68 protein-coding genes, 1 tRNA gene and 1 rRNA gene are annotated in these 100,792 nt (G+C 73.2%); 35 read left to right on the forward strand and 35 right to left on the reverse strand.

Translation table 11 applies throughout. The features are described 5' to 3' along the window. Positions 1-14: 14 nt before the first annotated feature. Positions 15-1,013, reverse strand: a complete 999-nt coding sequence (locus tag ACIQVL_RS40370) for a serine hydrolase domain-containing protein (RefSeq protein WP_403477913.1) — start codon at positions 1,011-1,013, stop codon at positions 15-17. 254 nt (positions 1,014-1,267) lie between these two features. Here ACIQVL_RS40370 and ACIQVL_RS40375 point away from each other — a divergent pair, with 254 nt between their 5' ends. The 6 genes from ACIQVL_RS40375 (at position 1,268) to ACIQVL_RS40400 (ending at position 9,056) form a co-directional block, all read left to right on the forward strand. Beyond that, entirely contained in the window at positions 1,268-1,936 is a 669-nt protein-coding gene (locus tag ACIQVL_RS40375; protein WP_403477914.1) for a response regulator, read from the forward strand. Beyond that, a complete protein-coding gene (locus ACIQVL_RS40380; protein ID WP_403477915.1) occupies positions 1,933-3,045 on the forward strand; it encodes a sensor histidine kinase in 1,113 nt (370 codons plus the stop codon). Before ACIQVL_RS40375 ends, ACIQVL_RS40380 begins: the two co-directional genes overlap by 4 nt. 224 nt (positions 3,046-3,269) lie before the next feature. Beyond that, a complete protein-coding gene (locus tag ACIQVL_RS40385; RefSeq protein WP_403477916.1) occupies positions 3,270-4,058 on the forward strand; it encodes a histidine phosphatase family protein in 789 nt (262 codons plus the stop codon). 157 nt (positions 4,059-4,215) lie between these two features. Beyond that, the gene (locus ACIQVL_RS40390; RefSeq protein ID WP_403477917.1) at positions 4,216-5,913 is read left to right on the forward strand and encodes an ABC transporter ATP-binding protein; all 1,698 of its coding nucleotides are present in this window, start codon (positions 4,216-4,218) and stop codon (positions 5,911-5,913) included. Beyond that, on the forward strand, positions 5,910-7,886 hold the full coding sequence (locus ACIQVL_RS40395; protein WP_403477918.1) for an ABC transporter transmembrane domain-containing protein: 1,977 nt from the start codon (positions 5,910-5,912) through the stop codon (positions 7,884-7,886). Before ACIQVL_RS40390 ends, ACIQVL_RS40395 begins: the two co-directional genes overlap by 4 nt. 93 nt (positions 7,887-7,979) lie before the next feature. Continuing rightward, positions 7,980-9,056, forward strand: a complete 1,077-nt coding sequence (locus ACIQVL_RS40400) for an iron-siderophore ABC transporter substrate-binding protein (protein WP_403477919.1) — start codon at positions 7,980-7,982, stop codon at positions 9,054-9,056. Positions 9,057-9,114: 58 nt separating this feature from the next. Here ACIQVL_RS40400 and ACIQVL_RS40405 read toward each other — a convergent pair whose 3' ends face one another. Continuing rightward, on the reverse strand, positions 9,115-9,318 hold the full coding sequence (locus ACIQVL_RS40405) for an MbtH family protein (protein ID WP_403439347.1): 204 nt from the start codon (positions 9,316-9,318) through the stop codon (positions 9,115-9,117). A 75-nt stretch (positions 9,319-9,393) separates the two neighbouring features. Further along, positions 9,394-31,323 (reverse strand): non-ribosomal peptide synthase/polyketide synthase, encoded by a 21,930-nt coding sequence (locus ACIQVL_RS40410; protein ID WP_403477949.1) that lies wholly within the window; start codon positions 31,321-31,323, stop codon positions 9,394-9,396. 364 nt (positions 31,324-31,687) lie between these two features. Here ACIQVL_RS40410 and ACIQVL_RS40415 point away from each other — a divergent pair, with 364 nt between their 5' ends. From ACIQVL_RS40415 to ACIQVL_RS40425, 3 genes are read left to right on the forward strand one after another with little or no spacing between them, the layout of a single operon-like run. Then, entirely contained in the window at positions 31,688-32,683 is a 996-nt protein-coding gene (locus ACIQVL_RS40415) for a FecCD family ABC transporter permease (RefSeq protein ID WP_403439448.1), read from the forward strand. Positions 32,684-32,685: 2 nt separating this feature from the next. Continuing rightward, positions 32,686-33,768: a FecCD family ABC transporter permease gene (locus ACIQVL_RS40420; protein WP_403439350.1), complete on the forward strand. Its 1,083-nt coding sequence runs from the start codon at positions 32,686-32,688 to the stop codon at positions 33,766-33,768. A gap of 4 nt (positions 33,769-33,772) precedes the next feature. Then, positions 33,773-34,675 (forward strand): ABC transporter ATP-binding protein, encoded by a 903-nt coding sequence (locus tag ACIQVL_RS40425; protein WP_403477920.1) that lies wholly within the window; start codon positions 33,773-33,775, stop codon positions 34,673-34,675. Between the two features lie 44 nt (positions 34,676-34,719). Here ACIQVL_RS40425 and ACIQVL_RS40430 read toward each other — a convergent pair whose 3' ends face one another. Continuing rightward, positions 34,720-35,673 carry a methionyl-tRNA formyltransferase gene (locus tag ACIQVL_RS40430; RefSeq protein ID WP_403477921.1) on the reverse strand — a complete coding sequence of 318 codons (954 nt, stop codon included), beginning with the start codon at positions 35,671-35,673 and terminating at the stop codon, positions 34,720-34,722. An 84-nt stretch (positions 35,674-35,757) separates the two neighbouring features. On the opposite strand from ACIQVL_RS40430, the gene ACIQVL_RS40435 reads away from it, so the two are divergent. Next, a complete protein-coding gene (locus ACIQVL_RS40435; protein WP_403439353.1) occupies positions 35,758-37,083 on the forward strand; it encodes a lysine N(6)-hydroxylase/L-ornithine N(5)-oxygenase family protein in 1,326 nt (441 codons plus the stop codon). An 87-nt stretch (positions 37,084-37,170) separates the two neighbouring features. On the opposite strand, the gene ACIQVL_RS40440 is transcribed toward ACIQVL_RS40435, so the two are convergent. Beyond that, a complete protein-coding gene (locus ACIQVL_RS40440; RefSeq protein ID WP_403477922.1) occupies positions 37,171-38,688 on the reverse strand; it encodes an amidohydrolase in 1,518 nt (505 codons plus the stop codon). 233 nt (positions 38,689-38,921) lie between these two features. Here ACIQVL_RS40440 and ACIQVL_RS40445 point away from each other — a divergent pair, with 233 nt between their 5' ends. After that, the gene (locus ACIQVL_RS40445; protein WP_403477923.1) at positions 38,922-40,058 is read left to right on the forward strand and encodes a lactonase family protein; all 1,137 of its coding nucleotides are present in this window, start codon (positions 38,922-38,924) and stop codon (positions 40,056-40,058) included. A gap of 35 nt (positions 40,059-40,093) precedes the next feature. On the opposite strand, the gene ACIQVL_RS40450 is transcribed toward ACIQVL_RS40445, so the two are convergent. The 5 genes from ACIQVL_RS40450 to ACIQVL_RS40470 all read right to left on the reverse strand — a co-directional run bounded on the left by ACIQVL_RS40450 (position 40,094) and on the right by ACIQVL_RS40470 (position 43,817). Beyond that, the gene (locus ACIQVL_RS40450; protein ID WP_403439359.1) at positions 40,094-40,327 is read right to left on the reverse strand and encodes a hypothetical protein; all 234 of its coding nucleotides are present in this window, start codon (positions 40,325-40,327) and stop codon (positions 40,094-40,096) included. Continuing rightward, positions 40,324-41,022, reverse strand: a complete 699-nt coding sequence (locus ACIQVL_RS40455) for an RNA polymerase sigma factor (protein ID WP_403477924.1) — start codon at positions 41,020-41,022, stop codon at positions 40,324-40,326. The genes ACIQVL_RS40450 and ACIQVL_RS40455 overlap by 4 nt, the downstream gene beginning before the upstream one ends. Before the next feature lie 43 nt (positions 41,023-41,065). After that, positions 41,066-41,980, reverse strand: coding sequence for an NAD(P)-dependent oxidoreductase (locus ACIQVL_RS40460; RefSeq protein WP_403477925.1), 915 nt, complete (start codon positions 41,978-41,980; stop codon positions 41,066-41,068). Beyond that, entirely contained in the window at positions 41,980-42,954 is a 975-nt protein-coding gene (locus ACIQVL_RS40465) for an aldo/keto reductase (protein ID WP_403439365.1), read from the reverse strand. Before ACIQVL_RS40465 ends, ACIQVL_RS40460 begins: the two co-directional genes overlap by 1 nt. Positions 42,955-43,019: 65 nt before the next feature. Further along, complete coding sequence (locus ACIQVL_RS40470) at positions 43,020-43,817, reverse strand: VIT1/CCC1 transporter family protein (RefSeq protein WP_403439367.1); 798 nt, start codon at positions 43,815-43,817, stop codon at positions 43,020-43,022. A 215-nt stretch (positions 43,818-44,032) separates the two neighbouring features. On the opposite strand from ACIQVL_RS40470, the gene ACIQVL_RS40475 reads away from it, so the two are divergent. Next, complete coding sequence (locus ACIQVL_RS40475) at positions 44,033-44,932, forward strand: LysR family transcriptional regulator (RefSeq protein WP_403477926.1); 900 nt, start codon at positions 44,033-44,035, stop codon at positions 44,930-44,932. Positions 44,933-44,958: 26 nt separating this feature from the next. Here ACIQVL_RS40475 and ACIQVL_RS40480 read toward each other — a convergent pair whose 3' ends face one another. Then, a complete protein-coding gene (locus tag ACIQVL_RS40480; protein ID WP_403477927.1) occupies positions 44,959-45,711 on the reverse strand; it encodes an SDR family NAD(P)-dependent oxidoreductase in 753 nt (250 codons plus the stop codon). 296 nt (positions 45,712-46,007) lie between these two features. Here ACIQVL_RS40480 and ACIQVL_RS40485 point away from each other — a divergent pair, with 296 nt between their 5' ends. Continuing rightward, positions 46,008-47,564 (forward strand): dihydrolipoyl dehydrogenase family protein, encoded by a 1,557-nt coding sequence (locus ACIQVL_RS40485; RefSeq protein ID WP_403439373.1) that lies wholly within the window; start codon positions 46,008-46,010, stop codon positions 47,562-47,564. A gap of 209 nt (positions 47,565-47,773) precedes the next feature. Here ACIQVL_RS40485 and ACIQVL_RS40490 read toward each other — a convergent pair whose 3' ends face one another. Further along, a complete protein-coding gene (locus tag ACIQVL_RS40490) occupies positions 47,774-48,616 on the reverse strand; it encodes an isocitrate lyase/phosphoenolpyruvate mutase family protein (RefSeq protein ID WP_403477928.1) in 843 nt (280 codons plus the stop codon). 198 nt (positions 48,617-48,814) lie between these two features. After that, positions 48,815-49,672 carry an aminotransferase class IV family protein gene (locus ACIQVL_RS40495; RefSeq protein WP_403477929.1) on the reverse strand — a complete coding sequence of 286 codons (858 nt, stop codon included), beginning with the start codon at positions 49,670-49,672 and terminating at the stop codon, positions 48,815-48,817. Between the two features lie 193 nt (positions 49,673-49,865). Between ACIQVL_RS40495 and ACIQVL_RS40500 the strand changes: the two genes are divergently transcribed. The 3 genes from ACIQVL_RS40500 (at position 49,866) to ACIQVL_RS40510 (ending at position 52,533) form a co-directional block, all read left to right on the forward strand. Then, positions 49,866-50,417 (forward strand): histidine phosphatase family protein, encoded by a 552-nt coding sequence (locus tag ACIQVL_RS40500; protein ID WP_403439379.1) that lies wholly within the window; start codon positions 49,866-49,868, stop codon positions 50,415-50,417. A 66-nt stretch (positions 50,418-50,483) separates the two neighbouring features. Then, positions 50,484-50,843: a DUF6204 family protein gene (locus ACIQVL_RS40505; protein ID WP_403477930.1), complete on the forward strand. Its 360-nt coding sequence runs from the start codon at positions 50,484-50,486 to the stop codon at positions 50,841-50,843. Positions 50,844-51,090: 247 nt separating this feature from the next. Continuing rightward, positions 51,091-52,533 carry a hypothetical protein gene (locus tag ACIQVL_RS40510; RefSeq protein WP_403477950.1) on the forward strand — a complete coding sequence of 481 codons (1,443 nt, stop codon included), beginning with the start codon at positions 51,091-51,093 and terminating at the stop codon, positions 52,531-52,533. A 7-nt stretch (positions 52,534-52,540) separates the two neighbouring features. Here the strand turns inward: ACIQVL_RS40510 and ACIQVL_RS40515 are convergent, their stop codons facing one another. Continuing rightward, complete coding sequence (locus tag ACIQVL_RS40515) at positions 52,541-52,975, reverse strand: MazG nucleotide pyrophosphohydrolase domain-containing protein (RefSeq protein ID WP_403477931.1); 435 nt, start codon at positions 52,973-52,975, stop codon at positions 52,541-52,543. Between the two features lie 130 nt (positions 52,976-53,105). On the opposite strand from ACIQVL_RS40515, the gene ACIQVL_RS40520 reads away from it, so the two are divergent. Next, a complete protein-coding gene (locus tag ACIQVL_RS40520) occupies positions 53,106-54,104 on the forward strand; it encodes a TAXI family TRAP transporter solute-binding subunit (RefSeq protein WP_403439384.1) in 999 nt (332 codons plus the stop codon). A gap of 102 nt (positions 54,105-54,206) precedes the next feature. On the opposite strand, the gene ACIQVL_RS40525 is transcribed toward ACIQVL_RS40520, so the two are convergent. Then, on the reverse strand, positions 54,207-55,604 hold the full coding sequence (locus tag ACIQVL_RS40525) for an ATP-binding protein (RefSeq protein ID WP_403477932.1): 1,398 nt from the start codon (positions 55,602-55,604) through the stop codon (positions 54,207-54,209). 9 nt (positions 55,605-55,613) lie between these two features. Then, complete coding sequence (locus tag ACIQVL_RS40530) at positions 55,614-56,300, reverse strand: response regulator transcription factor (protein WP_403477933.1); 687 nt, start codon at positions 56,298-56,300, stop codon at positions 55,614-55,616. A gap of 317 nt (positions 56,301-56,617) precedes the next feature. Between ACIQVL_RS40530 and ACIQVL_RS40535 the strand changes: the two genes are divergently transcribed. From ACIQVL_RS40535 to ACIQVL_RS40570, 8 genes are all read left to right on the forward strand, one after another. Continuing rightward, positions 56,618-57,394, forward strand: coding sequence for an amino acid ABC transporter ATP-binding protein (locus tag ACIQVL_RS40535; protein ID WP_403439389.1), 777 nt, complete (start codon positions 56,618-56,620; stop codon positions 57,392-57,394). A 168-nt stretch (positions 57,395-57,562) separates the two neighbouring features. Continuing rightward, positions 57,563-58,399, forward strand: a complete 837-nt coding sequence (locus tag ACIQVL_RS40540) for a glutamate ABC transporter substrate-binding protein (protein WP_403477934.1) — start codon at positions 57,563-57,565, stop codon at positions 58,397-58,399. A 168-nt stretch (positions 58,400-58,567) separates the two neighbouring features. Then, a complete protein-coding gene (locus ACIQVL_RS40545) occupies positions 58,568-59,233 on the forward strand; it encodes an amino acid ABC transporter permease (protein ID WP_093498731.1) in 666 nt (221 codons plus the stop codon). Further along, complete coding sequence (locus ACIQVL_RS40550; protein WP_403439394.1) at positions 59,230-60,141, forward strand: amino acid ABC transporter permease; 912 nt, start codon at positions 59,230-59,232, stop codon at positions 60,139-60,141. The genes ACIQVL_RS40545 and ACIQVL_RS40550 overlap by 4 nt, the downstream gene beginning before the upstream one ends. A gap of 235 nt (positions 60,142-60,376) precedes the next feature. Continuing rightward, positions 60,377-62,026 carry an FAD-dependent monooxygenase gene (locus tag ACIQVL_RS40555; protein ID WP_403477935.1) on the forward strand — a complete coding sequence of 550 codons (1,650 nt, stop codon included), beginning with the start codon at positions 60,377-60,379 and terminating at the stop codon, positions 62,024-62,026. Positions 62,027-62,119: 93 nt separating this feature from the next. Next, on the forward strand, positions 62,120-62,191 hold the full coding sequence (locus ACIQVL_RS40560; RefSeq protein ID WP_311737274.1) for a putative leader peptide: 72 nt from the start codon (positions 62,120-62,122) through the stop codon (positions 62,189-62,191). A gap of 66 nt (positions 62,192-62,257) precedes the next feature. After that, positions 62,258-62,812: a cysteine dioxygenase gene (locus tag ACIQVL_RS40565; protein WP_403477936.1), complete on the forward strand. Its 555-nt coding sequence runs from the start codon at positions 62,258-62,260 to the stop codon at positions 62,810-62,812. Next, entirely contained in the window at positions 62,803-63,228 is a 426-nt protein-coding gene (locus ACIQVL_RS40570) for a rhodanese-like domain-containing protein (protein ID WP_403439452.1), read from the forward strand. Before ACIQVL_RS40565 ends, ACIQVL_RS40570 begins: the two co-directional genes overlap by 10 nt. A gap of 3 nt (positions 63,229-63,231) precedes the next feature. Here ACIQVL_RS40570 and ACIQVL_RS40575 read toward each other — a convergent pair whose 3' ends face one another. After that, positions 63,232-64,017 (reverse strand): TetR/AcrR family transcriptional regulator C-terminal domain-containing protein, encoded by a 786-nt coding sequence (locus tag ACIQVL_RS40575; protein WP_403439400.1) that lies wholly within the window; start codon positions 64,015-64,017, stop codon positions 63,232-63,234. A gap of 93 nt (positions 64,018-64,110) precedes the next feature. Between ACIQVL_RS40575 and ACIQVL_RS40580 the strand changes: the two genes are divergently transcribed. Beyond that, entirely contained in the window at positions 64,111-64,500 is a 390-nt protein-coding gene (locus tag ACIQVL_RS40580; RefSeq protein WP_403439402.1) for a VOC family protein, read from the forward strand. Between the two features lie 149 nt (positions 64,501-64,649). Here ACIQVL_RS40580 and recX read toward each other — a convergent pair whose 3' ends face one another. After that, positions 64,650-65,453: a recombination regulator RecX gene (recX, locus tag ACIQVL_RS40585; RefSeq protein WP_403477937.1), complete on the reverse strand. Its 804-nt coding sequence runs from the start codon at positions 65,451-65,453 to the stop codon at positions 64,650-64,652. Between the two features lie 4 nt (positions 65,454-65,457). Further along, the gene (gene recA, locus ACIQVL_RS40590) at positions 65,458-66,591 is read right to left on the reverse strand and encodes a recombinase RecA (RefSeq protein ID WP_403477938.1); all 1,134 of its coding nucleotides are present in this window, start codon (positions 66,589-66,591) and stop codon (positions 65,458-65,460) included. A 491-nt stretch (positions 66,592-67,082) separates the two neighbouring features. Here recA and ACIQVL_RS40595 point away from each other — a divergent pair, with 491 nt between their 5' ends. The 4 genes from ACIQVL_RS40595 (at position 67,083) to ACIQVL_RS40610 (ending at position 70,554) form a co-directional block, all read left to right on the forward strand. Beyond that, the gene (locus ACIQVL_RS40595) at positions 67,083-67,358 is read left to right on the forward strand and encodes a polyprenyl synthetase (RefSeq protein WP_403439408.1); all 276 of its coding nucleotides are present in this window, start codon (positions 67,083-67,085) and stop codon (positions 67,356-67,358) included. Then, positions 67,351-68,403: a polyprenyl synthetase family protein gene (locus ACIQVL_RS40600; RefSeq protein ID WP_403439409.1), complete on the forward strand. Its 1,053-nt coding sequence runs from the start codon at positions 67,351-67,353 to the stop codon at positions 68,401-68,403. The genes ACIQVL_RS40595 and ACIQVL_RS40600 overlap by 8 nt, the downstream gene beginning before the upstream one ends. 96 nt (positions 68,404-68,499) lie before the next feature. After that, positions 68,500-69,660 carry an oxygenase MpaB family protein gene (locus ACIQVL_RS40605; RefSeq protein ID WP_403439411.1) on the forward strand — a complete coding sequence of 387 codons (1,161 nt, stop codon included), beginning with the start codon at positions 68,500-68,502 and terminating at the stop codon, positions 69,658-69,660. 90 nt (positions 69,661-69,750) lie between these two features. After that, positions 69,751-70,554 (forward strand): hypothetical protein, encoded by an 804-nt coding sequence (locus ACIQVL_RS40610; protein WP_403477939.1) that lies wholly within the window; start codon positions 69,751-69,753, stop codon positions 70,552-70,554. 12 nt (positions 70,555-70,566) lie between these two features. Here ACIQVL_RS40610 and ACIQVL_RS40615 read toward each other — a convergent pair whose 3' ends face one another. Both ACIQVL_RS40615 and ACIQVL_RS40620 read right to left on the reverse strand, forming a co-directional pair. Further along, positions 70,567-71,841 carry an AI-2E family transporter gene (locus tag ACIQVL_RS40615; RefSeq protein ID WP_403477940.1) on the reverse strand — a complete coding sequence of 425 codons (1,275 nt, stop codon included), beginning with the start codon at positions 71,839-71,841 and terminating at the stop codon, positions 70,567-70,569. A 60-nt stretch (positions 71,842-71,901) separates the two neighbouring features. Beyond that, positions 71,902-72,096: a DUF3046 domain-containing protein gene (locus ACIQVL_RS40620; protein WP_293999007.1), complete on the reverse strand. Its 195-nt coding sequence runs from the start codon at positions 72,094-72,096 to the stop codon at positions 71,902-71,904. Positions 72,097-72,176: 80 nt separating this feature from the next. Between ACIQVL_RS40620 and ACIQVL_RS40625 the strand changes: the two genes are divergently transcribed. After that, positions 72,177-73,121: a hypothetical protein gene (locus ACIQVL_RS40625; RefSeq protein WP_403477941.1), complete on the forward strand. Its 945-nt coding sequence runs from the start codon at positions 72,177-72,179 to the stop codon at positions 73,119-73,121. A gap of 36 nt (positions 73,122-73,157) precedes the next feature. Here ACIQVL_RS40625 and ACIQVL_RS40630 read toward each other — a convergent pair whose 3' ends face one another. From ACIQVL_RS40630 to ACIQVL_RS40640, 3 genes are read right to left on the reverse strand one after another with little or no spacing between them, the layout of a single operon-like run. Beyond that, positions 73,158-73,466: an AzlD domain-containing protein gene (locus ACIQVL_RS40630; protein ID WP_403439419.1), complete on the reverse strand. Its 309-nt coding sequence runs from the start codon at positions 73,464-73,466 to the stop codon at positions 73,158-73,160. Beyond that, positions 73,463-74,215 carry an AzlC family ABC transporter permease gene (locus tag ACIQVL_RS40635; RefSeq protein WP_403439421.1) on the reverse strand — a complete coding sequence of 251 codons (753 nt, stop codon included), beginning with the start codon at positions 74,213-74,215 and terminating at the stop codon, positions 73,463-73,465. Before ACIQVL_RS40635 ends, ACIQVL_RS40630 begins: the two co-directional genes overlap by 4 nt. Positions 74,216-74,225: 10 nt before the next feature. After that, complete coding sequence (locus ACIQVL_RS40640; protein WP_403477942.1) at positions 74,226-75,077, reverse strand: AraC family transcriptional regulator; 852 nt, start codon at positions 75,075-75,077, stop codon at positions 74,226-74,228. A 415-nt stretch (positions 75,078-75,492) separates the two neighbouring features. On the opposite strand from ACIQVL_RS40640, the gene ACIQVL_RS40645 reads away from it, so the two are divergent. Genes ACIQVL_RS40645 through ACIQVL_RS40655 form a run of 3 tightly spaced genes read left to right on the forward strand, consistent with a single transcriptional unit; the run spans position 75,493 to position 82,169 of the window. Continuing rightward, positions 75,493-80,481, forward strand: a complete 4,989-nt coding sequence (locus ACIQVL_RS40645) for an ATP-dependent helicase (RefSeq protein ID WP_403477943.1) — start codon at positions 75,493-75,495, stop codon at positions 80,479-80,481. 48 nt (positions 80,482-80,529) lie between these two features. Beyond that, on the forward strand, positions 80,530-81,372 hold the full coding sequence (locus tag ACIQVL_RS40650; RefSeq protein ID WP_403439427.1) for an Fpg/Nei family DNA glycosylase: 843 nt from the start codon (positions 80,530-80,532) through the stop codon (positions 81,370-81,372). A gap of 32 nt (positions 81,373-81,404) precedes the next feature. Then, on the forward strand, positions 81,405-82,169 hold the full coding sequence (locus ACIQVL_RS40655) for an SDR family NAD(P)-dependent oxidoreductase (RefSeq protein ID WP_403439429.1): 765 nt from the start codon (positions 81,405-81,407) through the stop codon (positions 82,167-82,169). 621 nt (positions 82,170-82,790) lie between these two features. On the opposite strand, the gene ACIQVL_RS40660 is transcribed toward ACIQVL_RS40655, so the two are convergent. The 8 genes from ACIQVL_RS40660 to ACIQVL_RS40695 all read right to left on the reverse strand — a co-directional run bounded on the left by ACIQVL_RS40660 (position 82,791) and on the right by ACIQVL_RS40695 (position 96,560). Beyond that, on the reverse strand, positions 82,791-83,165 hold the full coding sequence (locus ACIQVL_RS40660) for a helix-turn-helix domain-containing protein (RefSeq protein WP_403439430.1): 375 nt from the start codon (positions 83,163-83,165) through the stop codon (positions 82,791-82,793). Between the two features lie 109 nt (positions 83,166-83,274). After that, on the reverse strand, positions 83,275-83,820 hold the full coding sequence (locus tag ACIQVL_RS40665; RefSeq protein ID WP_403477944.1) for a CinA family protein: 546 nt from the start codon (positions 83,818-83,820) through the stop codon (positions 83,275-83,277). Further along, positions 83,817-84,578 carry a CDP-diacylglycerol--glycerol-3-phosphate 3-phosphatidyltransferase gene (pgsA, locus tag ACIQVL_RS40670; protein ID WP_403477945.1) on the reverse strand — a complete coding sequence of 254 codons (762 nt, stop codon included), beginning with the start codon at positions 84,576-84,578 and terminating at the stop codon, positions 83,817-83,819. The genes ACIQVL_RS40665 and pgsA overlap by 4 nt, the downstream gene beginning before the upstream one ends. After that, positions 84,575-86,047, reverse strand: a complete 1,473-nt coding sequence (gene rimO / locus ACIQVL_RS40675) for a 30S ribosomal protein S12 methylthiotransferase RimO (RefSeq protein ID WP_403439436.1) — start codon at positions 86,045-86,047, stop codon at positions 84,575-84,577. Before rimO ends, pgsA begins: the two co-directional genes overlap by 4 nt. A 92-nt stretch (positions 86,048-86,139) precedes the next feature. Beyond that, positions 86,140-86,982 carry a RodZ domain-containing protein gene (locus ACIQVL_RS40680; protein WP_403439438.1) on the reverse strand — a complete coding sequence of 281 codons (843 nt, stop codon included), beginning with the start codon at positions 86,980-86,982 and terminating at the stop codon, positions 86,140-86,142. 291 nt (positions 86,983-87,273) lie between these two features. Continuing rightward, positions 87,274-90,021, reverse strand: a complete 2,748-nt coding sequence (locus tag ACIQVL_RS40685; protein ID WP_403477946.1) for a DNA translocase FtsK — start codon at positions 90,019-90,021, stop codon at positions 87,274-87,276. A gap of 124 nt (positions 90,022-90,145) precedes the next feature. After that, positions 90,146-90,829, reverse strand: coding sequence for a two-component system response regulator (locus ACIQVL_RS40690; RefSeq protein WP_403439441.1), 684 nt, complete (start codon positions 90,827-90,829; stop codon positions 90,146-90,148). Positions 90,830-91,103: 274 nt separating this feature from the next. Then, positions 91,104-96,560 carry a HAMP domain-containing protein gene (locus tag ACIQVL_RS40695; protein WP_403439443.1) on the reverse strand — a complete coding sequence of 1,819 codons (5,457 nt, stop codon included), beginning with the start codon at positions 96,558-96,560 and terminating at the stop codon, positions 91,104-91,106. Between the two features lie 398 nt (positions 96,561-96,958). Between ACIQVL_RS40695 and ACIQVL_RS40700 the strand changes: the two genes are divergently transcribed. Next, complete coding sequence (locus ACIQVL_RS40700; protein ID WP_403477947.1) at positions 96,959-99,712, forward strand: SpoIIE family protein phosphatase; 2,754 nt, start codon at positions 96,959-96,961, stop codon at positions 99,710-99,712. A 59-nt stretch (positions 99,713-99,771) separates the two neighbouring features. Here the strand turns inward: ACIQVL_RS40700 and ACIQVL_RS40705 are convergent. From ACIQVL_RS40705 to rrf, 3 genes are all read right to left on the reverse strand, one after another. After that, a tRNA-Thr gene (locus ACIQVL_RS40705) sits at positions 99,772-99,847 on the reverse strand. A gap of 76 nt (positions 99,848-99,923) precedes the next feature. Continuing rightward, positions 99,924-100,586: a DegT/DnrJ/EryC1/StrS family aminotransferase gene (locus tag ACIQVL_RS40710; protein ID WP_403439454.1), complete on the reverse strand. Its 663-nt coding sequence runs from the start codon at positions 100,584-100,586 to the stop codon at positions 99,924-99,926. Between the two features lie 113 nt (positions 100,587-100,699). Next, a 5S ribosomal RNA gene (gene rrf / locus ACIQVL_RS40715) occupies positions 100,700-100,792 on the reverse strand; the annotation flags it as partial.

Here is a 100,792-nt window from a genome sequence, read left to right on the forward strand (position 1 = left end):
CGCGGGCCGCGCCGTCAGGCGAAGGCGCGGGAGGGGAAGGCGTCGCGGATGTGGCCGAGGGGCTCGGGGTCCCCGGTGCAGTAGAGCTCGTTGGTCAGCAGGACCGCCCAGCGGCCCTGCTGCGGGGAGAGCCACGCGCCCGCTCCCAGGGAGCCGTAGGGCATCCAGATGCCGTCGGCGCCCGGGGCCGGGCGCCAGAACAGGCCGCCGGGGGGTGTGAGGTCGCCGGTCCCGATCCGCAGCGACTCCTGGACCCAGGCGGGGCCGAAGCCCGGTTGTCCGCCGCCGGGTCCCGGCTGGAGCAGGTGGCGGAGGAAGGCCGCGAGGTCGGGGAGGACGGAGAACACCCCGCCCTGTGGGTGTGCCGGTGAGCCGTGGGCGGTGCCGCGCAGCCGGGAGCCCGTGGCGTCGTCGAGTCCGGTCGGCGCGCAGCGGGCGGCCGCTTCGTCGGGCAGGGGGCCGTAGCCGGTGCGTGTCATGCCGAGGGGCTGCCACACGCGGGTGGCCGCGAGGACGCCGAGGCTCTGGCCGGAGAGTTCCTCGGCGAGGTCGCCGAGGACGAGGGCGGCGCGGTCGGTGTACTCCACGGCCTCCCCCGGCGGACGGCTCACCGCGCCGTGGAGGACGCCGTCGCGACTGTCCCGGGGGCGGTCGGTGCGGAGTGGAAGGCCGGCGGTGTGGGTGAGCAGGTGGCGGGCGGTCACCCGGCCCAGGGGGTGTCCGCGCGCCTCGGACCAGAAGTCGCCCAGTTCCTCGTCGAGCCGCAGTCTGCCGTTCGCCACGAGGGATCCGACGACCGACCACACCGCGAGGATCTCCGTGAGGGCGCCGACGTCGAAGACGGTGTCGTGCCGCATCGGTTCGTCGGGCCGGTCGGGGTCGAGGACGCCCGGGGTGCCGATGGCCATGTTCGAGCGGTCGCCGACGGCCCAGACGGCGCCGGGGTAGACCTTGTCGCGGACGCCTTCGTCGACGAGCTCGCGGATGCGGTCGATGTCTAGGTCGAGGGCCATGGTCTCCCGATCTGTCCTGGGCCGTGTGGTCTCCCCGTCGCTCAGCGTAGTGAGGCGCGTGCGCAGGTCCCGGCTGCGCCACGGGCGGGCCGGGGACACGGTGCGCCGAGGTGGCACGCTCACCGCCGTGGCCGCGGGCGCCCCGCCGACCGGCTGAGGTCGCGCGGCCAACCGGCGGGTTCTCCGCGTCGGCCGCCGGAAGGGACACGCCCACGGGGTACGCATCGACCGGGCATGCGACGAGCGGAGCGCACGTGATCCGGGTACTGGTGGTCGATGACGAAGCCCTGATCCGCACGGGTTTCACGCACATTCTCGATACGGCGGACGACATCGAGGTCGTCGCCGCGGTGGCGGGTGGCCAGGCCCTGCCCACGGTGCGGGAGCTGCGGCCCGACCTCGTGCTGCTCGACATCCGGATGCCGGACGTGGACGGGCTCACCATCCTGGCCGACCTCCGCCGCATGCCCGAGGCCCCGGTGGTCGCCATGCTCACCACGTTCGACACCGACGAATACGTGGCCACCGCGCTGCGCTCGGGCGCCGCCGGGTTCCTGCTCAAGGACACCGACCCCGAGCAGCTGCCCCATCTGGTGCGCACCCTGGCCGAGGGCGGGACCGTACTGTCGTCCAGGGTCACCCGCCTGGTGGTGGGCGGCTACCTCGACAACAGCGTTCGCGAGCCCGCCGCGGTCCGGCTCACCGCCCGGCTCACCGAGCGGGAACGCGCCGTGCTCGTCCTCATGGCCGAAGGACTCGCCAACACCGAGATCGGCGAACGGCTGCACCTGAGCACCGGCACCATCAAGGGCCATGTCACCAACGTGCTCGGCAAACTGCGGGTGGGCAGCCGCGTCCAGGCTGCCCTCATCGCCGAGCGCGCCGGCCTGCTCACCCCCTCGCCGGAGGAGGGCGCCCGGTGAGCTCGCGGCGGCCGTCGGGCGTGCTCCTCGACATCGGCTTCGCCGGGGTCGCGCTGGCGGACGCCTGGTCACACATCGGGGTCGAGGACCAGCCGGCCGCCTTCTGCGCGCTGCTCGGTGCCGTCGCCCTGATGCTGCGGCACCGGCTGCCCCTGACGACCTTCGTCCTCACCCTCCCCACCGCCCTGGTCACCGACGCGGTGGTCGCCCCGATGGCCGCGCTGTACACGCTCTCCTCCCTCAACCGCCACCGGTTCCTGCTGGGCGGCTGCGCGCTGGCGTACGCGATCATCGACTTCCTGCCCTGGCCGTGGTCGTCCCTGGACGCCACCGAGCTGTCCCAGACGAACAACCTGTTCCACCTCAGCTACACGCTGGCCACCGCCGCCGCGCCGGTCTTCCTCGGCCAGCTCGTCCAGGCCAGGCGCGAACTGTCGCTACGCCTCGCCGACATCTCCGAGGCCCGTGAGCAGGAGCGGCTGCTGACCGCCCAGAGCGTGCTGGCGAAGGAGCGCGCCCAGCTCGCCCGGGAGATGCACGACGTGGTCTCCCACCAGGTCAGTCTCATCGCCGTACAGGCCGGAGCGCTGCAGGTGAGCGGCCGGGACGCCGAGACGAGACAGGCCGCGGCCACGATCCGCCGCCTGAGCGTGCAGACCCTGGAGGAGCTGCGGCACATGGTCGGGGTGCTGCGTGCCTCCGGCAGCAGGCCGACGGAGCTCACCCCGCAGCCTTCGCTCGCCGACCTGGACCACCTGGTCGAGGCCAGCGGCATCGACGCGAAGCTGGAGACCGACCTGCCGGAGGAGCTTCCGCCCACGGTGCAGCGCGCCGTCTACCGCACCGTCCAGGAAGCGCTGACCAACGTCCGCAAGCACGCCCCCGGCGCCGCCGCGACCGTCCGCGTCAGGCACCGGGGCGGCGTCCTGTGCGCCACCGTCGCCAACACCGCCCCCACCCGGCCCGCCGTCGCCCTGCCGAGCGCCCAGAACGGCCTGGTCGGTCTGGCCCAGCGCGCGGAGCTCCTCGGCGGCACGGTCACGTCCGGCCCCACGGCCGAGGGGGGCTACGAGCTCCGCCTCGAACTGCCCGTCGAGCGGAACCGGTGACCGTGCCGGTTCGGCCGGGCCGCGGGGCGGGCCGGCCGGGTGCGGGCCGCGGGGCGAGCCGGCCGGGTGCGGGGCGGCCGGGTGGGGGCAGGCCGGCCAGTCGGCGGGGTGGTTCCGGCCACCTGGCGGATGGTCCGGCCGGGGGGCCTGCACCGACTCTGGAGGACGTGAGGCACCGCCTCACACCGTCCGAAGCCGTGTCGGGCCAAGAGGAGGCCGGTCCCATGTCGATCCACCTGACGCTTCTGTGCGCGCCCGGCGGCGACGCCACTCTGGACCCGCGCCTCGGCGACGCAGTCCTGAGCGAGCGCGACCTGCGCCTGGCAGGCACCGCGAGAGCAGTGCTCTCTCTCCGTGGGCGAGCCGTCCGGGCGCCCTCGACCCGCTGCTCGCAGACTGCCGACGCCGTCGGCCTGTCGGCGGCGCCCGAGCCCATGCTGCGCGACCTCGACGTGGGCGGCTGGCGCGGCCGCACCGTCGACGAGGTCGCCGCGGCCGACCCCGCCGGGTTCAGCGCCTGGCTCACGGATCCGGATGCCGCGCCCCACGGCGGGGAATCCGTACGCGGGCTCTGCCGCCGGTCGGCGGACTGGCTGAGCAGCGTCGCGCCCGGCACGGGCCACATGGTGGTGATCACCGAGGCGGCCGTCGTCCGAGCCGCGCTCATCCATGCCCTGGCCATGCCGGCGAGAGCTTTCTGGCATCTCTCCGTGCCACCCCTGGAGACGGTCTTCCTCACCTGGCGAGGCGGCTGGTGGGACGTCCAGTTCGGCCGCGTCTCCGCCCGGGATCCACGGCGACGGCTGCTGCCGCGGCCTCCGGCGCGCGCGGCCGTCGGCAGCGACCGGCCGGCGGTCCGCCCGGACGACGGGACGGAATGCCGTCCGTCAGGTGCGGCACCGTCGTGGCCGGTCACGCAGTTCCTCCCCCAGCCCTCGACCGGGGGTACCCCCGGCACCCTCGGGGGCGCGGACCGGGCGCTGCGTACTTCGTCGCACCCGCTCAGCGCCTGACCGGCGCATTCGGAGACGCCCGGTCCCGGCCGACTGCCCACCACACAAGGGGTGTCGGGCCGCGGCCGGGCGACTCCCGATCCCGGGACGGGGATTGACGCGACGGTATTTACTTAGAGTAGCCTTGCCTAAGTTGACCGTCTCCGGAGGGTGGCCGGTGGGATCAGGGGAACTGGCGGGGCGGGATGTCCTGGCCGGCTCGGTGGGAGGGCAGGGGCGGCGGGTCGCTCTCGGCGCGGCGCTCGGCAGCGTGCACCAACTCGGGGAAGCGCTGGTCCCGGTGCTCATCGGTGTCGTCGTCGACCAGGCCGTGGCCGGCCGGGACGCCGGGCGGCTGATGCTGTGGCTGGCGGTGCTGGCCGTCCTGTACGTGTGCCTGTCGTGGAGTTTCCGGCTGGGCGCGCGGGCCGGCGAGCGCGGGGCCGAGGAGGCCGCCCACGAGCTGCGGCTGGCCGTCGTGCGCCGGGTGCTCGACGCCCGGGGCGGGGCCGAGGCGGACCGGCTCTCCGGTGAGCTGGCCAACGTCGCCACCGAGGACGCCAAGCGCGTCGGGGCGGTCAACATGGCTCTGATGAGCGGGATTTCGGCCTTGGCCGGCATCGCGGTGAGCGCCGTGGCACTGCTGCTGACGTCCGTGCCGCTCGGTCTGATCGTGCTGCTGGGCACTCCCCTGCTGCTGTGGCTCGGGCATCTGCTGAGCAAGCCCCTGGAGCGGCGCAGCGAGGCGGAGCAGGACCGGGCCGCGGGCGCCGCGGGGGTCGCCGCCGATCTGGTGGCCGGGCTGCGGGTGTTGAAGGGGCTCGGCGCGCAGCGGGCCGCGGTCGAGCGCTACCGCAGGACCAGCCGGGTCTCCCTCGCGGCCACCCTGCGCGCGGCGCGGGCCGAGTCGTGGCAGACCGGGCTCGTGCTGGCCCTCACCGGCGGGTTCATCGCGCTGATCGCCTGGGTGGGCGGACGGCTGGCGCTCGACGGGTCGCTCACCCTGGGTCAGTTGGTGTCGGCGGTGGGGCTCGCCCTGTTCCTGCTGGGGCCGTTGGAGACGTTCGCCTGGGTCAACGCCGAACTGGCACAGGGCCGGGCTTCCGCCGCCCGGATCGCCGAGGTGCTCTCCGCCGGGCCCGGCGTCACGGGCGGGGACGAACCTGTTCCGGACGCGGTGCGCGGGGAGTTGCGGCTGCGCGGCGTACGGCTCGGCGGCCTGGACGGCGTGGACCTCGACGTGCCCGCCGGGCGGCTGACCGGGATCGCGGTGACCGATCCGGCCTGCGCCGAGGCCCTGCTGAGCTGCCTGGGCCGGGAGAGCGACCCGGAGTCGGGCTCGGTCGAGCTCGACGGGGTGCCGCTGACCCGCCTCGACCCCGTCCGGCTGCGGGCCGCGGTGCTGGTCGCCGCGCACGACGCCGCGCTGTTCGAGGGATCCCTCATCGGCAACGTGAGCTCCGCGGACGCCGCCGACGGACAACTGACGGCACGCGCCATGGCCGCCGCGGACGCCGACGAGGTGGTCCGTTCACTGCCGCACGGTGCGGCCACCGACGTGGGCGAGGGCGGGCGTTCGCTCTCCGGCGGGCAGCGGCAGCGGGTCCTGCTGGCGCGGGCCCTGCGCGCCGGACCCCCGGTCCTGGTGGTGCACGATCCGACGACCGCCGTGGACGCGGTCACCGAGGCCCGGATCGCCGAGGGGCTCCGGGAGTTCCGGCGGGGCCGTACGACGGTCGTGGTGACCAACAGCCCGGCGCTGCTCTCCGTCACCGACCGGGTGGTGCTGCTGGACGGCGGCCGGGTCGGCGCCGAGGGCACCCACGCGGAACTGGCCCGCACCCACGAGACCTACCGGACGGCGGTGCTGGCATGACGGACCCCATCCCGAAGCCGGACCACGCTTCCGGACCGGACCACGCTTCCGGACCGGACCACACCGCCGGACCGGACCACACCTCCGGACCGGACCACACCGCCGGACCGATCCACACCGCCGGACCGGACATCACCACCGGGCCCGACAGCAGCAGCGGACCGCACATCACCACCGGACCCGACACCGCCCCCCGACCCGACAGCGCCGAAAGCCGTCTGCTGCCCACCGCCACGCCCGCCCGCACTCGCGCGGTCGTCCGCGAACTCCTGCGCCCCGACCGGAAGCTGGCGGTCGCCGGCTTCGGCACGATGATGATCGCCACGGCCGTCGGGCTGCTCACCCAGCCACTGCTCGGGCACATCGTGGACGTGGTCACCGAGCACCGCTCCCCCGATGCGCTCACCTGGCCCGTCCTCGCGCTCGCCGGGGTCGCCGTGGTGCAGGGCGTCAGCACCGCGCTCGGCATGTCCCTGGTGTCCCGGCTCGGCGAGACCGCACTCGCCCGGCTGCGCGAACTCTTCGTGGAGCGCGCCCTGTCGCTGCCACTGGAGCGGCTGGAGCGGGCGGGCTCCGGCGACCTCAACTCCCGGGTCACCCGGGACGTCTCCCGGGTCGCCGACGCGGTCCGCACCGCCCTGCCCGAACTCGCCCGCTCGGGGCTCTCGATCGTGCTGACCCTGGCCGCCCTCGCCCTGCTCGACTGGCGGTTCCTGCCGGCCGCGCTGCTCGCGGTGCCCGTGCAGGCGCACACCGCCCGCTGGTACGTACGCAACGCAGTGCCCCTGTACGCGAAGGAGCGGATCGCCTCCGGCGCCCAGCAGCAGCAGTTGCTGGACACCATCGGCGGGGCGCGGACGGTACGGGCGTACCGGCTGCAGGAGGACCACACCCGCCGGGTCACCGAACGGTCGCGGGCGGCCGTGGAGCTGACGATGCGCGGGGTACGGCTGGTGCTGCGCTTCTACAGCAGGCTGCACATCGCCGAGTACGTGGGTCTCGCCGCCGTGCTGGCCACCGGGTTCCTGCTGGTGCGCGCCGGCTCCGCCACGGTCGGTACGGCGACGGCCGCCGCCCTGTACTTCCACAGCCTCTTCGGTCCGGTCAACACCGCGCTGGTGCTCCTCGACGACGCCCAGTCGGCGACGGCCGGACTGGCCCGGCTGGTCGGGGTCGTCGACGAGCCGGCGCCCGCTGCCGACGGGCCCGCGGAGGGCCGTACCGCCGCTGTCGCCAGCGGTCCTGCCGTGACGCTGACCGGGGTCTCGCACGCGTACGTGCCCGGCCGCCCGGTACTGCACGGCGTCGACCTGGAGATACGGCCCAAGGAGCGGGTCGCGCTGGTCGGCACCACGGGTGCGGGCAAGACGACCCTGGCGCGGCTGGTGGCGGGCCTGCACCGCCCGGAGGCCGGACGGGTCGACGTGGACGGCGCCGAACCGGACGGCTCCGGCCGCCTGGTGGGGCTCGTCACCCAGGAGGTGCACGTCTTCGCCGGGCCGCTCACCGACGACCTGCGGCTCGCCCGCCCGGAGGCGAGCGACGAGGAGCTGCGGGACGCGCTGGCCGCGGTGGGCGCCCTCGGCTGGGCCGAGGCCCTGCCGGAGGCGCTGGACACGGTGGTCGGCGACGGCGGGCACCGGCTCACCGCCGACCAGGCCCAGCAACTCGCCCTGGCCCGGCTGCTGCTGGCCGATCCGCCGGTCGTCGTGCTCGACGAGGCGACCGCCGAGGCGGGCAGCTCCGGCGCCCGCCTCCTCGACGAGGCCGCCGAGCAGGCGCTGCGCGGGCGTACCGCGCTGGTCGTGGCGCACCGGCTCAGCCAGGCCGCCGCGGCCGACCGGGTGGTCGTGCTGAGCGACGGCCGGGTGGTGGAGCAGGGCACCCACGAAGAACTCCTGGCCGCCCGCGGCCGGTACGCCGCCCTGTGGCAGGCCTGGTCGGACCACCGCACCCCCGCCGCTCCGCACTGACCCCCGAAAGAGCCGAGCCGCCCCCGCCGCCCGCCCCCCACTCCGAGAACAGCCAAGAACAGCCGAGACCAGCCAGAACAGAAGGATCAGCCGATGCCCCGCGTCACCAGAGTGTCCAGGCTCACCGGCCTGCTCGCCTCCGTCATCCTGCTCGCGGCGACCGCGGTCGCCTGCGGCTCCTCCGACTCCGGTTCCGACGACGGCTCCGGCTCGTCGTCGTCCGCAGCGAAGGCCTCCTCCGCCGGCGCGTTCCCCGTGTCCATCGCCCACAAGTTCGGCAGTACGACCATCAAGTCCGAACCCAAGCGCATCGTGACCGTCGGTCTCACCGACCAGGACGCCGTCCTCGCCCTCGGCAAGGTCCCGGTCGGCACGACCGAGTGGCTGGGCGGCTACAAGGGCGCGATCGGCCCCTGGGCCCAGGACAAGCTGGGCAGCTCGCCGGCGCCCACCGTGCTCAAGGACACCGGCACCGGCCCCCAGGTGGAGAAGATCGCCGCGCTGCGGCCGGACCTGATCCTCGCCGTGTACTCGGGGCTCACCAAGGCCCAGTACGAGAGCCTGTCGAAGTTCGCGCCGGTCGTGGCCCAGCCGAAGCAGTACAACGACTACGGCGTGCCGTGGCAGCAGCAGACCGAGGAGATCGGGCAGGCGCTCGGCAAGGCGGACGAGGCGAAGACGCTGGTCTCGGGCGTCGAGGCCAGGTTCGCCGCGGCGAAGAAGGCGAACCCCGAGTTCACCGGGGCCACGGCGGTCATGGCCACCCCGTACGAGGGCACGTTCGTCTACGGCAGCGAGGACCCGCGGTCCCGGCTCCTGTCCGACCTCGGTTTCTCCCTGCCGAAGGACCTCGACAAGGTGATCGGGGACCAGTTCGGCGCCAACATCAGCAAGGAGCGGTTCGACCTGCTCGACCAGGACGTGGACGTCTGGATCGTGCCGGACACCACCTCGGCGGTCACCAAGCTGCACAGCGACAAGGTCTACGCGGACCTGAACGTGGTGAAGCAGGGCCGCGAGGTCTTCGTCAAGGAGACCAGCGACTACGGCAACGCGGTGTCCCTGTCGACCGTGCTGAGCATCCCCTACGTCCTGGACCGCCTGGTGCCGCAGCTGGCGGAGGCGGTGGACGGCAAGACGTCGACGAAGGTGGCACAGCCGGCGTCGTGAGCGCATGAAAGGGGGGCGGGCCGGTCCGGAACCGGTCCGCCCCCCCTTTCGTGTGCCGTCAGGAGCCGTCGACCAGGCTCTTGGGCCGCATGTCCGTCCAGTGCGTCTCGATGTGGTCCAGGCACTCCTGCCGGGCCGCCGGGCCGTGCGCGACCGTCCAGCCGGCCGGCACGTCCACGAAGTCGGGCCAGAGGCTGTACTGGCCCTCGTCGTTGACGAGGACGGAGTAGACGCCGTCGGGGTTCTCGAACGGGTTGCTCATGTCAGCGGTTCCTTGCCTTCCGGTCTGATCGGTGCGTGTGTGCGCTCGGGTCAGTTCAGTTCAGTTCAGGTCATGTCAGGTCAGTTCGTCGGCGCGCCGCACCACCGCCTCCAGCGCCCGGAACCAGGTCTCGGCCAGCTCCCGTACCGCGTCCTCGGTGAGGAGTCCGGCGGCGTACGCCCAGTGGGCGCTGAGCTCCGGCCCCTCGGGACGGTCCTCGGTGAGGGCGTTGAGGGTGAGCGCGTGGGACATCGGCATGCCGGCGTCGGCGTCGAGGTCGGCGGCGTCCTCCTCGGCGGCGTAGGACCAGTCGGCGGCCGCGGGGCGGTCGAAGCGGCCCATGTAGTTGAACTCGATCTGCGGTTCGGCGAGTTCGGCGAGGAGCGGGCCGGTCGCGGGGTTGAGCCGGCGGAGCAGGCCGTGGCCGATGCCGGCCGCCGGGAGGGCGGTGAGGTGGTCGCGGATCCGGGCCACGGCCGCGTCGAGGGCGGGTCCGCCGCCCAGCGCGTCGGGGCCGGACGCACCCGGGTCGAGCCGTACCGGGACGACGCTGGTGAACCAGCCGACCGTGCGCGACAGGTCGGCGTCGCCCGCGAGTTCCTCCTCGCGGCCGTGGCCCTCCAGGTCGACCAGGACCGGGCCGCCGACGTGCTCGGCGCCCAGGGTCCGGGACCGCCAGTCGCCGACGGCGAGCGCGAACGCGGTGAGCAGGACGTCGTTGACGCTCGCCCCGAAGGCGGCCGGGACCCGGCTCAGCAGGGGGCCGGTGACGGCGGCCGGCAGGGAGAGGGACAGGTGGCGGGTGGTCGCGACGGTGTCCTGTGCCGGGTCGAGCGGGCGGGCCAGGGGCAGGTCCGCGCCCGCGGCGAGGGCGGAGGTCCACCAGGGCAGCTCGTCCTCGGCGGCGGGTTCGCAGGACCGGGCGGCGAGCAGGCGTGACCAGCGGGCGAACGACATGTCCACCGGGGCCGGTTCGGGGTTGCGGCCGCCGCGCACGGCCGCCCAGGCGGCCGCCAGGTCGGGCAGCAGGATGCGCCAGGAGACGCCGTCGACCACCAGGTGGTGGACGAGGAGCAGCAGCCGTCCGGGCCGGTCCGTTCCGGCGTCGAACCAGACCGCCCGCACCATCGCCCCGGCCTCGGGGTCGAGCCCCGCCAGCGCCGTCGGCGCGTGCCGGGCGACGGCGTCCCGCAGCGCGTTCTCGTCGGCGGCCGTCTCGCGTACGTCGACCCGGGTGAGCCAGGTCCGTACCTCGGTGTCGGCCGCCGCCGGGACCGCCAGCGCGGCCTCCGGGGTGCGGACCAGCCGGGCCCGGAGCATGTCGTGCCGTGCGGCGACGGCTCCGAGCACGGCGAGCAGGCCGGGTTCGGTCAGGTCGGCGGGGGTGCGCAGCAGGGCCGCCTGGTGGTAGGCGGCGACGGGGCCGCCGCGGTCGAGGAGGGCGTGCATGATCGGGGTGAGCGGGACGGCCCCGGTGCCGTCGTCGTGCGCGGCCTGCCGGTCGTCCGCGCCCAGCGGGACGGCGACGGCGGCGAGGGCGGCGACCGTCCGGTGCTGGAGGACCTGGCGGGGGGTGATCCGCAGGCCGCCCGAGCGGGCGCGGGCGACGAGTTGCATGGCGACGATGCTGTCCCCGCCGAAGGCGAAGAAGTCGTCGTCCGTGCCGATCGCCTCGGCGGGCAGGCCGAGGGCGTCCGCGAACAGGTCGCGCAGGGTGCGCTCGGTGGCGTTCTCCGGTGCCCGGCCGCCGCCCGACGCGGTGAAGTCCGGGGCGGGCAGGGCGGCCCGGTCCAGCTTGCCGTTGGAGAGCAGCGGCAGCCGCTCCAGGACGACCACGGCGGCCGGGACCATGTAGTCGGGCAGCCGCTCGGCGGCATGGGCGCGCAGTTCGGTGCCGGCCGCGCTGCCGGAGACCACGTAGGCGATCAGCTGCCGTACTCCGGGCCGGTGTTCGCGGGTCACGACGACGCTCTGCGCGACCGCCGGGTGGGAGTCCAACGCGGCCTCGATCTCGGCGAGTTCGACCCGGTAGCCGCGGATCTTCACCTGGTCGTCGGTGCGTCCGGCGAACTCCAGGAGCCCGTCCTCGGTCCAGCGGGCCAGGTCGCCGGTGCGGTACATGCGGGCCCCGGGCAGTGCGAAGGGGTCGGCGACGAAGCGTTCGGCGGTGAGGTCGGGCCGGCCGAGGTAGCCGCGGGCGAGGCCCGGTCCCGACAGGTACAGCTCGCCGGTGACGCCGGGCGGGACCGGGCGCAGGGCGGTGTCCAGGACGTAGGCCCGGGAGTGGTGGACGGGGCGGCCGACGACCGGGCGGGCGCTGTCGCGGACTCGGCCGACGAGGGCGTCGACGGTGGCCTCGGTGGGGCCGTACAGGTTGACCGCCTCGGTGTCCGGGAGCGCGGCGAGCCGCTGCCACAGCGAGTCGGGGACGGCCTCGCCGCCGAAGCCGACCGTCGCGAGCGGGCAGTCGCCGTCGGGTCCGATCAGTCCGCTGTCGGCCATCCGGGCGAGCAGGGACGGGGTGACCTCGACGAAGTCGATGCCCCGGTCGCGGATGAACTCGGCGAGGAGTTCGGGGTCGCGGCGGGTGTCGTCGTCGGCGATGTGCAGGGCGTGTCCGTCCAGGAGCCAGAGCTGCGGCTGCCAGGAGGCGTCGAAGGAGAACGACCAGGCATGCCCGATGCGCAGGTGCCGTCGTCCGGTGCGTGCCTTGGCCGGGTCGTGCAGGTCGTGGCGGTGGCTGTGGAAGAGGTTGGCCACTCCGCGCTGGGTGACGACGACGCCCTTGGGGCGGCCGGTGGAGCCGGAGGTGTAGATGACGTAGGCGGGGTGGTCGGGGCCGGGGGCGGTGGGGTCGGCCTGGGGAAGGCCGTCCGCCGGGGCGTCGAGCCGCAGGACGGGGACGTCTGTCGCGGGCAGCGCGCCGGCGGTCTCGGCGGCGGCCAGGACGAGCACCGGGCGGGCGTCGGCGAGCATGCCGGTGAGGCGGGCCGCGGGCAGGTCGGGGTCGAGGGGCAGGTAGGCGGCGCCCGCCTTCATGACGGCGAGGATCGCGGCGATGTGGTCGGCGGTGCGAGGCAGGGCGAGGGCCACGATCCGCTCGGGCCCGGCGCCGTGCCCGGCCAGGAGGCGGGCCAACTCGGTGCTGCGGGCGTCGAGTTCGGCGAAGGTCCAGGTGGTACGGCCGTCGGTGACGGCGACCGCGTCCGGGGTGGTGGCGGCCTGGGCGGCGAACAGCGCCGGTACCGTGCCGAGGCGTTCGGCGGCAGGCAGGGCGGTGTCGTTCCAGGCCTCCAGGACGGTGTACCGGTCGGCGGAGCCGAGCAGGTCGAGGCGGCCGACGGGGCGCTCGGGATCGGCGGCCATGCCGGTCAGCAGGCCGGTCAGGGCGGCCGTGAGCCGCCGTACGGTGACCGCGTCGAACAGGTCGGGGCGGAACTCGGCGGTCACCCGCAGCCGTTCGGCGGGCTCGACCGCCCAGGCCAGCGGGTAGTGGGTGGAGTCCGCGTGCTCGCGGACCGCGACCCGCGGCGCGGCACCCGCTTTTCCGCCCGTCCCCTCGTCGGGCTCCGCGACCGGGTACGACTCGAACACCACGAGCGTGTCGAAGAGTTCGCCGAGTCCCGCGGTGCGCTGGATGTCGGCGAGGCCGAGGTGCTGGTGGGCGATGAGCCGGGACTGCTCGTCCTGGAGCCGCTCCAGGAGGGCGGCCGTGCTCTCCCCGGGGCGGATCCGCACCCGGACCGGGACGGTGTTGATGAACAGGCCGATCATCGCCTCGGAGCCGGGGAGTTCGGGCGAGCGTCCCGCGACGGTGGCGCCGAACACCACGTCGTCGCGGCCGGTGAGCCGGCCGAGCAGCACGCCCCAGGCGGCCTGTACGAGGGTGTTGACGGTGACGCCCGTGCGCCGGGCGAACGCCTCCAGTTCCGCGGTGCGGCCGGCGTCCAGCTCCACGGTGTGGGTGTGCGGGACGGCGGCGGCCCGGTCGGGGTCGGCGGGCGCGAGCCGGGTGGGTTCGGCGAGGCCGGTCAGGGCCTCGGTCCAGGCGGCGGCGGAGGCGGCCGGGTCCTGGGCGGCCAGCAGCCGCAGGTGCTCCCGGTAGGGGGCGGGCGGGGCCGGGGTTCGGCCCTCGTAACGCGCCCACAGCTCGGCGGTGAGCAGCGGCAGTGACCAGCCGTCCAGGAGCAGGTGCTGGTGCGAGAGGACGAGGCGGTACCGGTCCGCGCCGGTGCGGGCCAGCAACAGGCGCAGCAGCGGCGGCCGTTCGGGGTCGAAGCGGCGCCGCTCCTGCCCGAGCAGCCGGGTCCAGACCTCCCCGTCGAGGTCGTCGCCGGGGAGGTCGAGCTGCCGCCAGGGCAGCACGGCGGTGCGCGGTAGGACGGCCACCGGGCGGCCGGAGGACAGGTACCGGAAGCCGCTGCGCAGGTTCTCGTGGGCGTCGAGCAGCTCCTGGGCGGCGGCCCGCAGCCGGTCGGCGTCGACGGGGCCTTCCAGGTCGTAGGAGATCTGGACGGTGTAGACGTCCGGTCCGTCGTCGCCGGAGTCCAGGGCCGCGTGGAAGAGCAGTCCGGCCTGGAGCGGGGAGAGGGGCAGCACGTCGGTGCCTGCGGGCAGCGCGGCGACCTCGGCGCGTTCGGCGTCGGTGAGGTCGAGGAGGACGGTCTCCGCGGCCCGGTCCCCGGGCGCGGCGGTGGTCGCCACCGCGGCCAGGCCCGCCACCGACTTGTGCCGGAAGACGTCGCGCGGGCTGAACGCCAGCCCGGCGGCGCGGGCGCGGGCGACCAGCTGCATGGCGACGATGCTGTCCCCGCCGAGGGCGAAGAAGTCGTCGTCCACACCGACCCGTTCGAGGCCGAGCACGTCGGCGACGAGGGCGCCGAGGGTCTCCTCCAGCGGGGTCCGCGGCCGGCTGTCGGTCACCTCGGCGGCGAAGTCCGGGGCGGGCAGGGCGCGGCGGTCGAGCTTGCCGTTGGGGGTGAGCGGGAGGGTGTCGAGGGTGAGGACGGCGGCCGGGACCATGTGCGCGGGCAGCGTGCGGGCGGTGTGGGCGCGCAGTGCGGCGGAGTCCGCGCCGGGCCCGGTGGGCACCACGTACGCGACGAGCCGTTCGTCCCGCATCACGACGGTGGCGTGCGCGACGGCCGGGTGGGCGGCGAGCACGGCCTCGATCTCGCCGGGTTCGATCCGGAAGCCGCGCAGCTTGACCTGGTCGTCGGTGCGGCCGAGGTATTCCAGCTCGCCGTCGGCCGTCCAGCGGGCCAGGTCGCCGGTGCGGTACATGCGGCTGCCCGCCGGGCCGTACGCGTCGGCGACGAACCGCTCGGCGGTCAGGCCGGGGCGGCCGAGGTAGCCGCGGGCCAGCTGGACGCCCGCCAGGTACAGCTCCCCGGCGACACCGGGCGGCACCGGGCGCAGACCGGCGTCGAGGACGTAGGTGCGGGTGTTCCACACCGGGCGGCCGATGGGAACGCTCGTCGCGCCGGGGACGGTCTCGGTCGCGGTGACGTCGACGGAGGCCTCTGTCGGGCCGTAGAGGTTGTGCAGCCGGGTGTCCGGCAGGAGGTCACGGAACCGGCCGGCAAGGGGCGCGGGCAGTGCCTCGCCGCTGCACATCACCTGGCGCAGGCAGGTGCGGTCGGCGGCGGTGGGCTCGTCGAGGAAGGCGCGCAGCATGGACGGCACGAAGTGGGCCGTGGTGACGCGCTCGCGCCGGATCAGGTCGGCCAGGTAGGCCGGGTCCTGATGCCCCTCGGGCCGGGCGACGACCAGCGTGGCGCCGGTGATCAGCGGCCAGAAGAACTCCCACACCGAGACGTCGAAGCCCGCCGGGGTCTTCTGCAGCACCCGGTCGGCCGCGTCGAGGCGGTAGGTGTCCTGCATCCACAGCAGGCGGTTGACGATGCCGGCGTGCGGGACGGCGACGCCCTTGGGGCGGCCGGTGGAGCCGGAGGTGTAGATGACGTAGGCGGGGTGCCGGGGGTCGTAGGAGGTGGGCAGGGGGGCGTCGGCCGGCTGCTCGGGGGTGCCGTCGGCGGTCACCGTCACGCGGGGCACGCCGGTGTCCGCGATGGCCACGTCCGCTGCGGTGACCAGGCAGGACGGGCGGGCGTCGGTGAGCGTGTACGCCAGCCGCTCGGCCGGGTAGCCGGGGTCGAGGGGCAGGTAGGCGGCGCCCGCGCGGTGCACGGCGAGCAGGGTCACCACGAGGGCGGCGGAGCGCGGCAGGGCGACGGCGACGGTCGTCTCGGCACGGGCGCCGTGCGCGGCGAGGGTGTGGGCCAGCCGTTCGACGCGCTGGTCGAGTTCGGCGTAGGTGAGCGGGGTGCCCTCGAGGACGACGGCCGTGGCGGCGGGCGTGCGGGCCGCCTGGGCGCGGAACAGCTCGGGGAGGGTGAGGTCCGGGACCGGCCGGGCGGTGTCGTTCCAGCCGGTGAGGACCAGGGCGCGTTCGTCGTCGCGCAGCACGTCGAGGGTGCCGACGCGGCGGCCGGGGTCGGCGGCGACCTGGGCGAGCAGCGACTCCAGGCGTCGGGCGAGGAGTTCGGCGGTCCGTTCGTCGAAGAGGTCGGCGCTGTACTCGATCCAGCCGTCGACACGTTCGCCCTGCTCGACGAAGTCGAAGCTGAGGTCGAACTTGGCGCTGTCCTGCCCGACGGTCTCGCGGCGGGCGGTGAGGCCGGGCAGTTCGGGTGCGCCGCCCGGTCCGGCGAGGTGGACGACCATCACCTGGAACAGCGGGTGCCGGGCCAGGGAGCGTTCGGGGTTGAGGGCCTCCACCAGCCGTTCGAAGGGCAGGTCCTGGTGTTCGTAGGCGGCCAGGTCGGTCTCCCGGACCCGGGCCAGCAGCTCGGCGAAGGTGGGGTCGCCGGACAGGTCGGTGCGCAGCACCAGGGAGTTGACGAAGAACCCGACCAGGTCTTCGAGGGCCTCGTCGGACCGCCCGGACACCGGGGCGCCGAGCGGGATGTCGTCGCCGGCGCCCAGCCGGTGCAGGAGCGCGGCCACCGCGGCCTGGGCGACCATGAACATGCTGACGCCGTGGGCGCGGGCCAGGCCGCGCAGGGCACCGGCCAGGGCGGGCGGGACGGTGAAGCCGGTGGTGCCGCCGCGCCCGGTGGGCTCGGCGGGGCGCGGCCGGTCGGTGGGCAGGTCCAGCTCGGCGGGCAGCCCGCGCAGGGCCTTCGTCCAGTGGGCGAGCAGCTCCGGTTCGGTCGCGGCCAGCAGGTCGCGCTGCCAGAGCGTGTAGTCGGCGTAACTCGCGGGCAGCGGCTGCCGGTCGGGGGTCCGGCCCGTGGTGCGGGCGGCGTAGGCGGTGGCGAGGTCGGCGAACAGGGGGCGGTCGGACCACTCGTCGGTGGCGATGTGGTGCAGCAGGAGCAGCAGGACGTGCTCGTCCGGGCCGGTCTCGAACAAGGTGGCACGGAGCGGCAGTTCGCGCTCCAGGTCGAAGACGTGCGCGGCCCGGTCGGCGAGTTCCGCGAACGGGGCGGTGTCCAGGGGGACTTGCGCATCGGCGAGGATCCGCTGGTACGGGATCCCGTCGACCGCCGGGAAGACGGTCCGCAGCGGGGTGTGCCGGGCGGCCACGTCGTCCAGGGCGGCCTGGAGGGCGTCCCGGTCCAGGGGGCCGGTCAGCCGCCAGGCCGAGGGGAGGTTGTACGCGGTGCTCGCGCCGTCCACCTGCGCGAGCAGCCAGAGCCGGCGCTGTGCGGCGGACAGCGGCAGCCGTTCGGGACGCGGGCGCGGGACGGCGAGCGCGGGACGCGACCCGGCGGCAGCGGTGTCCGTGCGGGCGGCGAGCAGGGCGACCGTGGGTGCCTCGAAGACGTCGCGGACCGTCAGTTCCGCGCCGAGCGCGGTGCGGACGCGGCCGGCCAGGCGCATGGCGAGCAGGGAGTGGCCGCCGAGCCCGAAGAAGTCGTCGTCCACGCCGACCCGTTCGTGGCCGAGGACGTCGGCGAACAGGGCGGCGAGGATCTCCTCGCGCGGGGTGCGCGGCGCGGTGCCGTCGCCGGTGCCCGCGGTGAACTCGGGGGCGGGCAGGGCCTTGCGGTCGAGCTTGCCGTTCGGGGTGAGCGGCAGCGTGTCCAGGGTGACCCAGGCGGCCGGGACCATGTGCGCGGGGAGTGCGGCGGCCGCGTGGGCGCGCAGCGCGGTCGCGTCCACCACCGGGCCGGTGGCGGGCACGACGTAGGCGACGAGCGCCTGGCCGTGCACGGTGACGGTGGCGTGCGCGACGGCCGGGTGGGCGGTGAGCACGGCCTCGATCTCGCCGGGTTCGACGCGGAAGCCGCGCAGCTTGACCTGGTCGTCGGTGCGGCCGAGGTATTCCAGCTCGCCGTCGGCCGTCCAGCGGGCCAGGTCGCCGGTGCGGTACATGCGGCTGCCCGCCGGGCCGTACGGGTCGGCGACGAACCGCTCGGCGGTCAGGCCGGGCCGGTCCAGGTAGCCCCGCGCCAGCTGGACGCCCGCCAGGTACAGCTCCCCGGCGACACCGGGCGGCACCGGGCGCAGACCGGCGTCGAGGACGTACAGGCGGGTGTTCCACACCGGGCGGCCGATGGGAACGCTCGTCTCGCCGGGGCCGATCTCGGTCGCCGTGACGTCGACGGACGCCTCGGTGGGGCCGTACAGGTTGTGCAGTTCGGCGTCGAGCACCTCGTGGAAGCGGCGGGTGAGGGCGGCCGGGAGGGCCTCGCCGCTGCACAGGACGCGGCGCAGGCCGGTGCGGTCGGCGGCCGTCGGCTCCTCCAGGAAGAGCTGGAGCATGGACGGCACGAAGTGGACGGTGGTGACGGCCTGTTCGCGGATGAGCGCGGCCAGGTAGGCGGGGTCGCGGTGGCCCTCGGGCCGGGCGACGACCAGCGTGGCGCCGGTGATCAGCGGCCAGAAGAACTCCCAGACCGACACGTCGAAACTGGACGGCGTCTTCTGCAGCACCCGGTCGTCGGCGCCGAGCCGGTAGGTGTCCTGCATCCACTGCAGCCGGTTGGCGATGCCCGCGTGCGGGACCACCACGCCCTTGGGGCGGCCGGTGGAGCCGGAGGTGTAGATGACGTAGGCCGGGTGCCGGGGGTCGTACGACGCCGGGAGCGCGGCCTCCGGGCCGGTGGGCAGGGCGTCGCGGATCACGCACACCGGGCGGGCGTCCTCGACCATGAGGGCGAGCCGGTCCGCCGGGTAGTCGGGGTCCAGGGGCAGGTAGGCGGCACCGGCGCGATGGGTGGCGAGGAGGGCCACGACGAGGTCGGCCGAGCGCGGCAGGGCGACGGCGACGGTCCGCTCCGGGCCCGCGCCGAGCCCGGCCAGGACCCGGGCGGTGTGCTCGACGCGGGCGTCCAGCTCGGCGTAGGTGAGCCGCTGCTCCTCGAAGACGAGGGCGGTGGCGTCGGGGGTGCGGGCGGCCTGGGCGCGGAACAGCTCGGGCAGGGTGAGGTCCGGGACGGGACGGGCGGTGTCGTTCCAGTCGGCGAGGACGCGGGTCCGCTCGTCCTCGTGCAGGATCTCCAGGTCCCCGAGCGGGGCGTCGGGTTCGGCGGCGGCGTGTTCGAGGAGCCGGGCCGCGCGGCCGGCCAGGGCTTCGGCCGTGCCGTGGTCGAAGAGGTCGGTGGCGTACTCCAGGAGCAGGACCACGCGGTCGGACTCGTCGACGTAGGTGAAGTGCAGGTCGAACTTGGCCATGCCGGTGTCCATGTCGGACCACTCGGTGGCCAGGCCCAGCACGTCGGGGTCGCCGTCGGGCCGGTGGTGGTAGCCGAGCATGACCTGGAAGAGCGGGTTGCGGCCGGCCGTCCGGGGCGGGTTGAGGGCCTCCACCACCCGGTCGAAGGGCAGGTCCTGGTACTCGAAGGCGGACAGCGACGACTCCCGCACCCGGCCGAGGAGTTCACGGAACGTGAGCCCGTCGCCGGACAGGTCGGCGCGCAGCACCAGGGTGTTGACGAAGAAGCCCACCAGGTCGCCGAGGGCCTCGTCGGTGCGGCCCGCGATGGGTGCGCCGAGGGGGATGTCGTCGCCCGCGCCGAGCCGGTGCAGCAGGGCGGCGGTGGCGGCCTGGAACAGCATGAACATGCTGGTGCCGGTGGCCGTCGTGAGGTCGCGCAGGGCGAGGGCGGTGGCGGCGGACAGCTCCAGGCGGACCTTGCCGCCGCGGCCGCTGGGCTCGGCGGGGCGCGGCCGGTCGGCGGGCAGGACCAGTTCGTCGGGCAGGCCGCGCAAGGCGTCCCGCCAGTAGGCGAGCTGCGTCTCACCGCTGGTCGCGAGCAGCTCCCGCTGCCACAGCGTGTAGTCGGCGTACTGCACGGGCAGCGGCGCCCACCGGGGGGCCGTACCCGCGCGGCGGGCGGCGTAGGCGGTGTCGAGGTCGGCGAGGAACGGCCGGTCGGACCACTCGTCGGTGGTGATGTGGTGCAGGACGACGGCCACCACGTGATCGTCGGCACCGAGCCTGAAGACCGTGCAGCGCAGCGGGAGTTCGGTCATGAGGTCGAAGGGGCGACGCTGCGCGGCCTCGATCAGGGCGGGCAGCGCCTCCTCGGTGGCGTCGGTGACGGTGAGGTCCGGGTGGGCGTCCTCGGTGGGGACGATCCGCTGGTACGGCTCGCCGTCGTGGGCCGGGAACACCGTGCGCAGGGCCTCGTGGCGGGCGGCCACGTCCCGCAGGGCGGCACGCAGGGCCTCGGTGTCGAGGTCGCCGCGCAGCCGGAAGACCAGCGGGAAGTTGTAGGCGACGCCGCTGCCGGTGATCTGTTCGACGAGCAGCAGCCGGCACTGCGCCGGGGACAGCGGGATGCGCTCGGGCCGGTCACCGACCCTGGTGACGGGCGGCCGGGCCGGGCTCGCGGCGCCGACGCGGGCGGCGAGCCGGGCCGGGGTGGGGGCCTCGAAGAGGTCGCGGATGGCGAGTTCGGCGCCCAGTTCGGTGCGGGCGCGGCTGACCAGCCGGGTGGCGAGCAGCGAGTGGCCGCCCAGGTCGAAGAAGTTGTCCTCGGCACCGGCCTCGGGCAGCCCGAGCACCTCCGCGAACAGGCGGCACAGCACCTCCTCCTGCGGGGTGCGGGGGCCGCGTCCGCCGCCGAGGGCGACGGCGGGCTCGGCCTCGGGCAGGGCGCGCACGTCGAGCTTGCCGTTGGCGTTCATGGGGAGGCCGTCGACGGTGACGAAGGCGGCCGGGACCATGTACTCGGGCAGTTCGCGTCCGAGGTCCTCGCGCAGCCGCCGGACCAGGGCGCCGGTCTCGCGGGCGGCGGTCGGGTCGTTGGCGTAGGGGGCGGTGCCGCCACCGGGGCGGAACAGGCCGCCGGTGACGCGGTGTCCGGCGGTCTCCTCGGTGAGGAACACGACGTCGTAGGTACCGGTCCGCTCCGACCACGTGGTCAGCACCCGGTACCCGGCGCCCGCGCCGAGCGCGTGCAGGGTCTCCGGGTCGACGCCGTCCTCGGCGGTGCGGCCGTCCGGGATGCCGGTCACGCGCAGGGCGGCGGGCCGCCCGCCGCGCGGCCGGTCGCCGACCCGGCCGGTGAACCGGCCGCTCGCGTCCAGCAGTCGGCCGACGGCCTCGGAGGTCCGGCCGCCGCGCGCCAGCTCACCCACGGTGTGGGCGGTGCTCCACTGGACCGTCGGCGCGTCGTCGAGGCGGACGTCGGGCTCACCGGCGTACAGGACGACGTCGTAGCGGTGCCGGGTCAGTTCGTTGTGGTGACGGCCGCGCTTGGTGCGCAGGTCGACGCCGTGGCCGAGGGTGGTGAAGTAGTCGGGGTCGACCAGGAGTTCCTTCTCCAGGCGCAGCCCGCGCTCCACCGCCCGTTCCAGGTCGGCCTCGGCTGTGCCGCGGGCGCGTTGGATCTCGGTGTGGAAGGTGCGGGCCAGCCGCAGGTTGCGGACGTCGCCGACGAACAGGGCGCCGCCGGGCGCGAGCAGTTCCATGGCGCCGTGGATGACGGCGGTGAGGTACTCGATGCTCGGGAAGTACTGGATGACGGAGTTGACGACGATCGTGTCGAAGTGGCCGGCGGGCAGCCCGCCGAGGTCGTCGGCGGGGCGGCAGCGCAGCTGCACCCGGGAGGCCAGCTCGGGGTCGCGGTCGCGCAGTTCCGCGCCGATCTTGCGGATCACCGGGGCGGCGAAGTCGGTCGCCCAGTACTCCTCGGCGTCCGGGGCCAGCCGGGACAGCAGCAGGCCGGAGCCGACGCCGATCTCGAGGATGCGGCGCGGGTTCAGGGCGCGGATGCGGGCGACGGTGGCCTCGCGCCACTCGTGCATCTGCTCGAAGGGGATGGGCCGGCCGTCGTAGGAGCTGTCCCAGCCGTCGTACTGCTCGGTGAAGACGGCGGTGCCGATCTCCTCGTACTCGTCGGAGTAGATCTCCTGCCACTCCCCCACCTGCGCGGCCTCGGCGGCGGTGCGGTCGGCGGGGTCGGCGCCGGAGGGCACGACGTAGCCGACGAGGCGTTCGTCGCGGACCACGACGGCGGCCTGGGAGACCAGCGGGTGGCGGCTGAGGGCGGTCTCGATCTCGCCGGGCTCGATCCGGTAGCCGCGGATCTTCACCTGGTCGTCGGTGCGGCCGAGGAAGTCGAGGTTGCCGTCGGCGTTCCGGCGCACCAGGTCGCCGGTGCGGTACATGCGCTCGCCGGGCTCCCCGAACGGGTCGGCGACGAACCGCTCGGCGGTCAGTCCGGGCCGGTCGAGGTAGCCGCGGGCGAGTCCGATCCCGGCGATGTACAGCTCGCCGGGGACGCCGTCGGGCACCGGGCGCAGCCAGGCGTCAAGCAGGTGGGCGCGGGTGCCGCGGATGGGCCTGCCGACGGTGGGGGTGGCGGAGTCGAGGGTGCCGCCGCCGAGGGTGTTGATGGTGTACTCGGTCGGCCCGTACAGGTTGTAGCCGTACGTCCCCTCGGTGTCGCGCAGCGCGGCCCAGACGGTCTCCGGGACCGCCTCGCCGCCGAGCAGCACGAGCGGCGGGACGTGGCCCTCCAGCAGGCCCTGCTCGATCAGCAGCCGCGCGTAGGTGGGCGTGACGTTGACGACGTCGATGCGGTGCCGCTCGCAGTAGGCGACCAGCGCCTCCGCGTCGCGCCGCAACTCCTCGTCGCAGACGTGTACTTCGTGGCCCTCGACCAGCCAGAGCAGCTCCTCCCACGACATGTCGAAGGCGAAGGACACGGTGTGCGCGATCCGCAGCCGACGGCCGCCCGCGGCCGCGATCGCGGGCTCGAAGATCTCCTTCTGGTGGTTGAGCTGCATGTTCGTCAGGCCCCGGTAGGGGGTGACGACGCCCTTGGGGCGGCCGGTGGAGCCGGAGGTGTAGATGACGTAGGCGGGGTGTTCGAGGCTGAAGCGGCGGCGGACGGGGGTGTCGGGCAGCCCGGCGAGTTCGTCCTGGACCGCCGGGTCGTCGAGCAGGACGCGCGGCAGGTCGTCGCCGTCGAGGGTCGCGGAGACGGCGGTGGTGGAGAGCAGGAGCAGCGGGCGGGCGTCGGCCAGCATCAGGGAGAGCCGGTCGGCCGGGTGGTCCAGCTCCAGGGGCAGGTAGGCGGCGCCGGTGCGCAGCACGGCGAAGAGCGCGACCACCATGTCCAGGGAGCGGCCGAGGCCGAGCGCGATCACCCGCTCGGGACCGGCGCCGCGCCCGACGAGCAGCCGGGCCGTCCGGTTGACGGCCGCGTCGAGTTCGGCGTATGTCAGGGCGCGCTCGCCGAGGACGAGGGCGCGGGCGTCCGGGGTGCGGGCGGCCTGGGCGGCGAGCAGGTCGGCGACGGTCTCCTCGGGGACCTCGACCCGGCCGGCCGCCCACTCCTCGCGCAGCGCCGCGTGTTCGGCGGGCAGCAGCGGGTCGAGGGAGCCCACGGGTGCCGTGAGGTCGGCGGTGAGCCGGTCGACGAGGAGGGTGAAGCGGTCGAGCAGGGCGCGGGCCCGGTCGGCCGGGACCAGGTCGGGCCGGTGGGTGAGGGTGACCGTGATCCGCCGGCCGGGGGTGACGACGAGGTTGGCCGGGTAGTGGGTGGCGTCGACGTTGGCGACGGCGGTGGCGCCGTGCCGGGTGCGCAGTTCCGCCAGCCGGTCCTCGGTGTCGTTGTTGCGCAGCACGAACAGCGTGTCGAAGAGCTTGCGGTGCCCGGTCTCGGCCTGGAGCACGCCGAGGCTGAGGTGCTCGTAGGGCATCAGGTCGAGGCGTTCGCCCTGGATGCGGCGGAGCAGGCCGAGGACCGGCTCGGCGGGGTCGAGGGCGATCCGGGTGGGGACGGTGTTGAGGAACAGGCCGATGATGTTCTCGACGTCGTGGACCTCGCTGGGCCGGCCGGCGACCGTGGTCCCGAACACGACGTCGGTGCGGCCGGTCGCGGAGGCGAGGGTGAGGCCCCAGGCCGCGTTGAGCAGGGTGTTCAGGGTGAGGCCGTGGACCCGGCCGGTCTCCCGCAGCCGGTCGCCGAGTTCGGCGGTGAGGCGGACGTCGAGCTGGTCGGGGATGACCGGTTCGAGCCCGTCGGCGGCGGCCGGGGCCAGCAGGGTGGGCTCCTCCAGGCCGGCCAGCGCGCTCCGCCAGGCGGCGGTGGCGGTCGTGTCGTCCTGCTGGTCCAGCCAGGTGAGGTAGTCCCGGTAGCTGCCGGGGGCGGGCAGCGCGGAGGCGTCGCCGCCGGTCTCGTACAGGGCGAACAGCTCGTCGAGGAAGAGCCAGGCCGACCAGCCGTCCCAGAGGATCAGGTGGCGGCCGACGACGAGCCGGTCGCCGCGCTCGGCACCGAGGCGCAGCAGGAGCAGCCGGAACAGCGGGGGTGCGGACAGGTCGAAGCGCCGGTTGCGCTCGGCCTCGGTCAACTCGCGCACCCGCTCGTCCTGTTCGGCGGCAGGCAGGTGGGAGAGGTCGACCTCGTCGAGTGGGATCTCCGGGGTCTCGACGATGAACTGCACCGGCTGGTCGAGGCCTTCGCTGGTGAAGCCCGCGCGCAGGCCGGGGTTGCGGTCCAGCAGTGTGCGGGCGGCGGCGCGCAGCCGGGCCGGGTTCAGACCGGTGGCGAAGTCGAAGGTCTCGTGGACGGTGTAGACGTCCAACGCGCCCTGGTCGTAGGCCGAGTGGAAGAACAGGCCCTCCTGGAGGGGAGCCAGCGGCCAGACCTCGCAGACGGCGGCCGGGGCGGCGAGGGCGCGGATCCGGGCGTGTTCGGCGTCGGTGAGGGTGAAGGCGGCAGCGGCGGCGGGGGCGGGGGCCGCGGCGGTACCGGCACGGGCCGCGAGGGCGGCCGGTGTGCGGTGGGTGAAGACGTCCCGCGGGCTGAGGTCCAGGCCGGCCGCGCGGGCCCGGCTGGCGACGCCGATGGAGCTGATGCTGTCGCCGCCGAGCCGGAAGAAGTCGTCGTCGGGGCCGGCGTCGGCGATGCCGAGGACGGCCGCGAAGATCCCGGTGAGCTGCCGCTCCAGGGGCCCTTCGGGCTCGCGGCGGGCGGCGCGTTCGGTCTCGGGGGCGGGCAGCGCGGCCTGGTCGAGCTTGCCGCTCGGGGTGAGCGGGAGGTCGTCGAGGACGACGTACGCCTCCGGGACCAGCGGCGCGGGCAGCGCCCCGGCGAGGGCGGCACGCAGCGCGACGGGGTCGGCGACGGCACCGGCCGCCGGGACCGCGTAGGCGACGAGCCGCCCGTCGCGGACGACCACGGCACCGCGCGCCACCGCCGGGTGCCGGGTCAACGCGGCCTCGATCTCGCCCAGTTCGATCCGGTTGCCGCGCAGCTTGACCTGCCGGTCGGTGCGGCCGAGGTAGTCCAGGGTGCCTCCCCCAGCCTCCGGCCGGGGGGACCCCCATGGGCGGCGGCGGACCAGGTCGCCCGTGCGGTACATGCGCGCGCCGGGCACGGCCGCGTACGGGTCGGCGACGAAACGGTCCGCGGTGAGCGCGGGGCGCCGGTGGTAGCCGCGGGCCAGCTGGACGCCGGTCAGGTACAGCTCGCCGGGCACCCCGTCGGGCACCGGGCGCAGGCAGCTGTCCAGCACCCGCAGGCCGGTGTTCCACACGGGCCGCCCGATGGGCACGACCGTCCCGGGCGCGCCGTCGTAGGCGTGGTACGTCACGTCGACTGCGGCCTCGGTGGGCCCGTACAGGTTGTGCAGCGGTACGCCGGTCAGGTCGTGCCAGCGCCGGGCCGCCGTACCGGAGAGGGCCTCGCCGCTGCTGAAGACGCGGCGCAGGCTGCCCGCCCACGTCGGGTCGGCGGTGACCTCCTGCGACGCGAGGAAGGCGTCCAGCATCGACGGCACGAAGTGCATCGTGGTGACGCCCTCGGTGCGGATCAGCCGGGCCAGGTAGGCGGGGTCGCGATGCCCGTCGGGCGCGGCGAGCACGACCGCGGCGCCCTCGTGCAGCGCCCAGAAGAACTCCCAGACGCTGACGTCGAAACTGGACGGCGTCTTCTGCAGCACCCGGTCGTCGGCGCCGAGTCCGTACGCGCCCTGCATCCAGGCGAGCCGGTTGCCGATGGCGCGGTGGGTGACGACGACGCCCTTGGGACGGCCGGTGGAGCCGGAGGTGTAGATGAGGTACGCGGGGTGGTCGGGGGTGAGCGGCGGGGCGGGCTCCGGTGTGTCCTGGGGCTCCTCGTCCGCGTCGGCGTACAGGATCTCCAGCCCGTCCACCGCCGGCAGGCGCACGGCGTCCCGTGCCGTGGTGACGACGGTCCGGGCGCCGGAGTCGGTGAGCATGTACGCGATGCGGTCGGCCGGGTAGTCCAGGTCGACGGGCAGGTAGGCGGCGCCCGACTTCAGCACCCCGAGGAGGGCGACCATCAGCTCGGCCGAGCGGGGCACGGCGACGGCGACGAACCGGTCGGGTCCGGCGCCGCGGGCGCGCAGCCGGCGGGCCAGCCGCTCCGCGCGGGCGTCGAGTTCAGCGTAGGTGAGGGTGGTGCCCTCGTACACGACGGCGGTGGCGTCGGGGGTCCGGGCGGTCCGGGCGGCGACGGCGGCGGGCAGGGTGGTCGGCGGTACGGGGTGGCGCTCGCCCTCCACGGCTGCGCCGGCCCGCTCGGCGTCGGTGCGCAGGTCGAGTGCGGCCACCGGGCGTGCGGTGTTCTCGGCGAGGGCGTCCAGGACGCGGGTGAGCCGGTCGGCGAGCAGCTGTACGGCCTCGCCGGGGACGCGGTTCGCGTGGTGCTTGAGGCGCAGGTCGAGCCGCCGGCCGGGCTTGACGATCAGGGCCAGCGGATAGTGCACGGCGTCGTGGAAGGCGTGCCCGGCCAGCCGGACCGTGCCGGTGGGGTCGGCGAGGCCGGGTTCGGCGGGGTAGTTCTCGAACACCACCAGGGTGTCGAAGAGTTCGCCGTCGCCCGCGTGCCCGGCGGCCCGCTGGATCTCGGCGAGGCCGAGGTGCTGGTGGTCCAGCAGGGCGCTCTGCTCCTGCTGGAGGCGTTCCAGGACGGCGCCGAGGGAGTCGGAGGGGGCCCAGGTCAGGCGGGTGGGCAGGGTGTTGATGAAGAGGCCGACCATCGACTCGATGCCGGGCACGGCGGCGTCGCGGCCGGAGACGGTGGTGCCGAAGACCACGTCCTGGCGGCCGGTCAGCCCGGCGAGGAGCAGGCCCCAGGCGGCCTGGACGACGGTGCCGAGGGTGACGCCGTGCTCGCGGGCGCGGGCGGTGAGCCGGGCGGTGGTGCGCTCGGGCAGCTCGACGCGCAGTTGCGCGGGCTCGATCGGCCCTGCGGTGGCCGGGGTCCCGACCAGGCGGGTGGGCTCGTCGATCCCGGCGAGGGCGGTGCCCCAGGCGTCCCGCGCGGCCTGCCGGTCGGCGCCCGCGATGCGGGCCAGGTAGCCGCGGAACGGGGCGGCTTCGGGCAGCGGCGCGGGCGCCTCGCCGTAGAGGGCCAGGAGTTCGCGGTGCAGGACGGGCAGGGACCAGCCATCGGCGACGATGTGATGGAAGGTCAGGACCAGGCGGCTGCGGTCGTCGGCGAGGCGGACCAGGGCGCAGCGCAGCAGCGGCGGGTGGGCGAGGTCGAAGCGGCGGGCGCGTTCGTCGGCGGCGACGGCCGCGGCGAGGCCGGTACGGACCGCGGGGTCCTGGGCGGACAGGTCGACCTCGCGCCACGGCACGTCGAGGCCGGTGGCGACGAGCTGGGCGGGGCGGCCGTCCGGGAGCTGGCGGAAGCAGGCGCGCAGCGGTGCGTGCCGGTCGAGGAGCCGCTGGGCGGCCCGGCGCAGGAGGGTGCCGTCGACGGGTCCGGCGAGTTCGAGCACCTGCTGGACGACGTAGGCGTCGTGCTCGGCGCCGTCCACGAGGGCGTGGAAGAAGAAGCCCTCCTGAAGCGGGCCGAGCGGCAGGACCTCGGCGACCGTGAGCGGGGCGTCGCCCTGGAGCGCGGCGAGTTCGTCGGCGGTCGGCGGGTCCCAGGGGGTGCCGGCGAGGTCCTCGGAGGCGTCGGCGGTCCGGGCGACACCGGCGAGCTGGGCGACCGTGCGGTGCCGGAAGACGTCGCGCGGGGTGAGCTCCAGACCGGCCCTGCGGGCCAGGACGAGCAGCTGGATGGCGACGATGCTGTCCCCGCCGAGCGCGAAGAAGTCGTCGTCGACGGTGACCGAGGGCACCCGCAGGGCGCGGGCGTACAGGTCGCACAGCAGGCGCTCGCGTTCGGTGCGCGGCGCGCGGCCCGAGCTGAGCAGGCCGTAGTCCGGGACCGGCAGGGCGGCGGAGTCGAGCTTGCCGCTGGGGGTGACCGGGAGCCGGTCCAGCGGGACGAGGGCGGCCGGGACCATGTACTCGGGCAGGAACTCGGCGGCGTGCGCGCGCAGCCCCGCCATCAGCGCGGTGACGTTGCGGAACGGCGCGGGACGGTTCGCGTGCGCATGAGGCCGACCGGGGACGTACAGCGGGCCGAGCGGGGTGTCGTCGCCGCGCGCGAACACCGCGTCGAGGCTGCCGTCCTCGGCGTCCGCGGTCCAGGTGAGGGCGGCCCGGTAACCGTGTCGGGCGGCCGACTCGTACAGGGTCTCCGGGTCGACGCCCGCGCTGCCGGTGCGGCTGCTGTCGTCGAGGGCGCCGAGCGCGGCCAGGTCGGGGGCGAGTCGGGCGTTGGGGATGCCGGTGACGCGGAGGCGGGCGGGGCCGTCCGGGGCGGCGAGCAGCTCACCGAGGGCGCCGGGGGTGCCGAGCGCGGCCCACGAAAGGCTCCGGGAGGCGACAGCCGGCGCCTCCTCGCCGGATGCCCCGAGTTCGCCGGATGCATCGAGTTCGCCGGGTACTCCGAGTTCGCCCGCTGCCCCGAGTTCGCCGGATACCCCGAGTTCGCCCGCTGCCCCCGGTTCGCCGGATCCTCCGGGCCGCAGCACGACGTCGTACCGGTAGCGGGTGAGCTCGTTGTGGTGGGTGCCCCGTTTGATCCGCACGTCGGCGGAGAAGCCGTCCAGGGTCGCGAAGTAGTCCGGGTCGAGGAGGAGTTCGCCCGCCCAGGCCACGGCCCGGTCGACGGCGGCGCGCAGGGCCTCCTTGTCCTCCAGCCGGCCGCGGCCCGACTCGATGGCCGTGGCCAGCGTCCGCAGCAGCCGCAGGTTGCGTACGTCGCCGACGAACAACGCACCTCCGGGTGCGAGGAGCTGCGCGGCCGTGCGCAGGACGCCGGTGAGGTAGTCGGCGCCCGGGAAGTACTGGACGACGGAGTTGACGACGATCGTGTCGAAGTGGCCCTCGGGAAGCCCGGTCAGCTCGTGTGCGGGCCTGGCGTGCAGGGTGACCCGGCCGGCCAGCTCCGGTACGGCCTCGACCTGGGCGCGCAGGGCGCGGACCGCTTCCTCGGCGAGGTCGGTGCCGACGTACTCGGCGCAGTCGGGGGCGATCCGGGAGAGCAGCAGGCCGCTGCCGACACCGATCTCCAGGACGCGGCGGGGGCGCAGTTCACGGATCCGGGCGACGGTCGCGTCCCGCCACTCGCGCAGGTCGGCGAGCGGGATGGGCAGGCCGTCGTACATGCTGTTCCAGCCGGCGAAGTTCTCCTCGAAGCCGTCGGACCCGGCGGCGGAGTAGAGGAGTTCGTGCAGGTCCTTCCAGTCGGACACGGCCTCGTCGGCCGCGGCGGCGGCCTCCAGGGAGGGCACGACGTAGGCGGCGAGGCGGCGGTCGCCGGGGCGGTCCTCGCGGACCACGACGGCGGCCTGGTCGACGGCCGGGTGGGCGCGCAGCACCGACTCGATCTCGCCGGGTTCGATGCGGAACCCGCGGATCTTGATCTGGCTGTCGGCGCGGCCGTGGAACTCCAGGCGCCCGTCGGACCTCCAGCGGACCAGGTCGCCGGTGCGGTAGAGGCGTTCGCCGGGCGCGCCGAACGGGTCGGCGACGAACCGTTCGGCGGTCAGCGCGGGCCTGCCGAGGTAGCCGCGGGCGAGTCCGGCGCCGCCGAGGTACAACTCCCCCACCACACCGGCCGGTACCGGCCGCAGCCGGTCGTCGAGGACGTAGGCGCGGGTGCCGGGGTCGGGGACGCCGATGGGCACGATGGTGCCGGCCGGGGTGTCCGGGTCGCAGAGACCGAGCGTGGAGTTGGTGGTGGCCTCGGTGGGCCCGTACGCGTTGAACATCATCCGGCCGCGCGCGTAGCGGCCGACCAGCTCGGGCGAGACCCGCTCGGTGCCGGCCAGCAGGGTTGCCGTGGGCGGGAGTCGCACGTCGTCCGGCATGGCGGCCAGGAGAGCGGGTGGCAGGATCATGAAGGTGATGCCGTGCTCGTCGGCGTAGTCGGCGAGGGGCGCGCCGGGCACCCGGCGGTCGGCGGGTACGACGACCAGCCGGCCGCCGGAGAGCAGGCCGAGGCACAGGTCCCAGAAGGCCACGTCGAAGCTGGGCGAGGCGAACTGCAGGACCCGGCTGTGCGGGCCGATCCCGAACCGCTCGCGCTGGGTGGCGACCAGCTTGGCGACCCCGGCGTGCGAGAGCACCACGCCCTTGGGGCGGCCGGTGGAGCCGGAGGTGTAGATGACGTACGCGGCGTGCGCGACCGTCAACGCGTCGGCGCCGGCGGGGTCGTGGGCGGGGTGCGCGGCCAGTTCGGCGACGGTCTCCGGGGCGTCCAGGACCAGTGGATCGGTGTCCGGCGGCAGGTCGGGGACGATCTCGGCGGTGGTGACGAGGCAGACCGGGCGGGCGTCGTCCAGCATGTACGCGATGCGGTCGGCCGGGTAGTCGGTGTCGACGGGGAGGTAGGCCGCACCCGTCTTCAGTACGGCGACCTCGGCGACGATCATGTCGGCGGAGCGGGGTACGGCGAGCGCCACCACCTGCTCGGGACCGGCGCCCCGGGCGGCCAGGGCGTGGGCCAGCCGGGCGGCGCGGGCGTCGAGTTCGGCGTAGGTGAGTCGGACGTCCCCGTGGACGAGGGCCACTTCGCCGGGGCGGGCGGCGACCTGGTCGGCGAACATGCGCGGCCAGGTGCGCGCGGGCACGTCGTGCGCGGTGTCGTTCCAGTCGGCCAGGATCCGCTGCCGCTCGTCGGCGCCGAGGAGTCCGAGGTCGGCGACCTGGGCGCCGGGGCGGTCCAGGGCGTCGGCGAGGAGCGTGGTGTAGTGGCCGAGGATCCGGTCGACGGTGGCGGGTTCGAAGAGGTCGGCGGCGTAGTCCGCGCGCACCTGCCCGCCGACCACGGAGAGCGCCAGGTCCAGCGGGCCGCCTTCGTCCCAGGGTGCGGGACCGAAGCCGACGGCGCACACCAGGGCCCCTCCGCGGCCGGGTTCGGGAGCGAGCAGCCGTAGCAGCTCGGCGGTGGGCAGCCGGTGGGCGGCGGCCTGCGCGCGGGCGGCGGTGACGTGGTCGCGCAACTCGGTGAACGGCATGGCGCCGTGCACCGCCGGCCGCAGGGGCAGGCCCTCGTGAGCGACCGTCAGGTCCTGGGCCGTGCCGCCGCCGTAGCGGTGGAGCAGGGCGGCGAAGGCGGCGAGCAGGGTGGGTTGGTCGGCCGTCACGCCGAGCACGGCCGTGCGGACCTGCCGCGGCCGCGGTTCCCGCGGTTGCGCCGGGTGCGGGAAGTCGAACGGCAGTGAGGTCTCCGCCGCCGGTGCGGCGAACCGTTCCCGCCAGTACTCCTCCGTGGATGCCGTCCGCGCCGTCGGAACCGAATCCGAAACCGAATCCGAAGCCGCAGAAGAAGGTGCGGAAGAACGCGTGTTGCCCGACACAGCTGCCCGTGCCTCCCCATAGGTGTGGAACGGCTCAGCGGAGCCGCGACCGCTCGCATAGTAAGGTAAGGATTGCCTAACTCAACAGGGTCAATATGACTTCAGCGGCCCAAGTCACAGCGGCTGAGGTTATGCTCACCTAACCTGCTATCAGGACTGTTCGCGGTCCCCGGGACGACGGCATGGAGACCGGCAAGTGGCTTCAGGCAGAAGGCTTCGCACCACGGTGCTGGTGACGGTGACCGTCGCCCTCCTGGTCCTCCTGTCCCTGCTCTCCGTGGCACTGGGCGCGCTGAGCGTGCCGCTCGACCAGGTGGTCCGGTCGGTCCTCGGGCATCCGCCCAGCCGCCTGGTCGACAACGTGATCTGGTCGGTGCGCATCCCCCGCACCCTGCTCGGCCTGACCACGGGCGCCGCGCTCGGCATGTCCGGCGCGCTGATGCAGGCCCTGACCCGCAATCCCCTCGCCGACCCCGGCATCCTCGGGGTGAGCGCGGGCGCGTCCTTCGCGATCGTCGTGTCGGTCGCGGTGTTCGGGGTCGGCTCGCTGTACGGCTATGTGTGGTTCGCCTTCGCCGGGGCGCTCGCCGCGAGCGTCCTGGTCTTCCTCCTGGGACGGCTCGGCCGCTCCGGGGCGACCCCGGTGAAGCTGGCCCTCGCCGGCGTGGCCGTCACCTCGCTGCTGTCGTCGCTGACCAGTGCCGTGGTGCTCACCGACCAGGACGCGCTGGACCGTTACCGCTTCTGGTCCGCGGGCACACTGGCCGACCAGGACTCCGGCGACCTGGTGCGCATCCTGCCGTTCCTGGCCGTGGGCGCCGTACTGGCGCTGTCCTGCGCGCCCGCCCTGAACAGCCTGGCCCTCGGCGACGACGTGGCCGCGTCCCTGGGACGGCGGCTGGGCCTGGTACGGCTCCAGGGGGTGACCGCGATCGTGCTGCTGACCGGCGCCTCGGTCGCCGTCATCGGCCCGGTGGTCTTCCTCGGCCTGGTCGTCCCGCACATCGCCCGGCTGCTCGCCCAGTTCGCGGGCATCGGCCCCGACCACCGCTGGCTGCTGCCGCTGTCCGCCGCGCTGGCACCGGTCCTGCTGCTGTCCGCCGACATCGTGGGCCGGCTGGTGGCCCGCCCCACCGAGATCCAGGCCGGTGTCCTGGTCGCCTTCCTCGGCGGCCCGTTCTTCATCGCCCTGGTCCGCCGCCGGAAACTCGCGGAGGTGTGAGCGTGCCCGCACAGTCGTCCCCCGTCGCTCCGGCCCGGCCCGCGCTGCGCGACCGGCCGTTCCGGCTGGCCGTGCCCCCCGTCTCGGGCATGCTGCGGCCGCGCCTGGTGCTGACCGGAGTCCTCGTCGGCGTGGGCGCGTTCGCGCTGTTCTGCTGGGGACTGGCCCTCGGCGACTACCCGGTGAGCCTGCCCGACGTCGTCAGGGCCCTGTTCGGCGTGGGCGACCCCGGCACGCTCGTCGTGGTCCGGGACCTGCGGCTGCCGCGCGCCCTCACCGGCCTCCTGGTCGGCATCGCCTTCGGGGTGTCCGGGGCGGTGTTCCAGACGATGACCCGCAACGCGCTGGCCAGCCCCGACATGATCGGGCTGACCGAGGGCGCCGGCACCGCGGTGGTCGCGGCGGTGGTGCTCGGGTGGGCCGGCGGGCTCGGGCTGTCCACGGTCGGACTGCTCGGCGCCCTGGCGACCGCGCTGCTCGTGTACGCGCTGGCCTGGAAGGGCGGGGCCACCGGCTACCGCATCATCCTCGTCGGCATCGGCGTCTCCTGGATCTGCACCAGCGCCACCGACTTCCTGGTGGCGCGCGGCAACCGGTTCCAGGCCGAGGAGGCCCTCGGCTGGCTGGTCGGCAACCTCAACGGCCGTACCTGGGGCCAGGTCGACGCACTGGCGATCGCCCTCGCCGTGCTGCTGCCCGTCACCCTGGGCCTGGGCCGCTGGATGCGCACCCTCCAGCTCGGCGACGACGTGGCCGCCGGGCTCGGCACCCCCGTCCAGCCGGTCCGGCTGGCGCTGCTGCTGACCGGGGTCGGCCTGGTCGCCTTCGGCACGGCGGCGGCCGGACCGGTGGCCTTCGTGGCCCTGGCCTGCCCGCAGATCGCCCTGCGGCTGGCCGGCACCTCGGCACCGCCCCCGCTCGTCTCCGGCCTCACCGGCGCGTTCGTCGTCCTCGGCTCCGACCTCCTCGCCCGCGAGGCGGTCCCCGGGACGGAACTGCCGGTCGGGGTCGTCACCGGCGCCCTCGGCGCGCCGGTCCTGCTGTGGCTGCTCGTCCGCGCCAACCGCGCGGGATCTGGAGGCTGATCCCATGTCGACCACCGCCCCGCGCGCCCCGGGCTCCCCCGAACAGCCCGCCGCCGGACCCGAGTTGCGGGCCCGCGGGCTCCATCTCGCCTACGACGGACGGCCGGTGGTGACCGACCTCGACCTCACCGTGCCCACCGGCCGGATCACGGCCGTCGTCGGCGCCAACGCCTGCGGCAAGTCGACGCTGCTGCGCGCCCTCGCCCGGCTGCTGGCCCCGCGCGAAGGCGTCGTCGAACTGGACGGCACCGCCCTGCGCTCCATACCGACCCGGGAACTCGCCCGCACTCTCGGCATCCTGCCGCAGACCCCGGTGGCGCCGGAGGGGCTGACCGTCGCCGACCTGGTGAACCGCGGGCGCTCCCCGCACCAGACCTGGTGGCGGCAGTGGTCGGCGGCGGACGAGGAGGCCGTACGGGACGCGCTGGCCGCGACCGGCCTGACCGAGCTCGCGGACCGGCCGGTGGACGAGCTCTCCGGCGGCCAGCGGCAGCGCGCGTGGATCGCCATGGCCGTCGCCCAGGGCACCCCGGTCCTCCTCCTGGACGAGCCGACGACCTACCTCGACCTCGCCCACCAGATCGATGTCCTGGACCTCGTCACGGACCTCAACCGGCGCGAGGGCCGCACGGTGGTGATGGTGCTGCACGACCTCAACCAGGCCTGCCGGTACGCCGATCACGTCATCGCCATGAAGGCCGGCCGCATCGTCGCCCAGGGCACCCCGGCCGAGGTGGTCACCGAGGCGACCGTCGAGGACGTCTTCGACCTGCGCTGCCGGATCACCCCCGACCCGGTCAGCGGCACCCCGATGGTGATCCCGCTCGGCCGCCACCACCACGACGGCGACACCCGCGACGGCGACACCCGCGACGCCCGGGGCGCGGTACCGGCCGCCGTCGACTGAGCCGGCGGCCGGGGCCGGGCCCGCGCCGGGCGACGGGCCCGCGCTCAGGGACGGGACGTCAGGTAACCCCCCATGGTGCGGAAGTGGTCCGCGGCCGCGTACTCCGTGCCGTCGTCCGTGCGCACCCGCCGGACCAGCAGCCCCCGGCAGCGTCCGGTGTGGGCGTCGGCGCCCGCCACCACGACCACGCCGTCGCCCTCGCGGATGAAGATCCGGCCCGGGGTACCGCCGTAACGGCCCTCGGAGACGGCGGCGGAGACGATCCTGAGCCGCTCGCCGCGGTGGTAGGCGTAGGCGTTCGGGTACGGGTCCGACTGGGCCCGTACCAGGCGCTCCAGGCGTTCCGCGGGCCAGGTCCAGTCGATGCGGCTGTCCTCCAGGGACCGCTTGTGGAAGAAGCTGGCGCGGGTGCGGTCCTGCGGCACCCACTGGCCGGCGTCCCGGCCGGCGGCGATCAGGTCGAGGGACTCGCGCACGATGGGCGCGATCAGGCCGACGGTCCGGTGGAAGAGGTCGGTGGCGGTGTCGGCGGGCCCGACCGGCACCGAGCGCTGCACCAGGACGTCCCCGGCGTCGAGTTCGGCGTTCATGCGGTGCGCGGTCACCCCGACCCGCTCCTCGCCGTTGATCAGCGCCCAGATGATCGGGGAGAACCCGGCGTAGGCCGGCAGCAGGGAGTCGTGGATGTTGAGGGTGCCGTGCGGGGGCAGGTCGAACAGCTCCGGGGGCAGCCAGGTCCGCCAGTTGTTGGCGACGATGATGTCCGGCCCCGACTCCCGTACCGCGGCGAGGAGTTCGGCGTCGTCGGGGCGGTTGCGCAGCAGCACCGGGACGCCGTGCTTCTCGGCCAGCTCGGCGACGTTGTCGTCCCAGATCTTCTCGTAGGCGTGCTCGCTCCTCGGATGGGTGACGACGAGAACCACCTCGTGATCGGAGTCCAGCAGCGCCTGCAGCGTGCGATGACCCCAGGTCTGGTAACCGAGCATGACGACCCGCATGACGGACCTTCCCTTCAGAGACTCCATTGCTAGGTAAGCCTTACCTTATCTAGCATGGGTCTGCCTGAGGGAGGCGATGCAAAGGTGAAATCACCGGTCATGGGTTCCGACGTCGTCCACGACATCATCGGAATCGGTTTCGGCCCGTCAAATCTCGCTCTCTCCATAGCGGTTGAGGAGCACAACGCGGGTCTCGCGGCGGACAGCCGTCTCAACGCCCTGTTCCTGGAGCGACAGCCGAGGTTCGGCTGGCACCGGGGCATGCTGATCGACGACGCCACGATGCAGGTCTCCTTCCTCAAGGACCTCGTCACCCTGCGCAACCCGACCAGCGACTACAGCTTCCTCTGCTTCCTGCGCGAACAGGGCAGACTGATCGACTTCCTGAACCAGAAGACGCTCTTCCCGCTGCGGATGGAGTTCCACGAGTACTTCGAGTGGGCGGCGGCCCGGGTCGCGCACCTGGTCTCCTACGACAGCGAGGTGGTCGCGGTGGACCCGGTGCGCGACGACGCGGGCCGGGTGAGGTTCTTCGACGTCACCTGCCGTGCCACGGGAGTCCCGGGGACGACCGTGACCCACCGCACGCGCAACATCAGCGTGGCGACGGGCCTTGAACCGCACGTGCCGCCGGGGCTCGAACTCGCCGAACGGGTTTGGCACAACAGCGAACTGATACCGAAGGCCGGGCAACTGGCCGCCGCCGGTGCGCCGGTGCGGCGGGCGGTGGTGCTCGGTGCCGGGCAGAGCGCCGCGGAGACGGTGGACTACCTGCACCGCACCTTCCCGGACGCCGAGGTCTGCTCGGTCTTCGCCAAGTACGGCTACACGCCCGCGGACGACAGCCCGTTCGCCAACCGGATCTTCGATCCGGAGGCGGTCGACGTCTACTTCTCCGCGCCGTCCGCGGTCAAGCAGTCCCTGCTGGACTACCACCGCTCCACCAACTACTCGGTCGTCGACATGGACCTGATCGAGTCGCTGTACGCCACCACGTACCGGGAGAAGGTGGCCGGCCGGGAGCGGCTGCGCTTCCTCAACGTCTCCCGCGTCCGCGAGGTCGCGGACGGGCCGGACGGCGGCCTCGGCGTCACCGTCGAGTTCCTGCCCACCGGCGAACAGCAGACGCTCGCCGCCGACGTCCTGGTGCTCGCCACCGGCTACCGGCCCCGGGACCTGACCGCGCTCATGGGCGACGCGGCCAAGCTCTGCCTCAAGGACGACGGCGACGCGATCCGGGTCGGCCGGGACCACCGCGTGGAGACGGCGCCGGAGGTCGAGGCCGGCATCTACCTCCAGGGCGGCACCGAGCACACCCACGGCCTCACCAGCACCCTGCTGTCGACCGTGGCGGTCCGGGCCCAGGAGATCCACCGGTCCCTGCTGTCCGACCGGGCCACGGCGGCCTGACCCGCCGCCCCCGCACTCCCGTGGCCCGGACGGTACGGTCCCGTCCGGGCCACGGGGTCCGCCCAAGGCCCGCGAGAGCGGGCGCTTTCAGTACGGCCCGTGGGTCCAGCGCCCGGCCGTCATCGTGGCGTGCACCGGCAGCGCGCGTAGCGTGTCCGGGCCCGCCGTCAGCGGATCCACGTCCACGACCACCAGGTCCGCGGGGTCCCCGACCCTGATGAGCCGGCGTCCGCGGGCCGCCGCGGCCAGCGCCTCCCGCACCGGCAGGCGCTGCTCCGGGTGCCAGGCGGGACGCCCGTCGTCGGTCCGGGTCACGGCCGACGCGACGGCGAGCCAGGGGTCCAGCGGGGAGACGGGGGCGTCGGAGCCGAACTCCAGCCGTGCCCCGGCGGCCAGCAGGTCGGCGTAGGCGAAGGCGCGGGAGGTGCGTCCGGCCCAGTACCGGTCCGCCACGTCCCGGTCGTCCGTCGCGTGCCGGGGCTGTACCCCGGCCGTGACCCCCAACTCGGCGAAGCGCGGGAGGTCCTCGGGGCTGAGCAGCTGCGCGTGCTCGATCCGGCCGCGGCAGCGCACCGCCTCGAAGGCGTCCAGGGCGACGGTGTTGGCCCGGTCGCCGATGGCGTGCACCGCCGGTTCGATGCCGTGGGCGGCGGCCCGGCGCATGAGCCGGACCAGCTCGTCCGGTGCCGTCTGCTCGATGCCGTGCGCGTCGTCCGTGTTCTCCAGACCCGGGTAGGGGTCCCGGCACAGCGCGGTACGGGTGTTGAGCGAGCCGTCCGTGAAGAGCTTGAGCGGGCCGACCCGCACCAGGCCGCCGGACGCGCCGATCCCGGAGCCGGTGCGCAGCCCGCGCGCGAGGGCCGCGTCCAGGTGGCTCGGGTAGACGGCGGCGGACACCCGTACGGCGGGCGGGGCCTGTGCCGAACGGCGCTCCCAGGCGCCCACGGTGTCGCCGTACTGGAAGTCGATCAACCCGGTGACCCCGCGGGCGGCGGCGGCCCGGCAGGCGTCGGCGATCCAGTCGTCCAGTGTCCCGGCCGGCACCTCGGGCAGGGCCGAGAGGACCTCGTGGCCCTCCGCCTCCCGGATCAGCCCGGTCGGGTGGTCGCCGCGGCCGACCAGTGCCAGGCAGGCCGAGTTCAGCCATACGGCGTGCAGATCGGCGCTGACCAGGGCGGCCGGGCGGTCCGGCAGGGCCGCGTCGAGGAGTCGCCGGTCCGGGGCGTCGGGCCAGAGCCCGTCCCGGAAGCCGTACCCGAACAGAACCGTTCCCGCGCCGGGGGCCGTACGGCCGTGCGCGCGCACCCGGTCGGCCACCTCCCGCGCGGAGGCGGTCCCGGAGAGGTCGAGGCGGCGGCGCGCGCTCGCCCACTCGGCGAGGTGGACGTGCGCGTCCCAGAGACCGGGCAGCAGGACGCGCCCGTCCAGGTCGAGGACCTGTTCACCCGCGACCGGTCCGGCGGGCTCCGCGGCCCCCCGGTCCGGGACCACATGAGTGACCCTGCCGTCCGCCACCCGCACCCCGGCCAGCGGTCCGCCCGCCCCCAGCCGCACCCGGCCAAGCGTCAGCGCCGGCCTGCACGGTGTGCCTGCGACCTCCGTCATCGAGCCTCCGTCCGCCCTCAACAGCGACAGCACAATCAACTTAGGTTTACCTTACTCGGCCTCGATCGATGCCGGACGCCCCTGTGCACGCCGAGTTCTTACGGAGATCTTTCGTGACCGCCGGACGAGGAAAGGACCGTGCCCCCGGCGACGCAGATCCGGTGTGGGACCGAACCGGGTCCCGCACCACCGCCGGCGGCCGCTGCCGCCATGTCGACAGGAGTACAGGGGAAATGACGATGGGCAAGAAGTCGAAGGCCGCCGCGTCGGTCGCCGTGACCGTGGCCGCCGCCGCGACTCTGGCGCTGGGCACCGGGCCCGCGTCGGCATACTCCGGCGGTGCCCACGGCGCCGTGTTCGTCCAGACCGACGGGGTGAACGGCAACGCCGTGGTGGCGTACAGCCGTGCCGCGGACGGGACGCTGCGCCAGAGCGGCGTGTACCGGACCGGTGGGCTGGGCGGTGTCCTCGACGGGTCGGTGGTCGACCACCTCGCCTCGCAGGGGTCGCTGACGTACGACAGGGCGCACGGCCTGCTCTACGCCGTGAACGCCGGCAGCGACACGGTCACGGTGTTCGCGGTCCACGGCGACCGGCTGGTGCGTCGTCAGATCGTGTCGTCGGGAGGCGACTTCCCGGTCGGCGTGGCCGTCCACGGCGGCCTGGTGTACGTGCTCAACGCGCTGGGCGGCGGTTCCGTGCAGGGCTTCCGCACCGTGCACGGCTCGCTCGTGAAGGTGGCCGCCTGGCACCGCCCGCTCGGCCTGGACCCGGCCGCCGCCCCCCAGTTCACCCACACGCCGGGACAGCTCGCCTTCACCCCGGACGGCCGCGCGCTGGTGGTGACCACGAAGGCAGGCGCCGACACGATAGACGTGTTCCCGGTGGGCCGGTCCGGCATCGCCGCCCGTCCCGTGGTCACCCCGACCCCCGGCGCGGTGCCCTTCGGCTTCACCTTCGACGCCCGCGGGCGGCTGGTGGTGACCGAGGCGGGCACCAACTCGGTCGCCACCTTCCGGGTCGGCGCGGACCTGCGGCTGACCAAGGTCTCCGAGGTGGCGACCGGCCAGGCGGCGACCTGCTGGATCGTCCGCGACGGCAGGCACGTCTACGCCTCCAACGCGGGCAGCGGCACCCTGTCCGGCCTGCGGGTCGGCGCGGACGGCACGCTGACGGCCGTCGGCAACACCGCGACCGGCGCCGGGACGGTGGACGCCGACGTCTCCTCGGACGGCCGGTTCCTGTACGCGCAGACCGGCAAGGAGGGCGGCGTCGACGAGTTCCGCGTCAACCACGACGGCTCCCTGACCCGGTCGGGCTCGGTTCTCGTCCCCGGCGCCGTCGGCGGCGAAGGCATCGCCGCCTCCTGACGGCAGGCTGCTCGCCGGTGCGCCCGGGACCCGGTTCAGGTCTCCAGGACGGCGGCGAGCAGCCCCTCGTAGTCCTCCCCGCAGGGCCCGCAGGCACGCAGGTGCGCGGCGACTCCCGGCCACCGGCGCCCGGGATCGCCGCCGGCCGCCTTCAGGTCCGCGTACACGTGGAGCAGGCGCAGGGCCTCCGCGCAGCCCACGTCCGCCGGGTCCGTGGTCAGGAACCGCTCCAGCGCCGCCCGTACGGAGAGCCGGTCCGGGTTCGTCATGACCGCCTCCCGGGGATCACGTCCAGGTAGCCGTGGGCCACGAGGTGGTCGCGCAGCCTGCGCCGGGCGTCGAACATCGTCTTGTAGAGGGCGTTGCGGCTGCTCCCCAGTTCCAGGGCGAGCGCGTCCAGCGGTACGGCGTCCAGGACCAGCGCCACGAAGACCCTGCGCTGGTGGTCGGTGAGCACCTCGTCGGCCGCCGTGCGCACGGCGGCGGCCAGGGCGCGCGCCTCGGACGACTCCGCGGGCCCGGCACCGAGCCGGTCGGGCAGCCGCTCCCAGTCCTCGCCGTCGAGTTCCACCCGCCGCGTGCTCCAGAAGTGACGGCCGGTCTTCGCCGACACCTCCAGGACGACGAACCGGTACGCCCAGGTGGTGAAGCGGCTCTCCCCGCGGAAGTCACCGATCTTCCGGGTGATGGCGAGCAGGGCGTCCGCGGCGGCCTGGTGGGCGAGGTCGTCGGCCTCGGGACCGTCGAAGCCGAACCGGGAACGCCGCCTGGCCAGTTCGCGCCTGGCGATCCGCAGCAGATCGCCGTGCAGCCGGGCGCACGCCGTCTCGTAGACGGCGCCGGTCGAGGACAGTTCCCGCACCCAGGACGCCGAGACGGGATCGAGGTCGTGCGGGCCGCCGGCGGGCGTCACGGCCGCGGTCCGCGCGGGCTCGCCCTGTTCGTGTCCGACCGCAGACGCCATGCGCGCCATCGTAGCCGCGCCGGCTTGGGCCCTCGGCGGGGGCTCAGGGGCGCTTGTGTCCCGCCACGGTGACGGCCGAGGCCACGTCGTCCTCGGCGTGACCGGCCGAGACCGCCTCGTCCCAGCGCTTGAGCAGCGCCTCGGTGAGCGGCAGCTCCAGCTCCTGGTGGTCGGCGGCCGACAGGGCGAGGGCCGCGTCCTTGCCCGCGTGCCGCAGCGGGAAGCCCGGGGCGAAGTCGCGCTCGACCATGGCCCGGCCCTTGGCGGTCGCGTAGGCGGAGCCCAGCGGGCTCCCGGCGAGGGTGTCCAGGACCAGGCCGGGGTCCAGCCGGAGGGCACCCGCCAGGCTGACGGTCTCGGCCATGCCCTCGACCAGGACCGCGAGCCAGTTGTTGAGCACGATCTTGAAGCGGCTGCCGTCCCCGGGGCGGTCGAGCCACAGCGTGCGGCGGCCCAGTACGTCGAACAACGGCTGTACGCGGGGCCGCAGTCCGGGATCGCCGGAGGCGAGGACGAGCAGCTCGCCGCGGTCCGCCGGCCCGGAACTCCCGGAGACGGGGGCGTCGACGAAGCCGACGCCCCCCTGCGCGAGTTCCGCCAGCCGCCGGGTCGCGGCGACGCCGACCGTGCTCATCTGGATCCAGACCGCGTCCGGGGCGAGCGCGGCCAGCGCGCCGTCCGCACCGGTCATCGCGCTCTCCACGGCGGCCCCGTCGGTGAGCATGGTGATCAGGAACTCCGCCGGTGCGGCCGCCGCGGCCGGGGAGCCGGCCACCTTCGCGCCCCGGCCGGCCAGTGCCTCGGCCTTCTGCCGGGTCCGGTTCCACACCGTCACGTCGAACCCGGCGTGCAGCAGGTTGCGGGCGACGGGGGCGCCCATGACACCCGTGCCGAGGACCGCGACCCGCGTTCTTCCGGTCCGCGTCCCTTCCGTCCCCGCGCCGGTCCGCCCGGTCATCACACACTCTCCGGGGTCGGGCCGGCGACCGGGGTGGCCTCCGCCGTGATCGAGTCGATGTCCTTGAGGTCGGTCTCGTCGAGCGAGAGGTCCGCGGCGGCGAGGCTGTCCTCGACGTGGTGGGGGCGTCGCGCGCCGACGATCGCCACGTCCACCCCCGGCTGGGCCAGCGTCCACGCGATGGCGAGCTGGCTGACCGTCATGTCGCGGAAGGCGGCGAACTCCCGGAGCACGCGGACCACCGCGAGGTTGCGCCGGTAGGTATCGCCGCGGAACACCCCGCTCTTCGCCCGCCAGTCGCCGGCCGGGAAGACGGTCCCCCCGCTGAGGGTGCCGGTCAGCAGGCCGTGCGCGAGCGGGCCGTAGACCAGGACGCCGATGCCGTGACCGCGGGCGTACGGCAGGACGGTGTCCTCGATCTCCCGGCGGAAGAGGTGGTACGGCGGCTGCAGGGTCTCCACCGGCAGGACCCGGGAGAACTCGGCCATCTGCCCGGCGGAGTAGTTGGAGACCCCCACGTGCCGGATCTTTCCGGCCTCGACCAGTTCCCGCAGCGCCCCTGCGGTCTCGGCGAGCGGCACCTTCGGGTCGGGCCAGTGGACCTGGTAGAGGTCGATGCGGTCGACGCCGAGCGCGGTCAGGCTGGCGTCGACGCCCGCGCGCAGGGCGGCGGGGCTCGCGTCCCGGGCGACTCCGGTACCGGTGTCTCGCAGGCCGCCCTTGGTGGCGATCACGAGCTCGTCGCGGTGCTCGCGCAGTTCCGTCCGCAGGGCGTCGCCCAGCAGCCGCTCCGAGGCGCCGAATCCGTACCCCTGGGCGGTGTCGAAGAAGTTCACCCCGAGCTCGCGGGCCCGCAGGACGGCCTTCCTGGCGTCGTCCTCGGCGAAGGCACCCCAGTCCCCGCCGAGCTGCCAGGTGCCGAAGGCGATGCGGGAGACCCGCAGCCCGGTCGGCCCCAGTGTGGTGTACCGCATGATGTTCCTCCGTGTCTGATCCGTACGTGGTGAGGTGGGTGCTGCCGGCCGGGCCGGGGGCGGGCTCAGGTGACCCTGGCGCCGACCACGTGTCCGATCCCGTAGACGGCCGCGGCGGCGAGGGCGCCCACGAAGAGCTGGCGGGCCCCGGAGACCAGCGGCGACCGGCCGTTGAGCAGGCCGATGGCACCGCCGACGGCGAACAGGGCGCTGCCGGCCAGGGCGACGGCGAGCAGCAGGGCGGCCGTCCCCGACAGGAAGAGGTAGGGCAGGACGGCCATCAGCGCGCCGGCGGTGAACGAGGCGAGACTGGACAGCGCCGCCGACCACGGCGAGCCCAGCTCGTCGGGGTCCAGCCCGAGTTCTTCGCGGACCATGGTGTTCAGGGCGGTGTCGTGGTCCCGCATGATGGTCGTGGCGACATGCCGGGCGTCGGCCGCGTCCAGTCCCTTGTCCCGGTAGAGCCGGGCGAGTTCGGCCTCCTCCACGTCCGGGTCGGCGCGCAGCCGGCCGGCCGCGACGGCTATCTCCCGCTCGTAGGCCTCGCGCTGGCTGCGCATGGAGATGTACTCGCCGGCCGCCATGGAGAACGCTCCGGCGAGCAGTCCCGCGACCCCCGCGAACAGGACGGCGGTACCGGAGAGGCCGGACCCGGCGAAACCCATCACCAGGGCCGTGTTGGAGACCAGGCCGTCGTTGACGCCGAACACCGCGGCGCGCAGCGCGCCGGAGCGGTCTGCGGGACGCGACCGCTCGGCACGGTCGGCGCCGCGCCCGCCCGCGTCCTCGGCGGACCTCTTGTTCTGCACGCCTACGGCACCCGCGGGCGCGGTGTACGACAGTTCACCCGATGTCAGCGACATGGCCGGCTCCGATCCTCGATGACGGTTATCGTCCCTGGCGAATACCGTTTCTCCGGCTATTCGCCGTCGTACATACCAACGCCCGAGGGATCCGTCTCTATCCCGTTTTGGGAAGAAAGTCGCAGATAAGGGCTATCTCCGGGAGAGATGGGTCGCCCACGGCACCGGCCCCCGCCCGGCGTGACTCCGGTCCGCGGCCGTGATGGCATGTCGGCATGGAGTTGCGGGAGTTGCGGGCGTTCGTCGCGGTGGTGGAGGAGGGCGGGCTGTCGGCCGCCGCCCGGCGGCTGCATGTCAGCCAGCCCGCGCTGTCCCAGACGATCAGCGGGCTGGAGCGGCAGCTGGGGGTGCGGCTGCTGGTGCGCGGGAGCAGCGGGGTGAAGGTCACCGAGGCCGGGACCGCCCTGCTGGGCGAGGCACGGGCGGTGCTCGCCCGGCACGACCGGGCGGTGCGGGTGATGGCCGGGTACGCAGGTCCGGGCGGCGGGGCCCTGCGCATCGGGATCCCCCTGGAACTGCCGTCCGGGCTGCTCGACCCGGCGCTGGCCGAGCTCGCCGAGGCGCATCCGGAGACCCGGGTGCAGGCCCGGCACCTGTCCACGGCGGAGCAGCTGGCCGCGTTGCGGGCCGGTGAGCTCGATGTCGGCCTGCTGCGGGAGCGGCCGGCCGGGCCGGAGTTCGACGCGCTGCTCGTCGTCCGGGAGGAACTCGGCGTGCTGGTCGCCACCGCGCAGGCCGCCGAGCTCGCCGGACCCCGAGGCATCCCGCTCGACGCGCTCGGGACCCTGCGGTGGGTCGGGTTCCCGCGCGCCGGCAGCCCCGTCTGGTACGACGAGCTGACCGCGGTCCTGCGCGGCCACGGCCTGGATCTCGGCCCCGAGGCCCCCGAGGGGCAGGCACTGATCGCCGACGTGAAACTGGCCGCGGTCGCCTCCGGGCAGGCCTTCGCGCTGGCCCCGCGCGGCTGGCAGCAGCCGCTCCCCGACCACGTGACCTGGTCACCGCTGGCCGGAGCGCCGCTGGTGCGGCGCACCTGGGTGGTGTGGCCGGCCGACTCCCGCCGCCGGGACCTCGGCCGGTTCGTCGCCGCGCTGGACCGGTCGGTACCGGAGTAGTACCGGGCCGCGCCTGAAGGGATCCGTCAGACGGCCGTACGGCCGCCGTCGACCGGCAGGATCGCACCCTGCACGAAGCTCGCCGCGTCGCTCACCAGATAGGCGATCGCCTCGGCGATCTCGCGCGCCTCACCGGGCCGTCCGGCGGGGGCCTGAGCGGCCAGGACGTCCAGGGCGTCCCCCATGACGGCCGTGCCCTCGGTGCGGGTGGGGCCGGGCTCCACGGCGTTGACCCGGACCCCCTGCGCGCCGAACTCGGCCGCCCAGGACTTGGTCAGCAGGTTCACCGCCGCCTTGCTCGACGCGTACAGCGCCATCCCCGCCACTCCGTACTCGGCGACCATGGTGCTGACGTTGACAATGGCACCCCGCCCGCGCTCGGCCATGGCCGGGGCGAGCTCTCCCACCAGGTAGAACGGCGCCTTCACGTTCAGGTCGTAGACGGTGTCCACCTGGTCGGCGGGGGTCTGTGCCGTCGGCCCGAACGGGAAGACGCCGGCGCTGTTCACGAGGATGTCGACGCGGCCGCCGCCCAGCGCGGTGGCCTCGCGGGCCAGGCGCCGTACCGAGTCGGCGTCGCGCAGGTCGGCCGCCAGGAAGTCCGCCTTGCCGCCGCGCTCCCGGACGGCGCCGACCACCCGCTCGCCCCGGTCCGCGTCGCGCCCCGCGACCAGGACGTGCGCACCGCGCTCGGCGAGCAGTGCCGCGGTCGCGGCGCCGATGCCGCTGGTCGCGCCGGTCAGCAGGGCCACGCGTCCGGTCAGGTCAGCAGAACTCATGAGGTGTCCTTAAAGTGTGGAAAGTGGGGCGAATCCATCGTCCCGCCGCCTCGTTCGTGAGGCGACGGGAGTCCATAGCGGCAGCGGCGTTCCCGGGATTCCGTTCTCCCCATCGGCGGATCCGATGCCCCTCATAAGCGCCCCGGCCAGAAGCGGCGCTTATGGCGGCTCTTCACCGGCCGTATGGCCGTGGCGCGACCGACTGCACACGTCCCGCGGTTACATGACCCGTACGGCTCGGGGCCCCGGCGGCCCGGAACAGTGCGGACCGGCACCGATCGTCAGGTGAGGCAGCAATGAGCGAACCGAACGCAGAACTGCACGCAGAACCGCACGCGGACACCAGCGCGGCGCCGGAGGCGGCGCCGAACGCGTCCGGGGGGAGCGGCACGTACGACGTGATCGTCCTGGGCGCGGGCCCGGTCGGGCAGAACGTCGCCGACCGGGCACGGGCCGCCGGGCTCTCCGTGGCCGTCGTGGAGCGGGAGCTCGTCGGCGGCGAGTGCTCGTACTGGGCCTGTGTCCCCAGCAAGGCGCTGCTGCGGCCGGTCCTCGCGGTCGCCGACGCCCGCCGCGTGGACGGCGCCCGGCAGGCCGTCACCGGACGCATCGACGACGCCGCGGTCTTCGCCCGCCGCAACCGTTACGTCACCGACTGGGACGACAGCGGGCAGGCGCTGTGGGTGAAGTCCATCGGCGCCGACCTGTTCCGCGGCCAGGGCCGGCTCGACGGGCCGCGCCGGGTCACCGTCAGCCGGGACGACGGCGCCCGGCAGACCCTCGTCGCCCGGCACGCGGTGGCCCTCGCCACCGGCAGCCGGCCCGCGCTGCCGGACATCCCGGGGATCGAGGAGGCCCGGCCGTGGACGAACCGGCACGGCACCGACTCCAGCACCGTGCCCGGTCGGCTCGTCGTGGTCGGCGGCGGCGGGGTCGGCGTGGAGATGGCGACGCTGTGGCAGGGGCTCGGATCGCGGGTCACCCTGCTCGTCCGGCGGCGGCTGCTGCCCCGCATGGAGGCCTTCGCCGGGGAGCTGGTCGCCCAGGGGCTGGCCGAGGCCGGCGCGGACGTACGGACGGGCGTCCAGGTGACCGCGCTGCGTCGCCCGGACCCGGACGGGCCGGTGACGCTCACCCTCGACGACGGCAGCGAACTGGAGGCCGACGAGGTCCTGTTCGCCACCGGGCGCACGCCCAACACCGACGACATCGGCCTGGAGACCGTGGGCCTGACCCCCGGTACCTGGCTGGACACGGACACGACCTGCCTGGTCGACGGGGTGGAGGGGGCGTGGCTGTACGGCCTCGGGGACGTCAACCACCGCGCGCTCCTCACCCACCAGGGCAAGTACCAGGCACGGACGGCCGGTGACGCCATCGGCGCCCGCGCCGCCGGGCGGCCGCTGGACGACGGGGACTGGGGCGACCACGCCACGACCGCCGACCGGCATGCCGTGGCCCAGGTCTTCTTCACCGACCCGGAGGCGGGCGCGGTGGGCCTGACCGCCGAGCAGGCGGCCGCCGCCGGGCACCGCGTCGAGACGGTCGACCTGGACCTGAACGCCGCCCAGGGCGCCAACCTCTACGCCGACGGCTACACCGGCCACGCCCGGCTGGTCGTCGACGTCGACCGGGACGTGCTGCTCGGGGTGACCATGGTCGGGTCCGGGGTCAGCGAAATGCTGCACGCGGCCACCATCGCGGTCGCCGGCGAGGTCCCCCTCAAACGCCTCCGGCACGCGATCGCGCCGTTCCCCACGGTCAGCGAGATCTGGGTGTTCCTCGTCGCGGCAGCGCCCCGAAGCGGTGCGGGGAACCGCGCGGCCGGCCACGACGGCGCCGCACCCGCCTGACGGCACATCGCGGCACCTCCCCCGCAGCGCTCAGCGCGGCCGACCGGAGCCGAAAAATGTTCACGGCGCCGACATCGCACCCGTGGCGTGAGCACCGCACACATTGTTGGCGCCGCGCACCTTCTGCGGTGGCGGAGAGAAGGTCCCGGACGACCGGCTGCAGGCGGCCGGCGGCCGCACACCGCCGGCCCGCCCACCACTGACGGGCCTCATCTGTGGAAGAGCTCGTTCAGGTCCGTCTGCGAGATCTGGTTCTCGGCGTAGGAGAAGGTCCCCCGGTCCGCCAGCTCCCGGGCCGCGGCCAGCAGCTGCGCGTACATCGCACGGGCGATGCTGCCGCCCACCGTGACCCGGCGCACGCCGAGTCCGCGGAGGTCGGCCAGGGACAGGGCGCCGCCCGTCAGGCCCATCACCACGTTCAGCGGGCCGTCGAGCTCCCGCACCAGGGTGCCGATCGTCCCGGCGTCGGCCGCGCCCGGCACGAACGCGCAGTCGGCGCCCGCCGCCAGATACGCGTTGGCCCGCCGCACCGCCTCGTCGAGCGAACCGCCGGTGAGCAGCACGTCGGTGCGGCCGACGAGGACGAACGGCTCGCCTGCCGCGTCGACCGCCTCGCGCGCGGCGCGGATCCGGTCGGCCGCGAGCTCCGGGTCGTACAGCGGCCGGGAGCGGTCGCCGGTGAAGTCCTCGATGTTGCCGCCCGCCGCTCCCGACGCGAGTGTCATCGAGATGGTCTCGGCCACGGTCCCGGGCGCCTCGCCGAACCCGTCCTCCAGGTCGGCGCTGACCGGGACGCGCACCTCGGCGGCGATCTCCCGGACCCGGTCCAGCATCGTCGCGCGGCCGACCCGGCCACCGCCGTAGTCGTGGTCCGCGCGGCCCAGGGAGAAGGCGATGCCCGCGCTGGTGGTGGCCACGGCCGGGAAACCGGCCGACTCCAGGACGCGGGCGCTCCCCACGTCCCAGGCGTTGGGGAGCAGGAGGCAGCCCTCCCGGTGCAACTCCACGAAGCGTGCGGCCCGTTCCCGGCGTTGAGTGTCCACGCGGAACATCCTGTCAGCCGGCACTGACAACCGGGCGTCAGCGGCGCCCGGCCCGGCGGGGCAGACGTCGACGTGGGTGCCGCCGTACCCGACGGCGACGACCGAGTGGGCCGCCGGGCCGAGGTCGTGGGGGCGCGGATGCCGAGTTCGGTGCCCGGCGGGACCGGCGTGAAGGCCGCCGTGGACGGTACTTCTCCCCGGCGGCCTCTAGACGATCTGCCAGGGGTTGGTCTCGTAGCAGTCCACGAGCAGGTCCGTCACGGCCGAGTCGACGACCAGCGCCGTCCCGTCGATGCTCGCCACCGGCACGGCCGGCGAGATCGAGTTCGCCAGGAACGCGGAACAGCCCGCGAAGCCGGACGCACCGCCCACGAGGTCCCCGAGCCGGATCTCACGCCGCTCGGCCGGGATGCCCTTGGCCTCCAGTCCCCGCTGCAGGAGCTGCATCGTGATGCCGGGGAGCATGGCGGCCTCGGGCCAGACGACCCGTTCCCCGTCGTAGACACCGATGTTGGAGAGCGACGCCTCGCTGATCCGGCCGTGCCGGTCGGTGAACAGCGCGTCGTCGTAGCCGGCGAGCACCGCCTGGCGCCGGCGGTGCGTGAGCCCGACCGTCCCGGCGTGCTTGACGTGGGGCAGGTCCCGCTCGTACTCGACCGCCCGCAGTCGCACCGGGCCGGTCTGCGCCTGTGCGGGAGCACTCGTCAGCACGGCCAGGTCGGGTTCGACGGGCTCGCCGCGCGCCACGTCACCGAGCCTGCTCGTGAAAGCGACCACCCGCACCGACACGGCGTCCGGCCCTCCGTCGAGAGCGTGCCGCACGCAGTCCCGCACCCGCTCGGCGCCGAGCCCCCTGCCGAACAATTCCCGGGCGCTCCCGTCCAGCCGCGTCAGGTGCAGATCCAGCCCCCGGACCGCGCCGCCCCGCACCTGCATGGACGTGAAATGCGCGTAGTTGGCCCGCGCGAGCAGCTTCAGGTCCTCGGCGTCCGCTTTCGCCCCGTTGATCTCCACCCGGTCGATGACGATCCCCTTCTCGCCGCACGCCCGGCCCGTCGGCCGCATCCGGGCCACGATAACTGCGGGCAGAGCCGGGTCGGAAGCGAGCCGGGTCGGCTGCCGTACCGTCGGCGAACCCGAACCGAACCCGAACCGAACCCGACGCCGGCGCCGACTCCGACGTCGCGGCGTACTGTCGTGCGCGTCCGGCACTCACCATCGCCGGCGCCCGCTGTACGACCGAGGAGGAACCACCCCCGTGACCTGCCGAGTCATCCTCGTGGCCCCGGCCATCACCCCCTCGCTGCGGCGGGCCCGCTTCGACGACGGCGACTCGATCGAGAGGCCCGAGGCGGTCGCGCTGTCCTTGCCGGCCGCGGGCGGGGAGGTCAGTTCACCCAGCGTGCGCTGCCGGGAGACGGCGGCCGCGCTGGGCCTCGACGCCTCGGCGGAGCCCGAGCTGTCGGGCCTGGACGCGGGGCGCTGGCGGGGGCGGACGCTGGACGAGGTCGGTGCCGCCGAACCCGACGCGTTGCTCCAGTGGCTGACCGACCCGGGTGCCGCACCACACGGCGGTGAATCGGTACGGGAGTTGTGCGCCCGGGTCACCGGCTGGCTGGACCGGACGGGCCTGACCATCGGCAGGACGATCGCCGTGGTGGAGCCGGAGGTGGTGCGGGCCGTGGTGCTGCACGCGCTGGGGGCGCCCGAGGCCGCGTTCTGGCGCGTGGACGTCCCGCCGCTGTCGGCGACGGAGATCACGGGCGGCCCCGGGCGCTGGAACCTGCGGCTCGGCCAGGTCGGCGGCTAGGCGCGGTCCGGCACGCTGCCGGAAATGCGGTGGAGCGGTGTGCTCCGTCCTGTCTAGGGTCACGCCATGACCACCCGCACGTTCCGCGTCACCGTCCGCGGCGTCTTCGACGGCCTCAGCGCCGAGCAGCGCGCCGAACTGCTCTCCCACGCCGCCGAGCACGACGTGCTGCGCGCGGCCTTCACGCCCGAGGGCCACCTCAGTTACGACATCACCGCCCGTCCGGCGTTCACCTTCCGCTTCCAGGACACCGGGGAGGACGAGGAGGACATCCTGGTGGCGACCGAGCGCGCCGAGGAGACGGCCAAGGCGTGGCTCACCGAGCGCGGCTACGGCTACAAGAACCTCAGGTCCAGCGCGGAGGACCTCTCCCAGGCGCCCCTGAGCAAGCGGCAGCGCCGGGCGGCGGCGCAGCGGCAGGGCTGACCCCGGCCCCAACTCCGGTTCCGGCGCCGCCGGAACCGGCCATGGCGGCGCGAAGTCGCCGTGGTTCAGGTCACGTCGAGATGTGGCCGGATTGTGGGGAGCCTGTGCCGCGGGCGTGGCATGCTCGGGGGCCACACCGAGTTACCGGCCGGTACTACCCGCCGGTAACCACGATCGGTGTCTCTTCGTCACCCCCCCACCCTCAGGACTGACCTTGCGCAGACGCACAAGGCTCGGGCGTGCCCTCATGCCCGGCTTCGCCGTGACCGCCCTCCTCCTCGCCGCCGGCTGCTCCTCGCCGCCGCACCAGGCCGCCGCCGACGGCCGCGCACGGGAGGCCGCCCAGGTCTCCGACGGCTCCACCGCCGCGGCCGGCACGGACGGCCGGACGCTCGCCGTCGCCGCCGCGCCGGCCACCGCCGCGACCACGGCCGCAGGCTCGGCGGGTACGGGCCGGCCGGCGCACCGCACCACGCTCACCGTCGCCTCGTACGACAGCAAGACCCGACGTGCCGTCATATCCACTGCGAAACACGGGAGTTCGACGGGCAAGGGGAAGACGGCCGCACCCGCCGTCTCCCCCAGCTCCTCGTCGCCGTCGCCGTCGCCGAAACCGTCGCCGTCGGCATCGGCATCCGCCCGGCAGGCCGCTGTCGGTGACGTCATCGCCAGCGCCCCTGCGCCCGGCGCCCCGGACGGGCTGCTCGCCAAGGTGACCAAGGTGCTCGGCGAGACCGACGCGGGCACCGAGGTGCAGACCGAGCCCGCGACCCTCGACGCCCTGCTCGGCGACGACACCGCCAAGGGCACCGTGCCCGTCGACCCGGCCGCCTTCGACGTCGACAAGCTGCTGCCCGACGTCAAGGTCTCCTGGTCCAAGTCCGGCGACGCGCACGTCGGACCCGAGGGTGCCACCGTGCCGCTCGGCAGCCTCCGCCTGGACGTCAGCACCGAGGTGCCGGTCGCCGCGGGTGCGCCGGCCTCCGCCGCGGCCTCGGTCTCCGGCTTCGTCCAGGTCGCCCCGCAGGTCGACTTCGCCTACGGCGGCGCGGGCACCGGCACCGCACCCGGCACCGCCTACCTCGGCGTCTCCGGCGACTGGGACTCCGGCTGGGCGGTCAAGGGGCGGGCCGGGGCCACCGCCACCCCGCTGCGCATCCCGTTCGCCAAGCTGCACGCCGACCCGGTCCTCCAGGTCGGCGCGGTCCCCGTCGTCGTCAACCTCGACCTGACCTGCTACCTCCAGGTGAGCGGCGACGGCAAGATCACGGTCGACGTGGAGCAGAACCTGAAGGGCGCATTCAAGGCGGGCGGCACCTTCGGCACGGCCCAGGGCTGGACCCCGGTCAGCAGCTCGACCATGACGAGCACGCCGGTGCGCACCTCGGTGACCACATCGGGAAGCGTCCGGACCACCCTGGGCGCCGAGGCCTCCGTCGGCCTCTACGGCAGCGTGGGCGTGACGGCCGACCTGGCGCCGTACCTGCGCGGCGAGGCCACCGGCACGGTCACCGCCACCTCCGCCACCCCGGGCGCGGACGCCCAGGGAACCTGGAACCTCTACGGCGGTGTCGACCTCTCCGGCACCCTCCGCCTCCAGCTGTCGGTCTTCGGCACACCGGTACTGGAGCGGGGCATCCCGCTGGGCGCCCTGCACCGTGAGTGGAAGCTGGCCGGCGGCACCCTCTGACCTCGGGTCAGGCCGCGCCGCCCGGTATCCAGCCCTGGCCGCGCAGCACCGCCGAGACGTCCGGCGCCCGGTAGTGCTCCCCCTTGAGCACCTTGCCGTCGGCCCGGCGGGCCACCTGCCCGTCGGGCCCCAGCTTGCTCATGTTGGACCGGTGGATCTCGGCGAGCACCTCGTCGAGGTCGATCCCGTGCACCAGCGCGGTGCCGTACGCCAAGTAGACCACGTCCGCCAGTTCGTGCGCGAGCCGGTCGAGAGGCCCCTCGACCGCGACCTCGGCGACCTCCGCGGCCTCCTCGGCGAGCAGCTCCCCGCGGTGCGCGGCCAGTTCGGGAGAGACCTCGGTCGGCGTGGTACGGGCGGCCAGGCCGAAGGCGTGGTGGAACTCCCGGACGAGCCGGGCGGGCGAGGTACCGCTCGGGGCACCGGGGACGGAACTGGTCATGCGAACGACTCTAGCGGCCGCCACTGACAGCCCCGGTCCGCCGCCGTGCCCCCGGCCCCGACCCCGGCCCCGACCCCGGCCTCGCCCCCGGCCCTGGTCAGGACGGTGACCGGCTGGCAGGATCGCGCGCATGTCCAAGCTGCTCCCCCGTATCGGCAGACGCCGCGCCCTCCAGTGTGCGACCGCCGGCGTCGTCGCGTTCGGCCTGCTGCTGTGGTGGCTGCTGCCGCTCGGCGAGAAGCCGCCGACCGGGACCATCGTCTTCAGCACCGGGACGCTGCGCGGCGTCTACCAGGAGTACGGCGAGCGGCTCCGCACCGAGCTGCGCAAGGACATGCCCGGCCTGAAGGTGAAGCTGGTGCAGAGCAACGGGTCGTACGAGAACGTCCGGCGGGTGGCGACCGGCCACGCCGACTTCACCATCGCGGCGGCCGACGCGGTGGAGACGTACGAGCTGAACGACGGCCCGGACGCGGGGCTGCTGCGCGGGGTGGCGCGGCTCTACGACGACTACGTCCAGCTCGTCGTACCCCGCGACTCCGGCATCACCGACGTGGCGCAGCTGCGGCACAAGCGGGTGGCGGTCGGGCTGCCCAACTCGGGGGTGCGGCTGATCGCCGACCGGGTGCTCAGGGCCGCCGGGGTGGACCCGGCGAAGGACATCACACCGGTGTCCGAGGGCATAGACACCGGACCGGACCAGCTGCGGCGCGGCAAGATCGACGCGTTCTTCTGGTCGGGCGGGCTGCCGACCAAGGGGCTGCTGGACCTGGCGAAGAAGTTCAGCTTCACGTTCGTCCCGATCGAGGGAAGCCTCGTCACCAAGCTGCACACCGAGGGCGCGGCCTCGCTCTACTACCGGGCGACCAACATGCCGGAGTCGGCGTACCCGTCCGTGCAGCAGGGCACGACGGTGCCCACGATCGCGGTGTCCAACGTCCTGATGACCCGCAAGGACGTCGACCCGCGCCTCACCGAGTGGGTGACCCGCACGGTCATCAAGAGCCGCGACGACATCGGCAACCACGTCCACTCGGCCCAACTGGTGGACCTGCGCACCGCGATCTACACGGACCCGCTGCCGCTGCAGGAGGGTGCGCGCCGCTACTACCGCTCGGTGAAGCCTTGAGATGCTCTGGCTGCGGCGCCCCGAAAGGGGCGCGGGGAACTGCGCGAGCAACCCCCACCCACCCGCACCCGGACCACGACCGCACCCACCCGCCCCCGTCTCTCAGCGACCCCGCGGCACGGACACAGTCACCCGCAACCCCCGCGGCTCATGGTGCTCGTACTCGATCGCACCGCCACCCGCCGCCAGCAGCGCCCGCGTGATCGACAGCCCCAGCCCCGACCCCTTGACGTTCTGGTGCCGCCCGCTGCGCCAGAACCGGTCCCCCACACGCGCGAGTTCCTCGTCCGTCAGCCCCGGCCCCGAGTCGGTCACCACGACCGTGGCAACGTCACCGTCGGCGGCCACGGTCACCTCGACCAGGCCGCCCTCCGGCGAGAACTTCACCGCGTTGTCGATCACCGCGTCCAGCGCGCTGGACAGCGTGACCGGGTCGGCCCACCCGGTGGTCGGCGCGCAGTCCCCGGTCAGCCGGACCCCCTTCGCCGCGGCGGCCGGCGCCCACGCGGCGATCCGCTCCTCGGCGAGCCTGCCGAGGTCGGTCGTCATCAGGACCGCCTCGGCGTGCTCGGCCAGCGCCAGATCGAGCAGGTCGTCCAGGACCTGCGCGAGCCGCTTGCCCTCGGTGCGGACCGAGGCGATCTCCTCGTTGTCCTCGGGCAGTTCGAGGGCGAGCAGCTCGATGCGCAGCAGCAGCGCGGAGAGCGGGTTGCGCAGCTGGTGGGAGGCGTCGGCGACGAAGGCCCGCTGCTGCTCCAGCACGTCCTCGACGTTGTCCGCCATCTCGTTGAACGCCCGGGCCAGCCGCCTGAGTTCCGGCGGGCCGCCGGCCGCCGCGACCCGGGACTTGAGCCGGCCGCTGGCGATCGCGTGCGTGGTGGCGTCGAGCACCCGTACCGGCCGCAGCACCCACCCGGTCAGCCGCAGCGCCGCTCCGACGGCGAGCAGCATCGCCGTGCACTCACCGGCGCCGATGACCAGCCAGTCGCGCAGGGTGCGGGAACGCATCGGCCCGGTGGGCGAGTCGGTGACCACCACGGCGACGACGTCGCCGTCCCGGATCACCGGTGAGGCCACCACCAGCCGGCTGCGCTGCCAGGGCCACACCTGCGCGGGATCGTGGCTGCGGCGGCTGAGCAGGGCCTCTTCGAAGGCCTCCCGGACCTCGCCGGTCGCCGGCAGCACCCAGTCGTCGGGCGCGTTGGCCATGGAGGACGCGTTCCGGTAGAAGACGCCCGCGCGGATGCCGTAGACGCCGTAGTAGCTGGCGAGTTCACGGCGGAGGGTCTCCAGGCGGTCGTCCGTGCCCGTCGGGCGCGCGGTGGTGGTCGCGTCGGTCACGAACTGGGCGAGGGCGGCGAACCGCGCGGTGTCGTCGATGCGGTCGACGACGACCTTCTGCTGCTGCGCGGAGGCCGTGCTGACGGCGAGCGGAACGCCGAGCGCGAGCAGCACGGCCGCCATCAGGACGATGAGCAGCGGAAGGAGACGTGTGCGCACCCGTCCCCGCTACGCGGCCGGGGCGACGAGCCGGTAGCCCACGCCGCGTACGGTCTCGATGAGCGCGGGCATGCGCAGCTTGGCGCGCAGCGAGGCGACGTGCACCTCCAGGGTGCGGCCGGTCCCCTCCCAGCTGGTGCGCCAGACCTCGCTGATGATCTGCTCCCGGCGGAAGACCACGCCGGGCCGCTGGGCCAGCAGCGCCAGCAGGTCGAACTCCTTGCGGGTGAGCTGGACGACCTTGCCGTCCACGCTGACCTGACGGGTGGGCAGTTCGATGCGGACGGCGCCGAGCCGCAGCGCGCTGTCGCCGTCGGCCTGGCCGTCCTCGTGGTGGGTGCGCCGGCTGACGGCGTGGATCCGGGCGAGCAGTTCCCCGGTGTCGTACGGCTTCACCACGTAGTCGTCGGCGCCGAGGTTGAGACCGTGGATGCGGGAGCGGACGTCCGAGCGGGCCGTCACCATGATGACCGGGGTGCTGGTGCGCTTGCGGATCTTGCCGCAGACCTCGTAGCCGTCCTGGTCGGGCAGGCCGAGGTCGAGGAGGACGACGTCGTAGCCGTCGCTCTCGGGGACGAGGGCCCGCAGTGCCTCCTCGCCGCTGCGGGCGTGGGTGACGGAGAACCCGTGCCGGGCCAGCACCGCGGAGAGTGCGGCGGCGACGTGGTTGTCGTCCTCGACGAGCAGCAGTCTCATCCCGGCCCCCTCCGGTTCAGCGGTCGTACGGTCGTGGTTCGTCGTCGGCTTGCCCATGGAAAACCCACGCGTTGTAGAAAACGCGCACGCGCGCGTGCACGAGGAGCAGTCACGCTGATGGACGCCGACGGCGTCAAGTGGGTTCCGGTGGCGGGCGGGTTCCGTTACGCGGCCGATACCCGGGCGGCGGTCCGCGCTACGACCCGTGTCCGACTGCTACCGGATCGTGATGCTCAGATCTCCCTCAGATGTAATGACGCTGGTCATTGGCTCTCACTACATTCCTCGGAAACCGAGGAGGACGGAGCCCAAAAGCGATGACCGAAGTATCGGTGGCCGTGCAGGACGTGGCCGCGACCGGCGAGCTGGTCGTCCTGAAGAGCGTCAACAAGCACTTCGGCGCGTTGCATGTGCTCCAGGACATCGACCTGACGATCGCCCGCGGTGAGGTCGTCGTGGTGATCGGGCCCTCCGGGTCCGGCAAGTCCACGCTGTGCCGCACCATCAACCGCCTGGAGAGCGTCGACTCCGGATCGATCACCATCGACGGCAGGCCACTGCCCCAGGAGGGCAGGGAGCTGGCCCGGCTGCGCGCCGACGTCGGCATGGTCTTCCAGTCCTTCAATCTCTTCGCGCACAAGACGGTGCTGGAGAACGTGATGCTCGGGCAGGTCAAGGTCCGCAAGGCGGACCGGAAACAGGCCGAGGAGAAGGCCCGCACCCTGCTCGACCGGGTCGGCGTGGGCACCCAGGCCGACAAGTACCCCGCGCAGCTCTCCGGCGGCCAGCAGCAGCGCGTCGCCATCGCGCGGGCGCTGGCCATGGACCCGAAGGTCATGCTCTTCGACGAGCCGACCTCGGCCCTCGACCCCGAGATGATCAACGAGGTCCTGGAGGTCATGCAGCAGCTGGCCAGGGACGGCATGACGATGATCGTCGTCACCCACGAGATGGGCTTCGCCCGCTCGGCCGCGAACCGGGTGGTCTTCATGGCCGACGGCCGGATCGTCGAACAGGCCACGCCGGACCAGTTCTTCAGCAACCCGAGCAGCGACCGGGCCAAGGACTTCCTGTCGAAGATCCTGCACCACTGAGGCACGGCAGGCCCCGCTTCTTTTCCACAGACGTCTCCGCAGTCGTCCGCACAGTCGTCTCCACAGCCGTCTCCGCAGACGTCCGCACAGTCGTCTCCACAGCCGTCTCCGCAGACGTCCGCACAGTCGTCTCCACAGCCGTCTTCACCAAAACGAGGGATGTTCATCATGCAGCTCCGCAAGGTCACCGCCGCCTCGGCCGCCGTGCTCGCGCTCGCCCTGTCCGCCACGGCGTGCGGCAGCGGCGACAAGGACGACAGCGGTTCCTCGGGCGGCGGCGAGATCAAGGTCGGCATCAAGTTCGACCAGCCCGGTCTCGGCCTCCAGGAGCCCGGCGGTTCCTTCTCGGGCTTCGACGTGGACGTGGCCACCTATGTCGCCGGCCAGCTGGGTTACAAGCCGAACCAGATCAAGTTCGTGCAGACCAAGAGCGCCGACCGGGAGAACGCCCTGGCGCGCGGCGACGTGAAGTTCATCGCGGCCACCTACTCGATCACCGACGAGCGCAAGGCGAAGGTGGACTTCGCCGGGCCGTACCTGCTGGCCCACCAGGACCTGCTGGTCAAGAAGGACTCGACCATCGCCAAGGGCGCGGACCTCAACGGCAAGAAGCTGTGTTCCGTGACGGGTTCGACCTCGGCGCAGAACATCCAGCAGACCATCGCCCCGAAGGCCAACCTCAAGGAGGTCGGCACCTACTCGGAGTGCATCGCCGGCCTGCAGAGCGGCGCCGTCGACGCGGTGACCACGGACGACTCGATCCTCGCGGGCTTCGCCGCGCAGGACAAGTACAAGGGCCAGTTCAAGCTCGCCGGCCTGAAGCTGAGCAACGAGAACTACGGCATCGGCGTCAAGAAGGGCGACTCCGCGACCGTCGGCAAGATCAACACGGCGCTGGAGAAGATGGTCAGCGACGGTTCCTGGGACAAGGCCGTCACCAAGAACTTCGGCCCGGCCGAGTACAAGAACGAGCCCGCCCCGAAGATCAGCGTGATCGTCAAGTAAGGCTTCGCGCAAGGCGGAACCGAACCCCGCGCGGGTCGCGGGAATGCGCCGACGCAGGGATCCCGCAGTCCATCGCGCGGTTCCTCGCGCGCGCCGCCGCCACCGCTTCCCCGGCGGCGGCGCGCCATGCCCTCCACGTACGCCACACACCCGGAAGCGCGGGAAATCGTGTTCGACTTTCTTCAAGGCTACGACGTCCTAGGGGCGTTCTGGACGACGGTGGAACTGACCGTCCTCTCGGCCGTCGGCTCCCTGGTCTGGGGCACCCTGCTGGCCGCGATGCGGGTCAGCCCGGTCCCGCTGATGCGCGGGTTCGGCACCGCCTACGTCAACATCGTCCGGAACATCCCCCTGACGGTCATCGTCATCTTCACCTCGCTCGGCCTCGCCGACATCTTCGGCGTGACGCTGGGTGCCTCCGACTTCAAGGTCCAGGGCTTCCGCCTCGCGGTGCTCGGCCTGACCGCCTACACCGCGGCCTTCGTCTGCGAGGCGATCCGCTCCGGCATCAACACCGTGCCGCTCGGACAGGCCGAGGCGGCCCGGGCGATCGGGCTGAACTTCTCGCAGACCCTGCGGCTGATCGTGCTGCCGCAGGCCTTCCGCGCGGTGATCGGCCCGCTGGCCAACGTCCTGATCGCGCTGACGAAGAACACCACGGTGGCGGCCGCGATCGGCGTCGCCGAGGCCGCCGCCCTGATGAAGACGATGATCGAGAACGAGGCCCAGACGCTGGCCATCGGCGCGGTCTTCGCCCTCGGCTTCGTGGTCCTGACCCTCCCGACCGGCCTGTTCCTCGGCTGGCTCGCCAAGCGCCTGGCGGTGAAGCGATGAGCTCCGTCCTCTACGACACGCCCGGGCCCCGCGCCAAGCGGCGCAACGTGGTCCTCTCCGTCCTCTTCGTGCTGGTCCTCGCCCTCGCGGTCTGGTGGGTCTGGCAGAAGATGGACGACAAGGGCCAGCTCAAGTGGGACCTGTGGCAGCCGTTCACCACCTCCGAGGCGTGGACCACGTACCTGCTGCCGGGCCTCGGCAACACGCTCAAGGCCGCGGCGCTCGCCATGGTCATCGCCCTCCCGCTGGGCGCGGTCTTCGGCATCGCCCGCATGTCCGACCACGCCTGGGTGCGGATACCGGCCGCCTGGATCGTGGAGTTCTTCCGCGCGATCCCGGTGCTGCTGCTGATGCTGTTCGCCAACGAGTTCTACGTCCGCTCCACCGACGTCGGCAGTGACGAACGGCCGCTGTACGCGGTCGTCACCGGCCTGGTGCTCTACAACGCCTCGGTGCTCGCCGAGATCGTACGGGCCGGCGTCCTCGCTCTCCCCAAGGGGCAGACGGAGGCGGCGTACGCGATCGGGCTGCGCAAGGGGCAGACGATGACCGGCATCCTGCTGCCGCAGGCGGTCACCGTGATGCTGCCGGCCATCGTCAGCCAGCTCGTGGTGATCGTGAAGGACACCGCGCTGGGCGGTGTGATGCTGCAGTTCACGGAGCTCCTCACGGCACGCGGCACACTGGCCGCCAACTACGCCAACGTCATCCCCAGCTTCGTCGTCGTCGGCGTCGTCTTCATCCTGCTGAACCTCGCGCTCACCACGTTCGCCTCCTGGCTGGAGAAGCGGCTGCGGCGCAGCAAGCGCGGCACCGGCGCGGTGCTGGGCGCCGAGGACGTCAGCGACCTGAACGCGGCGGAGATCAGCGGTACCTTCGCGACCGGGGCGGGCGGAGCCAACGCCTGACTCCGGGTCAACCCGAACGACACACACGGAGGCAGCGGCCGTACGGCCGCTGCCTCCGCCGTTTTCCCGTGCGCCACGGCACCCGCGCGCCCGCCATGCTGACGTGTCCCCGGGTGCGCCGCTTGACCGGGTGGCGCCCAGTCTGTTGCATACGTTCTGTGATCGTGCACCCTGCTCCAACAATCTGTTCAACTGTGTCCGTCGGGACGTACGTACGGGCAGGGGGCGCCGCGCCGTGGACCCGGTGATCATCGTCGGAGCGGGGCCCGTCGGGCTCACGCTCGCCCTGGCGCTGGCCCGCCAGGAGGTGCCGTCCGTCGTCCTGGACGAGGGTCCGGGCAAGGACGAGCCGCGCCCGGCGCGCACGGTGGTGCTCCGTGAGGACACCGCCGCACTGGTGACGCGCCTGTCCGGCACACCGCTGGCGGACCTGGGCGCCCGCTGGACCGGCTGGCGGTCGATGCGGCGCCGCCAGGTGCTGCGCGAGGTCGTCTTCGACGACGCCGGCGAACCGTCCCCGCTGCACGTCGCCCAGCACGTGCTGACCAACGTCCTGCGTGCCGCGATCGCCGACGAACCGCTGGTCAGGATCGCCACCGACAGCCGCCTGGACGCCGTCGAGCAGGAGCGCTCCGGTGTCACCGCGCACACCCGGGGCCCCAGGGGCACCTGGTGGCGCGGCAGTTACCTGGTGGGCTGCGACGGCCCCCGCTCGACCGTCCGCAAGCTCCTGGACATCCGCTTCCCGGGCCGCACGGCGGTGGAACGGCACGCGGTCGCCGCGCTGCGCACGGAACTTCCGTGGCCCGGTCAGGCGTTGCTCCATCGGACCCCGCCGTGGCGGACGTCCGGGCCCTCGGCCGGGGAGGTGACCGCCCGCCCCCTCCCGGACGACGTGTGGCGCCTGGACTGGCTGCTGCCGCCCGGCAAGGACCTGGTCACACCCGAGCTCCTGGTGGCCCGGATCCGCGAGACCCTCGCGGGCTGGACGGGCAGCACCACACCGCCGTACGACCTGCTCGACACCGGCGTCCACACCGTGCACCACCGCCTCGCCCGCAGGTGGCGGGTGGGCCGGGTGTTCGTCGCCGGGGACGCCGCGCACCTGCTCGGCGCGCTCGGGACGCACGGCCTCGACGAGGGGCTGCGCGATGTGGACAACCTCGCCTGGAAGCTGGCCCCGGCCTGGCACCACGGCCCGCACGAGGCGCTGCTCGACAGCTACCAGACCGAGCGGCGCGCGGTGGTCGCCGCCCGGCTGCGCGCCGCCGACCAGGCGCTGCCGGTACTGCGCGGCGGTGGCGGGCTGCGCGGGTTCGTCCCCGGCGCGTCCCGGGGGCACGACGCGCTCCTCACCGAAGGTCACCTGGGGCACGGTCCGCTCGGTGCGCCGGGGGCGTACGCGGACTCGCCCCTCGCCCCCCGGCAGCTGGAGCACGAGATCGCGGTCGGCACCCCGCCGGGGACGCCGGTCACCGATGTCCGGGTCACCGCGGAGGACGGCACCTTCGTGCAGCTGCGCTCCCGCCTCGGCCGCGGCGCGCTGCTCGTCGTCCTGATCGCGCCCGGTACGGGGGTGTGGGACCGTAAGCACTGGGTCTCCGCCGGGATCATGCCCCGGCTCGCGGCGGCCGTGACCGCGCTGCCGCACCCCGCCGAGCTGCTGGTCGCCGAGGCCTACCCGGGCGCCCCGGCGCACACGGTGCTGCTCGTGCGCCCCGACGGCCACCTCGTCACCGCCCTCAACGGCGTCCGCCCGGCCGACCTGTACGCGGCGGCCGAGGCGACGCTGGGCGGCAAGGACGGGGAGCAGAGCGAGCAGGCGGAGAGCGGCGAGCAGGCGGAACAGCGGGCCGGGGCGGAGGCCGGCTCCCCCACGCGGTGACCGGGCGGTCCACCCGCCGACCGTCCACATGCTGACGGTGAGTTGACCGGCCTGCACCGGCGTGGTGTACTCCGCATCGTGAACGACACCACTGTGCGCCTGTGGCGGAAGGTCCATGTGGACCTGGTCCGCTATGCGGGCTGCGTGTGTCTTCCGTCCTGCTGACTTCGCATCTCTCTTCTCTCTCCGGGCGCCGTCTGCGCCTGCTTCTGCGAACCCTCATCAGGATCGGTGCACGTGTCTGCCTCTCTCCCGTCGTCCTCCGTTTCCCCGTCCGCCCACGCGCCCGGCGCTGCGCCCACCCAGGCGGACCTCCTCGACTTCGTCCGGCGCACGGCCGCCGACGCCGAGCTGATCGCCTCGCTCCCGCTCGACCCCGAGGGCCGCACCTGGGTACGGCTCGACGGCCCGGCCGGCAGCGAGGCATGGCTGATCGGCTGGCCTCCCGGTTCCGGTACCGGCTGGCACGACCATGCCGAGTCGGTCGGCGCCTTCCTCACCGCCGCCGGTGAGCTGAAGGAGAACTCGCTGGCCACGCGGCTGCCCACCGACGGCTGGCAGACCCTGGAACTCTCCGAGGGTGTCGACCGCGAGCGCCGGCTGCCGGCCGGGAAGGGCCGCTCCTTCGGCCGCGACCACGTCCACGAGGTACTGAACGTGTCCACCGAGCACCACGCGGTCTCCGTCCACGCCTACTACCCGCCGCTGCCGCGGATCCGCCGCTACAGCCGCGCCGGACAGGTGCTGCGCCTGGAGCAGGTCGAGCGCCCCGAGGACTGGCAGTGAGCGGCACCGAACCGGCGGAGCCGCGTCCGGTGGGCATCGACGAGCTGCTGGAGCGGGTGCGCGCGGGCTACCGGCGCATCGAGGCGCAGCAGGCGTACGACGCGGCGCGCACCGGCGAGGCCCTGCTCGTCGACATCCGGTACGCGGCGCTGCGCGAGCGGGACGGCCTGATACCCGGTGCGCTCGTCGTAGAGCGCAACGAACTGGAGTGGCGCCTGGACCCGCAGGGCAGCCACAAGACCCCCGAGGCCACCGGCCACGACCTCCAGGTCGTCGTGATCTGCAACGAGGGCTACGCGTCCAGCCTGGCCGCCGCCTCCCTGCACCAGCTCGGCCTGCACCGGGCGACGGACCTGATCGGCGGCTTCCAGGCATGGCGGACGGCGGGCCTGCCGGTCACGCCACCGTCGTCCTAGTCCCTACGGCTCCCCGGTCCCGGTCGAGTCCGTACGGCTGTCGATGAGTGCGCCGAGACCGTCGAGCACCCGGCCGAGGCCGAACTCCCAGGCGTGACCTGGGCTGTACGCGGCACCGTGCGCGGTACCCGCCGCCGTGCCGACGCGGGCGGCGGTGGGGTAGGCACGCGGGTCGAGAACCTTTTCGAGCAATGGGGCGTTGGCCGCCCACCACTGCTCGTCGTCCAGCGCGCTGTCCTCCTGAGCGACGCGTGCCTCTGCCGCCGAGCGGGCGTTGGCCTGGACGAAGGTGAGCAGAAAGGTCAGGGCGGCGTCCATCTCCACGTCGTCGAGCCCGAGTCCGTCCAGTGCCGACAGCTCGTGTTCGTACTTGGCCATCATTCCCGGCCCCAGCGGCGGACGGCCGGTGGAGATCGTCGCGGCCCACGGGTGTGCCTCGAACAGCGCCCGGTTCTCCCCGGCCACCGCGATCAGCCGGGCCCGCCATGGCCGGCCGGTGGTATCGGCGCGGGACATCTGCATGTAGGCGGTGTCCAGCATGAGATCCAGAAGCTCGGCCTTGCCCGGCACATACGTGTAGAGGGTCATCGGGACGACCCCCAGCTGCTGCGCGACGCGGCGCATGGTGACCGCGTCCAGACCCTCGGCATCCGCCAGCCCGACGGCGACGGTGACGACCCTGTCGATGTTCAGCCGCTGCCGGGGCCCACGCCGCGGGGCGGCGGGGACCCGCCAGAGCAGTTCCAGGGAGCGGGCCGGATCACCGGCACTGCTTCGGTCGAGAGGCATCTGGACATCCTCCCCCACCATTACTCTGTACGCAGTACACTGTACCGCGTACAGAGTAATCCTCCAGGTCAGGGCCAAAGCCAAGGAGCTCTCGTGTCGATCACCGCTTCCGCCGTCTCCCTCAACGTCGACGACGTCGTGGCGTCCAGCGCCTTCCTCACCGACCACTTCGGGTTCCGCGAGGAACTGGCCGCCGACGGCTTCGCCTCGCTGACCCGCGACGACGCCGGGATGAACGTCGTCTACCTGCGGCGCGGCCTGGCCTCGCTCCCCGCGGACCAGCGCGAGGACCATGCCGACGGGGTGATCCTCGCCTTCGTCGTCGACAACCTCGAAGCCGAACTGGCCCGCCTGACCGCCGAGGGCGTCACGATCACCATGCCCCTGCGCGAGGAGCCCTGGGGCGAGCGCGCCTTCCAGGTCACCGACCCCAACGGCGTCATCGTCCAACTCGTCGACTGGAACGCGCCCGGCGGCCACTGAGGCGATGCGGCGGAGCCCCCGCAGGAGGTCGCGGTCGACGACCAGGCCGGTGCCGACCGGGGTCAGCGGCCGGGCGAGGAAACCGGCCTTGCAGGCGCGGACGGTCTTGAGGGCGTAGCGCAGTTACCCCCTCCGGGGCCGACACCCCGTCAGAAGTCCCCGCCCTCCAGGAACTCCGCGTCCTCGCCCTCCTCCTCCAGCGCCCGGCGGACGACCCGGAGGGCCATGCCCTCGGAGTACCCCTTGCGGGCGAGCATCCCGGCGAGGCGGCGGATCCGTCTGTCGCGGTCGAGGCCCCGGGTGGAGCGGAGTTTGCGGGCGACGAGTTCGCGGGCCGTCTCCTCCTCCTGCTCGGAGTCGAGCTGGGCGACGGCCTCGTCGATGAGCGCCGAGTCGACACCCTTGGTACGCAGTTCCTGGGCGAGCGCGCGCCGGGCCAGTCCCCGGCCGTGATGCCGGGACTCCACCCAGGCGTCCGCGAACGCGCTGTCGTTGATCAGCCCGACCTCCTCGAACCGCGACAGCACCTCCTCGACGACGTCGTCCGGGATCTCCCGCTTGTGCAGGGCGTCCGCGAGCTGTTTCCGGGTGCGCGGGGTCCCGGTGAGCAGGCGCAGACAGATCGCCCGCGCCCGCTCAGCCGGGTCCGCTGGAGGTTCCCCCTGCTCGGCCCTCGACGAGGAGGAGGAACCCCCGTCCTCACCGGACGGCTCGCCGAAGCCACGCCGGCGTCGCGTCCCGGGCTTGCGCGAGCCACGGCCGGGTGACCCGTGCCCGCGAGGCCTGCCCGTGCCGTCGCCGTACGCGCCGTCCCCCTCGTATCCCCCGTGGTCGGCACCGCCCGTGCCGTAGGCCTCGTCCCCGGGGGAGCCCGGGGCACCCCCGGTGCCCCTCCCCCGTGAGGCACCGGGGGACGTGTACTCGTGGTCGGCCCAGTCGGTTCGTCGTGTCACGGCGTCAGCTCTTGGCGGTGACGGCCTTGGGCTTGGTGACCTTGGCGGCGGCCGGGGCGGGCACCGCCTTCACCGCGTCGTCCGGGGCCGCGGTGGTGGTGACCGCCGCGTCCGCGCCCGGCTCGGCGGCGGGCGTCTCCGGGCGGACACCGACGCCCAGCTTCTCCTTGATCTTCTTCTCGATCTCGTTGGCCAGGTCGGGGTTGTCCTTGAGGAAGTTGCGCGCGTTCTCCTTGCCCTGGCCGAGCTGGTCGCCCTCGTACGTGTACCAGGCGCCGGCCTTGCGGACGAAGCCGTTCTCCACGCCCATGTCGATCAGGCCGCCCTCGCGGCTGATGCCCTGGCCGTAGAGGATGTCGAACTCGGCCTGCTTGAAGGGCGGCGCGACCTTGTTCTTGACGACCTTGACGCGGGTGCGGTTGCCGACCGCGTCCGTGCCGTCCTTGAGCGTCTCGATGCGGCGGATGTCGAGCCGCACCGAGGCGTAGAACTTCAGCGCGCGGCCACCGGTCGTGGTCTCCGGGGAGCCGAACATCACGCCGATCTTCTCGCGGAGCTGGTTGATGAAGATCGCGGTGGTCTTGGACTGGTTGAGCGCGCTGGTGATCTTCCGCAGCGCCTGGCTCATCAGACGGGCCTGGAGACCGACGTGGCTGTCGCCCATCTCGCCCTCGATCTCCGCGCGCGGGACGAGCGCGGCGACGGAGTCGATGACGATGAGGTCGAGGGCGCCGGAGCGGACCAGCATGTCCACGATCTCCAGGGCCTGTTCGCCGTTGTCGGGCTGGGAGAGGATCAGGTTGTCGATGTCGACGCCGAGTTTCTGCGCGTACTCGGGGTCGAGGGCGTGCTCCGCGTCCACGAACGCGACCTGGCCGCCGGCCTTCTGGGCGTTGGCCACGGCGTGCAGGGTCAGGGTCGTCTTGCCGGAGGACTCCGGTCCGTAGATCTCCACCACACGGCCGCGCGGCAGGCCACCGACACCGAGGGCGACGTCGAGCGCGGTCGAGCCGGTCGAGATGACCTCGATGGGCTCCTTGGCCCGCTCGCCCATGCGCATGACCGCGCCCTTGCCGAATTGCCGTTCAATCTGTGCGAGCGCGGCTTCGAGAGCCTTCTCGCGGTCGGTTCCTGCCATGGGTTCCACCCGGTTTGCTTGAGTCGATCGCTTCACGTCAAAGACGCTAACGCCTGCCACTGACAATGCGCCCCGACGCCGGTTCGACCTGTGGACAACTCGGGGATGTATCCGCCGAAACCATGTCGAACTGCCGCCGGGATCCCCGTCGTGGGCCGTTCCGGAGCTTCCATAAGAATGGATGTTCGATTTTCGTGTCAAGCGCACCACGCGGTACTCCCGCCACTTCCCCGCAGGGTGCTCACCCACCGCTCACCCGCTGCCCGCCCACCGCTTTCCCGCGGGCTCCGGGCGTACGCGGCACGCGTGCCGGAGCGCGCGGCACTCCGGGGGCGGCAGCCGGAAGCGGGACCGCGGGGCGGTGGTCCGCACCACCCGGCGAGGCGTTCACCCGATCGTGAGTTTCCGCCTGCCCGCGCCCGTCGTGCGGCGATGCTCGAAGAGGCGGCCGGGGAGAGCGCCGCCCCTGGGTGCCGTGGGTGGGAGAGCGCATGACACGTGAGACGGGACGACGTGGTCCGGACGAGCAGGCCGTGCTGCTGGCGGCGGGGCTGGCCGATCTGGCCGTGAGCACGGTGGGCACCGCCTTCGGGACGTTACGGGGGCTGCTGCGCCGCTCGGACGCCGGCGCGCTGGCGGCGGAGGCCGAGCACGACCTCACCGCGCGGGGGCGTCTGGTCCTGGACCGGTACGCCGCCGTGCCCCCGGCCCATCTGGAGATCCTCGCCCGGCACGCCCTGGCCCGGCGGACCGCCGACGATGACTGACCGCTGGGATCCGGCCGCCTTCAAGAACCGCGTCGACGACGTGCTGAGCGGGTTCGTCGCCGAGGAGGCCGGCCTGTTCGCGGCGGTCGACCCGCTCCTGGGCCCGGTGGCCGAGCAGCTGGAGGCGGCGGTCGCGGACGGCAAACGGCTGCGGGCGGCGTTCTGCTACTGGGGCTGGCGTGCGGTGGGCCAGCCGGACAGCGACGCGCTGGTGCGGGCGGCGGCCTCCATGGAACTGGTGCACGCCGCCGCCGTCGTCCACGACGACCTCATCGACGACAGCCCCCTGCGGCACGGCCGCCCCACCCCGCACGTCGCCCTGCGTGCCGCCGTGCAGGACCGTCCGCACGCCGACGACACCGCGCGGTCGCTGGCGATGCTCGTGGGCGATCTGCTGATGTCACTGGCCGGGCAGCTGTTCGCGGCCTGCGGGCTGCCCGCCGCCTACCTGGCCCGGGCCCGGCCCCTGTGGTCGGTGCTGGCCCGGGAGCTGATCGCGGGCGAGTGCCTGGAGATCCTGCGCACCGGAGCCGGTCCGGACACCACGGCCTCGCTGAAGGTGATCCGCTACAAGACCGCCAAGTACACCGTCGAGCAGCCCCTGTTGATCGGCGGCGCCCTGGCCGGGGCCGGTGAGCGGCTGCGCGAGGGCTACTCCGCGTACGGACTGCCGCTGGGCGAGGCCTTCCAGCTCCGCGACGACCTGCTGGGCCTGTTCGGAGCACCGGAGCACACGGGCAAGGCCAACGCCGACGACGTCCGCGGCCACCGGCCCACCGCCCTGCTCGCGGAGACCTGGCGCCTCGCCCGTGCCGACGACCGGGAGCGGCTGGGCGCGCTGCTCGGCTGCCGTGATCTGGACGCGGACGGCCTGGACGCGGTCCGCGAGGTGATGTGCCGGCTCGGGGCGCCCGACCGGATCGAGCACATGATCGGTGCGCGGGTCACGGAAGCGCTCGACGCCCTCCACGGACTGAACGTACCGGCCCCCGCCGCCGGCGCCCTGACCGCACTGGCCCACTCGGCCGCGACCCGCCTGTCCTGACCCCCACGGGTGGCCCGGACCACGTCCGCGACGAACCACGACGCCCCGCGGCGACCCCGGCGACCCACGCGACCCGCGATGACAAGGAGCCCTGCCGTGATCCACACCGAGGCCTCGCTGGACACCCTCCGGCACGCCGGTGACGAACTCGCCGACGCCACGGTCGCCGCCCTCTTCGAGCGTGGGGAGGTGGGCACGTTCAACACCCTGATGCGCTACGTCTCCACCGCCGGCGCGCCCCTGCCGGACGGGCTGCCCGACGTCGCGCGGGAGTACCTGGAGGCCACCCGGGTGCCGCCGTCCTGGGTGGACTGGGGCGAGATGGAGAAGGCCCGGCTGTTCTTCATCGACAACAACGTGCACATCTCGACCGCGCTCTCCTTCGCCGCCATGCCCGCCTGTTACGTCGTCCCGCGCGTGGCGAAGCTGCTGTCGGCCACCCACGGGCTGAAGTACCCGTCCAAGCGCATGGCGGAGACCGGTCAGTTCACCGTCTACCTCATGCGCCCCGACGCCTTCGAGGCCGGCAGCCGCTTCGTCCCGGCCGCCCAGAAGGTGCGCCTGCTGCACGCCTCGATCCGGCACCACCTCAGGCGCGAGAACCGCTGGGACACCGAGGCGCTGGGCACGCCGATCTGCCAGGAGGACATGATCGGCGGCCAGATGTTCTTCTCCATGCTCGTCCTCGACAGCCTGCACCGGCTGGGCATCCACCTGTCCACGGAGGGTGCGGAGGCGTACTACTACGCGTGGCGGGTGGTGGGCGCCATGCTCGGCGTCGACCAGGAGGCCGTCCCGAAGACCCTCGAGGAGGCACGCGCCTTCCTCGACCTGTACATGGTCCGGCACATGGGCCCCTCCGAGGAGGGCGCGGTCCTGACCCGGCAGCTCATCGACCTGTACGAGGAGGTCGTCCCCGGCACCTTCTTCGACCCGATCGTCTCCGCCCTGATCCGCCACCTGGTCGGCGACACCTGCGCCGACTGGCTGGAGGTGCCGCGCACCCCGTGGGACACCGTCGTCAAGGCCGTACCGCACCTCCTCGGCGTCCTGGAGACCATCGAGGACCGCTCCCCGCTGGGCGCCTGGGCCCTGGACCGTCTCGGCCACCTCACCACCGTTCTCGAACTGTCCTCGCTCACCCGTGGCCGCGTCATGCACTACGCCATCCCCGAGCACCTCAAGAAGGACTACGGCGTGCCGGGCTCCGTACCCCGCACCCGCCGATGGACCCCGCCGGCCGCCACGGTCTCCTGATCGCCCCGGCGTCCCCTACTCCGCAAGGCGTACGGCGGGTGTCTTCGGCCGGACGACGACCGCGCGGGCGGGCACCGGGAGGCTGGGCGCATGTCCTCCTCCCTGAAGAGTCCGCCCCGCAGGCCACCGGCGAACCCGCCGACCGGGATCCTGGCCCGGGTGCGCCCCGCCGAGCGTCTCTGTCACGTGACCGGCGTGCTCCTCGTCCTGTCCGGCCTGGCGCATCTGGTGGTGTTCGCGGTCGACGGCGGACCCTGGTACGGGCCGGTCTCCTGGCGCAAGCCCGTCACCTTCGGGCTCTCCTTCGGACTGACGCTGATGGCGGTCACCTGGGTCACCTCCTACCTGAGGGTCGGGGAGCGGCTGCGGACCGTCCTGCTGCTCGTGTTCGCCGCCGACTGTGTGGTGGAGGTCGGCGGGATCACCCTGCAGGCGTGGCGCCGGGTGCCCTCGCACCTCGACATGGAGACGCCCTTCGACACCGCGGTGTCCATGATGCTCGCGGTGGGCGGCGGGGTCCTGGTGGTGCTGCTCACCGTCTTCGCGGTGGCGTCCTTCCAGCACCGCCCGGCCGGTCCCGCGGGCATGGCGCTCGCGGTGCGCTCCGGGTTCGCGGTGCTGCTGGTGGCGCTGGCCTCGGGAGCGGCGATGATCGCGCGCGGGGTGGTGCTCGTCCGGACCGGGCACCAGGAGGCGGCGTACGACTCGACGGCCCCGCTCAAGCCGCTGCACGCGGTCAGTCTGCACGCGGTGCTGGTCCTGCCGGCCCTGGCCTGGCTGCTGTCCCGCACCGGGTGGAGCGAGCGCACCCGGTGGCGGGTCGTGGCCGCGGCGGTGGGCTGCTACGCGGCGGCCGTCGCCGCCGCCGGGGTGTGGGCCGTACTCACCTACTGATCGCGGCGGCCGTCAGGACGGAGTGTCTCCGGAGCCCTCGGCCGGCCGCTGCCATATCAGGCGCTGTGTCAGGCGCCGCGCGCGTGTGCGCAGCCCGGGGCCGCCCGCGCTCCGCCTGCGGTGCCCGTGCACCCGGGGGTCGTCCGTGACGTCGTACCGCTTCACATAGGCGCTCAGGAACGCCTGGAGCGTGGCGACCGCCGGGATGGCGATCAGCGCGCCGACGGCGCCGAGGAGCGCGGTGCCCGCGATGACCGAGCCGAAGGCGACCGCCGGGTGGATGTCGACCGACTTGGAGGTCAGCTTGGGCTGCAGCATGTAGTTCTCGAACTGCTGGTAGATCACGACGAACACCAGCACCCACACCGCGTAGAGCGGGTTGACGGTGAACGCGATCAGCATCGGCAGCGCACCCGCGAGATAGGTGCCGATGGTGGGGATGAACTGCGAGACAAGCCCGACCCACACGCCCAGCACGGGCGCGTACGGCACGCCGAGGGCCTCCAGCAGGATGTAGTGCGCGATTCCGGAGATCAGCGCCATCACACCGCGCGAGTACAGGTAGCCGCCGGTCTTGTCGACGGCGATCTCCCAGGCGCGCAGCACCTCGGCCTGGCGGGCGGGCGGCAGCACGGAGCACAGGGTGCGGCGCAGCCGGGGGCCGTCGGCGGCGAAGTAGAAGGCGAACAGCGTGATCGTCAGCAGCTGGAAGAGGCCGCCGAGCACCTGCCCGGACACGTCGAGCGCACCGGCCGCGCTGTTCTGCGCGTACTTGCGCAGCCAGTCGGAGTGCAGCAGGCCCTCCTGGACGTCGACCCGCTTCACTTCGGTGTGGAAGGTGTGGTTGACCCAGTTGATGACCGAGTCCAGGTAGTCGGGGAAGTCCTCGACGATCTTGATGATCTGCCCGGCCAGCATCGAGCCGAGCAGGGTGATGAACCCCGCCGTGGCGATCGCCAGGCCGAGGAAGACCAGGAAGGTCGCGAAGCCCCGGCGCATGCCGCGGGAGGCCATCCAGCTCACCGCGGGCTCGATGGCGAGCGCCAGGAAGAACGCGATCAGGATGTTGATCAGCAGTCCGGTGAGCTGGTGGAAGGCCCAGCTGCCAAGCTGGAAGGCGGCGACGAGGGCGAGTGCCAGCACCATGGCGCGCGGCAGCCAGCGCGGCATGCGGGCGCCCGGTGCCGCGGCGTCGGCGGCCGGTGATCCGGCGCGCGGCGTCGTGTCGGCCGTCTCGGCCGGGGATGCGTCCTGGGCGGTGCGCCCGTCCTCGTCAGTGGATACCACGTTGCAAGTCTCGCCTACGCCACTGACAACGCGTGGCCCGTCTCCGGTCTTCGCGCACGGTCAGCGCCTCTCCCCCGGAACGTTCATGACCGTGCAGACCACGCGCCACACGTCCTTGGCCTCCCAGCCGGCGTCCAGCGCCTCGTGCACCGTCAGCCCGCCGAGCTCCGTCATCACATGATCGCGTGCGAAGGTGTCGGCGTACCCGGAACCGAAGTGTTCCGCCATCCGCTGCCAGAAAACCGTCAACCGCATGAAACCAGTATCCCGCCCCTGAGAGTGGGCCCTGCCCGGGAGCGCCTGCCGAGACCGCTTTCCGCCCTACGGTCTTGCGCATGGCCGAAACCGGAGCTTCCCCACTCCCCCCTGCGCCCCCGGCGCACTCCCCGCTCTTCCGCGCCGAACGGTTCATGTGGCTCACCGCCCGCGTGCTGGAGCAGCGTCTCTTCGCGTACCACTTCCTGAACGGCGGCCCCGATCCGGTGGAGACCGCGCTGGACGCCTACCGCAACGAGGACGGCGGCTACGGGCACGCGCTGGAGCCCGATCTGCGTGGCCCGGTGAGCCAGCCGCTGCACACCGGGCACGCGCTGCGCGTCCTGGACGCCATCGGGCGGTGCGGCGGGCAGCGGGTGGAGCGCGTGTGCCGCTATCTGACGGCGGTCTCCGCCGCGGACGGGGCGCTGCCCGCCGTCCGTCCCGGCCAGCGCGGCTACCCGGCGGCGCCGTTCGTCCCGGTCGTCGACGACCCGCCCAGCGAGCTCCTCGCCACCGGCCCGGTGGTGGGCCTGCTGCACCGCAACGAGGTCTGGCACGCGTGGCTGTTCCGGGCCACCGACTTCTGCTGGCAGGCGATCCTGGACCTCGAGAAGTCGCACCCCTACGAGATCGAGGCCGCGGTCGCCTTCCTGGACACGGTGCCCGACCGCTCGCGCGCCGAGGCGGCCGCCGACCGGCTGGGCCGCCTGGTGCGCGAGCAGCGCCTGGCCGCGCTGGACCCCGAGCGCCTCGACGCGTACCCGGTCGCACCCGGCTACGCCCCGCGCGAGCACCACTTCCCGCACGACTTCGCGAAGTCCCCGGACTCGCTCGCGCGCGCGTGGTTCACCGACGAGGAGATGACCCGCTCGCTCGACTTCCTCACCGCCGAACAGGAAGCGGACGGCGGCTGGCCGATCCGCTGGCGCCAGTGGACACCGGCCGCCACCCTGGAAGCCCGCCCCAGGGTGACGATCGACGCCCTGGTCACGCTCGGGGCGTACGGCCGCTTCGTGGGGTGACCGCGGCCGGGTGCGGAACGCCGGGTGACGGAAGTCTCAGCCGGTGACGGCCCGCAGCCCCGCCGTGACCACCACGGCGACCCCGACGACGATCAGGAAGGGCGCGCGCAGCACCAGCGCCACGGCGGCCGCCCCGAGCCCCGCGGCCCGCGCGTCCAGCACGAGCGCGTGCCCGTCGGCGAACGTCTGCTGGGCCGTGAGGGCGGCGAGCAGGGCCACGGGCAGCAGGGCGGCCAGCCGTCGCACCACCGGCCGCTCCAGCACCCCGGCGGGCACCAGCAGTCCGGCGAGCTTGACGGCGTAGCAGCCGAGGGCGGTCGCGCCGATCGCGATCCAGAAGTTCACCGGGTCTCCTCGGGTGCCTCGTCGCGGGTACGGTCGCGGCCGGAGCGGCGGCCGGAGACGAACAGGGCGGCCGGTGCCGCCAGCGCGGCCACCAGGACCGGCACCCCGGCCGGCAGCACGGGCAGCAGGCCGAGACCCAGCAGCACCGCGAGGGCGGCGACCGCGCGGTCGGTGGTGGTCTTCAGCATGGGGGCGAGCAGGGCCAGGAAGACGGCGGGTCCGGCCGCGTCCAGACCCCAGGCGCCGGTGTCCCCGACGGCCTTGGCGCCGAGCGCGCCGAGCAGGGTGGTGAGGTTCCACAGCACGTACAGGCTGAGCCCGGTGACGGTGAAGCCGATCCGGGCGGCGCGCCGCGTCGGCTGGGCCAGGGTGACCGCGGTGGTCTCGTCGATCACCCACTGGGCGGCGAACGGCCGCACCGCGCGCGGCAGGGCCAGTACCTGCGAGAGACGCAGCCCGTAGAACGCGTTGCGCACCCCGAGGAAGAAGGCGCCGGCCGCCGCGGTGAACGGGTTGCCGCCGGCCGCGAGTGCGCCCACCAGGGCGAACTGGGAGGCGCCGGTGAACACCAGCAGGCTGAGCGTGCAGGTCTGGAGCAGGCCGAGCCCGCTGCCTGCCGAGGTCACGCCGAAGGCGAACCCGGAGAGTCCCACGGCGACCCCGACCCCGAGGGCGTCCCTGACGACGGCGGAGTCCGGCTTCGGGCCGCCGTCGCCGCGTATGTCTGCGCTTGCTGTCTGTTGTGCCACGCCCGGGACGCTACGGGCTGCCGTCCCGGGCGTCTTGTACGTTCTTGCGCTCGCGCCGGTAGGCGCCCGGCGGGACGCCGACGATCCGGGCGAAGTGCCGGTTGAGGTGCGGCTGGTCGGTGAAGCCCACGGCGACGGCCGCCTCGGCGGGTGCCGTGCCGGCGTCCAGCAGCAGCCGGGCGCGGCGCACCCGGGCGTCGGTCAGCCAGGTGTGCGGGGGCATGCCGTAGGCGTCGCGGAACGCCCTGAGCAGCGCGAAGGGGCTGGTGCCGAGATCGGTGGCGAGTCGCTCCAGGGTGGGCGGCTCGACCATCCGCTCCGCCAGCACCGCACGCGCGCGTGCGGCGAGCCGAGCCCCGGCGGTACGGACCTGCCGCTGCGGCAGCGGGCCGCCGTTCAGCCGCAGCAGCCTGGTCACCGCGACGCGCAGCAGGGTGTCGGCGGCGAGCGCGTTGCCCTCGTCGGCGGCGCGCAGCACCCGGTGCACGAGGGCGACGCTGTACGGGTCGTCGAGCACGGGACTGACGAAGCCGGGGGTGCCCCGGATCGCGGTGGTCTCGGCGGCGATCCCGGCCACGAGGTCCGGCGCCGGGTGGACCGCCCCGTACCGCCACCCCTCGGGCACCCCGGCCCGCCCGGTGTGCGGGGTGTCCGGGTTGACCAGCGCGAGCGCCCCCGCCCCCGCCGACACGTCGGAGCCCCGGTGGTGGAAGACCTCGACACCGTCGGCGATGGCAGCGATCACGAAGTGCTCGTGGGTGTGCCGCACGAACGTCTTGCGAACGTACCGGGCCCGCAGCAGGTCGACACCGGGCAACGCCTCGTACCGCCAGTGCCGCGCCTGCTCGTCCGATCCCGCCATACACCCATTGTCGACGGCCCCGCCCCCACCCGACCCCCTCCCAGCCGCGCACCCCACACCCGCCCGGCCGCCTTCCACCGGATCGCCTTCCATCCGACCGCCTACCGCCCGGCCGCCCCCCCGCCACGTCTCACCGCTCCCGCGTCCCACCCGACCGCCCGCAGCAGCCACCCCCGCTTCCGCCTCCCACCTTGCCTCCGGACACGTCCACCCCACCGCCCCCGCCCGCCCCACCCTTCACGCAGCCGCCGACGGCGAATCCGCCCCCACCGGGGCCACCCGCACCCGACGACGAAGCCGTCACGGGTGGTGCGGCAGGAGCACAAAGACCGAAGGCGAAGCCGAGGCCTCTCGGGACCGCCCGCGTCTGCGCAGGTCAGACCCGATTGTCAGTGGCCAGGTGCAGGATGGACCCATGGCGAAATCCGCACACCGGGCCCTCGACGGCTTCTCCCCCGCGACCCGCGGCTGGTTCACGGGGGCGTTTTCCGCGCCCACCGCGGCCCAGGCAGGCGCGTGGCAGGCCATCGCCGCGGGCTCGGACGTGCTGGTGGTCGCCCCGACCGGCTCCGGCAAGACGCTGGCCGCCTTCCTCGCCGCCCTGGACCAGCTGGCCGCCACCCCGCCCCCGGCCGATCCGAAGAAGCGCTGCCGCGTGCTGTACGTGTCACCGCTCAAGGCCCTCGCGGTCGACGTCGAGCGGAACCTGCGCAGCCCGCTGACCGGCATCCGCCAGGAGTCCGTGCGGCTGGGCCTGCCCGAGCCGGAGGTGCGGGTCGGTATCCGTTCCGGCGACACCCCGGCCGCCGAGCGCCGCGCGCTGTCCACCCGCCCGCCGGACATCCTGATCACCACCCCGGAGTCCCTGTTCCTGATGCTGACGTCGGCCACGCGCGACGCGCTGACCGGCATCGAGACGGTGATCCTGGACGAGGTGCACGCGGTCGCCGGCACCAAGCGCGGCGCGCACCTCGCGCTCTCCCTGGAGCGGCTGGACGAGCTGCTGCCGAGGCCGGCCCGCCGGATCGGCCTGTCGGCGACCGTCCGCCCGGTCGACGAGGTGGCCCGCTATCTCTCACCGCACCGCAAGGTGGAGATCGTGCAGCCGAAGTCCGGCAAGGAGTTCGACCTCTCCGTCGTCGTCCCGGTGGAGGACATGGGAGAGCTGGGCGGCTCCCCGGCCACCGACGGCAGCGAGGGCGCGGAGAAGCCGTCGATCTGGCCGCACGTGGAGGAGCGGATCGCCGACCTGGTGCAGGCCCACCGCTCGACGATCGTGTTCGCGAACTCCCGCCGCCTGGCGGAGCGGCTGTGCAACCGGCTCAACGAGATCGCCTACGAGCGGGTGACCGGCCGGCCCCTGGACGAGCATCACTCGCCGGCCGAGCTGATGGGCGGCTCGGGCGCGGCCCAGGGTGCCCCGCCGGTCCTCGCCCGCGCGCACCACGGCTCGGTCTCCAAGGAGCAGCGCGCGCTGGTCGAGGAGGACCTGAAGGCGGGCCGGCTGCCCGCGGTGGTGGCCACCTCCAGTCTCGAACTGGGCATCGACATGGGCGCGGTGGACCTGGTGGTCCAGGTCGAGTCCCCACCGTCGGTCGCCTCCGGTCTGCAGCGCGTCGGCCGCGCCGGTCACCAGGTCGGCGCGGTCTCCACCGGCGTGGTCTTCCCCAAGTACCGGGGCGACCTGGTGCAGGCGGCCGTGGTCACCGAGCGGATGCGCACCGGCTCCATCGAGTCCCTGAGGGTTCCCGCGAACCCGCTCGACGTCCTCGCCCAGCAGCTCGTGGCGATGACCTCGCTGGACACCTGGCAGGTCGACGACCTGCTCGCCACCGTCCGCCGCGCGGCCCCCTTCGCCGCGCTCCCGGAGTCGGCGTTCACCGCGGTCCTCGACATGCTCGCGGGCCGCTACCCGTCGGACGCGTTCGCGGAGCTGCGCCCGCGTGTGGTCTGGGACCGGGTCGCGGGGACGGTCACCGGCCGTCCCGGCGCCCAGCGGCTCGCCGTCACCTCCGGCGGCACGATCCCCGACCGCGGCCTCTTCGGCGTCTTCCTGGCCGGCGCCGACCCGAAGAAGGGCGGCGGCCGGGTCGGCGAGCTGGACGAGGAGATGGTGTACGAGTCCCGGGTGGGCGATGTCTTCACCCTGGGCACCAGCTCCTGGCGCATCGAGGACATCACGCGTGACCGCGTCCTGGTCTCCCCCGCCCCCGGCGTCCCTGGTCGTCTCCCGTTCTGGAAGGGCGACCAGCTGGGCCGCCCGCTCGAACTGGGCCGCGCGGTCGGCGCGTTCCTGCGGGAGGTCGGCGCACTCCCCAAGGGCGACGCCCGGCTGCGCCTGCTCGCGGCGGGCCTGGACGCGTGGGCGGCGGACAACGTGCTGTCGTACCTGGACGAACAGCGCGAGGCCTGCGGCCATGTCCCCGACGACCGCACGATCGTGGTCGAGCGCTTCCGTGACGAGCTGGGCGACTGGCGGGTCGTCGTCCACTCCCCCTTCGGCGCCCAGGTGCACGCCCCCTGGGCGCTCGCCCTCGGTGCCCGGCTGTCCGAGCGGTACGGCATGGACGCCCAGGTCATGCACGCCGACGACGGCATCGTGCTGCGGCTGCCCGACGCCGACCTGATGGGCCTGGACCTGCTCGACCAGGCCCCCGTGAAGGCCGGTACGGAGTACGACTCCGACCAGGCCCCGGTGGGCGCGGCGGACGTCGCCTTCGACAAGGGCGAGGTCGACCAGATCGTGACCGACCAGGTCGGCGGCTCGGCCCTGTTCGCCTCCCGGTTCCGCGAATGCGCCGCCCGCGCGCTGCTGCTGCCGCGCCGCAACCCCGGCAAGCGCACCCCGCTGTGGCAGCAGCGCCAGCGCGCCGCCCAACTGCTCCAGGTGGCGAGCGAGTTCGGGTCGTTCCCGATCGTCCTGGAAGCGGTCCGCGAGTGCCTCCAGGACGTCTTCGACGTCCCCGGGCTCGTGGAGCTGATGGGCGACCTGGAAGCGCGCAAGGTCCGCCTGGTCGAGGTCACCACCCCGGAGCCGTCGCCGTTCGCCCGTTCCCTCCTCTTCGGCTACGTCGCCCAGTTCCTGTACGAGGGTGACTCCCCGCTCGCCGAGCGCCGCGCGGCCGCACTCTCCCTGGACTCCCGGCTGCTGGCCGAGCTGCTGGGCCAGGCGGAGCTGCGCGAGCTGCTCGACGCGGAGGTGCTGACCGAGCTGGAGCGCGAGCTGCAGTGGCTGGCCGAGGACCGCCGGATCAAGGACCCGGAGGGCGTGGCCGACGTGCTGCGGCTGCTCGGGCCGCTCACGGACGCCGAGTTGGCGGAGCGGGGCGCCGAGCCGCAGTGGGCCGCGGAGCTGGCGGGCGCGCGGCGGGCCATCAGGGTCCGGATCGCCGGGGCCGAGCACTGGGCAGCGGTCGAGGACGCGGGCCGGCTGCGCGACGCCCTCGGCACCGCCCTGCCGGTCGGCGTGCCCGAGGCCTTCACCGAGCCCGTGAAGGACCCGCTCGGCGACCTCCTCGCGCGGTACGCGCGCACCCACGGCCCGTTCACGTCGGCCACCGCGGCGGCCCGTTTCGGGCTCGGGGTGGCGGTCACGGAGGGCGCGCTGCAGCGGCTCGCGGCGGGCGGGCGGGTGGTGCAGGGCGAGTTCCATCCGGCGGGCATCGGCCAGGAGTGGTGCGACGCGGCGGTGCTGCGCAGGCTGCGCCGCCGTTCGCTGGCCGCGCTCCGGCACGAGCTGGAGCCGGTGGCACCGGCCGCGCTCGCCCAGTTCCTGCCGCAGTGGCAGCACATCGGCAAGGGGCACGGGCTGCGCGGGGTGGACGGACTGGTGCGTGCCGTGGAGCAGTTGCAGGGCGCTTCCGTACCGGCGTCGGCCCTGGAGAAGCTGGTCCTGCCGTCCCGCGTGGCGAACTACTCGCCCGCGATGCTCGACGAACTCACCGCGGCCGGCGAACTCGTGTGGGCCGGCGCGGGTGCCCTGCCCGGCAAGGACGGCTGGGTCTCCCTGTATCTGGCGGACGCGGCCCCCGTGCTCCTCCCGCCGCCGCACCCGCTGGAGCTCACCGCCCTCCACCAGTCCGTGCTCGACGCCCTCTCCGGGGGCTACGGCCTGTTCTTCCGGCAGATCGCCGACCAGGTCCGGGCCACCACCCACCCCGACGCCACCGATCCCCAACTGGCCGACGCCGTCTGGGACCTGGCCTGGTCCGGGCGGCTCACCAACGACACGCTGGCCCCGATGCGCTCCCTGCTCGGCTCGGGGCGTACCGCGGGCTCCACCGCCCACCGCGCCAAGCGCGCCGTCCCGCGCGGCCGCTACGGCTCCCTGACGGCCACCGCCCGCCCCGCCTCCCGCACCGGCCCGCCGACCGTGGCGGGACGCTGGTCGCTGCTGCCGCAGCGCGAGCCGGACACCACCGTGCGCGCGCACGCCCTGGCCCGCACCCTTCTCGACCGGCACGGTGTGGTGACACGGGGTGCGGTCGCGGCGGAGGGCGTGGAGGGCGGCTTCTCGGCGGTGTACCGGATCCTGTCGGCGTTCGAGGAGAGCGGCCAGGCACGCCGGGGTTACGTCGTGGAGGGCCTGGGAGCGGCCCAGTTCGCGATGGACGGCGCGGTCGACCGGCTGCGCGCGGTGTCCAACGCCCGCGAGCGGGGCGAGGCCCTGCCGGGCACCGGTTCCGGACCCACGGGAGCCGCCGGCGCCCCCGAGTTCACCGGCCCGAACGGCGGCCACAGCACACCCGCCGGCTCCCTCGATCCCCTCGGCCCCTTCGACACGGACGGTTTCCCGGGCCTGGACGGCGACTTCACCTGGCCGCCCGAACCGCCCACCGCCCCGGGCGACTACGTCTCCCCCAAGGACCTCGCCCCCGCCGACCCGTTCACCGCCCCCGGCTACGGCGGGCCCCGAGGCGGCAGCCCCGCGAACCCCGGCAGCTTCCCGAACCCCTACGGCCCGAACCCGTTCACCTACGGCAACCGCCACACCCGCACCGCCACCGCCCCCGACCCCAGAGCCGTACTCCTCGCCGCCGCCGACCCGGCGAACGCCTACGGCGCCGCCCTCCCCTGGCCCGAGCCCCCGACCGGCGCCGGACACAAACCGGGCCGCAAGGCGGGCTCGCTGGTGGTCCTGGTCGACGGCGAGCTGACCCTCTACATGGAGCGGGGCGGCAAGACCCTGCTGGCCTGGCCCGCCGCCCCGGACACGGCCGCCACCGACGACACCAGGCTCCGCACGGCGGCGGACGCCCTCGCGGCGGCCGCCCGCGCGGGCACCCTCGGCACGGTGACGGTGGAGCGCGTCAACGGCGCCTCGGCCCTGACCTCCCCGCTGGGCACCCTCCTGGAGGCTGCGGGCTTCATCGCGACCCCGCGCGGCCTGCGCCTGCGGGCGTGAAGCACGGTGCGCGCCTCACCTCCCGCCGCCTCGTGCCACCCTTGACCCATGCCCGAAGGTGACACGGTCTGGCAGGCCGCGAGGCGCCTGCACGACGCGCTCGCCGGGCAGGTGCTGACCCGCAGCGACTTCCGGGTGCCCAGGTACGCCACGGTCGATCTCAGCGGCCGTACCGTCCTCGGCACCACCCCGCGCGGCAAGCACCTGCTCACCCGCTTCGAGGGCGGCCTGACCCTGCACACGCACCTGCGGATGGAGGGCGCCTGGAAGGTCTACGACACCGGTGAGCGCTGGCGGGGCGGTGCGGCGCACCAGATCCGGGCGGTCCTCGCCACCGCCGACCGCACGGCCGTCGGGTACCGCCTCCAGGTCCTGGAGCTCCTGCGCACCGGCGAGGAGGAGCGCGCCGTGGGCCACCTGGGCCCCGATCTGCTGGGCCCCGACTGGAACCCCGACCGCGCCCTCGCCAACCTTCTCGCGGACCCCGCCCGCCCGCTCGGCGAGGCCCTGCTGGACCAGCGCAACCTCGCCGGGATCGGCAACATCTACAAGAGCGAGCTCTGCTTCCTGATCGGCGCGACCCCGTGGCTCCCGGTCGGCGCGCTGCCCGCCGACCGCGCCGCGATCCTCCCCGGCCTCGCCCAGCGCCTCCTGGCCGCCAACCGCGACCGCGTGGTCCGCCGCACCACCGGCCTGCGCGACCACGACCTCTACGTCTACGGCCGCGCACCCCGCCCCTGCCTGCGCTGCCGCACCCCGATCCGGCTCGCCGACCAGGGCGACGGCGCCCGCGAACGCCCCACCTACTGGTGCCCGGCCTGCCAGACCGGCCCGGCCCCCGCCCCGGGTTCCCCACGCGCCCACGGAACCCGCCCCCGCACAAACAATTGACGGCCCGTCAGAAACGCTCGTACCGTCCCTTCATGCCCCTCAAGGCGTACGACCTCACCGGACGCACCGCATTCGTCACCGGCGCCGCCGGTGGCATCGGCCGGGCGTCCGCCGTGCTGCTCGCCGAGGCGGGCGCGACCGTGCACTGTGCCGACCGGGACGCGGACGGCCTGCACGGGACGGCGGCGCTGATCAAGGACCGGGGCGGTGCCGCCCGCACCCACACCCTCGACGTCACCGACCGGGAGCGGCTCGGGGAGGCCGTGCGGTCCTGCGGGCGGCTGGACGTCATGGCGGCGATCGCCGGGATCATGCACCGCAGTCCGGTCCTGGAGACCAGGGACGAGGACCTCGACCGGGTGCTGGGCGTCAACTTCAAGGGCGTGCTCTACGCCTGCCAGGAGGCGGCGCGGCTGATGGTGGCCGGGCGGAGCGGGGGCAGCATCGTCACCATGGCCTCCGGAGCGATCGACACCGGCGGCCCCGGCCTGCTCTGCTACGGCGCGGCCAAGGCGGCCGTGGTCCAGCTGACCAGGACGCTCGCCAACGAGGTCGGCCGGCAGGGCATCCGCGTCAACGCGGTCGCCCCGGGCTGGACCCGCACCCCCATGACCGACCGCGACGACAGCGCGGAACAGCAGCGGACGGAGGCCCGGATGGCCCGGATGTCGCCGCTGGGCCGGGTCGGCGAGGCGGCGGACATCGCGCACGCCGTGCTCTATCTGGCCTCCGACGCCTCCTCGTTCACGACGGGCCAGATCCTGCGCCCGAACGGAGGGGTGGCGATGCCCTGGTAGCCCCCTGGGTCCGCCAGGCCGTCCGCCAGCGGGCCGGTCCCAGCGCCCCCGCCGCCCGGCTCCTCGGCACGCAGTTCACCGGCAGCAGGCTCAGTCCCCACCCGCCGGCGGCCACGGTCCCCTCCAGCGCCCCGGCGCCGTCGGCAAAGGTGATCCGCAGCACGGCCCACCACCACACCGCCGCGAACCCCAGCACAACCCCCCAGCGCACTATCCGCCCCACCATGGCCGTCACCTCCAGCCGGACGCTAGAACGCCGCCCGGCCCACTGGGGAGGCGCACCGAGGGCTCACCGATGCAACGGCCGTGGACCGGCACAGGCATCTGCTACGCGTTCTCGACGGGGGCGCCCCACGCCGCCTCGGGCACGGTCCTCGGGTCCGCGTCGGGCAGCGGGCTCTTCACGACGTACATGCGTTGTCTCCGGTCGTCAGCCCCCGGTAAGCGTTCCTCCACCATGACCGCATCGGCGGACACCGGCAAATGGACGCATGCCGCGCACGGACGCACGAAGGCCCCGGCCGCCCCCTCCCAGGTCTCCCCGGGAGGGCCCCGGCCGGGGCCTCGCGCACTTCTTCGACGCCGGGTCGGCGCCGCGTCGGGTCTATCTCCGCGCAGGCGTCACGCGGCGACCACGTCCACCGCCTCGGCGGGCGCCTTGATGGTCACCCGTTCCGGTGGCACACCCGTCACCGAGACGGTACCCAGCATCGGGCGAACCGGCGTGGGCACGGGCTCGGTGGCCTGGGCGGACCGGGCCAGCTCGGCGAGGGCGAGCTCGTCGCTCACTTCTCGCATGAGCTCGGACATCCGTACGTCCAGCGCGTCGCAGATGGCGGAGAGCAGCTCGGAGGAAGCCTCCTTCTGCCCCCGCTCCACCTCGGAGAGATAGCCGAGTGAGACTCGGGCGGACGAGGAGACTTCGCGCAGAGTACGGCCCTGGCGCTGGCGCTGCCGACGCAGCACGTCACCCAGCAGGCGACGGAGCAGAATCATCGGTGGCTCCCTCCTCGGACCGCGTAGCCGCATCCTTCACGCCCCACCGTACCGCCTCGCGCCGCGGCCGTGCGGGGAGCGATGTCGTGTTCACTCAGGGCTGCAAACATCAAAACCCCCCGTTCTGTTCCGTATCCTGTGCCCGCTCATTCCCGGTCTGTTCGCTCGCAAGCTCCCTCAGAAGCAGTGCGAGTACGCTCCGTACACTCTCTCTACGAATTTCCGCGCGGTCGCCGTTCAACCGCAGGGCCTCCACTTTTCCGCCAGCGGCAGAACCGGAACCAGGGCCGAACGGCCCGTCCACGGCGACGAAGACCGTGCCGACCGGTTGGCCGTCCTGCGCTTCCGGTCCGGCGACCCCGGTCGTCGCGAGGCCCCAGTCGGCGCCCAGCGCCTTGCGCACTCCGGCGGCCATCTGGGCCGCGACCTGCGGATCCACCGCGCCCTGCTGGGCCAGCAGAGTGGCGTCGACGCCCAGCAGCTGGTGCTTCAGCTCGGTGGCGTAGGCGGTGACCGAGCCGCGGAACGCCTTGGACGCTCCCGGCACCGTCGTGATCTCCGCCGCGACCAGGCCGCCCGTCAGCGACTCGGCGACAGCGAGGGTCTGCCCCCTCACCGTCAGTAGTCGCACCAGCTGGGCGGCCGTGGAACTCACGCTTCCGTCTCCTCCAACGCTGCCGCCCGCTCGGCGATTCCCTGCCGCCGCAGCACAATGGCCTGTCTCACGTAGTCGAGGCCGGTGACGACGGTCAGGACGACGGCCGCGGCCATCACCCAGAACCTCAGGGTCGCCAGCCACCCCGTCAGTGCCAGCACGTACATCCCGACGGCCACGCCCTGGGTGAGGGTCTTGAGCTTGCCGCCGCGGCTGGCCGGGATCACGCCGTACCGGATGACCACGAAACGCATCAGCGTGATGCCGAGTTCCCGGGCGAGGATCACGATCGTCACCCACCAGGGCAGATCGCCCAGCCCGGACAGGCAGATCAGTGCCGCTCCCATGATCGCCTTGTCGGCGATGGGGTCGGCGATCTTCCCGAAGTCGGTGACGAGGTTGTAGGTGCGTGCCAGGTGACCGTCGAACAGGTCGGTGATCATGGCGATGGCGAAGGCCGCCCAGGCGAGCGAGCGCCACGCCGGGTCGTAGCCGCCGCCGGCCAGCATCAGGGCGACGAAGCCGGGCACCAGGACCAGCCGGAGCATGGTCAGCAGATTGGCGACGTTCCACAGGCTGGCCTGGTTGACGGCGGCAGCGGCGATCTTCCCGCCGCGCACGGGCCGCTCGCCGTCGTGGGAACCGGCGTCCCGGGAACCGGAACCGGAATCCGGGGCGGCACCGGAGGGGGCGGCGGGGCCCGGGGCGCCGTGCGCGCCTGAGGAGCCGCCCGCGGCGGACGCCGGGACTCCGGTCATCTGCCCGCCTCCTCGCTCCACGCGGGCGAGCCCTGCAGCGGCTCGGCCACCAGGTCGACACCCTCCGTACCGACCACCTTCGCCTCGACGATACGGCCGACGCGCAGTCCGGCGCCGCTGGTCAGCACCACCTGTCCGTCCGTCTCGGGCGCCTGGTGCGCCGCCCGGCCGCGGACGCCGTCCTCGTCGTCCACGGACTCCACGAGGACGTGCACGGTCTCGCCGAGGCGCTCCTCGGCCCGCTGCGAGACGAGCTCCTCGGCGAGCCGCGAGATGTGCGCGAGACGCTCGTCGACGACCTCCTCGGGCAGCTTGTTCTCGTACGTGGCGGCCTCGGTGCCCTCCTCGTCGGAGTAGCCGAAGACACCGATGGCGTCCAGGCGGGCGCCGTTCAGGAAGCGCTCCAGCTCGCCGAGATCGGACTCGGACTCGCCGGGGAAGCCGACGATGAAGTTGGAGCGGACACCCGCCTGCGGGGCCTTGCTCCGGATGGTGTCCAGCAGCTCCAGGAAGCGGTCGGTGTCGCCGAAGCGGCGCATGGCCCGCAGCACGCCCGGAGCGGAGTGCTGGAAGGACAGGTCGAAGTACGGGACGACCTTCGGGGTGGAGGTCAGCACGTCGATCAGGCCGGGCCGCATCTCGGCGGGCTGGAGGTAGCTGACGCGCACCCGCTCCACGCCGTCCACCTCGGCCAGCTCCGGCAGCAGCGACTCCAGGAGACGGATGTCACCCAGGTCCTTGCCGTAGGACGTGTTGTTCTCGGAGACCAGCATGATCTCCTTCACGCCCTGTTCGGCCAGCCACCGGGTCTCGTTCAGCACGTCGCTGGGCCGGCGCGAGATGAAGGAGCCGCGGAAGGACGGGATGGCGCAGAAGGAGCAGCGCCGGTCGCAGCCGGAGGCGAGCTTCACCGAGGCGACCGGGGCGCCGTCCAGGCGGCGGCGCAGGGGCGCACGCGGCCCGGAGGCGGGCGCGACGCCGTCGGGGAGGTCGGCGGGGCCGTGCCCCGGGAGTGCGACGGCAGCGGCCGAGTCCTGGCGCTCGGCGGGGCTGATCGGCAGCAGCTTGCGCCGGTCGCGCGGGGTGTGCGAGGCGTGGATGCCGCCGTTGAGGATGGTCTGCAGGCGGTCGGAGATGTCGGAGTAGTCGTCGAAGCCGAGCACGCCGTCCGCCTCGGGCAGCGCCTCGGCGAGCTCCTTGCCGTACCGCTCGGCCATGCAGCCCACCGCCACGACGGCCTGGGTTCTGCCGTGCCCCTTGAGGTCGTTGGCCTCCAGAAGGGCGTCGACCGAGTCCTTCTTGGCGGCCTCGACGAATCCACAGGTGTTGACGACGGCGACATCCGCGTCCGATGCGTCCTCGACAAGCTGCCAGCCGTCCGCCTCCAAACGGCCTGCGAGCTCCTCCGAGTCCACCTCGTTACGGGCGCAGCCGAGAGTGACGAGTGCGACGGTACGGCGTTCAGGCATGGGCTCAAGACTACTTTGTCTCGCCGACAGCCCACGTCGAAGGGGCTGGCCGATCATGGCCAACCCCTTGTGTACGTACATGATCCGAACGTTTATCCGACTTCCGGGTCGCCCTTGGTGTACGTCAGACGCTCCACCGCGCCGGGCCGGAACTGGTCCTCGATCTTCTTTCCGTTGACGTAGAGCTGGATGGCTCCCGCGTCACCGAGGATCAGGTTGATCTTGGAGTTGTCCTGGAAGGTCTTGGACTCGCCCTTCTTCAGGAGCCCGTCGAAGAGCATCCGGCCGTTGTGGTCCTTGGCCGAGATCCAGCTGCGTCCGTTGACCGCGCTGACCTGGACGGTGACCTTGTCCTGGGGCGCGGCGGCGATCGCGCTGTCGGAGGGCTCGGGGGTCTTGTCGGGCTTGCTCTCCTTGGGGGTCGGCGAGACCGGCTTGCTGGTCGACGGGGCGGGGCCCTCGGCGACCGGCTGCTTGGCGTCGTCGCCGTCGCCGCCCTTGAAGGCGGTGAAGCCGACGAAACCGATCACGACGACGATCGCGGCGACCATGGCCGCCGTCCAGTTGGGTCCGCGACGCTCCGGGCGGATACGTTCCGCCTCGAACAGCGGCGCGGCGGGCGTCGGCGCGGGCCGCCCACCACCGTGCTCCGCCGCGAACTGCGCGAGCAGCGGCTCGGGGTCGAGGCCGACGGCCTTCGCCAGGGTCCGGATGTGCCCGCGGGCGTAGACGTCGCCGCCGCAGGGGGCGAAGTCGTCGGCCTCGATGGCGTGCACGATGGCGATACGGACCCGGGTGCTCCCGCTGATGTCGTCGACGGTCAGCCCGGCGGCGATGCGGGCCTGCTTGAGGGCTCGGCCTACGGAGGGGCGGTTTTCCTCGGACACGTCAGGGAACGGACGCTCGTCTTCAGGGGAGTTGCTGCCGATGGACACGGGGGCGCCTTTCGAGCGTGTAGCCACCTGTGCTGGAGGTTCAGTCTATGGGGGGTGCGAAAGGGTGAGGCAACCGGGCGGTACGACTTTGTACGCCATCGGTATGGCCCGACATCCCGATGACGGGTCAGGTGTGCGCCCCAGAATGGGGTGCACACCTTTCCTCTCGCTCAACTTGACGTACGTCATAGGGAAACGGTTGCCCGACGGTCCCTAACGGGTGGATCACGGCGATGGCTCCTCCCGGTCCGCAGGCGCCCGTAGCCCTCAGACAGGCCTACCCCTTCAGGTCTACCCCTCGGACTCCCCACGGATCACAGCAAGCACCCCGTCCAGCTCATCAGGTTTTACCAATACGTCGCGCGCCTTGGATCCCTCGCTCGGCCCGACCACGCCCCGCGACTCCATGAGGTCCATGAGCCGGCCGGCCTTGGCGAAGCCGACGCGCAGCTTGCGCTGGAGCATGGACGTGGAGCCGAACTGGGTGGAGACGACCAGCTCAGCGGCCTGGCAGAGGAGGTCGAGGTCGTCGCCGATGTCCTCGTCGATCTCCTTCTTCTGCTTGGTGCCCACCACGACGTCGTCCCGGAAGACCGGTGTCATCTGGTCCTTGCAGTGCTGGACGACGACGGCGATCTCTTCCTCGGTGATGAACGCGCCCTGCAGACGGGTCGGCTTGTTCGCCCCCATCGGCAGGAAGAGCCCGTCGCCCTTGCCGATGAGTTTCTCGGCGCCGGGCTGGTCGAGGATGACCCGGCTGTCGGCGAGCGAGGAGGTGGCGAAGGCGAGCCGGGAGGGCACGTTCGCCTTGATGAGACCGGTGACCACGTCGACCGAGGGGCGCTGGGTGGCGAGCACCAGGTGGATGCCGGCCGCGCGCGCGAGCTGCGTGATGCGCACGATCGAGTCCTCGACGTCACGCGGGGCGACCATCATCAGGTCGGCGAGCTCGTCGACGATCACCAGCAGGTACGGGTACGCCTGGAGCTCGCGCTCACTGCCCTCGGGTGTCTTGAGCTTGCCGTCGCGGACGGCCTTGTTGAAGTCGTCGATGTGCCGGTAGCCGAAGGCGGCCAGGTCGTCGTAGCGCAGGTCCATCTCGCGGACGACCCACTGGAGCGCCTCGGCGGCCCGCTTCGGGTTGGTGATGATCGGTGTGATCAGGTGCGGGATGCCCTCGTACGCGGTCAGCTCGACGCGCTTGGGGTCGACGAGGACCATCCGCACGTCCTCCGGGGTCGCCCGCATCATGACCGAGGTGATCAGGCAGTTGATGCAGGACGACTTGCCGGAGCCGGTGGCGCCGGCGACGAGCATGTGCGGCATCTTCGCCAGCGAGTGCATGACGTAGCCGCCCTCGACGTCCTTGCCGAAGGCGACCAGCATCGGGTCGTCGTCCTCGGCGGACTCGGCGAGCCGCAGCACGTCGCCGAGGTTGACCATCTCGCGGTCGGTGTTGGGGATCTCGATGCCGACCGCGGACTTGCCGGGAATCGGGCTGATGATCCGCACGTCCGGGCTGGCCACGGCGTACGCGATGTTCTTGGTGAGCGCGGTGATCCGCTCGACCTTCACGGCGGGGCCGAGCTCGACCTCGTAGCGGGTGACCGTCGGGCCGCGGGTGAAGCCGGTGACAGCGGCGTCGACCTTGAACTCGGAGAAGACGTTGGTGAGCGAGGCGACCACCCGGTCGTTGGCCTCGCTTCGCGCCTTGCCGGGGCCGCCGCGGGTGAGCAGGTCGAGCGACGGCAGCGAGTAGGTGATGTCGCCGGAGAGCTGGAGCTGCTCCGCGCGCGGGGGCAGGTCGCGGTGCTCCTGGGGCGCCGGTTTGGTCAGGTCGGCGACGACCGGCTCGACCTTGAGCCGCTCCTGCTTGGGCCGCGCGGCCGGGACCGGACTCGGGCTCGGGGCCGGCACGGGTGTGGGGGTGGTGTCCTCGCGGTCGCCGACGCTGACGCCCTGGGTGAGGTCGGCGACGAGCGGCGAGGGCGGCATGCCGTGCAGGACGGCGCCGTCGAGCGCGGCCGCGGCGGCCGCCGCGACGTCCACGGCATCCATCTGGCGGCCCAGCTCGGGCTGCGGCACGGCGGAGCGCCGGGGGCGGCCCCGGCGCTTGGCGAGGGCCTCCTGCTCGGCGCTGTCGGGGTCGTACTCCTGGGGGGCGCCGGAGCGTCTGCGGGGGCGCGCGGGCAGCGCCTGGCGCCACTGGTCGTCGTAGCGCTCGTCGTCCTCGCTGTACTCCTCGTAGCCGTCGTCGGGCTCGGGGTCGTGCAGCAGCCCAAGGCGCGCGCCGAGCGCCCGCAGCCGCTGCGGGATGGCGTTCACCGGGGTCGCGGTGACCACGAGCAGCCCGAAGATCGTGAGCAGTACCAGCAGAGGTACGGCGAGAACCTCGGTCATGGTGTACGTCAGCGGGGTCGCCGCCGCCCAGCCGATGAGGCCGCCGGCGTCCCTTATGCCCTGCATGCCGTCGCTGCGGGCGGGTGAGCCGCAGGCGATGTGCACCTGGCCGAGCACGCCGATGACCAGTGCGGACAGGCCGATCACGATCCGCCCGTTGGCATCCTGCTGCTCGGGGTGGCGCATGAACCGCACGGCGATCATCGCGAGCAGTATCGGCACCAGCAGGTCGAGGCGGCCGAAGGCGCCGGTGACGAGGATCTCGACCAGGTCGCCGACCGGGCCGCGCAGGTCGGCCCAGGTGCCGGCGGCGACGATCAGGGCGATGCCGAGCAGGAGCAGGGCGATGCCGTCCTTGCGGTGGGCCGGGTCCAGGTTCCTGGCTCCCTGTCCTATGCCGCGGAAGACGGCGCCGACGGCGTGCGCGACGCCGAGCCAGAGGGCGCGCACCAGGCGGTACACGCCCCCGGTGGGGCTGGGCGCCGGCTTGGGCGCCGGCGCGGACTTCTTCGCCGTGGTCCTCTTGGCGGGCGCCTTCTTGGCCGGGGCTTTCTTCGCGGCGGCCTTCTTCGCCGGAGCCTTCGAGGGAGCGGCCTTCTTCGCGGGCTGCTTCTTGGCTGCGGAGGGACGTGAGGCCATGGGTGTGAGGTTACCGGGGGATGCGACAGGGGACACGTGTGCCCACTGCTTCACCCGTTCGTGTCGCCCTTCGCGGGGCGCGGAACTGACGCACGCTCATGGGCAACTGCGTCCGCGACCGGGGTCAGTTCTGCGACGGCAGCGAGGGCGTGGCGCCGCCGGTGCCCGGTTCGAGGGCGTCGAGCGCCCGGCGCAGGCCGGTGAGTTTGCGCTCCAGGTGGGCCGCCGTGGCGACCGCGGCCGCGTCCGCGGACTCGTCGTCCAGCTGCTTGGACAGCGCCTCCGCCTGCTCCTCGACGGCCGCCAGCCGGGCGGACAGCTCGGCGAGCAGCCCCGCGGACTCCTTGCCGGCGACCGCACCGCCCTTGCCGCCACCCTCCAACTGGAGCCGCAGCAGCGCCGCCTGCTCCCGGAGCTGGCAGTTCTTCATGTACAGCTCGACGAACACCGAGACCTTGGCGCGCAGCACCCACGGGTCGAAGGGCTTGGAGATGTAGTCGACCGCGCCCGCGGCATAGCCCCGGAAGGTGTGGTGCGGACCGTGGTTGATGGCGGTCAGGAAGATGATCGGGATGTCCCGGGTCCGCTCCCGCCGCTTGATGTGCGCCGCCGTCTCGAATCCGTCCATGCCCGGCATCTGGACGTCCAGCAGAATCACCGCGAAGTCGTCCGTGAGCAGTGCCTTGAGCGCTTCCTCCCCGGACGATGCCCGGACCAGTGTCTGATCGAGCGCAGAGAGGATGGCCTCCAGCGCCAGCAGATTCTCCGGCCGGTCATCGACCAGGAGGATCTTGGCCTTCTGCACCATGGCCCGCCCTCCTCGCCCCGGATGTGCACCGGGCGCCGCCCCAGGGGACGACTCCCTTTCGCCGCCCGTCCTTGTGCCGGTCATGGTAGCCGCACCCCGCCTGTCGCCACACCCTGTCACCGCGATGTCACTGTGCACGTAGCAGAAACGCAGCCGGGGACCAGAAGGTTCCCCCAATCCCGCACTTCTACACGGGTTCCGCCACCCTGAGTCAGCAACCCCCCGTGCGCACGGAACGTTCCCGAAACGTTCACATCACACCCGGCCGTTCCGGTCACTCCTCGCGCATCCACTGCTCCATCACCGCCAGAAGATGATCGGGGTCGACCGGCTTGGTGACGTAGTCCGAGGCGCCCGACTCGATGGCCTTCTCCCGGTCGCCCTTCATCGCCTTCGCGGTCAGCGCGATGATCGGCAGCCCGGCGAACTGCGGCATCCGGCGGATCGCGTTGGTCGTCGCATAACCGTCCATCTCCGGCATCATGATGTCCATCAGGACGACCGCGACATCGTCGTGCTGCTCCAAAACCTCGATGCCCTCCCGGCCGTTCTCCGCGTACAGCACCGACAGGCCGTGCTGCTCCAGGACGCTGGTGAGCGCGAAGACGTTGCGGATGTCGTCGTCGACGATCAGCACCTTCTCCCCGCCGAACCGCATGCCCCGGCGCGGCTGCGGGGACAGCGCCTCCTGCTCGGCGAGCACCGGCCACGCCTCCACCGGCGGAGCCCCCCGGCGGCGGCGCCGGAAGAGCGCCGCGGCGCCGTTCTGGGTCTCCTGGTACGACTTCACCTCGGCCGGCGTCTCGATCTCCACGCCGGACGCCTCCAGGGCCAGGTGCTGCGAGGCGACCAGGTCCCCGGCCTCCAGCTGGGGCACGGACTGCTGGTAGCCCTGCGGCGGCAGCTCGCTGGGGTGCAGCGGCAGGTACAGCGTGAACGTGGAGCCACGGCCCGGCTCGCTCTGCGCGTGGATCTCACCGCCCAGCAGCTGCGCGATCTCCCGCGAGATCGAAAGACCGAGGCCCGTACCCCCGTACTTGCGGCTGGTCGTTCCGTCGGCCTGCTTGAACGCCTCGAAGATCACCCGCATCTTGCTGGCCGCGATGCCGATGCCGGTGTCGGTCACCGAGAACGCGATCAGCGGCGCGTCCGGATCACTGAGCGAACCGGTCTCCAGCAGCTGCTCCCTGATCCCCACCGGAACGTCGCCGCTCGCCGGCCGGATCACCAGCTCCACCGAGCCGGAGTCGGTGAACTTCACCGCGTTGGACAGCAGGTTGCGCAGCACCTGCAGGAGCCGCTGCTCGTCCGTGTGCAGGGTGGCGGGCAGCTCCGGCGAGACCCGCACCGACAGGTCCAGGCCCTTCTCCGCGGTCAGCGGCCGGAAGGTGGCCTCCACGTAGTCCACGAGCTGGACGAGCGCGATCCGCGTCGGGGAGACGTCCATCTTGCCCGCCTCGACCTTCGACAGGTCCAGGATGTCGTTGATGAGCTGGAGCAGGTCCGAGCCGGCGCCGTGGATGGTCTCGGCGAACTCCACCTGCTTCGGCGACAGGTTGCCCTCGGCGTTGTCGGCGAGCAGCTTGGCCAGGATCAGCAGCGAGTTGAGCGGCGTGCGCAGCTCGTGCGACATGTTGGCGAGGAACTCGCTCTTGTAGCGCATGGAGACGGCCAGTTGCTCGGCACGCTCCTCCAGGACCTGCCGGGCCTCCTCGATCTCGGTGTTCTTCACCTCGATGTCCCGGTTCTGCTGGGCCAGCAGCTCGGCCTTCTCCTCCAGTTCGGCGTTGGACGCCTGGAGGGCCTTCTGCCGGTTCTCCAGCTCGGCCGACCGCTCCTGGAGCTGCTCGGTCAGCTCCTGCGACTGCTTCAGCAGCACCTCGGTCTTGGTGTTGACGGAGATGGTGTTGACGCTGGTCGCGATCATCTCGGCGATCTGGTTGAGGAAGTCCTTCTGGATCTGCGTGAACGGCGTGAAGGACGCCAGCTCGATCACGCCGAGCACCTTGCCCTCGAACAGCACCGGAAGCACGATCACCTGCGCCGGCGGGGCCTCGCCGAGCCCGGAGGAGATCTTCAGATAGCCGGTGGGCGCCTTCTCCACCAGGATCGTCCGCTTCTCCTGCGCGGCCGTCCCGATCAGCGCCTCACCGGGCCGGAACGACGTCGGCATGGAGCCCATCGAGTAGCCGTACGACCCGAGCATGCGCAGCTCGTACGCGTCCTCGTCCTCGGCGTTCGCGTCCTTGCCGTCGACCAGCGGCATCGCCAGGAAGAACGCGCCGTGCTGCGCGGTCACCACCGGCGTCAGCTCGCTCATGATCAGGGAGGCCACGTCCACCAGGTCGCGGCGGCCCTGCATCAGCGCGGAGATCCGGGCCAGGTTGCCCTTGAGCCAGTCCTGCTCCTGGTTGGCCACCGTGGTGTCGCGCAGGTTGGCGATCATCTTGTTGATGTAGTCCTGGAGTTCCTGGATCTCGCCGGACGCGTCCACGTCGATCTTCAGGTTCAGGTCGCCGCGGGTCACCGCGGTCGCCACGCGCGCGATGGCACGCACCTGCCGGGTCAGGTTCCCGGCCATCTCGTTCACGGACTCGGTGAGGTCCCGCCAGGTGCCGTCCACGTCACGCACGCGTGCCTGCCCGCCGAGCGCACCCTCGGTGCCCACCTCGCGGGCGACCCGGGTGACCTCCTCCGCGAAACTGGACAGCTGGTCGACCATCGTGTTGATCGTCGTCTTGAGTTCGAGGATCTCGCCGCGCGCGTCAATGTCGATCTTCTTGGTCAGGTCGCCCTTCGCGATGGCCGTGGTGACCATCGCGATGTTGCGCACCTGGCCGGTCAGGTTGGACGCCATCTGGTTCACCGACTCGGTGAGGTCCTTCCACGTCCCCGCCACACCCGGTACGTGCGCCTGGCCGCCCAGGATGCCGTCGGTACCCACCTCGCGGGCCACCTTGGTGACCTGGTCGGCGAACGAACTCAGCGTCTTCACCATCTGGTTGATGGTGTCCGCCAGCTGGGCCACCTCGCCGCTCGCCTCGATCGTGACCTGCCGGGTCAGGTCCCCGTTGGCGACCGCCGCCGAGACCTGGGAGATGTTCCGCACCTGCATGGTCAGGTTGTTGGCCATCTGGTTCACGTTGTTGCTGAGGTCCTTCCAGATGCCCGTGACACCCGGAACCCGCGCCTGGCCGCCCAGGATGCCCTCGGTGCCCACCTCACGGGCCACCCGGGTCACCTGCTCGGCAAAGCTGGACAGCTGATCAACCATGGTGTTGACCGTCGTGACGAGCTCAAGGATCTCGCCCTTCGCGTCAACAGTGATCTTCTTCGACAGGTCGCCCTTCGCGACCGCGGTCGTGACCTCGGCGATGTTGCGCACCTGGATGGTCAGGTTGTTCGCCATGAAGTTCACGGACTGGGTGAGGTCCTTCCAGGTGCCCGCCACCCCCTGCACCTCGGCCTGGCCGCCGAGGATGCCCTCGGTGCCCACCTCGCGCGCCACGCGCGTGACCTCCTGGGCGAACGACGACAGCTGGTCGACCATCGTGTTCAGGGTGTTCTTCAGCTCCTGGATCTCACCGCGCGCGTCCACGGTGATCTTCTGGGAGAGGTCACCCCGGGCCACCGCGGTGGCCACCTGGGCGATGTTGCGCACCTGGGCCGTCAGGTTGCCGGCCATGCCGTTCACGGAGTCCGTCAGGTCCCGCCACACACCGGCCACACCGGGCACCTGCGCCTGACCGCCCAGCCGTCCCTCCGTACCCACCTCACGGGCCACCTTGGTGACCTGGTCGGCGAAGGCGGACAGTTGATCAACCATCGTGTTGATCGTGTTCTTCAGTTCGAGGATCTCACCCCGGGCGTCGACGTCGATCTTCTGCGACAGGTCGCCCCGCGCCACCGCCGTCGTCACCTGGGCGATCTGCCGCACCTGCGAGGTCAGGTTGCCGGCCATGAAGTTGACGGAGTCCGTCAGCTCCTTCCAGGTGCCCGACACGCCGTCCACGCGCGCCTGGCCGCCGAGGCGGCCCTCGGTGCCCACGTCCCTGGCCATCCGCGTCACCTGGTCGGCGAAGCTGGAGAGCTGGTCCACCATCGTGTTCACGGTGTTCTTCAGCTTCAGCATCTCGCCGGAGACGTCGACCGTGACCTTCTGCGACAGGTCACCGTTCGCCACCGCCGTCGTCACCTGGGCGATGTTGCGGACCTGACCGGTGAGGTTGCGGAATGCAGTGTTGACCGAGTCGGTCAAGTCCTTCCAGGTACCGGCCGCTCCGGGCACCTGCGCCTGGCCGCCCAGTTCACCCTCGACCCCGATCTCCCGCGCCACCCGGGTGACCTCGGCACCGAACGACGACAGTTGATCAACCATGCCGTTGACGGTGTTCTTCAGCTCCAGCATCTCGCCGGCCACGTCGACGGTGACCTTCTGCGACAGGTCACCGTTGGCCACCGCCGTCGTCACCGCGGCGATGTCGCGCACCTGGGTGGTCAGGTTCCGGAACACCGTGTTGACGGAATCCGTCAGGTCCTTCCAGGTACCCGCCGCGCCCGGCACGTTCGCCTGCCCGCCGAGCCGCCCCTCGCCACCGACCTCGTTGGCCACGCGCGTGACCTCGTCCGCGAAGATCCGCAGCGTCTCGGTCATCTGGTTGATCGTCTCGGCGAGCTGCGCGACCTCACCACGCGCCGGAACGGTCACCTTGCGGGACAGGTCACCGTTGGCGACCGCGGTGGTCACCTCCGAGATACCCCGCACCTGGGCCGTCAGGTTGCCGGCCATGGTGTTGACGGAGTCGGTGAGTTCCTTCCACGTACCCGCCACACCCGGCACGTTCGCCTGGCCACCCAGGATGCCGTCGGTGCCCACCTCGCGGGCGACCCGGGTCACCTCGGAGGAGAACGCCGACAGCTGGTCCACCATCGTGTTGACGGTTTCCTTCAGCTCCAGCATCTCGCCGGCGACCTGGACCGTGACCTTCCGCGACAGGTCGCCCTTGGCGACCGCCGTCGTCACCAGCGCGATGTCCCGCACCTGCGCCGTCAGCCGGTACGCCATCGTGTTCACCGAGTCCGTGAGGTCCCGCCACGAACCGGACATACCTCGCACCCGGGCCTGACCGCCCAGCTTGCCCTCGGTGCCCACCTCACTGGCCACCCGCGTGACCTCGTCGGTGAACGTCGACAACTGGTCGACCAGGTTGTTGACGGTCCGGCCGACCTTCAGGAACTCACCGCGCAGCGGATGCCCGGCCCCGTCCGCCGACGGCGACCGCAGCTCCATACGCGGCGACAGATCGCCCTCGGCCACCGCCGTCAGGACCCGGCCGACCTCGGAGACCGGCCGCACCAGGTCCTCGACGAGGGCGTTGGAGTTGTCGACGGCAGCCGCCCAGGAGCCCTCACAGGCGCCCGTCTCCAGCCGCTCCGTGAGCTTTCCCTCACGTCCCACGACACGCCGTACCCGCGACAGCTCACCCGTGAGGTGGAGATTGCGGTCGGCCACCTCGTTGAAGACCGCCGCGATCTCCGACATCACGCCGTCCCCGGACACCGTGAGCCGCTTGCGGAAGTTGCCGTCCCGCATCGACACCAGCGCCACCAGCAACCGGTTCAGGGAAGCCGTGTCCACCGCGGTGGTCCCGTCACCGCCCCGCTGCCTGCTCAGGGACGGTCCGCCTTTCGCGCGCGCCTTAGTGCCCCGCGCCGCTGCGCCAGACTCCACTGTGTCCCTCCCGCAGGGGTCGACCGTTACTGCTGTGCTCGGACACCGCCATACTCGGCGTACCGCTTACTCCGGCGTACCGGTTACTGCTGGGTATTTCTGCCGGACGAGATCCGGCCACACCAGGGGCTGCTGCCCGCCCTGCACACAACGCATTCGGGCTGACCGGACCTTCGTCACAAGCTTGCCCAGTGTTTCACCCTCGCCGAACCAGGCCATAACAGTTCGGCAGCTTCGCACATCGTCCGCACACCCTGGGGGCGTAAACACTGGCGACCGGCATCCGCTCGGACGGCGAAGGTAAGTAACCTTGCATGCGGCTGTCCAGCCGCACCGGTCCGTCCGGCCTGGGCGGTGGCACGAGAACGAGCGGGCATTCGGAGGGGCGGCCGCAGACCATGACCACCGGAGTGATCCCCGGGGGACACAACCCGGAGCCACGGCCCACGGGCGAGCGCATGCCGCAGCAGCGGCACCAGCCCGGCCAGGCGAGCCCGCATGTCGAGACCCGGTCGAGGAGTTCTGTGATCACCGCGCGCGCGGCCGCCACCTTCGAGCCCGTCGGGCGATCGGTCGCGACCGCCCGGTCCTTCGTCCGCGACACGCTCCAGGGCTGGGGCTTCGCTGACGTCGTCGACGACGCCGTGGTCCTCACCAGCGAACTCGTGACCAACGCCGTGGTGCACGCCGGTACCCACGCCGACGTGCTGTGCCTGCGCACGGACGACGGGGTGCGCATCGAGGTCGCCGACCGCTACCCGGAACGCGAGGTCCCGCTCCAGGGCTCCGCCGTCAACATGGGCAGCCCCGACCGCGAAGGCGGCCGCGGACTCCAGCTCTGCGCGGCCCTCGCCGCCCGCTGGGGCGTCGAGTACACGTCCACGCACAAAAATGTCTGGTTCCAGCTGGATCTCCCGGAGCGTCCGGTCGGCACCCGCGCGGCCGGCCCGTCCCTCCCCGCCGACCTGCTGCCCCTCGCCGACGGCCGGGTCCGGGTCGCGGTCGTCCAGATCGACCGCAAGGGCTCCATCTCCGCCTGGAACGAGGACGCCGAGGAGATCTTCGGCCACACCGCCACCGAGGTCACCGGCAAGCCGCTCACCGACCTCGCCGCCTGGCCGCACACCCCCGGCACCGGCACCGGCATCGCCGAGGCACTCCAGCTCTCCCGCTGGGAGGGCAGCTACGGCATCCGCGGCGCCGACGGCCGCGTCACCCCCGTCTACGCCTCGCACCTGCGCGTCCGCGACACCGGCGGCGAGCCCTCCACGGTCTGCCTGCTCGTACGCGACCACGAACGGGCCGTCCTCCAGACCCCGTTGCGCCTCCCCGCCTCGGACGCCGGCGGCTCCTCCGACGGCCAGAGCAGCGACCCCTTCGAGGTGTTCATCGGCTCCCCCGCCCCGGACGACCTCGACGGCCTCCTCCAGCGCACGGTCGAACGCGCCCGCGACATGCTCGACGGCGACTCCGCGTTCCTGCTCCTCGCCACCGACGACGAGACCGAGTTGGAGGTCCGCGCCTCCACCGGCCTCCCGTCCGCCCGTCAGCGCTTCGCGCGCGTCCCCGTGGAAGCCGGCCCCGGCCGCTACGGCTCGGCCCGCATGCCGGCCGTACACGACGATCTGGCGGCCGTTCCGGGCGCGGTCCCCCTCCTGGCCGGCACCGGCATGCGCTCGGTCGTCACGGTCCCGCTGAAGGTCGAGGGCCGCCTCACCGGCTCCCTGGGCGTCGCGGCCGAGGCACCGGGCAGATACTCCAACGAGGAGGCACTGCGCCTCCAGTTCGCCGCCGACCGCATCGCCCTGGCCGTCGAGTCGGCCCGCCTCGGCGAGCTGGAACGGCTGCGCCGCGGCTCGCTCAGCTTCCTCGTCGAGGCCTCCGACCTGCTCGCCGGCACCCTGGACCGCGACCAGACGCTCGCCCTGATGGCCCAGATGACGGTCCCGACCCTGGCCACCTGGTGCGCCGTCTACACCATCGCCGACCAGGCCTCCGACCCATACTTGTCGTACGTCCTGCACGAGGACGAGGAACTCATCGACGGCATCAAGTCGTTGCTCGCCAAGGTGCCCCCGCCGGACCCGGTACCCACCCCGGGCGCCCGCGTCTGGACCGCCCCCGGCGAGCACGCCCACCAGGCCGCCCTGCGCAGCTCCATGCGCAGCCTCGGCCTGACCGGCGGCCCCACCCGCCAGGTCTCCGCCGGCATCGGCCCGACACTCGCCACCGCCTCCGCCGTGGGCGGCGAGACCGTCGTCCTCCCCCTGGTCGCCCGCAACCGCGTCATCGGCATGCTCACCCTCGGCAAGCCCACCGACGAACACTTCCGCCAGGAGATCCTGGAGCTGGCCGAGGACCTGTCCCGCCGGGCCGCCCTGGCCCTGGACAACGCCCGCCTGTACTCCGAGCGCACGGCCATCAGCCAGGCCCTCCAGCGCAGCCTCCTGCCCCCGGGCACCCCGCACATCGAGGGCATGGAGGTCGAGGTCATCTACCGCGCGGCCGGCGAGGGCAACGAGGTCGGCGGCGACTTCTACGACGTCTTCCCCATCGACGACAACGCGTACGGCTTCGCCATCGGCGACGTCTGCGGTACGGGCCCCAACGCGGCCGCGGTGACCGGCCTCGCCCGGCACGCGCTCCGCCTCCTGGCCCGCGAGGGCCTCAGCGGCCCCGCGGTCCTGGAACGCCTCAACTCGGCCATCCTGGACGAGGGAGCCCGCAGCCGCTTCCTGACCCTCCTGTACGGCGAGATGCGCCCCCAGGAGGACGGCAGCGCGGAGATGAAGGTGGTCTGCGCCGGCCACCCGCTCCCGCTGCGCCTGCGTCAGGACGGCACGGTCGAGGCCGCCGCCGAACCCCAGCCCCTCCTCGGCGTCATCGAGGACCTGGAGCTGTACGAGCAGACGGTCACCCTCGACCCGGGCGACGTCCTCCTCTGCGTCACCGACGGCGTGACGGAACGCCGGGAGGGCACGCGCATGCTCGGCGACGACGGCCTCGCGGACGTTCTGACGACCTGCACGGGCCTGACGGCGGGCGCGGTCGCCGCACGCATCATGCGCGCGGTGGAGCGCTTCGCGTCGGACGCCCCGTCCGACGACATGGCCATTCTGGCGATGCGGGTCCCCGGCCTTCAGAAGGACTGAGAGGGCAGGGGAAAGAGGGCATGAGAAAGGCCCCGCCCAAACGGGCGGGGCCTTTTCACTGGAGCCCCCAAACGGAATCGAACCGTTGACCTTCTCCTTACCATGGAGACGCTCTGCCGACTGAGCTATGGGGGCCTGTCGCCTTTTCGGGGTTTCCCCCGCGGCAACGGAATAGATCATACCCCGAACAGACCCGAGTTCCCAAACTCGTTCAGAAGGCGGGCTGAAGCAGTCCGCCGAGGGCATTGCAGGCGGACACGATCCGCTGCATCTCCCGCTTCGTCAACGCGGCGTCCACAGGCAGCGCGAGCGTCTCGTCCGCGGCCACCTCCGTTTCCGGCAGCGAGACACAGCGCCGGAATTCCGGCAGCCGGTGCACCGGCGTCTTCACCGGCACCCTGCAGTCAACTCCCTTGCCCCGCAGGGCCCGAGCGAAGGCGTCCCGGTCGGGCCGGCCGTTCCCCGGCACCCGCACGACGTACTGCTGGTAGGTGTGCCCGTCGCCACCGTCCGGCGTCCGCACCCCGCGCAGCTTCGCATCGAGGTAGGAGGCCCGCTGCCGTCGCTGCGCGATCTCGTCGTACGGAGCCTCGGACTCACCCTGCTCCAGCACCAGCAGTCCGTGCCGCTGCCCCAGCTCACGCAACCGCCTGACGTCGGCCCACCGTCCGAACCGGTGCACGACAACGACCGCTGCGGAACGGGCGGTTACGGCCGCCTCCACCGCCGTCACGTCGAGGCAGTAGGTCAGCGGATCTATGTCGGCGAACACCGGGAGCGCACCGGCCAGTGTCACGGCCTCGGCGACCTCGACGTTCCCGAAGGCCGGCACGATGACCTCGTCGCCGACTCCGACACCGGCGGCCCTGAGCATTGCAGCAGTACCCATGCTGGGATGCTCGGCGCGGAACGTGAACGACACGTTACGCAAACCAAAAAAGGGTTGGACCCGGAACCGAAGTTCCAGATCCAACCCTTTGAAGAATTGTTCGGCGGTGTCCTACTCTCCCACAGGGTCCCCCCTGCAGTACCATCGGCGCTGTAAGGCTTAGCTTCCGGGTTCGGAATGTAACCGGGCGT

The organism is Streptomyces sp. NPDC090499 (assembly GCF_044769305.1).
GTDB lineage: Bacteria > Actinomycetota > Actinomycetes > Streptomycetales > Streptomycetaceae > Streptomyces.

Excerpts from the sequence above, each read along its gene's own strand:
- ACIQVL_RS40510 (WP_403477950.1), top strand. The coding sequence starts at position 51,091 with ATGCCCGGCTTCGCCGTGACCGCCCTCCTCCTCGCCGCCGGCTGCTCC.
- ACIQVL_RS40430 (WP_403477921.1), bottom strand. The coding sequence starts at position 35,673 with ATGCGGGTCGTCATGCTCGGTTACCAGACCTGGGGTCATCGCACGCTG.
- ACIQVL_RS40650 (WP_403439427.1), top strand. The coding sequence starts at position 80,530 with ATGCCCGAAGGTGACACGGTCTGGCAGGCCGCGAGGCGCCTGCACGAC.
- ACIQVL_RS40400 (WP_403477919.1), top strand. The coding sequence starts at position 7,980 with ATGCCCCGCGTCACCAGAGTGTCCAGGCTCACCGGCCTGCTCGCCTCC.
- ACIQVL_RS40505 (WP_403477930.1), top strand. The coding sequence starts at position 50,484 with ATGACCACCCGCACGTTCCGCGTCACCGTCCGCGGCGTCTTCGACGGC.
- ACIQVL_RS40440 (WP_403477922.1), bottom strand. The coding sequence starts at position 38,688 with ATGACGGAGGTCGCAGGCACACCGTGCAGGCCGGCGCTGACGCTTGGC.
- ACIQVL_RS40370 (WP_403477913.1), bottom strand. The coding sequence starts at position 1,013 with ATGGCCCTCGACCTAGACATCGACCGCATCCGCGAGCTCGTCGACGAA.
- pgsA (WP_403477945.1), bottom strand. The coding sequence starts at position 84,578 with ATGACCGGAGTCCCGGCGTCCGCCGCGGGCGGCTCCTCAGGCGCGCAC.
- ACIQVL_RS40660 (WP_403439430.1), bottom strand. The coding sequence starts at position 83,165 with ATGATTCTGCTCCGTCGCCTGCTGGGTGACGTGCTGCGTCGGCAGCGC.
- ACIQVL_RS40460 (WP_403477925.1), bottom strand. The coding sequence starts at position 41,980 with ATGACCGGGCGGACCGGCGCGGGGACGGAAGGGACGCGGACCGGAAGA.
- ACIQVL_RS40475 (WP_403477926.1), top strand. The coding sequence starts at position 44,033 with ATGGAGTTGCGGGAGTTGCGGGCGTTCGTCGCGGTGGTGGAGGAGGGC.
- ACIQVL_RS40710 (WP_403439454.1), bottom strand. The coding sequence starts at position 100,586 with ATGCTCAGGGCCGCCGGTGTCGGAGTCGGCGACGAGGTCATCGTGCCG.
- ACIQVL_RS40620 (WP_293999007.1), bottom strand. The coding sequence starts at position 72,096 with ATGCGGTTGACGGTTTTCTGGCAGCGGATGGCGGAACACTTCGGTTCC.
- ACIQVL_RS40625 (WP_403477941.1), top strand. The coding sequence starts at position 72,177 with ATGGCCGAAACCGGAGCTTCCCCACTCCCCCCTGCGCCCCCGGCGCAC.
- ACIQVL_RS40600 (WP_403439409.1), top strand. The coding sequence starts at position 67,351 with ATGACTGACCGCTGGGATCCGGCCGCCTTCAAGAACCGCGTCGACGAC.
- ACIQVL_RS40685 (WP_403477946.1), bottom strand. The coding sequence starts at position 90,021 with ATGGCCTCACGTCCCTCCGCAGCCAAGAAGCAGCCCGCGAAGAAGGCC.
- ACIQVL_RS40520 (WP_403439384.1), top strand. The coding sequence starts at position 53,106 with ATGTCCAAGCTGCTCCCCCGTATCGGCAGACGCCGCGCCCTCCAGTGT.
- ACIQVL_RS40575 (WP_403439400.1), bottom strand. The coding sequence starts at position 64,017 with ATGCCTCTCGACCGAAGCAGTGCCGGTGATCCGGCCCGCTCCCTGGAA.
- ACIQVL_RS40690 (WP_403439441.1), bottom strand. The coding sequence starts at position 90,829 with ATGGTGCAGAAGGCCAAGATCCTCCTGGTCGATGACCGGCCGGAGAAT.
- ACIQVL_RS40445 (WP_403477923.1), top strand. The coding sequence starts at position 38,922 with ATGACGATGGGCAAGAAGTCGAAGGCCGCCGCGTCGGTCGCCGTGACC.
- recA (WP_403477938.1), bottom strand. The coding sequence starts at position 66,591 with ATGGCAGGAACCGACCGCGAGAAGGCTCTCGAAGCCGCGCTCGCACAG.
- ACIQVL_RS40540 (WP_403477934.1), top strand. The coding sequence starts at position 57,563 with ATGCAGCTCCGCAAGGTCACCGCCGCCTCGGCCGCCGTGCTCGCGCTC.
- ACIQVL_RS40530 (WP_403477933.1), bottom strand. The coding sequence starts at position 56,300 with ATGAGACTGCTGCTCGTCGAGGACGACAACCACGTCGCCGCCGCACTC.
- rimO (WP_403439436.1), bottom strand. The coding sequence starts at position 86,047 with ATGCCTGAACGCCGTACCGTCGCACTCGTCACTCTCGGCTGCGCCCGT.
- ACIQVL_RS40455 (WP_403477924.1), bottom strand. The coding sequence starts at position 41,022 with ATGGCGTCTGCGGTCGGACACGAACAGGGCGAGCCCGCGCGGACCGCG.
- ACIQVL_RS40515 (WP_403477931.1), bottom strand. The coding sequence starts at position 52,975 with ATGACCAGTTCCGTCCCCGGTGCCCCGAGCGGTACCTCGCCCGCCCGG.
- ACIQVL_RS40450 (WP_403439359.1), bottom strand. The coding sequence starts at position 40,327 with ATGACGAACCCGGACCGGCTCTCCGTACGGGCGGCGCTGGAGCGGTTC.
- ACIQVL_RS40495 (WP_403477929.1), bottom strand. The coding sequence starts at position 49,672 with ATGCGGCCGACGGGCCGGGCGTGCGGCGAGAAGGGGATCGTCATCGAC.
- ACIQVL_RS40425 (WP_403477920.1), top strand. The coding sequence starts at position 33,773 with ATGTCGACCACCGCCCCGCGCGCCCCGGGCTCCCCCGAACAGCCCGCC.
- ACIQVL_RS40645 (WP_403477943.1), top strand. The coding sequence starts at position 75,493 with ATGGCGAAATCCGCACACCGGGCCCTCGACGGCTTCTCCCCCGCGACC.
- ACIQVL_RS40655 (WP_403439429.1), top strand. The coding sequence starts at position 81,405 with ATGCCCCTCAAGGCGTACGACCTCACCGGACGCACCGCATTCGTCACC.
- ACIQVL_RS40595 (WP_403439408.1), top strand. The coding sequence starts at position 67,083 with ATGACACGTGAGACGGGACGACGTGGTCCGGACGAGCAGGCCGTGCTG.
- ACIQVL_RS40490 (WP_403477928.1), bottom strand. The coding sequence starts at position 48,616 with ATGTTCCGCGTGGACACTCAACGCCGGGAACGGGCCGCACGCTTCGTG.
- ACIQVL_RS40535 (WP_403439389.1), top strand. The coding sequence starts at position 56,618 with ATGACCGAAGTATCGGTGGCCGTGCAGGACGTGGCCGCGACCGGCGAG.
- ACIQVL_RS40395 (WP_403477918.1), top strand. The coding sequence starts at position 5,910 with ATGACGGACCCCATCCCGAAGCCGGACCACGCTTCCGGACCGGACCAC.
- ACIQVL_RS40470 (WP_403439367.1), bottom strand. The coding sequence starts at position 43,817 with ATGTCGCTGACATCGGGTGAACTGTCGTACACCGCGCCCGCGGGTGCC.
- ACIQVL_RS40700 (WP_403477947.1), top strand. The coding sequence starts at position 96,959 with ATGACCACCGGAGTGATCCCCGGGGGACACAACCCGGAGCCACGGCCC.
- ACIQVL_RS40480 (WP_403477927.1), bottom strand. The coding sequence starts at position 45,711 with ATGAGTTCTGCTGACCTGACCGGACGCGTGGCCCTGCTGACCGGCGCG.
- ACIQVL_RS40640 (WP_403477942.1), bottom strand. The coding sequence starts at position 75,077 with ATGGCGGGATCGGACGAGCAGGCGCGGCACTGGCGGTACGAGGCGTTG.
- ACIQVL_RS40385 (WP_403477916.1), top strand. The coding sequence starts at position 3,270 with ATGTCGATCCACCTGACGCTTCTGTGCGCGCCCGGCGGCGACGCCACT.
- ACIQVL_RS40465 (WP_403439365.1), bottom strand. The coding sequence starts at position 42,954 with ATGCGGTACACCACACTGGGGCCGACCGGGCTGCGGGTCTCCCGCATC.
- ACIQVL_RS40610 (WP_403477939.1), top strand. The coding sequence starts at position 69,751 with ATGTCCTCCTCCCTGAAGAGTCCGCCCCGCAGGCCACCGGCGAACCCG.
- ACIQVL_RS40550 (WP_403439394.1), top strand. The coding sequence starts at position 59,230 with ATGAGCTCCGTCCTCTACGACACGCCCGGGCCCCGCGCCAAGCGGCGC.
- ACIQVL_RS40405 (WP_403439347.1), bottom strand. The coding sequence starts at position 9,318 with ATGAGCAACCCGTTCGAGAACCCCGACGGCGTCTACTCCGTCCTCGTC.
- ACIQVL_RS40485 (WP_403439373.1), top strand. The coding sequence starts at position 46,008 with ATGAGCGAACCGAACGCAGAACTGCACGCAGAACCGCACGCGGACACC.